General features: G+C 29.5%; 81 protein-coding genes, 1 tRNA gene and 2 riboswitches. Of the genes, 19 read left to right on the forward strand and 63 right to left on the reverse strand.

Translation table 11 applies throughout. The features are described 5' to 3' along the window. Positions 1-79: 79 nt before the first annotated feature. From I4V16_RS13880 to I4V16_RS13900, 5 genes are all read right to left on the reverse strand, one after another. Positions 80-2,233, reverse strand: a complete 2,154-nt coding sequence (locus I4V16_RS13880; RefSeq protein ID WP_049179444.1) for a sensor histidine kinase — start codon at positions 2,231-2,233, stop codon at positions 80-82. After that, on the reverse strand, positions 2,208-2,912 hold the full coding sequence (locus I4V16_RS13885) for a response regulator transcription factor (protein ID WP_049179445.1): 705 nt from the start codon (positions 2,910-2,912) through the stop codon (positions 2,208-2,210). The genes I4V16_RS13880 and I4V16_RS13885 overlap by 26 nt, the downstream gene beginning before the upstream one ends. 112 nt (positions 2,913-3,024) lie before the next feature. Beyond that, complete coding sequence (locus I4V16_RS13890) at positions 3,025-3,639, reverse strand: hypothetical protein (protein ID WP_049179446.1); 615 nt, start codon at positions 3,637-3,639, stop codon at positions 3,025-3,027. Beyond that, a complete protein-coding gene (locus tag I4V16_RS13895) occupies positions 3,620-4,846 on the reverse strand; it encodes a glycosyltransferase (protein WP_099329494.1) in 1,227 nt (408 codons plus the stop codon). The genes I4V16_RS13890 and I4V16_RS13895 overlap by 20 nt, the downstream gene beginning before the upstream one ends. 12 nt (positions 4,847-4,858) lie before the next feature. Then, positions 4,859-5,374 (reverse strand): DedA family protein, encoded by a 516-nt coding sequence (locus tag I4V16_RS13900; RefSeq protein WP_049179447.1) that lies wholly within the window; start codon positions 5,372-5,374, stop codon positions 4,859-4,861. Positions 5,375-5,569: 195 nt separating this feature from the next. Here I4V16_RS13900 and I4V16_RS13905 point away from each other — a divergent pair, with 195 nt between their 5' ends. Both I4V16_RS13905 and I4V16_RS13910 read left to right on the forward strand, forming a co-directional pair. Next, positions 5,570-5,755 (forward strand): hypothetical protein, encoded by a 186-nt coding sequence (locus I4V16_RS13905; protein ID WP_049179448.1) that lies wholly within the window; start codon positions 5,570-5,572, stop codon positions 5,753-5,755. A gap of 12 nt (positions 5,756-5,767) precedes the next feature. After that, the gene (locus I4V16_RS13910) at positions 5,768-6,016 is read left to right on the forward strand and encodes a spore coat protein (protein WP_049179449.1); all 249 of its coding nucleotides are present in this window, start codon (positions 5,768-5,770) and stop codon (positions 6,014-6,016) included. A gap of 93 nt (positions 6,017-6,109) precedes the next feature. Here the strand turns inward: I4V16_RS13910 and I4V16_RS13915 are convergent, their stop codons facing one another. The 9 genes from I4V16_RS13915 to I4V16_RS13955 form a co-directional block, all read right to left on the reverse strand. After that, a complete protein-coding gene (locus tag I4V16_RS13915; protein ID WP_049179450.1) occupies positions 6,110-6,967 on the reverse strand; it encodes an NAD(P)/FAD-dependent oxidoreductase in 858 nt (285 codons plus the stop codon). A gap of 14 nt (positions 6,968-6,981) precedes the next feature. After that, on the reverse strand, positions 6,982-7,296 hold the full coding sequence (gene trxA, locus I4V16_RS13920; protein WP_049179451.1) for a thioredoxin: 315 nt from the start codon (positions 7,294-7,296) through the stop codon (positions 6,982-6,984). Between the two features lie 93 nt (positions 7,297-7,389). Beyond that, the gene (locus I4V16_RS13925; protein ID WP_153246648.1) at positions 7,390-7,530 is read right to left on the reverse strand and encodes a hypothetical protein; all 141 of its coding nucleotides are present in this window, start codon (positions 7,528-7,530) and stop codon (positions 7,390-7,392) included. Positions 7,531-7,613: 83 nt separating this feature from the next. After that, positions 7,614-8,261, reverse strand: a complete 648-nt coding sequence (gene fsa, locus I4V16_RS13930) for a fructose-6-phosphate aldolase (RefSeq protein ID WP_049179452.1) — start codon at positions 8,259-8,261, stop codon at positions 7,614-7,616. Between the two features lie 14 nt (positions 8,262-8,275). After that, a complete protein-coding gene (locus I4V16_RS13935) occupies positions 8,276-8,701 on the reverse strand; it encodes a GNAT family N-acetyltransferase (protein WP_207738421.1) in 426 nt (141 codons plus the stop codon). Positions 8,702-8,753: 52 nt separating this feature from the next. Continuing rightward, positions 8,754-10,112 (reverse strand): C4-dicarboxylate transporter DcuC, encoded by a 1,359-nt coding sequence (dcuC, locus tag I4V16_RS13940; protein ID WP_195542335.1) that lies wholly within the window; start codon positions 10,110-10,112, stop codon positions 8,754-8,756. Between the two features lie 25 nt (positions 10,113-10,137). Then, a complete protein-coding gene (rihC, locus tag I4V16_RS13945; RefSeq protein ID WP_242959694.1) occupies positions 10,138-11,064 on the reverse strand; it encodes a ribonucleoside hydrolase RihC in 927 nt (308 codons plus the stop codon). 23 nt (positions 11,065-11,087) lie between these two features. After that, positions 11,088-11,996 carry a ribokinase gene (rbsK, locus tag I4V16_RS13950; protein ID WP_049179455.1) on the reverse strand — a complete coding sequence of 303 codons (909 nt, stop codon included), beginning with the start codon at positions 11,994-11,996 and terminating at the stop codon, positions 11,088-11,090. 218 nt (positions 11,997-12,214) lie between these two features. Then, complete coding sequence (locus tag I4V16_RS13955) at positions 12,215-13,207, reverse strand: LacI family DNA-binding transcriptional regulator (RefSeq protein ID WP_049179456.1); 993 nt, start codon at positions 13,205-13,207, stop codon at positions 12,215-12,217. 194 nt (positions 13,208-13,401) lie between these two features. Here I4V16_RS13955 and I4V16_RS13960 point away from each other — a divergent pair, with 194 nt between their 5' ends. Both I4V16_RS13960 and I4V16_RS13965 read left to right on the forward strand, forming a co-directional pair. Next, positions 13,402-14,220 carry a transketolase gene (locus I4V16_RS13960; RefSeq protein ID WP_049179457.1) on the forward strand — a complete coding sequence of 273 codons (819 nt, stop codon included), beginning with the start codon at positions 13,402-13,404 and terminating at the stop codon, positions 14,218-14,220. Beyond that, complete coding sequence (locus I4V16_RS13965) at positions 14,217-15,146, forward strand: transketolase family protein (RefSeq protein ID WP_099329496.1); 930 nt, start codon at positions 14,217-14,219, stop codon at positions 15,144-15,146. Before I4V16_RS13960 ends, I4V16_RS13965 begins: the two co-directional genes overlap by 4 nt. Here I4V16_RS13965 and I4V16_RS13970 read toward each other — a convergent pair. Then, positions 15,130-15,372: a hypothetical protein gene (locus I4V16_RS13970; RefSeq protein WP_099313865.1), complete on the reverse strand. Its 243-nt coding sequence runs from the start codon at positions 15,370-15,372 to the stop codon at positions 15,130-15,132. The two genes, I4V16_RS13965 and I4V16_RS13970, sit on opposite strands and share 17 nt — an antisense overlap. Before the next feature lie 1,150 nt (positions 15,373-16,522). Here I4V16_RS13970 and I4V16_RS13975 point away from each other — a divergent pair. From I4V16_RS13975 to I4V16_RS13985, 3 genes are all read left to right on the forward strand, one after another. After that, positions 16,523-17,542, forward strand: coding sequence for an ABC transporter substrate-binding protein (locus I4V16_RS13975; protein ID WP_195619082.1), 1,020 nt, complete (start codon positions 16,523-16,525; stop codon positions 17,540-17,542). 111 nt (positions 17,543-17,653) lie between these two features. Further along, positions 17,654-18,412 (forward strand): ABC transporter ATP-binding protein, encoded by a 759-nt coding sequence (locus tag I4V16_RS13980; RefSeq protein WP_049179256.1) that lies wholly within the window; start codon positions 17,654-17,656, stop codon positions 18,410-18,412. After that, positions 18,412-19,200, forward strand: coding sequence for an ABC transporter permease (locus I4V16_RS13985; protein WP_049179257.1), 789 nt, complete (start codon positions 18,412-18,414; stop codon positions 19,198-19,200). The genes I4V16_RS13980 and I4V16_RS13985 overlap by 1 nt, the downstream gene beginning before the upstream one ends. Positions 19,201-19,243: 43 nt before the next feature. On the opposite strand, the gene I4V16_RS13990 is transcribed toward I4V16_RS13985, so the two are convergent. Together I4V16_RS13990 and I4V16_RS13995 are read right to left on the reverse strand one after the other, a co-directional pair. Further along, positions 19,244-20,488: a cytochrome c biogenesis protein CcdA gene (locus I4V16_RS13990; protein WP_049179258.1), complete on the reverse strand. Its 1,245-nt coding sequence runs from the start codon at positions 20,486-20,488 to the stop codon at positions 19,244-19,246. Positions 20,489-20,500: 12 nt separating this feature from the next. Beyond that, complete coding sequence (locus tag I4V16_RS13995; RefSeq protein WP_099313880.1) at positions 20,501-20,821, reverse strand: helix-turn-helix domain-containing protein; 321 nt, start codon at positions 20,819-20,821, stop codon at positions 20,501-20,503. A 199-nt stretch (positions 20,822-21,020) separates the two neighbouring features. On the opposite strand from I4V16_RS13995, the gene I4V16_RS14000 reads away from it, so the two are divergent. Together I4V16_RS14000 and I4V16_RS14005 are read left to right on the forward strand one after the other, a co-directional pair. Next, positions 21,021-21,404: a CidA/LrgA family protein gene (locus I4V16_RS14000; protein WP_195966905.1), complete on the forward strand. Its 384-nt coding sequence runs from the start codon at positions 21,021-21,023 to the stop codon at positions 21,402-21,404. Next, positions 21,388-22,101 (forward strand): LrgB family protein, encoded by a 714-nt coding sequence (locus tag I4V16_RS14005; RefSeq protein WP_099313882.1) that lies wholly within the window; start codon positions 21,388-21,390, stop codon positions 22,099-22,101. The genes I4V16_RS14000 and I4V16_RS14005 overlap by 17 nt, the downstream gene beginning before the upstream one ends. Positions 22,102-22,153: 52 nt before the next feature. Here I4V16_RS14005 and tpx read toward each other — a convergent pair whose 3' ends face one another. From tpx to I4V16_RS14130, 25 genes are all read right to left on the reverse strand, one after another. Beyond that, the gene (gene tpx, locus I4V16_RS14010; RefSeq protein WP_099327926.1) at positions 22,154-22,651 is read right to left on the reverse strand and encodes a thiol peroxidase; all 498 of its coding nucleotides are present in this window, start codon (positions 22,649-22,651) and stop codon (positions 22,154-22,156) included. Positions 22,652-22,726: 75 nt separating this feature from the next. Next, on the reverse strand, positions 22,727-24,883 hold the full coding sequence (locus tag I4V16_RS14015) for a type IA DNA topoisomerase (RefSeq protein WP_099313884.1): 2,157 nt from the start codon (positions 24,881-24,883) through the stop codon (positions 22,727-22,729). Positions 24,884-24,967: 84 nt separating this feature from the next. After that, positions 24,968-25,822 carry a PRD domain-containing protein gene (locus tag I4V16_RS14020; RefSeq protein ID WP_099313885.1) on the reverse strand — a complete coding sequence of 285 codons (855 nt, stop codon included), beginning with the start codon at positions 25,820-25,822 and terminating at the stop codon, positions 24,968-24,970. Between the two features lie 257 nt (positions 25,823-26,079). Further along, positions 26,080-26,586, reverse strand: a complete 507-nt coding sequence (locus tag I4V16_RS14025) for a TspO/MBR family protein (RefSeq protein ID WP_049179260.1) — start codon at positions 26,584-26,586, stop codon at positions 26,080-26,082. A gap of 61 nt (positions 26,587-26,647) precedes the next feature. Beyond that, positions 26,648-28,669: a HAMP domain-containing sensor histidine kinase gene (locus I4V16_RS14030; protein ID WP_049179261.1), complete on the reverse strand. Its 2,022-nt coding sequence runs from the start codon at positions 28,667-28,669 to the stop codon at positions 26,648-26,650. 4 nt (positions 28,670-28,673) lie between these two features. Further along, positions 28,674-30,563: a HAMP domain-containing sensor histidine kinase gene (locus I4V16_RS14035; RefSeq protein WP_099313886.1), complete on the reverse strand. Its 1,890-nt coding sequence runs from the start codon at positions 30,561-30,563 to the stop codon at positions 28,674-28,676. A 211-nt stretch (positions 30,564-30,774) separates the two neighbouring features. Next, positions 30,775-31,695, reverse strand: a complete 921-nt coding sequence (locus I4V16_RS14040; RefSeq protein ID WP_049179263.1) for an alpha/beta hydrolase — start codon at positions 31,693-31,695, stop codon at positions 30,775-30,777. A gap of 61 nt (positions 31,696-31,756) precedes the next feature. Then, the gene (locus I4V16_RS14045) at positions 31,757-33,907 is read right to left on the reverse strand and encodes a YhgE/Pip domain-containing protein (protein WP_049179264.1); all 2,151 of its coding nucleotides are present in this window, start codon (positions 33,905-33,907) and stop codon (positions 31,757-31,759) included. A gap of 193 nt (positions 33,908-34,100) precedes the next feature. Continuing rightward, the gene (locus I4V16_RS14050) at positions 34,101-35,222 is read right to left on the reverse strand and encodes a glycosyl hydrolase family 8 (protein WP_099313887.1); all 1,122 of its coding nucleotides are present in this window, start codon (positions 35,220-35,222) and stop codon (positions 34,101-34,103) included. A gap of 17 nt (positions 35,223-35,239) precedes the next feature. Continuing rightward, a complete protein-coding gene (locus I4V16_RS14055) occupies positions 35,240-35,782 on the reverse strand; it encodes a lytic transglycosylase domain-containing protein (protein ID WP_049179266.1) in 543 nt (180 codons plus the stop codon). Positions 35,783-35,798: 16 nt separating this feature from the next. Next, on the reverse strand, positions 35,799-36,395 hold the full coding sequence (gene coaE, locus I4V16_RS14060) for a dephospho-CoA kinase (protein ID WP_027098247.1): 597 nt from the start codon (positions 36,393-36,395) through the stop codon (positions 35,799-35,801). A gap of 13 nt (positions 36,396-36,408) precedes the next feature. Then, a complete protein-coding gene (gene polA / locus I4V16_RS14065) occupies positions 36,409-39,015 on the reverse strand; it encodes a DNA polymerase I (protein ID WP_099313888.1) in 2,607 nt (868 codons plus the stop codon). A 141-nt stretch (positions 39,016-39,156) separates the two neighbouring features. Continuing rightward, the gene (gene glsA, locus I4V16_RS14070) at positions 39,157-40,074 is read right to left on the reverse strand and encodes a glutaminase A (protein WP_027098249.1); all 918 of its coding nucleotides are present in this window, start codon (positions 40,072-40,074) and stop codon (positions 39,157-39,159) included. A gap of 117 nt (positions 40,075-40,191) precedes the next feature. Then, the gene (locus tag I4V16_RS14075) at positions 40,192-40,896 is read right to left on the reverse strand and encodes a DUF3284 domain-containing protein (protein ID WP_099313889.1); all 705 of its coding nucleotides are present in this window, start codon (positions 40,894-40,896) and stop codon (positions 40,192-40,194) included. A gap of 109 nt (positions 40,897-41,005) precedes the next feature. After that, positions 41,006-42,361, reverse strand: a complete 1,356-nt coding sequence (locus I4V16_RS14080) for a PTS transporter subunit EIIC (protein WP_049179270.1) — start codon at positions 42,359-42,361, stop codon at positions 41,006-41,008. A gap of 199 nt (positions 42,362-42,560) precedes the next feature. Further along, entirely contained in the window at positions 42,561-42,869 is a 309-nt protein-coding gene (locus I4V16_RS14085) for a hypothetical protein (RefSeq protein ID WP_099313890.1), read from the reverse strand. A 24-nt stretch (positions 42,870-42,893) separates the two neighbouring features. Beyond that, entirely contained in the window at positions 42,894-43,205 is a 312-nt protein-coding gene (locus I4V16_RS14090; protein ID WP_027098253.1) for a hypothetical protein, read from the reverse strand. A 1,093-nt stretch (positions 43,206-44,298) separates the two neighbouring features. Further along, positions 44,299-45,495 carry an NADP-dependent isocitrate dehydrogenase gene (locus I4V16_RS14095; protein WP_195963262.1) on the reverse strand — a complete coding sequence of 399 codons (1,197 nt, stop codon included), beginning with the start codon at positions 45,493-45,495 and terminating at the stop codon, positions 44,299-44,301. Between the two features lie 179 nt (positions 45,496-45,674). Then, positions 45,675-46,649 (reverse strand): TDT family transporter, encoded by a 975-nt coding sequence (locus I4V16_RS14100; protein ID WP_195963261.1) that lies wholly within the window; start codon positions 46,647-46,649, stop codon positions 45,675-45,677. A 111-nt stretch (positions 46,650-46,760) separates the two neighbouring features. Continuing rightward, entirely contained in the window at positions 46,761-47,636 is an 876-nt protein-coding gene (locus I4V16_RS14105; protein ID WP_049178379.1) for a LysR family transcriptional regulator, read from the reverse strand. Between the two features lie 73 nt (positions 47,637-47,709). Beyond that, positions 47,710-47,982 (reverse strand): hypothetical protein, encoded by a 273-nt coding sequence (locus I4V16_RS14110; RefSeq protein WP_195966906.1) that lies wholly within the window; start codon positions 47,980-47,982, stop codon positions 47,710-47,712. 105 nt (positions 47,983-48,087) lie between these two features. After that, positions 48,088-49,515, reverse strand: coding sequence for an amino acid permease (locus I4V16_RS14115; protein ID WP_027098258.1), 1,428 nt, complete (start codon positions 49,513-49,515; stop codon positions 48,088-48,090). A gap of 238 nt (positions 49,516-49,753) precedes the next feature. Next, positions 49,754-51,076: an NCS2 family permease gene (locus I4V16_RS14120; RefSeq protein WP_099313893.1), complete on the reverse strand. Its 1,323-nt coding sequence runs from the start codon at positions 51,074-51,076 to the stop codon at positions 49,754-49,756. A 175-nt stretch (positions 51,077-51,251) separates the two neighbouring features. After that, positions 51,252-53,870: a magnesium-translocating P-type ATPase gene (gene mgtA / locus I4V16_RS14125; RefSeq protein WP_195966907.1), complete on the reverse strand. Its 2,619-nt coding sequence runs from the start codon at positions 53,868-53,870 to the stop codon at positions 51,252-51,254. Between the two features lie 333 nt (positions 53,871-54,203). Continuing rightward, positions 54,204-54,365: riboswitch (M-box (ykoK) riboswitch) on the reverse strand. Between the two features lie 60 nt (positions 54,366-54,425). Further along, positions 54,426-54,692: an ATP cone domain-containing protein gene (locus I4V16_RS14130; protein ID WP_049178384.1), complete on the reverse strand. Its 267-nt coding sequence runs from the start codon at positions 54,690-54,692 to the stop codon at positions 54,426-54,428. A gap of 107 nt (positions 54,693-54,799) precedes the next feature. Here I4V16_RS14130 and I4V16_RS14135 point away from each other — a divergent pair, with 107 nt between their 5' ends. Beyond that, positions 54,800-55,579 (forward strand): phosphotransferase, encoded by a 780-nt coding sequence (locus I4V16_RS14135; protein ID WP_195966908.1) that lies wholly within the window; start codon positions 54,800-54,802, stop codon positions 55,577-55,579. A 58-nt stretch (positions 55,580-55,637) separates the two neighbouring features. Here the strand turns inward: I4V16_RS14135 and I4V16_RS14140 are convergent, their stop codons facing one another. Both I4V16_RS14140 and I4V16_RS14145 read right to left on the reverse strand, forming a co-directional pair. Next, a complete protein-coding gene (locus I4V16_RS14140; RefSeq protein ID WP_027098263.1) occupies positions 55,638-56,639 on the reverse strand; it encodes a GGGtGRT protein in 1,002 nt (333 codons plus the stop codon). A gap of 23 nt (positions 56,640-56,662) precedes the next feature. Next, positions 56,663-57,355 carry an iron-sulfur cluster assembly scaffold protein gene (locus tag I4V16_RS14145; protein ID WP_027098264.1) on the reverse strand — a complete coding sequence of 231 codons (693 nt, stop codon included), beginning with the start codon at positions 57,353-57,355 and terminating at the stop codon, positions 56,663-56,665. Positions 57,356-57,579: 224 nt separating this feature from the next. Here I4V16_RS14145 and I4V16_RS14150 point away from each other — a divergent pair. The 4 genes from I4V16_RS14150 (at position 57,580) to I4V16_RS14165 (ending at position 60,605) form a co-directional block, all read left to right on the forward strand. Next, positions 57,580-57,662 (forward strand) — tRNA-Leu (locus tag I4V16_RS14150). A gap of 242 nt (positions 57,663-57,904) precedes the next feature. After that, on the forward strand, positions 57,905-58,318 hold the full coding sequence (locus I4V16_RS14155) for a hypothetical protein (protein WP_049178386.1): 414 nt from the start codon (positions 57,905-57,907) through the stop codon (positions 58,316-58,318). A gap of 82 nt (positions 58,319-58,400) precedes the next feature. Then, positions 58,401-58,913 carry an FUSC family protein gene (locus I4V16_RS14160; protein ID WP_049178387.1) on the forward strand — a complete coding sequence of 171 codons (513 nt, stop codon included), beginning with the start codon at positions 58,401-58,403 and terminating at the stop codon, positions 58,911-58,913. 408 nt (positions 58,914-59,321) lie between these two features. Continuing rightward, a complete protein-coding gene (locus I4V16_RS14165) occupies positions 59,322-60,605 on the forward strand; it encodes a helix-turn-helix transcriptional regulator (protein ID WP_195966909.1) in 1,284 nt (427 codons plus the stop codon). A gap of 36 nt (positions 60,606-60,641) precedes the next feature. Here I4V16_RS14165 and I4V16_RS14170 read toward each other — a convergent pair whose 3' ends face one another. The 12 genes from I4V16_RS14170 to I4V16_RS14225 form a co-directional block, all read right to left on the reverse strand. After that, a complete protein-coding gene (locus tag I4V16_RS14170) occupies positions 60,642-61,706 on the reverse strand; it encodes a metallopeptidase TldD-related protein (protein ID WP_049178389.1) in 1,065 nt (354 codons plus the stop codon). Between the two features lie 556 nt (positions 61,707-62,262). After that, positions 62,263-62,643 carry a RidA family protein gene (locus tag I4V16_RS14175; RefSeq protein ID WP_049178390.1) on the reverse strand — a complete coding sequence of 127 codons (381 nt, stop codon included), beginning with the start codon at positions 62,641-62,643 and terminating at the stop codon, positions 62,263-62,265. A gap of 12 nt (positions 62,644-62,655) precedes the next feature. Further along, positions 62,656-63,921, reverse strand: coding sequence for an L-serine ammonia-lyase, iron-sulfur-dependent, subunit alpha (locus I4V16_RS14180; RefSeq protein WP_049178391.1), 1,266 nt, complete (start codon positions 63,919-63,921; stop codon positions 62,656-62,658). A 16-nt stretch (positions 63,922-63,937) separates the two neighbouring features. Next, on the reverse strand, positions 63,938-65,245 hold the full coding sequence (locus I4V16_RS14185; protein ID WP_195966910.1) for a M20 family metallopeptidase: 1,308 nt from the start codon (positions 65,243-65,245) through the stop codon (positions 63,938-63,940). 64 nt (positions 65,246-65,309) lie between these two features. Next, a complete protein-coding gene (locus I4V16_RS14190) occupies positions 65,310-65,789 on the reverse strand; it encodes an L-2-amino-thiazoline-4-carboxylic acid hydrolase (protein WP_027096691.1) in 480 nt (159 codons plus the stop codon). 46 nt (positions 65,790-65,835) lie between these two features. Further along, entirely contained in the window at positions 65,836-66,699 is an 864-nt protein-coding gene (locus I4V16_RS14195) for a PTS system mannose/fructose/sorbose family transporter subunit IID (protein WP_027096692.1), read from the reverse strand. After that, complete coding sequence (locus I4V16_RS14200; RefSeq protein ID WP_027096693.1) at positions 66,699-67,454, reverse strand: PTS sugar transporter subunit IIC; 756 nt, start codon at positions 67,452-67,454, stop codon at positions 66,699-66,701. Before I4V16_RS14200 ends, I4V16_RS14195 begins: the two co-directional genes overlap by 1 nt. Before the next feature lie 26 nt (positions 67,455-67,480). Then, positions 67,481-67,969: a PTS sugar transporter subunit IIB gene (locus tag I4V16_RS14205; RefSeq protein ID WP_027096694.1), complete on the reverse strand. Its 489-nt coding sequence runs from the start codon at positions 67,967-67,969 to the stop codon at positions 67,481-67,483. A 17-nt stretch (positions 67,970-67,986) separates the two neighbouring features. Next, the gene (locus I4V16_RS14210) at positions 67,987-68,388 is read right to left on the reverse strand and encodes a PTS mannose transporter subunit IIC (protein WP_195966911.1); all 402 of its coding nucleotides are present in this window, start codon (positions 68,386-68,388) and stop codon (positions 67,987-67,989) included. 2 nt (positions 68,389-68,390) lie between these two features. Continuing rightward, the gene (locus tag I4V16_RS14215; protein ID WP_195966912.1) at positions 68,391-68,888 is read right to left on the reverse strand and encodes a PTS sugar transporter subunit IIB; all 498 of its coding nucleotides are present in this window, start codon (positions 68,886-68,888) and stop codon (positions 68,391-68,393) included. Between the two features lie 23 nt (positions 68,889-68,911). Further along, positions 68,912-69,316, reverse strand: coding sequence for a PTS sugar transporter subunit IIA (locus I4V16_RS14220; RefSeq protein ID WP_049178397.1), 405 nt, complete (start codon positions 69,314-69,316; stop codon positions 68,912-68,914). 229 nt (positions 69,317-69,545) lie between these two features. Then, positions 69,546-72,113, reverse strand: coding sequence for a sigma 54-interacting transcriptional regulator (locus tag I4V16_RS14225; RefSeq protein ID WP_099329670.1), 2,568 nt, complete (start codon positions 72,111-72,113; stop codon positions 69,546-69,548). 161 nt (positions 72,114-72,274) lie between these two features. On the opposite strand from I4V16_RS14225, the gene I4V16_RS14230 reads away from it, so the two are divergent. Both I4V16_RS14230 and I4V16_RS14235 read left to right on the forward strand, forming a co-directional pair. Further along, a complete protein-coding gene (locus I4V16_RS14230) occupies positions 72,275-73,018 on the forward strand; it encodes a phosphatase (protein ID WP_049178399.1) in 744 nt (247 codons plus the stop codon). A 75-nt stretch (positions 73,019-73,093) separates the two neighbouring features. Beyond that, a complete protein-coding gene (locus tag I4V16_RS14235) occupies positions 73,094-73,711 on the forward strand; it encodes a uridine kinase (RefSeq protein WP_195966913.1) in 618 nt (205 codons plus the stop codon). A gap of 95 nt (positions 73,712-73,806) precedes the next feature. On the opposite strand, the gene I4V16_RS14240 is transcribed toward I4V16_RS14235, so the two are convergent. From I4V16_RS14240 to I4V16_RS14260, 5 genes are all read right to left on the reverse strand, one after another. Continuing rightward, positions 73,807-74,883, reverse strand: coding sequence for a helix-turn-helix transcriptional regulator (locus I4V16_RS14240; protein WP_099329671.1), 1,077 nt, complete (start codon positions 74,881-74,883; stop codon positions 73,807-73,809). A gap of 116 nt (positions 74,884-74,999) precedes the next feature. After that, a complete protein-coding gene (locus I4V16_RS14245; protein ID WP_049178402.1) occupies positions 75,000-75,800 on the reverse strand; it encodes an ABC transporter permease subunit in 801 nt (266 codons plus the stop codon). Then, the gene (locus tag I4V16_RS14250; RefSeq protein ID WP_049178403.1) at positions 75,790-76,680 is read right to left on the reverse strand and encodes an ABC transporter ATP-binding protein; all 891 of its coding nucleotides are present in this window, start codon (positions 76,678-76,680) and stop codon (positions 75,790-75,792) included. The genes I4V16_RS14245 and I4V16_RS14250 overlap by 11 nt, the downstream gene beginning before the upstream one ends. After that, positions 76,667-77,299 (reverse strand): TetR/AcrR family transcriptional regulator, encoded by a 633-nt coding sequence (locus I4V16_RS14255; RefSeq protein WP_099329672.1) that lies wholly within the window; start codon positions 77,297-77,299, stop codon positions 76,667-76,669. The genes I4V16_RS14250 and I4V16_RS14255 overlap by 14 nt, the downstream gene beginning before the upstream one ends. Before the next feature lie 118 nt (positions 77,300-77,417). Beyond that, positions 77,418-79,913, reverse strand: a complete 2,496-nt coding sequence (locus tag I4V16_RS14260; RefSeq protein ID WP_195966914.1) for a cation-translocating P-type ATPase — start codon at positions 79,911-79,913, stop codon at positions 77,418-77,420. A gap of 124 nt (positions 79,914-80,037) precedes the next feature. Further along, positions 80,038-80,128, reverse strand: a riboswitch (NiCo riboswitch). 228 nt (positions 80,129-80,356) lie between these two features. On the opposite strand from I4V16_RS14260, the gene I4V16_RS14265 reads away from it, so the two are divergent. The 3 genes from I4V16_RS14265 to I4V16_RS14275 all read left to right on the forward strand — a co-directional run bounded on the left by I4V16_RS14265 (position 80,357) and on the right by I4V16_RS14275 (position 84,517). Continuing rightward, complete coding sequence (locus tag I4V16_RS14265) at positions 80,357-81,745, forward strand: MATE family efflux transporter (RefSeq protein WP_049178256.1); 1,389 nt, start codon at positions 80,357-80,359, stop codon at positions 81,743-81,745. A gap of 204 nt (positions 81,746-81,949) precedes the next feature. After that, the gene (locus I4V16_RS14270; protein ID WP_161954492.1) at positions 81,950-83,158 is read left to right on the forward strand and encodes a helix-turn-helix domain-containing protein; all 1,209 of its coding nucleotides are present in this window, start codon (positions 81,950-81,952) and stop codon (positions 83,156-83,158) included. A 126-nt stretch (positions 83,159-83,284) separates the two neighbouring features. Further along, positions 83,285-84,517, forward strand: coding sequence for an MFS transporter (locus I4V16_RS14275; RefSeq protein WP_099313904.1), 1,233 nt, complete (start codon positions 83,285-83,287; stop codon positions 84,515-84,517). A gap of 47 nt (positions 84,518-84,564) precedes the next feature. On the opposite strand, the gene I4V16_RS14280 is transcribed toward I4V16_RS14275, so the two are convergent. Together I4V16_RS14280 and I4V16_RS14285 are read right to left on the reverse strand one after the other, a co-directional pair. After that, a complete protein-coding gene (locus I4V16_RS14280) occupies positions 84,565-85,002 on the reverse strand; it encodes a GNAT family N-acetyltransferase (protein ID WP_049178260.1) in 438 nt (145 codons plus the stop codon). A 34-nt stretch (positions 85,003-85,036) separates the two neighbouring features. Continuing rightward, on the reverse strand, positions 85,037-85,564 hold the full coding sequence (locus I4V16_RS14285) for a DUF1836 domain-containing protein (protein ID WP_049178261.1): 528 nt from the start codon (positions 85,562-85,564) through the stop codon (positions 85,037-85,039). Positions 85,565-85,664: the final 100 nt, after the last annotated feature.

The raw sequence follows: 85,664 nt of genomic DNA on the forward strand, positions 1-85,664 counted from the left end.
AAGAGAATTCAAATTCATGAATTCTCTTCTTTCTTTTTATCCGATTGTATCAAATTTATTTTGATACAGCCCCTTTTTACTATTTACTAAAATCAATTTTAACTTTAAATAAATCTCCATCTATTTCAATTTTAAAGCTTCCACCTTGTAGTTCAACAAAGCTCTTTGATATTGCAAGTCCAAGACCTGACCCTTCAGTATTCCTAGATCTATCCCCTCTTGCAAATCTTTCAACTATCTCTTCTGCTGTAAAATCCATCTCATTAGCAGACATATTCTTTAATACAATAGATACCTTATCCTCTTCATTTATAATATCAATAAATACTCTAGAATTTGGCATTGCATATTTAACTATATTCATCAATAGATTTTCAAACACTCTAAATGTCTTTTGACTATCCAATTTTATAATTACCTTTTCATTAGGTAAGTTCCATTTGAATTTTAATGAAGATTCTTCAATTTTATCACTTAATTCAAATTGCGTTTGCTTCATTAACTCTACTATATCCACCTCTACTATATTAAGCTGAATATTTTTACTAGTAGCTTTGCTCATCTCAAATAGGTCTTCAATTAAGTTCTTAAGTCTTTCAGACTTTCTCTCTATTGTTTCTATATATGATTTTCTCTCTTCCTCTGTAATATTTTCATTCTTTAATAAATCAACATAAGTTATTATTGAAGTTAGTGGTGTTTTTAAATCATGAGAAACATTTGATATAAGTTCAGTTTTTAATCTTTGACTTTTCACTTCTTCCTCTACAGCCTTTTTAAATCCTGATTGAATCTTTTCTAGTTCTCCTTTTAGTGGATTAAATAAACCTAAATCTTCCTTTATTTCTACATCCAGATTCCCTTCAGCAATCTTATTTGTTGCTTTAAGTAAAATACTATACTTTTGTTTTACTTCATCAAAATACTTCTTTAACACAAAGAATAACACTATTGTATAAGCTATTGATATTCCTATACCAAAGAACCAAATACTGCACATTATACTTAATACAATAAAATTTACACCTAATATTTTTATAAGAGTCTTATTTGATTTATCGTTTAAATCTATTTCTATAAGTCTGTTATAACCTTCTTTAATCCAGCCTTTGGATTTTAATAATAACATTCCTATTAATGATTTAGTTTTAAAATACTCTTTAACTCCAACATAAAAGATATTTTTTACAACTATTATAGCTAAGTAAATTCCATATAAAACAATTGATAAACCTAGTATATTTCCCAACATAAATATTACTTCTGAAGGTCTTTGGGATACCCCTATACTATTCATCATTTCTATGAAGTTTCCAATATTATTGCCATATTCATATACTAACATTGGTAATAAAGCTATTAGTGAAATCATACAAGTTAATAAAACAACTAAAATTTCAAATGGTATTCTTAATATATTTTTAATGCCAATACATCTGCTCCATATTTTTGAAGGAGTAAATAATGCTAAAATAATTATTATTACAGCTAATGCTCCCCCATATAATAAAGAAATATCACCATATGCAATTCTGTCACTATTTTCTATACGATAACTAATAGGATCATCATATTCTAAGATCTTAGGTATTCCATAAGCGATAGTAACATCCTTAGGCCCACTTACGGTCACAGTTCCATTATTACTATACCTGTTCCATTCTAAACCATAAAATAAATTTGTAATAACATCCTTCTCTGCGCCCTTAATATCTGCTATCTTATAATTACCATCTTCATCATATTTAACTACTATATAATATCCATAATAATCATCTTCACTTATTAATTCACCTTTTACTATCTTTTTAATGTTATCTTCACCTTTAGAAATTTCAAAACCACTTTTATTATTTATAATTATATAATCAAGATTTTTAATTCCTTTTTTAAGTAAATCTTCTGCATTATATACTTTTCGATCTATATTTTCTTTATAATCATTTCTATCATAGTTTTCATTTTCTCTATCTTTAATGAAAATATCAGAAGGTACTATATTTTTATCATATTCTTTTTCAAGTAAATTTTTATATAGAACCATACTACTATCGTACATATATTTTTGAATAGAATAATCTATATATGGATTTACAGATAAAGATTTCTCCTTAGCCACCCTAACCATTTTAGGATAAAAACTTACCATACCTATTGATACTGCTAAAATAATAATTCCTACTATTACACTTAATAATAAACTTTTCTTATTGTTTTTCAATTTTGTATCCAACTCCCCACACCACCTTTAAATACTTTGGATTTTTAGGATTAATTTCTATCTTCTCTCGTATGTTTCTTATATGAACCATTATGGTATCAGTATTTATTGCTTGTTCATTCCACACCCTCTCATATATCTCTTCTGATGAAAACACTCTTCCTGCATTTTTCATAAGTAGATGCAATATCTTAAATTCTATAGGAGTCATTTTCACTTGATTTCCATCTACAGTAACTTCTACTCTATCAACACTAAGTTCAAGACCTCCTATTGAAAACACATTTTCCTCAATTTCTTTATTTCCAACCAACTTCAAATATTTAGAATATCTTCTAAGCTGAGAATTAACCCTTGCAAGTAACTCTAATGGCGTAAATGGCTTTGTCACGTAATCATCTGCACCAATATTAAGACCTGTTATTTTATCAAAATCCTCAGATTTAGCTGATAACATAATTACAGGAAAATCATGATTTTCTCTAAGCTTCATTGTCATTTGGATTCCATCCATCTTAGGCATCATTATATCTACGATAGCTAAATGTATCTCTTCTCTATCTATTATCTCTAAACCTTCTATTCCATTTGATCCTTTAAACACTCTATATCCTTGATTTTTTAGATATATCTCTATTGCATCTGCAATTTCCTTTTCATCCTCTACAACTAAAACATTATATGTATTCATAGCAATACCTCTTTTCTTATTAAATACATAGATAAAGATATCATTTATCACCTATTAATTAAAGTGTAAGTGATATTACTAAAGATAATATCTAGACAAATCTAAAGAATTTCTAAAGAAACTTCTTTAACTCTTTAGAATATTCTCTATACCCTCTTAAATCATCCTTTGTTACCACTCCAAAGTTTACAGTATTTATTCTTATCCTTGTAAATGGTAGTGGTATTGAATATTTATCCCATCTTTTATTTAAGGATATCTTATTAGAATAATCTATTTTAAATCCTATTAATTCTTTACCAGATTCATTTGATAACAAAGGTGCTATTTTCTTTGGTTCATGGAAGGGTCCTAATGGTCCATCAAGAGCAATGGCTAAAGTTCCATTTTTCTTCTTACTTTCTGTCTTAAGTTCTTTTAAAAACCCCTTCATCTTTATACCATCTGGCATTCTTAGTGCTTTCCCTCCATAATAATTCAGGATATTTTCAATATAATCTCCTCTTTTATCAGCAGTAACCACAACCTTTAAATCTATATCCTTTGATATTAATTTATTAATTGCTAAATTCATAACATAACTGTCACCATGCCAAAATCCAATTATACTGTTTGTAAAATCTTTTATCTCTCCTTCATATTCAATATCACTTGTTTTCCATATTAATCTTAAATAGCTTATATAAACATTACTAAGTAACCTATCCCTATCCAATTTTAAGTGCATACTCTTGTCCCCTTCTATAACATTCTAATATTACCTCTTCGTAATAATGTAGGGCCAATTTAGCAATTTTAGAGTCAGAGTATTCTTTTGATGTTCTAAAAGCTCCATCTTTAAATTTCAACCTTAGATTATTGTTCATTATAATATCCCATATCCTATTAGCCCAATCCTCTTCGTTCCCAGTTGTCATATATCCATTAACACCATTCTCCACTACATCCATTACACCTGAAGCTTTAACAGCTACTACAGGGAGCTTTGATGCCATAGCTTCAAGAAGAACTATTCCCTGAGTTTCTGACTTTGACGAAAAAAGAAACAAATCACATGCACCGTAATACTCTTTTATCTTTTTATTATCAACTTTTCCTATAAAGGTAACATTATTATGAAGACCTAATCTCTGAACTCTTTCTTCTAGCTCTTTCTTTAATGGACCATCACCAATAACCACAGTATTAAAGCAATCACCTATTTTATTTTTTAGTTCTAGTAATCCATCTATAAAAAAGTGTAAGTTTTTCTCTTTACTAAGCCTTGAAACAGTACAAAACAAATACTTATTATCTCTAATATACTTATTTCTTACTTCCCTGCTTCCCTTTTTATTTTCATTAAAGTATTCATCTTCTAGTCCAGTTGGTAATATTTCCACCTTACTTTCCGCACCGCTTCGTAACAAATATTCCTTCATTGTTTCAGTAGGTGCAAAGACCAAGTCACACCTATTAACAAAGTTTCTTATTCTATTAGGTACAAATTTTTCTTTACTATAATTTAAAATTTTATCCCCTATTTTATCTCCTCTACTTTCTAATAATTCGAAAGGTTTTAAGAAATGTAGATATTCTTCATACCTTGTATGATAAGTATATACAACTGGAATATTATATTTTTTTCCTAAATACTGAGCTATATTGCCTAATAACATTGGATGATGCACATGTATAATATCAAATTTTAAAGCTTTAAACTTTTTCTCTATTTCCATATCAAATATATTTGGAAGTACAACTCCTCCTGATATTTTTCCTTTTAAGGATTTATATCTTATTACAAATTCCTCATCACACTGATTGTCATAAGTTGGAGCAAATATATAAACTTCATGCCCAAGACTTCTTAAAGACTTAGACAATCTTTCTATTGATATTGGAACTCCTCCAACAAAAGGTTTATAGTTATTTGTTAACATTGCAATTCTCATTTTATCTCCTCCCTATAAAAAAGTTAGTTTTTGAAATACAGCTTCACCAAATATATATCCCGAACCTATAAATATTGAATTCCACACAAATATTCCTAAACTAGCACTCCAAAAATACTTCATAAAATCAATTTTTAGTACTCCAGCTGGAATCTCTATTAATGTCCTTGCCATAGGTATTAGCTTACTTATAAAAACTCCTATGCTTCCCTTTTGTCTTAAATAGTCTAGTTTGCTATTTATCATCTTTTCTTGATTAGGAAACTTCTGTATTAACTTCTTTAAAAATATTTCTCCCCCTATTCTTCCTATGAAATAGAGAACTAAACTGCCCAAAAGTCCAGCTATTACTGATATGAAAATAGCTGTAAAAAAGCTTACTCCTTCATTAGCTGCCCATACACCTGCTAAAGGCATTACTATACCAGCTGCTAAGCCTGGTACATTTAGATATTCAAGAAAAATTATTATAAAGAAAACTATTAATCCATATTGTGAAAAATAATTTGTTAACATTTCAATATTCATAGCTCTTATCTCCTTTTCTTTTGTTATGTCTTTATTGTAAAATTCATTTCTTATATATATCTTGTGAAAATAATAAAGAAAAACTTAAGAGATATTAAAAAAAGTTTAAGGATAATGCTCCAAGTTTTTTTAGGTATAAATGAATAGCAACTTGTAAAAGTTAATATTGAAGTTTTTTTGAAAGGAGATACGAAGATGGCTAATTTAAATCAATTAGAACTACAAAACTTACGTCACTTAATTGGGGCTCATTGTACTATTGAAAAGAAGTTAAACTTCTATGCACAACAATGTACTGACCCTCAACTAAAACAAATGCTTACAAAGGACGCACAAGACGCAAAAACAAATAAAGATAAGTTAATGACTTTCTTAGAATAGGAGGAATAAGAAATGCAAGAAAAAGAAATGATAAGCGATTACCTTGCCGGATTAAATGCTAGTCTAGCAGGATATGGTGGAATAATTGCTCAAACTGAGAACGAACAACTTCGTCAACAAATAATAACTATGAGAAATGCAGACGAAACTCGTCAATACAGCTTATTTAAAATAGCAAAAGAAAAAGGATATTATATTCCTGCACAACCTGCTACACCTGAAGAAATTGCAACTGTTAAACAACAAATGTCTCAAGGTTAATATAAAAGGACTAAATTAAAATAATAAATACTTTAATTTAGTCCATGATATATATATAAATTTTTTTATAACTTTTTTACTTTTCTCAAATTATTATCTACCATCTAAATAGGCAACTGCCGATAGTGATGCTATATTTCCTTCACCCGCAGCTTTAATATATTGATATGGTTTTCCAACACAATCTCCTGCTGCAAAGCATCCTTTTAAATTTGTTCTCATATGATTATCAACCATTATATGTCCATCTATTTCTAGAAGTCCAGGCACAAGTTGAGATGGAGAAATTGCATCCTTCAAAAAAAATACTCCATCGGTATCTATTTTATTACTTTTTAATAATATTTTTTTAACCTTATCATCACCTATAATTTCCATAGGTTTATCTTTTACCACTTCTATATTATTATTAATTCTATATTCTCCATTGTATAATGGAACATAATATACTCTTTTAGCTAATTCAGATACATAATTTGCATCTCTTTCTCCTTCTTCGTTAGATGATACTATTACTACATCCTTTCCACTATAAAGAGGAGCATCACAAGTTGCACAGTATCCTACACCTCTACCTAAAAACTCTAACTCTCCTTTTATAGGCTTGGAAAATTCCACCCCTGTGGCAAGTATTATGGCTCTTGCTTCATACATCTTATCATTTACCATTAGTGCAAAATAATCGCCCATTGAATAAATATTATTTATTCTTTCTTCTGTAATCTCTATTCCCATTGATTTTATATGCTCTCTAAAGGCCATTCCCATTTCTTTACCGCTCATATTAGGAAACCCTAAAAAGTTATTTATCTTAGGTGCTTTCGCTATTTTAGAACTTAAATTATTACTTCCAAATAGTATAAATGATTTATTTCTTATTTTAGCATTTAATGCAGCTGATAATCCTGCAGGGCCTGTCCCAATTATAGCTATATCATAACGTTCCTGCAATTTTTACACTTCCTCTACATAATCATTTGAATAATATTTTCTAATGTTTCTTTAGGTTGAAATCCTACCCTTGTAGCTACTTCTCTTCCATCTTTGAATATCTTTATTGTAGGAACACTTTGAATACCATAATTCATAGCTAATCTCCTACTTTCATCTATATCTACTTTAACTACTTTTATATTTCCCATTTCATTATCTATACTTTCAAGTACTGGTGCAAGCATCTTGCAAGGACCACACCAAGTTGCATAAAAATCAACAATTACCACTCCACTTTGGTTTAAAACTTCCGAATTAAATTCTCTTGTATTTATATTTCTCATTATTTTATATCCTCCTAATTAATATACTTCTATAAACTCTCTTATTAATATTTATATGAAATAAATGTTAATTAGGCACCTATAAAAAATATATATTTATAACTTATATTCCATAACTTTATTTCTTTCAACCATTCCTATGCTTTCATAAAAATTTATTGCTTCTTTATTAAAGGACCATACCATAAGCTCTAAACTTACAACTCCCTTTTCTCTTAACCTAAAGTTAAAATTCACAAAAAAACCAATTGGCTAAAAGCCAATTGGTTCTCTTTACTTATTAACAACATATAAGAATTAAATTTTGAATAATATTTTAACTACTTCTTATTTGCTTCATTCCAATCTTTAATAAATCTTTCAATTCCACTATCAGTTAATGGATGTTTAATTAAATTATCAATAACCGTTGGTGGTACTGTAGCTATATCTGCTCCAGCTTTTGCTGCTTCAATAATATGAATTGGATGTCTAACAGATGCAGCTATTATTTCAGTATTAATTGAGTGAATATTAAAAATATCACTGATATCATTAATTAAAATCATTCCATTAGATCCTATATCATCTAATCTTCCAAGGAAAGGTGACACATAGGTTGCACCTGCTCTTGCTGCTAATAGTGCTTGAGTAGCTGAAAATATTAAGGTTACATTAGTTTTTATATTTTTTTTTGAAAGATATGAAACAGCCTTTAACCCATCCTTTGTCATTGGAATTTTCACTACAATGTTTTTATGAATTTTTGCTAATTCTTCTCCTTCCTTAATCATGTTTTCATAATCTAAACTTATTACTTCTGCACTTATAGGACCATCAACAATATTTACAATTTCAGAAATAACCTCATGTATATCTCTTTTTTCTTTCGCAATTAAAGATGGATTAGTAGTAACTCCTGCGATAATCCCTAATTCATTAACTTCTTTTATATCTTCAACATTTGCAGTATCTAAAAAAAACTTCATATATATCCTCCTACTTACCATTCAAACAAGTTATATCCTAAGCTCCTATTAACATACTTTAATCCCTGTCTCTCATAATACCTAAATAGATAATTATTATTTTCGACTGCATTTAATCTTAAAATTTTATTATGAGCCTTTGATATTTCTTTTGCATAATTTACTAATTTTTCACCATAACCTTTGCCCCAGTTATTATCACTAATAACTAGTCTATGTATAAAATAAGCCCCACTACAATCTGTCCACAATTTATAGTCAATGTCTTCCTCCTTACCGAAGGACATTGAACCAACTATATTATTAAAATCATCCACTAACACATATAGCTTTTTTCTTTTGAAATCTTCTTCACAAATACTTATATTATAAATATTTAAAAATCTTTCCCACTGTGCTATTCCTCTAGACTGTAAAAGCTTTGCAGCCTTAAAAATCATACTTTCTACTTGGATAATTTCTTCTTTTTTAGCTAGCCTTATTTCCATTTTTCTATAATAATATTACTGATAATATAAGTGTTGCTGCAACTCCAACTAAAACCGGAACCGAAGTACGTTTTACAATTTGCATTGGGTTTGTACCTGTTATTGAACAAACTACTATTATACATGCTGCTACTGGAGAAATTGATCTAACTAGGTTTGCTACCATTTGCATTGGTAAAGCTATCATAGGTCCAGAAACTCCAACTGCTGCTGCAAGTTCAGGAATCATTTCTACTGAAGCATAGAACACTGATAACCCTCCACCACTGATTAATCCAATTAAGAATGTAACTCCACTAAATGCAAGCATTAATATTGTTCCTGCACCATGAAGATTTTGTACTGAATTTGTAATCATATCTACAACACCTAAAGCCTTTAATCCATCAACAAGAAGTGATGCTGCAACAAGTAATGATACAACCATAGCAAGGCCACTACCCATACCTTTAAAGAACTCATTTATATCATTAGAAACCTTGACAAAATCTTTCTTTCTAATAAGCTCTAGAATTACTGCAACTATTAATGATATAAATGCGATACTTACTAGCCCAATTTGTACTTCCTTCATAAAGATATTAAAGAATAATACTAAAATTAGTGGTAAGATTGGTAAAATTGCATAATACTTTGGTGGTAAATTATCATTTAACTTAGCTAATTTACTTTCATCAATCTTTACCTCATTAGATAAGGATTGCTTTTTATCTAAATGTTTTTGCCAGAAGTAATGCGCAACTGCCATAATTATTAAAGAAGGTATAGAAACCTTTGCATGAGCTATAACATAATCCATAATATTCATTCCAAAAGTTTCAGCTGCAAGTACATTATCAGCTCCTAATGGAGTTGGCATTATTGTAGCTGTGGTTGCAATAACTGCACCAGCAGTTAAAGGTGTAACACCTACCTTTGTTAATACAGGATATAGCGTAGCCATAAGTAATACCGCTAAACTCGAAGCACTTGGTACTACTAGAGATAATAAATTACCTAATAAAAATATTACTGGAACAATAACATATTTTGATTTAATCTTTCCTAATGGTTTTGTCATAATATCAACTGTAACTTCATTTGCACCTATTAAGTTCATATAACTAGAAAAACCAAATAATGTCATAATAGTTAAACCTATGTTACCTAAATTTTTCAGAAATGATATTTCTATTTTTTTAAAAGGGTCTAACCATACAATTCCTGTAGTTTCTTCAGGCGATAAAATTGGATGACCTAAAATAACTGCTGCAAAAAGTAATATAATTCCTCCAACTGCTAAAGCAATTGTTGCATTATACTTCTTGTAAATTAAATAACCTACACCTAAAACAACTAATAAAGCGATAATAATCTCTAACATTTACAATTCCTCCTATGTAAAAAATTTATATATTAATATTTTTGAAAATATTTAACATCCATTCTCTAAATTCTTCTACATTAATTTCAGTACAGAATGTAGCATTATTGGGCTTATTATAAGTTCCTTTAAAATCAACAACCATAAATCCTGATGTATATTCTCCAGCAGTTTCTACATCGACAAAAGTCTCAACTTTTTCAAATAACTCTGGCTTGTCTAAGTATGCTATAGTTGTTAAATCATGCATCTTTAAACCGCCCTTAGATACACTTCCTCCTCTATAGTGATTAAACATTGAGTAGAACATATCTCCTACTTTGTTCATTACTTTTAGTTTATTTATTGTTTCTAAATCTAAAGTAGCTACTGATGTAACATCTAATGAACAAACTACTATTTTAACTTTAGATCCAAATACAATCTTTGCAGCTTCTGGGTCTACATATATATTAAACTCAGCAGCTGGAGTATGGTTTCCTCTTCCAGATGATCCTCCCATTAAAACTATTTCTTCAATATTTTCTTTAACTTCTGGATAAGTAGTTAATAATAATGCAATATTAGTTAAAGGTCCAATAGGCACTAATGTAACTTTTTCTTTGGAATTTAAAATTACATCCCTCATTGCATCTACTGAATTCTTTTCAATTATTGTTCTTGTTGGTTCTGGGAAATCATACCCTGCCATTCCTGTTTCACCATGAATATTACTGCAATGCTCAACTTCCCTGGTTAAAGGTTTACACGAACCTTGTGCAACTGGTATATCTTTTCCAAAAAACTCTACTAATTTTAAGGCATTGTTAGTAGTATAATCAATAGAAACGTTTCCAGCAACAGTAGAAATTAATTTCACATCAACAGAGTTACTAAATACTGCAGCTGCTATGGCAACCGCATCATCAATTCCTGGGTCTGTATCAATAATTATTGGTCTTTTGTTAATCATAATCGTCATCCTCTTTCCCTTATTTATTTAAAATATTCATTTACTTCTTTTAGTGTAGGCATTCCTGATTGAGCACCTAATTTTCTTACTGATAAAGAAGCTGCTATTCCTGCAAATCTTACTGCTTCTTCAATCCTAAAGTCATTTGCTACACAACGAGCAAGAGCTCCATTAAAAGTATCACCTGCTCCAGTAGTATCTACTACATTAACCTCTATTGCATCTATAGTAATAACTTCTCCATCCTTCACATAGGAAGATCCTTGCTTACCACGTGTTACTATTAAATTGCAACTATTATCTTCTTGCCATTTTACCATGCTTTCCTCTAGTTCTTTACCATTCTTAAAAGTTTGTCCACAGATTATCTCAAATTCAGTTTCATTAGGTGTAATAAAATCTACATTATCAATTATTTCTTTAGATAATGTTTTTACAGGTGCTGGATTTAGTATGGTTTTAACACCATGCTTCTTTGCTATTTTAAGAGTATACTCAACAGTTTCCATAGGAATTTCTAACTGCGTTATTACAACATCTGCATCCTTTATTACCTCTTCATAGTTTTTAATTAATTCTATATCACAAAAATCATTTGCTCCAGGTATCACCACTATAGAATTGTCTTCAGGTGTCTTAAATATTGTAGCTAGTCCAGTAAATGCACAATTATCTTCCCTAACACTCTCTACGTTAACACCGTCTTCCTTTAAATGCTTTAAAATTTTTTCACCAAATGTATCTTTACCAACACATCCTATGATTTTCACATTATCTTCTAGCCTTGAAGCCGCTACTGCTTGATTAGAACCTTTCCCACCAATAAAGTAACTCATCTTATTACCCTTTATAGTTTCTCCAACTTTTGGCATTCTTTCAACTTCCATCACCAGGTCCATATTAAGGCTTCCTACTACTACTACCTTCTTCATTTCTACCTCCAAATAGTAAACCGTTTAAATATTAGCGTTTTATTTTTACAAACATAGTAACTTCAATACCTAACAAACTTTTAACTCAAACAAATAACTCCAATGTGTAACCGGTTATATACATATATTATCATGGTGTTTTTTTCTTGTCAACCTGTTATGTAAACAAATACATACTTTTTTTGCATAAAAAAAAGACAGCGTAAACCACTGCCCATCTATCCTATAGTAGATACTCTTTTTATTAACTTAGCATTTAGTTTTATTTTTTCTTTTGATATATCCTCGTTTCCCTCTATCTTTTTTAACAACAATTCTACACCCTTTTGTCCGTATTCATACATTGGCTGAGCTATAGATGAAATTTCTAAGTAATTTATATTAGACTCTAACCCATCATAACCTATTAATTTAATATCTTTTCCAAGCTCATACCCCATCTCTCTTAATGCTTTATAAGATCCTATTGCTAAAATATCATTTCCAGCAAATATACCATCAATGTTATTTTCCTCTTGAAGAAGTTCCTTAGTAGCGCTATATCCTCCCTTTAAAGAAAACTCATCAACTTTAACAAAATCTGATCTAAATAGGTTCTCTTCTTTTAGTACTTCTTTAAAACCATTAAATCTTTCTTCTAAAGCTTCAATATACATAGGCCCTGTTATATGTGCAATATTTTTGCATCCACACTCTATAAGGTGCATTGCTGCATTTCTTCCACCATCTTTATTATCTCCTGTTATAGAAGGTATTTCATAATTAGTGAATTCTTTATCTAATACAACTAAAGGCATACCCCTATCTATTAAAGCTAATAATTCTTCAGGTGTGGCGGTATAAGAACAAATCATAATTCCATCTACTTGTTTGTTAAACAACATCTCATAATATTGTCTTTCTTTTTCCCTACTATTGTCAGTATTACAAAGAATTAAATTATATCCTAATTTATTTGCAGTGTCCTCTGCTGCTCTTGCCACCTCTGGAAAGAATGGATTTAATATATTAGGAATAATTAGTCCTATTGTTTTTGATTTTTTTCCTGCTAATCTTCTAGCAACATCATTTGGTGTATAATTTAACATTTTCATTGCATTTAAAATAGCTTCTTCAGTTTCTTTACTTACATAACCCTTTTTATTTATAACTCTAGATACTGTAGCTACCGATACTCCTGCCAATTTCCCCACATCTCTTATTGTAGCCATTTCACTCACCCTCTTTCCTAAAAATTCTATATTAATAAAGAGTTACTTGTCAATAATTTTAACTTTTTACTTGACAGAAACATTTTTTTCTTTTAAATTATGTTTATCAATACAAACAACAAACTTTTCTAACTTAAGCAAATTACTTACAAACTAAAAAGGTAGGTGAATTGCTTAATCTTAAGCATATATTTATGAAAAATCAAAATTTAAATACTATCTGCAAAACAATTCGTACAGATATTATAAAATCTATCGCAAGCGCTTCATCTGGACATCCAGGTGGTTCTCTTTCAGCAGTAGAAATCCTAACAACTCTATATTTTGAAGAAATGAATATAGTCCCTTATAATCCTAACAAACAAGATAGAGATAGATTTGTTCTTTCAAAAGGACACGCTGCTCCTGTTTTGTATGCAACCTTAAGTAATAGAGGATTCTTTTCAAGAGAAGAACTAATCAATTTACGTTCATTAGGTTCAAAACTACAAGGACATCCAAATATGAATTATGTTCCTGGAGTAGATATGTCTACAGGTTCCCTTGGACAAGGTATATCAACAGCTGTAGGTATGGCTTTAGGAAACAAAATAGATAACTCATCCAATAGAGTATATTGCCTTTTAGGTGATGGAGAACTAGAAGAAGGACAAGTTTGGGAAGCAGCTATGTGTGCAAGCCACTATAAATTAGACAATTTATTAGCAATTGTTGACTTTAATGGTCTTCAAATTGATGGAAACATTACAGATGTAATGAATCCTACCCCAATAGATGAAAAATTTAAAGCTTTTGGGTGGAATGTACTTACTGTTGACGGTCATGATATAGATGCTCTTTTAAATTGTTATGAAGAGGCAAAAAACTTTAAAGGAGCGCCTACTGTAATTATTGCAAGAACTATAAAAGGAAAAGGGGTTTCATTTATGGAAAACCAAGCTGGATGGCATGGTGCTGCCCCTAATAAGGAGCAGGTTGAACTTGCATTAAAAGAAATAGAGGAGGCTTTATAATGTCTAAAATTGCAACAAGAGAAGCTTATGGTAAAGCTTTATCTCAACTTACTAAAGAAAATAAAAATATAATTGTATTAGATGCTGATCTATCTAAATCTACAAAAACATGTGATGTAAAAGCTTCTTCACCAGAGTCTTTCTACAATATGGGTATTGCTGAAGCAAATATGGTTGGCGTGGCAGCAGGATTAGCCTCTACAGGTAAAATAGTTTTTGCAAGTAGTTTTGCTATGTTCTTAGCCGGACGTGCTTTTGAACAAATAAGAAACTCAGTAGCTTATACTAACTTAAATGTAAAGCTTTGTGCTACTCATTCTGGAATTTCTGTTGGAGAAGATGGTGCATCACATCAAGCTATTGAAGACCTTGCTTTGATGCGTTCTATTCCTAATATGAAAGTTTTCTCACCTTGCGATGAAAAGGAAACTGAAGAAATTATAAAGTATGTAGCAAACTGTGATGGCCCATGCTATGTACGTTTAGGTCGTTTAGCAGTAGATAGCGTAAATTCATCTAACTATAAATTTGAGTTTGGTAAGGGTGTAACTTTAAGAGAAGGTAATGATTGTACTATAATTACTACAGGTTCAATGGTACAAGTATCTTTAGAAGCACAACAAAAATTAAAAGCTGAAGGTATCAATGTAAGAGTAATTAATCTTCATACCATAAAACCAATTGATACTGAAATCATTCTTAAAGCGGCAAAAGAAACTGGAAAAATTGTAACAGTAGAAGAACATAATGTTGTTGGAGGACTTGGTTCTGCTGTTTCAGAAGTTATATGCGAAAACCACCCTTCATTAGTAAAAAAAATTGGAATAAATGATATTTTTGGACAAAGCGGAAAACCTGAAGAATTATTCAAGGAATACGGCTTAACATCGGATAAAATTGTTAAAACAATTAAATCAATAATATAGTTTTTTCCACCTCACACATATTAAATAACCACAAATTTAAAGGGACAGTATCAAAATAAATTTGATGCTGTCCCTCTATTCTATCGCCTAACATTTTAATAATATTCTTATTTAGTAGTGAACAATCCATATCATCATCCAATGTTGAATTTCTTATAGCCAAAGCTATCTCCTTTTTATCGTAGCGATCAAACTCTTCAGCTCTCAATTTAATTTTATCTTCCATGATAAATCCCTCCAAAATTTATTTTCAAATAAAATATATGCATTTTTAGAATTTATCTCATAAAAACCCCTTCAAACCCGCATTTTTACTATAACTTCTTAAGTTCTTAAAAACTTAAGAACTTAACAACTTATCTTTTTGCATATAGAATTTATAGAAAAAAACAATTTGGAGGCTTGAAATGCCAAGAAGAAAAAATAAGAGACTCCACCTATAGATGGAGAATTTTTTGAGGTCCGTAGATCTTATTCCTTCAGAAAATCTACGCTAATAAAGCTTAATCAGATTAAAGGTACAAGCCCTAACTACAATATCTATATGAACACTATTATTGATAGTGCTATCTGCTTTTATTATGATCATGTAATGAAAAAAAGTTGAGAATAGACTCTCAACTTTTTTCTATTAAGTAACTTTTTAGTGTACAATTTCTTAGAATTGCGCACTAAAAAATACCGCATATCCATTTTGAATAATACGGTACTGTTATTAATTAAATATTTAATTTTATCTTCGTAATACTTTAAAACAAAGCCTTAAATTAATACAGATTAAAATGATTTAATAGAAGTCGCAATACATTTGAACATACATAAATCATCGCAAATATTTTTGCCTTTGCATAGTTTTTACTTTTTAAACCAATCAAAAAATAGACAATCATTGCAATAAATGCAACGAGGATAACAATAGCAAGTGAGTATCTAAATAGCTCTTGAATACTAACAGTCATTTTATTATATCCCCCCTATTCAATTATACATAAATAATACACTTACGAGTTGATTATAACATATTTTGTAAATACCGTGCTGTTCAATTTTTAAAGATTACTTAGTTCTCACTTTCTACATATTATCTACAAATATAAAAAAGGTGGAGTGGACATTTATTTTGCTTGTTCTATCGCTACGCTCCAAGTCACATCAAAACAAATATCACCCCACTAATACTACAGGTATTGTAGGAACACTTTGAATACCATAATTCATAATCAAGAATTACCACTCCACTTTGGTTCTTGACTTATCTATTCTAAATCATCTATTACTATTTTTATTTTCCATCTTTCTTTAACACTCTGACATTATCCGTCATAATATACATCATAAAGCATCTTTAGTAATCATTAAGGAGAGGACATACGAACATGAGAAAAAAGTCAAAACTAGCAATTTTCTTGGCACTTGTTTTTACCATTAGTTGTTCTTTTATTGGTTGTGGCAAGAAAGAAGAAAAATCAGAGCTACAAAAAGTTCGTCTTAACGAAGTAGTTCGTTCTGTATTCTACGCTCCAATGTATGTTGCTATAAGCGAAGGCTTCTTTGAAGAGGAAGGACTAGAAATAGATCTTTCAACTGGACAAGGAGCGGACAAAGTTATGCAAAATGTGCTTAGCAACAACGCCGACATTGGTTTCTGTGGACCTGAACAAGTAATTTACATCTATAATCAAGGAAGAGAAGATTACCCAGTACTATTTGCACAACTTACTCAAAAAGATGGTTCCTTCCTAGTTGGAAGAAATGGTGAAGAAAACTTCACTTGGGAACAACTAAAGGGTAAGAAGTTAATAGGCGGTAGACCTGGTGGCGTTCCTGAAATGGCACTTGAATATGTTATGAGGAACCATGGTATTATCCCTGGAAAAGATGTAGAAATGGTAACTAATATTGATTTCACTGCTACTGCTGGTGCATTTAAAGCTGGAAGTGGGGAATATGTAGCTCTATTCGAACCTACAGCTTCAATGCTAGAAAAAGAAGGTAGTGGAAAGATTGTTGCTTCAATAGGTAACGACTCTGGGAAACTTGCTTATACTTGTTTCTTCTCAACAAAATCCTATATGGATAAAAATCCAGAAACAATAGAAAAATTCACTAGAGCTATCTATAAAGGACAACAATGGTTCCAAAGCCATTCAACTGAAGAAGTAGCTGATTCAATTATATCTTTCTTCCCTGGAACTGATAGAGACATTATGATTAAGGTTATCGATAACTACAAAGAAATCGATGCTCTTGCTTCAGATCCAACATTAAACGAAGAAGATTTAACTAAATTAATGGATGTTATTCAATCCTATGACGCATCACTTATACCTTCTAGACCTGAATATAAAACAATAGTAAATAACTCTTTTGCTGAAAAAATAGTAAATGAAAAATAGTAGAAATACAGGACGAACAAGTGTGGATGATGGAAGCCTTAATTTTAAGGCTTCCCACATCACATACAGGATAATCCACCTATATACATAAAATAAAAAGGTGGTGATTAGATGTCTTTGCTTGAAATTCAAGATATATCTATGAATTATCATTCCTTAAAAGGAGAGACAAAAGCATTAACTAATATAAATTTTGATGTAAGTAATGAAGATTTTATTTGTATACTCGGACCTTCTGGTTGTGGAAAATCCACTCTTTTAAATATACTATCTGGAATATTAGAACCTTCTAGTGGAATAGTACTTTATAACGGTGAGGATATTCATAAAAACTTAAATAAAATTGGGTACATGTTTCAAAAGGATCATTTATTTGAATGGGAAACCGTTTGGACAAATGTAACTTTAGGATTAAAAATAAAGAAACTTATGACCCCAGAAAATATAGAAAGGGTTGAACAACTATTAAAAGATTATGACCTTCTAAAGTTTAAAAAACATTATCCTAGAGAACTTTCAGGTGGTATGAGACAAAGAGTTGCTTTAATTAGAACCCTTGCTTTAAATCCTGATGTATTATTTTTGGATGAACCGTTTTCTGCTTTAGATTACCAAACACGATTAAAAGTTTGTGATGATGTAAGCTCTATAATAAAAAAAGAGAAGAAAACAGCAATTATGGTTACTCATGATATAAGTGAAGCAATTTCTTTAGCAAATAGAGTTTTAGTTTTAGCCAAAAGACCTTCTACTATAAAAATTGATGTTCCTATGGAATTTGCAAATAAAGATGCCACCCCTTTCCAAAGAAGAAAAGAGCCTGAATTTAAAGGCTATTTCAATTCATTATGGAAGGAGTTGGATGGATAATGAGTAAGGAACATGAAATATACGTTAAGAAGGTTAAACGTGATAAATTAAAAGTTACTCTTTTTAGAATACTAATTCTTCTTGGTTTTATAGTACTATGGGAATTAGCAGCAGATATGAAGTGGATTGACCCATTTTTAACTTCAAGTCCTAGTAGGATGTTTAAATCATTCCTATCTTTCTATGAAGATGGAACTATACTAAGACACATTTGGGTTACATGTTATGAGACTATATTAGGATTTTCACTGGGCACTATTTTAGGCACTATAATTGCTATAGTTCTTTGGTGGTTCCCATTCACAGCTAAGGTATTAGATCCTTATCTAGTTGTATTAAATGCTCTACCAAAGGTTGCTTTAGCACCTATTATAATATTCTGGGTCGGTAATGGTACTAGCGCTATAATTGTAATAGCACTTTTAATATCTATTGTAACCACTATAATAAGTGTATTCACAGGATTCCAAGAAGTAGATAGAGAGAAAATTCTATTAATGAAAACATTCCAAGCTAATAAAATACAAATTTTAAGATATTTAATTATACCTTATACTATTCCTGTGTTAATATCAGCTTTAAAGATTAATGTAGGCCTATCTTGGGTTGGTGTAATTATGGGTGAATTCCTAGTTGCAAGAGAAGGACTTGGCTTCCTAATTGTTTATGGTGGTCAAATCTCCCAATTAGATATGGTAATGATGAGTATAGTACTACTTTCAATAATTGCATTCTTAATGTATAAATTGGTTGCTATTATAGAAAAAAAATATATTAAAGAATCTTAATTCTTTAAAGTAATAGGCTATGAGAACTTCTCATAGCCTATTACTATTTCTTTTCAATTGTTTGATTTATAATACTTTTCATTTGATCCTTTGATAAAGCTCCACTTACATAGCCATATACTTTTCCATCTTTATCAATCATAAAAGTAGTTGGAAGTGATCTTATATAATACTTTCCAAATACATCCCCACTTTCATCAAAAACTGTAGGAAAAGTATACCCATTACTATTTATAAATTCCTTTATACCAGAAATACTTTTTTCTTGCCCTCCAGGCTGAGCTACCCCTAATATCACAACATCACCTTTATTATAATTGTATTCCTTATAAAGCTCTTCTATATTAGGCATTTCCATTTTACAAGGAGGACACCAAGTTGCCCAGAAATTAAGAAATACTACCTTTCCTTTATAATCTGATAACTTATGAGTATTTCCATACTGGTCAACTAGTTCAAAGTCAATTGCATCTGGTGCTTCTTTCTCATCTTCTTCACTATCACTTTCTTTTTCTTCATCTTTAGACTGCTCCTGTTTAGCGCTCTGATTATTTCCAGTTGAACTTAAATATCCTGTTATGTTATTTACCCATCCAGTGAAGGTCATCACACCCATTATAATCATAATTACACCACCAGCTTTTATTGTGTACTTCATTATCTTCTTATTCTTCTTAATAAAGTTTAAGGCTTGTGTAGTGAATATACCTAATAATAAAAATGGTATTGTAAATCCTACTGTATACAATAATACCAATAAATTTCCTAAAGCAGCATTTTTAGCACTAGAAGCTAAAATTAATACTGATGATAGCGCTGGTCCCACGCAAGGTGTCCATGCAAAACTAAATGTAAATCCCATTATATATGCCATTAAAGGATTTATCTTCTTACCTCTTAAATTAAGATTTATCTTTCTCTCTCTTTGAAGGAACTTAAAATCAAATATTCCAATTTGGTATAGTCCTAAAACTATAATTATAATTCCTGAAATTTTACTAAATAAGGCTTTATTTGTATTAAAGAACTTTCCTAAAGAAGTGAATGATATACCTAACACAAAAAAGGCTGTTGAAATTCCTAATATAAAGAATATTGTGTGAAACAACACCTTTTTTCTTACATATGTTATACTTCCATCTTCATTTTCTTTCTTTGCATTACCTGCTAAATAACTAATATAAATAGGTATTAAAGGTAAAACACAAGGTGATAGAAATGATAATCCCCCTTCTAAAAATACTAGTAAAAAACTTATATTCTCTATCGATGATAATCCGTCAAACATTTTAATACTCCTTTATTTGCATTTTAAATTTGCTTCTCCCCATACTATCATTCTTTCTATTATATCAAGTAGCTCTAATCCATTATTACTTAGGTAATAATAAGACTCCACATTATTATTTATTTCCTGCTTTTCATTAACAAGTATATTATTATCTATAAGTAAATCTAGTTGTTGAGATAGTACTTTTCTACTACATCCTTCTAAATACTTTTGAATCTCACTAAATCTTTTTTTATCTTCTCTTAGAAACCATATTATATTAAATACCCACTTTTTCCCTAATATATTTGATAAAGCTTCAATAGGACACTTAAATTTATTATTATCCATACTTTGTTCATCTCCTATCTTATATATAGCTTGTTTTTAAGTATAACAATAATTATTTATACTATCAATTAGTAACTTTTAAGTAACTAAAACCTACGACTATATATAGACCTAATTAACTGTTTTCTGCGTTTTTTCGCAGTTTACATTTATTTTCATAAATGATAAATTAAAAGAGATATAAAATAGGAGGCGAATTATGAAACTATTTAGAGAAGCAATTGTAATATTCGGAATTTATCTAATGGGTGAACTAATATCTGGACTTTTAAACCTCCCTATACCTGGAAATATTCTAGGGATGCTAATTTTATTATTACTTTTATGCACAAAAGTAATAAAACTAGAACAGATTGAAACTGTATCAACATTTCTTTTAGATCATCTAGCATTTTTCTTTATCCCTGCTGGCGTAGGCCTTATGACATCTGTTGGAGTTATAAAAGATACTTGGCTAAAACTAATAATAGTATGTATATTAACCACTTCAATAGTAATAGCTAGTACAGGATTAATAGTTAAATTTGTATCTAGAAAAGTTAGTAATAATAAAGGATGTGAAGTAGATGAGCATAATAACTAATAATATTTTATTTGGTATAGTACTTTCACTGGTTGCCTTTGAAATAGGGTTATACATATATAGAAAGACAAACATTCCACTATTTAACCCATTACTTATTGCAATAGGAATTGTAGTAGCATTCTTACTTGCTTTTAATATTGACTTTGACACATATAATCAAGGTGGAAAATTTATAAATATGTTCCTTGGACCATCAACCGTAATACTTGCAGTGCCCCTATATAAACAATTAGATTTATTAAAGAAACATTCTTTATCAATCTTTCTTGGAGTACTTCTTGGATCTATTATAGGAATATTTGCAGTAATAGGACTTTCTTATTTCTTAGGATTAGATGCTTCAATAATAAAGTCACTATTACCTAAGTCAGTTACAACTCCAATAGGAATTGAACTTTCTAATCAATTAGGAGGTATTTCTTCAGTAACTGTTCTTGCAATAATTCTCTCTGGAATAATTGGAGCAGTTATGGGCCCTACAATTTGTAAAATATTTAAAATAAAAGACAGTGTGGCAGTTGGAATTTCCCTAGGAACAGCTGCTCATGCAGTGGGTACTACTAAAGCTTTAGAAATAGGTGAAACAGAAGGTGCTATGAGTGGTCTTTCAATTGGAGTTGCTGGAATAATGACAGTATTTATTGCTCCATTAGCCTACAATATATCTTTATATATTCATAGCTTAATAAAATAAGAGGAGAGCTTTGCCTTTGCAAAGCTCTCCCCTTTTATTTATAAATACATTATTAAATAGCATTTTTTACAACACTAATTATCTTATCATAACTTGGTTCGTTAGCTACTTCATCCAAATATTCTACAAATATAACTTTATTATTTTCATCTACTACAAAGGAAGCTCTTGTTAATAATCCTAGCTCTTTTATATAAGTTCCTGTTGTATCTCCAAAACTTCTATACTTATAATCAGATAAAGTTGTTACTCTATTAATTCCAGCTGCTCCACACCATCTTGCCTGAGCAAATGGTAAATCCATTGAAACAGTGTAACAATGTGCATTTGGCAGGCTTTCAATTTCTTTATTAAACCTTCTAACTTCAGTATCACAAACAGGAGTATCAATTGATGGCACAGATAATATTACTCTAATACCATTTGTCTTTGTTAATTCAACTTCATTCAAATCATTTCCAACGAGAATACAGCTCTTTAATGTATCTCCAACTGATAACTGATTACATTCAAGAGTTATATCAGTTCCTTTAAAAGTTATTTTTTTCATTTATCTCACCTCATAAATAAATTTCCCTATCGAAAAAACATTATTCAAAAAAGAGAAATTGCAAAACAATTTCTCTTAAATAAATTCTATCTCCCAATTATATCTTCCAGTTTCTTCATTCTTAATATATTTAAAATAAGCTGAGAAAGTATTTCCCTTTTTACTCTTCAAATTCCTAAATCCAACCTTACCATTTTGAAGAAGAAGCTTCACCATCTCTTTAGTAACTTGTTTTCCAAAGGAAGCAATATACTTATCATCTTTCCAGATAGTAAACTTACATCCATTTTTCCAGTTAGTACATCCAAATCCCTTTTCTCCTTCTATAACTGGATTTCCACAAGTCGGACATCTTCCTACAACTTCTTTTCCTTCTGGCGCTTCAACCTTAAACTTTGATAATGCTCCCGTATCATTCTTTATCTTATCAACAGCAGTTTCAGTGAAATTACAAATTAAATTCATAAAATCAGATTTTTCAAATCTTCCTTTTTCTATATCTGATAATGTCTTTTCAAGTCTTCCTGTATACTCAAGGTCAAGAAGCTCCTTAACAGGAAATATTTCAACCATTGTCCTTCCAAGTTCTGTGCAAGTAAGACTTTTTCCTTTAGTTTTTATATATCCTATATCCTTAAGCTTTTTAATGGTTTCTGCTCTAGTAGCTGGAGTACCTATACTAAAACCACTTAAGATAGAAGCCATCATTTCCTCTGAATCTTCTTTGTCCTCCACACCTTTACCACAGGTTTCCATGACTCTTAACAGGGTTTTTTCTGTATGATATTTAGGCGGCTTTTTAGTAACTTTACCTATTTTATTAGCTACAAAATGGACATTTTCATCCTTATTTACCATTGGAAGAATTGTATCCTTTGTATCTATCTTCTCTACCTTTCTCCAACCTTCTACTAGTTGAACCTTACCCTTAGCTATAAATTCGCCCTTTACCTCTGGGTTTTCAGCCTTTAATGTAATCTTAGTTTCTTCAAATTCTGCTATTGGCATAAATTGCATTATAAATCTATTTTTAATTGCATTATATACAATCTCTTCATCCTTACTAAGTCCATTAGGCTTTATATAAGTTGGAGTTATAGCACTATGGCTTTCTACTTTAGAATTATCAAATACCCTTTTTGATTTTACAAACTTAATTTCATTTTCATAAGGTAAACCAGCCTTTAATGTATTTAATACCTTTCTAGCTCTATCCTCTAAACTTTCTTCAAGAACAACTGAGGCTGTTCTTGGATAAGTTGTAAACTTCTTTTCATAAAGGCTTTGAGCCACCTTTAAAACCTTATCTGATGTCCAACCCTTATATTTGCTTGTTATATAACCTTGAAGATTTGAAAGATTAAATAAGTAGGGAGGATATTCCCTCTTCTTCTCTGTTTGTTTATCAATAACCTTAGCATCTGTCCCATCTAATAATGGTACAATATTATCTAGTGCCTTCTTATCTTCAAATTTTTCAGATTCCTTTTCATAATATAAAGCATCAAATTCTTCATTTCTTGAAGTTTTAAATGTTGAAGTTAATTTATAATAGCTTGTTGCCTTAAAGTTTTCTATTTCAAGGTCCCTATCATAAATTATTTTTAATGTTGGAAGTAAAACTCTTCCTATATTTAAAGTTTTATTTTTCTCAAAATTGTATTTCAAAGTAGTTACTGAAGTAAGATTTATACCTATAATCCAGTCTGTCCATTGCCTACCTATCCCTGCATCTTGAAGTGACTTCATTTCAATATTATCTTTAAGTGCAGCCATGCCCTTCTTAACTTCATCTGGAGTCCATTCGTTAAGTAATAATCTATAAATTGGTTTCTGAACATTTAAATATCCAAAGAGTTCATCTGCTATTACTTGACCTTCTCTATCAAAATCCGTTGCAGAAACCACACCATCAACATCACTTCTATTAATAAGGGAGCTTATTATATTAATTTGTTTTGCAGCCCCTTTATCTTCGGCGCTTCTATTTACATTGTCACACTTTACCTTATACTTAAACTCTTCAGGAATAAAAGGGAATTTCTCCATTCGCCACCCCTTCATATTCTCATCATAATCTTTGGCATCATAAAGTTGAAGCAAATGACCAAAAGCCCATGTTATATAAAATCCTTCACCCTCGAAATATCCATCTTTTCTCTTTTTTATATTAAGGGCATCTGCTATATTTTTAGCTACAGATGGTTTTTCTGCAATAATTACCTTACTCATATAACAATCCTTTCTAAATCAAAAAAATAGGCAACTTAACTTATGTAAGTTAATATGCCTATTCTTATTATACTATAATTTATCTTAATCTGACAAACTCACTCTAAATCTTTCAATATGAAGAGCTAAATATGCAATTTCCTCTTCACTTACCTTTACAGCTAAATAGTCTTGAATTATAAGTGCAACTTCTTTTGCTACCTTATATGATTCTTTATATCTAATTTTTATAACGTCTGATAAATCATTATGAATCTTTGCTTTATTCATAATTCTTTCTATTGCAAATCTAATATGAGTAATAAATCTTGTATAATCAAGAGATTTTCTATCTATAGTTAAATTTAACCTTTCTTCTATATGCTTTATAATATTTCCACTTAAATAACTATACTTTACAGTATTTGATAGTTTTCCATTGTTTAATGCTGAGTGTATATGTAGTGCAATAAATCCAACCTCTCCTTCTGGAATTGCTATATTCATTGCCTTCCCAACTCTATCGGCTACTATTTTAGCTAATTCATACTCCTTTGGATAAAAACTTTCTATCTCTGCTAAGAATGGATTTACTATCTCTTCTTTATTTTTAAGTCTTTTCACTGCAAAATGAAGGTGATCTATTAGACTTACGTGAATCTTTTCATTTAATTCACCTTCCACCTTTTTTGAAATCTCTACAATAGCTTCTTCACAAACTGCAAAAAACTCATTATCAACCTTCTCTACTATCCTTTTTAAATTCTTAGCATTACCTTCATCTTCAATAGAGAATATCTTTTCTACAAAAGTATCCTTACTTATAATTTCTCCAAACTTTTTACCAAAACCTATTCCCTTAGCAAAGATTATTTTCTCTTTACCATCCACTTTTACCAAGGCAAGGTTATTATTAAAAGCTCTAGTTATGACTGCATCTTTAGCTAATACCCTACTCATATTATCCTCTCTTTCTAAAAATAACTTTAATGAAAATACATTTTTAGACTTTATATCATCGTATATAATATCATTTTCACATTATCATGTAAACATTCAATGCTTATATATTATTATACTAAAATTTCATCAAAACAAAAAAAGCGCCAACTACCCCTAATTGATAGCTGATGCCTTTTTGTAACACGCCATTATAAACTAACCATATTAAACTATATTTAATATTATCACATTCATACACTTGAATCAATAATCACCTATATATACATTTCATTTTTCCACCAAACAAAATAATTTAATACACCTGCAAATATTAACCAAGCCATATAAGGTATAAATAAAAATCCTGCTATCTTATCTAGTTTGATAAATTTAACAAATGTAATCCCAACAAATATGAACAGAACTATCAGCTCTATAAAAGCCATTCCATATAATCTAAATGAAAAGAATATAACTGGCCACAAATAATTTAACAATAGCTGTATGATATAAAAGAACAAAGATGTTCCAATATCTTTACCACTATCTCTAATCATATATATCCTATATGACGCAAAACCCATAAGTAAATACAATATAGTCCACACAATTATAAAAACAAAACTAGGTGGTGAAAATATAGGTTTATCTAATTTCCCATATATATTTATAGAATTTCTAATAAGATATCCTATCCCCCCTCCACCTATAAGTGGTAATATTGTTAGTCCAATGAAAGGCAATATCTTAAACTTACCATTTACCTTAAATATTTTTCCCATCTAATACACCCCAAAACTCCTATATTCTATATATTATTATGTTTATATAGAAAAAATATGCTTAAAGGTATATATCTGAAAATTCCATATCTACTTTTTCTTTTATTGCAACCATCTCGTATTTATATTCTACATTTTCTTCTTCATAGGATTTAGGTAATTTAATTATAAACTCACTACCTACCTTACAGTTAGATTTAAGTTCAATCACTCCACCCTGCAATTCTAAAAGGGCTTTAACTAAGAATAAACCTAATCCACTTCCTTCTCTTTCTCTATTTAATGATTTATTAATTTTAGTAAATTTATCATATATATAAGGTTGCATGTTCTTATCTATAACATATCCATTATTACTAACATGAATTAATACTATATCGTTCTCTTCTTCAATATATATATATACTTTGCCCCCCCTTTTACCATACTTTACACTATTTGATAAAAGATTTAGCATTATCCTTTCCATCATATCCTTATCACATTCAACACAGATCTCTTCTTCAATAGAATCAAAAGTAATAGTTCCATCTATTTTTTCAAAATAGCTTGTACACTCCATAGAAATATTTTCTATAACAGACACTATATTGCAAACCTTCATATTAGGCTTTAAAAAGCCTTCAGATATCCTATTAGTATCAATAAAATTGTTAATTGTTCTTATAAGTCTTAAACAATTTTGCCTAATTATCTTATTTCTTGCCATTAGTGGTTCTATAGATTCTTCCTCTAAATTAATTTCATTTAATTGAAGTGCTGAATAAATAAGATTTATTGGAGTTCTTAACTCGTGGGATATATTAGAATAGAATTCATTTTTTAGCGCCTCTTCCTTTAGATACTCTTCATATTCTTTTCTAATCTTTCTATTGCTATTTATTTCAGTATTATCTTTTACATATAATAATCTATTATACTTATCCATTTTTAATAAATAAATTTCATACTCTTTATCATTTTTTATTATATTTTCTATTTTAATATAATCATCCAAAAGCACATTCCCATTATTATCAAAACGAAATCTTCTTCCTGGGATTAAATCTTTAAGTACATACTCTATTCTTCTTCCAGTAACATATGCATCTTCATTATACTCTAATATTTCTATCGCCCCTTTATTTATATAAGAAAGCCTATTAAAATAAAAAATTATTATTCCATCTTTTATAGTATTAATTAGTTTACCATATTTCTTTTCACTTTTTTCTATTTGTGATTTACACTCAGTAAGTAGTTTATTTCTTTCACTCAATCTTCTATTTAAATCCACTTGCTTTTTTTGTGCTTTTTCTAAATCCACCTTTATATCGTGATAAGATTTATACAATACAAACCTAGTTATAGCTGCAAACATAATACAATAAGATGAATACTTAAATATTCCAACCTCAAACCCTAAAGTAAATCTATAAAACTCATTAAAAAAACCAATTACTTGGCTTAATATTAATAATGTTAAATAAGCATAAAGATAATTCCTTTCATTAGCATTCAATCTATCTTTATTTTTATTAATAGAAATCAAGGTCATAATTGCTAATATTATTAAAATTACTATCTTCTCAAATTCTACATCACCTTCCAAATAATGTCCTTTTGTAACAAAATACATATTTAATAATAGTATTGATATACTTACTAATATATATGCTCTTACTGAATCTCTTAGATTACTTCTCTTTTTATCAAGCTCAAATGATAATATAATTAAAATATAAGATAAGCAGTATGGTGAAAATACAAAAATATCATTTATTCTTTCATTCACGCTGGCTACATCTGAATTTAATAATACAGCGTGTATAAATGAGAATATACTTAAAAAGAAGAATCCTATTCCAACGTAAAAATAATAATTAACTTTTTTATCCTTTCTTATAATGCATACTAGAAATAAAGCAGCCCCCATAGATGAGCAAAATGTTTCTATAAGGACAAGATATAGGTTATAATCACCTTTAACAAAGCAATTTAACAGTATTGAAATTAATATTGGAATAGTAACAAATAAAGATTTTTTATATTTGTTATCATTATTATTCCCTTGGTATTCTATAGCTTTAATTCTATCAAACATACTTCTAACACCTTTCTGAAACTCTATTAAATACTAAGTCAAATCTTGTTCCTTCTCCTATTTTACTATTCACAAATACATTTCCATTTTGTATTTCCATCAATCTTTTTACAACAAACATCCCAATACCTGTTCCTTTATTGGACTTTGCTTCATTATTTTTCCCCATAGAATATCTGTTGAATATATCTTTTATAAACTCTTCTTCCATTCCTATTCCATTATCTTGCACGGAAACCAATACTTTTTTATAATAGGCCCGGACATTTATTTTTATCATTCCATTATAATTACAAAACTTTATAGAATTTGAAATTAAATTCACAATTATTCTCTGCATAAAGTCTTCATCTAACTCTACATATACTTCTTCTTCATTAGTATCAAAAATCAAATCCACATTATTATTGTGAGCATAATCTACTAATGTTGCTATTATGTTCTCTATTATTTCTACTATATTTTTAACTTTTAGGTTAGCAGAAATATAGTCAGACTCTATCCTACTAGTATCTATAAGATTATTAGCTAATCTTATTAATGAAATACAGTTTTGTTTAGAAATAGTATTATATTTCTTCAATCCATCAATATTATTATTTTTTAGCAAACATTCTTCTAGCTGAGTTGCTGAGTAAATTACGTTAATAGGTGTTTTTAGATCATGGGATATATTAGATAGAAAGTCTCTTTTCAAGTTCTCTTCTAACATTTTATTTTGAATAGCTTCTTTCATTGAATCCACTTTAACTTTTGATGTAACATCATTTAATATTAATATTATTTCATCACTACTTGTACTACTATCAATTAATTCTATGTCAAAATATTTTAAATCTCCCTCATTAGATATAGACCCCCTAAGTATTCTCTTTCCTTCGCTATAATTTAAATTATTGAATTTACCTTCATCTATATTTATTACGGATGTAATTTTCTTATTTATAATACTTTTTAAAGACTTATTTTCAACATTAATAAAACTAGAATTTGCAAAAGCAATCCTTAGAGTTTCTTTATTCAAAATTATTAATGGTATAGGAACATTCTGAAAAAAGCTCTTAAAAATCTTTTCCTTTTTCATAACAATATTTTGAGAAAACTCTAATTCCTTATTCTTCTCAACTATTTTTGTATTTAAATTTCCCATCTCTGTTCCTTTTTCAAAAAGGTCTTTAAATAATATATTATAAGGAATATTAACTATATTATTCATAAGAACTAACGTATACATAACCATAATAATTACGAAAATTTCATAAACATAGATATATGTAGATTTAAAACTGCTTATAGTTATTAAAAGGAAACTTATATTTCCTGATTTTGCAATATTTAATTTGCAATTATCGATGAACTTAAAATCAGCTAAGATGAAATATGATATTATGAACAGTATTACTGCAAGAAATTTCATAATTATAAAGCTTCTTACTGTAAGTTGATTACATATAAATATGGCTATTATGAAATAGGATAACATTGTTATTTTCCTATTTTCTCTTTTACCGATATTTGTATAAACAAGTATCAATGCAAAGAAAAAACACATATACATAAATCTCTCAAAGCCTGTTTGTCCAAAAGGAATTCCCCGAAGGTATACCCTATTTTGGGGTAACAATTCTAGTAAAGCAAAAACAACTATTACTACATACAACAAACTAATTAATCTTACTATCTTTTCAGGCAATAACATTGTTGTATTTATAATTATAATTGCAGAAACTCCAGTAATTATTAGAAGTATACTATTAATCATATCCAATATATCTTTGTAATCTATAAATACAATATAAAAAAAACTATATATAAAAATCATTATTAGTAAATAACTTACAACGTTTTTTATTGGCCAATAAATAATGTCTTTCCACTTTTCATTTTCTAACAAATCATCATCCCCTTATACCCTATTTTACATTATTTTCTAAAATATGTGAAGATTTGAACTTCTTTTATTGTATATAAATTCTCCAAATGTCTAAAAATAGAAATTTCATACTTTTATAAAAGAATGTTATCAAAATACTAGTAACATATATTTTTTGACATCAAAAAAGAGATTCTTGAACTAGAATCTCTTCTTTAAAGTTTTTATTCATCTAAACAACCCTACTTGTCCACTTTAAAATATCATTTATTACATCATCTTTGTTCCATTCATTTAGCATTTCATGTCTTCCATTTCTATATAATTTATAAGAAACATCCTTTAATTTAATATCCTTATATAAATTAAATAAATTTTCTATTCCTTTCCCCCCATATCCTACCGGATCTTTATCCCCTGCAAATATATATACTGGTAAATCTCTTGGTATATTATTTAATGCTTCTTTTTCATGTATCTTCCATAATCCATTAATTAAATCATAGTAGAAGGATGAAGAACAAATAAAGCCACACTTTTCATCTGCAATATATTTATCAACTTCTTCATCAACTGAACATAACCAATCATATTGTGTCCTATTAGGTTTAAAATTGCTATTGAAATCACCAAAAGAAAGCTTATCCATAACTTTACTTATATGTTTTCTTCCATATAGTTTTATCTCACAGCCAGCAATGAACCTTCCTATTTTAGTTATCTTTTTAGGTATTCCATTTGTTCCTGAAAGTATTAATCCATCAATTTTATCGCCATAAAGTTGTATATATCTTTGACTTAAAAATGATCCCATACTATGTCCAAATAATATTAATGGTACATTAGGATATTGCATCTTTATTATATCTGTAAGCTCCTTCAAATCCTCTACCATCCAATGAAATCCATCTTCATCTGCAATATATCCTAATTCTTCTTTTGTGCATGCAGTATTTCCATGCCCTCTATGATCATTAGCATATACCACAAAACCTGCATCATTTAACTTTTCTGCAAAATAGCTATATCTTAAAGCTGTTTCTGTCATGCCATGAGCTATCTGAATAACTCCTTTTATATCTTCCTCTTTAGGTGCCCACTTATAAACATAAATATTTTTACCCTCTGAATCCATAAATCTAAACTTTTCCATAGTTATCTCTCCTAAATTGATTTATAAAAATTAAGATGAAGAAACTCTTCATCTTAATTGTTTAGTGACCTACAATTTCACTTTCTTCTAATTTTCGTGAAAACTTATCTAAAGCTTTATTTAAATATTTCTTTCCTAATACTCCAATTATTAAAAATGCTAAGAAAAATCCAGCTAAAACTATTGTATCTCTAGATAATAATTCTGGTACAACTCCTCCTACAGCTTCCCTTAAACCACCAATAGCATACTTAAATGGAAGTAATGGATGTATACTTTGGAAAAATTCTGGCATAACTTCTATTGGATATGTTCCACCAGAAGCAGCTATCTGTAATACAAGTAAAATTACAGCTAAAGCTTTACCTACATTTCTAAATAGAGAAACTAAAGTATAAACTATGGTAACAAATACAACACTTATAAAAGCTCCATATGCAACAAATAGAATTGGATGTACAACATATGCTTTTAATATAAAGATATCTCCTAAAGTTATAACCACAGATTGAAGTACTCCCATAGTTAAGAAGAATAAATATTTGCCTAAGTATTCTTCATAAGGTTTTAATTGTGTTCCATCCTCAAAATCTTTAGCATGTGTAGTAAACAATGACAATAATAGCACTGCTCCTATCCACATAGAAAGAGCTGAGAAAAATGGTGACATTCCTGACCCATAGTTTGGTATTGGGAATACCTTAGTTTCATTTACTTGTATAGGACTTGATAAGAACTTACTTTGAGCATTTGCATCTCCTGTAATTAAGTCTAATATCTTATCTATCTTCTCTTCATCATCAAGTCCTTTTATCTTTTCTACATAACCATGAAGTTTTTCTTTATAGGTAGGCATCTTCTCTTTTAAAACACCTAGCTTCTCATTACCAAGTTTAGAGCCTTCACCTATTAATGCTAAAATATCTTTTAAATCGGGTATGCTCTTTTCTGCTTCATCCATTAGCATTGAAGTATTATCTGCTATTTTAGTTAACTGAGCTATACCTGTATTTAATGCTGGCACTATTTTACCATCATAATTATCCAATATGCTTGTTAATACTGAATCTATTCTTGATACTCTTTCTTGAATATCTTTAAGTTTATCTTTAAAGGATTCATTATTACCTCCCTCAATTCCTGCATTTATTAAACCTAATACCTTATCTACCTCATCATTTATTTTTGTTAAATTTCCTATAGCGTTATCTAAGTCTTTATTATGAATTAAATTATTTATAGACTTTAATAGCTTAATTAGTGACTCTATAGAATTGTCTAGCCCTTCAATCTTACCCTTTACTGCTGTAAGGACTTCCTTTACTTTCTCAGGTGATGTATTTTCATCAATAGATTGTAATAAGCTATTTATCCCTCCTACTACATTTTCAGCAACTACTAAATCTTGCTTAATAACTGGTGATAACTGTGTTAGTGATGTTTTTGCTTTATCTAAATACTCTTTGCTTGTTCCTAATACATCTTGACTTGTATTTATAGTATCTTCGATTGTTGGCATTAATTTATTTATCTTATCTACCATTTCATCTATTGTTATAGTTCCATCATATGCCTTATTAACTAATTCTTCAATTTGTGGCATTTCCTCATCTAATTTATAAATTACATCAATTAATTTTCTTATTTCTGGCTTTGAGTTTGTTACTTCAACACCAATTTTGTTTAATACACTAAAAATAATTCCATCAACTGTCTGTACAACCTGCTCACTTACTTGGTCCTTAACAGTACCTACACCTTTATCTGTTATCTTAGGTGCTACAGAATTACTTTTTTCATTAACTGTATATTCTAATGTTGGTTCTATTATTGTATTTTCTGTTATAGATAAAAGTTTGTTTGAAAAATCCTCTGGCACTATCATACTAGCATAGTATTTTCCTGTCCTAACACCTTCTTGCGCATCTTCTCTATCTACGAACTGCCAACCTATATTTTCATTTTCTTCGAGTTTCTTAATAATCTCTTCTCCTACATTAATTTCTTTACCATCTAATGCTGCACCTATATCCTCATTAACTACAGCAATTTTTATCCCTCTTGTATTTCCATAGGGATCCCACATGGCCTTTACATTAAACCAGGCATATAGCGCTGGTAATATTATTAGTGCAATAACTACTACAAGTGCAACCCAATTTGTTGATATCTTCTTTAGATCACGTTTAAAAATCCTTAATGCATTTTTCATACTATTACCTCATCCTTTAGTTAAATTGATGAAATTATTATAACACATTTTTATGACTATTGGTCATTAATTTTAAAATGTTACAATTTCCTAACAATTTTATTCTTCTCAAATCCATAACAAAAATTCATATTCATACTTAACTTTTGGACAAAAAAGAGAAATTGCTTTGCAATTCCTCTTAATATAATATTTAATTAATAGTTCTTCTCATAGCTATTAATGCATTCAAATTATCAAATGAATATACCTGTAAAGTATTTTCATCCCCAAAAGATCCATAAATATCACTTCTAGGATTTATTACTTGAAATTCCTGAAGTCTTGATAAACAACTATTATAAAGTTCTTTATCTCCAACTTCAGCTGCTATTTGAATTACATTAGAATATATAGATGTAGATTCTATATTACTTAACGCTCTTCCATTACTTACACTATAGGTAGAATATAGCTTTTTATCATTAAGCATTCTCTCTTTTATCCAAGATACACTCTTAGATACATCTTCACCAGCATCAAGTTTATTTAATATTACTATTGTAGATAAAAGCATATCTATATCACCTTCATCATAACTACAATCTTCCCAAGTATACTCTTTTTTATATAAAGGTACACTATCACTAATATATCCACCCTCAAGTATATCTAATGATTTTTTATATACATCTTTATAATCACTATCTAGATTAGATAAAAGCTTTATAGTCTGAAGATCTAAATAACACAAAGTCGTTTTTTTACTTTTGTTATATCCATCATTAAAGTCTGATAGCAAGTCATTTTCTAATAGATCTTTTTTTATTCCCTGGGAAATATTTAAAGCCATTCTTCTATAACTCTGATCCTTCCACTTTTCTGTAGCTAATAATAAAGCTTTAATTATTCTTAGGTCATCAATAGTAGCTGATGTCAACGAAGGCTTATTCCCTTCAACTCTCCAGCTTATAACTCCACTTTCAAGAATCATGTTTTCTTTTATATATTGAAGAGTTCTATTAAAATCTTCTTTACTTCCTCTATGTAAATAGTATATAAGCATTAGCCCCTCTGATTCTGATAAGACAGAGCTTCCTTTTGTAATATCTCCATCTGAATTCTCTTCTGTATAGTTTGTTTTTATTCCACCTTTTTCATCAGTTAATTTATCATTAACAAAATCTAATAATATTTGCTCTCGCTCAGACACCACATTTTCTGACCATACAACCCCACTATTTATTGGTAATAAATACGGCTTAAAATAATACATTCCAAATCCAACTAAAACAACCAATGCTATTAAAACTACTACTGTATTCTTTTTCCTCATATTGCCCCCTATATAATCTATTCATATATTGCCTTATATATTTTGTAATATGAATTTACCCTATCCACATACTTTTTTGTTTCTTTAAACGGTATATAATCTAAGGTCTTACCATCTTTTGAATACTCCTCGTTATTTAACCACTTGTTTACATTTCCTCTCCCTGCATTATAAGCTGCAATATAATTATCTAGTACTCCAAACTCAGTTCTTAAATTATCTAAGTACCAACATCCCATCATTATACTATAATCTTCATCATACAACTTACTTCTATCATAATCCTCAAGTCCCATTTGTATTGCTATCCAATCTGCTGTATCTCCTGTAATTTGCATTAACCCAATAGCACCTTTATGTGATTCAGCATCAGCTTTAAATTTACTCTCTGCCTTAATTACTGCTAATACTAGATATGGATCCAAATTATATTCTTCTGAGTACTTAACAATTGCTTCTTTATGCTTAAAAGGAAATAAATATGTCTTCAATACGAATTCTCCACTAAAATAAACTGCTACTATTACCACTAATATTATAATTAATCTTTTAAGCTTCATTCTTACTCCCTCGATATTATATTATTTTTAAGAATTTAACTAGCTCATCTACCTGATTCTTAGTTTTTACTAACTCTCCATTATTATCAATAAGTATATTGGCATACTTTTTCTTTTCTTCTATTGGCATTTGAGCATTAATTCTACTTATGGCATCATTATTCGAAAGCTTATCTCTTGTTTTTACTCTTTGAACCTGAGTTGTATTATCTGCCCAAACTAAAATTACATAATCCATATCTTCATGAAGATTATTTTCAATTAAAGTTGGTGCATCCAGTATTACTAAACTAACACCATTTTGCTCGTATCTTTCAAAGGCCAAGTTAATTTCTTTCTTTATATATGGAATTATTATATTTTCATATTTAACTCTTAATTTAGGAAATCTAAAAATGTGGTTTCCAAACTCTTTTCTTCTAAATTCCCCTCTCCAATCGAAAAAACCTTCACCAAATTCTATTCTTACCTTATCTAATATTTCGGGATATTGTATTAGTACTTGCCTTGCTACTAAATCTGCATCTAGCACTTTAAAACCTGATGCTATAAGCATTCTAGACACAGTACTTTTTCCTGTACCTATCCCACCAGTAAGCCCTATCTTCAACATTTTCTATGCCCCCTTACTTAGCTTCATACCAAGTGTGACCTTCATTTACATCTACCTCCATAGGTACATGTAACTTAACTGCGTTCTCCATCTCATCTTTAACTAGTTTTCTTACTATTTCTTCTTCTTCTGGCTTTACATTAAGAATAAGTTCATCGTGAACCTGTAAAATCAGTTTACTCTTTAGTTTTTCCTCTCTCAGCCTATTATATACGTTAACCATAGCTATCTTTATAATATCTGCTGCACTTCCTTGAATTGGAGCATTCATAGCTAATCTTTCTCCAAGAGCTTTTACGATTTTATTAGAAGACTTTATTTCTGGTATGAATCTTCTTCTATTTAATATTGTTAAAACAAATCCCTCTTCTTTAGCTTTACTAACAATCTCTTCTAAATATGACTTAATCTTAGGATATCTTTCAAAATAAATATCCATATACTCTCCTGCCTCTTTCTTAGTTATCTTTAAATCTTGTGCAAGAGAAAAATCACTAATTCCATAAACAATACCAAAGTTAACTGCTTTTGCTCTACTTCTCATAAGTGATGTAACTTCTTCAACTGGTACATTAAATACCTCAGAAGCAGTCTTTCTATGAATATCACTATGATGCTTAAATGCATCAATCATATTTTCATCATTAGACATATGAGCTAAAACTCTTAATTCAATTTGAGAATAATCGCATGAAAGTAGGGTATCATTACTTCCTTCTGGAATAAAGACTTTTCTTATCTCTCTTCCCATTTCATATTTAATAGGAATATTTTGAAGATTAGGTTCTGTACTTGATAATCTTCCTGTTGTCGTTACTAATTGATTAAAACTTGAATGTATTTTACCATCTTCATCTATTACATTTTGAAGCCCTTCTACATAGGTAGAATTCAACTTTGTTATTTGTCTGTAATAAATAATTTTTGGTATTATTTCATGTTTATCTGATAATTTTTCTAATACCTCTGCATTAGTTGAATATCCTGTCTTAGTTTTCTTAATAACAGGTAAATCCATCTTTTCAAATAGTATTTTTCCTAATTGCTTAGGAGAATTTATATTAAATTCCTCTTCTGCAAGTTCATAAATTTCTTTTTGAGTTCTATCTATTTCTTCTCTAAACTTTATTTGAAGATCCTTAAGCATATTATGGTCTATATTAAAGCCTTCCTTTTCCATAGCTGACAAAACATATACAAGTGGAAGTTCCACTTTATAATAAAGCTCTTCCATCTTATCATCTTCTATCCTACCCTTAAGTTCAGTATATAACTCATCTAGATATGACGCCAATTTTGCTTCAATCTCTTCAGCTGTTCCCTTTGGATCTTCTCCTAAATACTCATTAACTAATGTATTTAAATTATATTCACCTTTAGATGAATCTATTATATAAGCGGCTATAGCAGTGTCGAACTCTAATCCCTTAAGCTCTATATTGTGCTTGCTTAAAATTGTAATTAAGTTCTTACAGTTATGGATAACCTTCTTTACCTTATCATTTTCCATAAAAGCCTTAATTATATTTAATGCCTCTTCTTTATTCTCTAAATAAATATCATTAAGTAAAATTTCACTTACACTACCTTTAACACCAATAAACATCTTATTTACTTCTATCTTTGAGTATAAAGATGAATCAAATGTATTATAAGATATATATACCTTCTCATTGCATGAAGCTAATAATTTCTTTAATTCTTCTATAGTAGCTACTTTGCTTATTAGTGTACTATCTTCCTTTTCTTCATCAGAATCTATTCCAAGTTTTGAAACTAATGATTTCATCTGTAACTTAAATAGATACTTCTTAAGCTTCTCCCTATCATAACCATCTTTGTTTTTTATATCTTTAAGACTTATATCTATAGGAACCTCTGTCATTATAGTAGCTAGCTTTTTTGAAAATATTGCTTGCTCACTATATGTAGTTAAGTTTTCCTTTAATTTTTTACCACTAATTTCATCAATATTACTTAATACACCTTCAACTGATCCATATGTCTGAATAAGTTTAAATGCAGTTTTCTCTCCAACACCTGGAACTCCTGGTATATTATCAGACTTATCTCCCATAAGCCCTTTTACATCTATAAATTGAGTTGGAGTCACTCCAAATTCATCTATAAATGCCTTTTCATTATATACAGCAGTTTCACTAACACCCTTTTTAGTTATTACTACATTTGTGTGTTCTGATGCTAATTGAAGAGCATCCTTATCTCCAGTAACTATAAAGCTTTCAATATTATTTTTCTCTGATAGTCTTGAAACTGTACCTATGATATCATCTGCTTCAAACCCATCAATCTCATATATATTAATTCCCATAAGAGTTAATAACTCTTTTATTATAGGAAACTGCTCTGCAAGTTCAGGCGGCATTTTTTTTCTACCAGATTTATAATCTTCATACTCTTTATGTCTAAATGTAGGTGCTTTCTTATCAAAAGCAGCAACTATATAGTCTGGTTTAATCTCCTCTTGCATCTTAAATAACATATTTGTAAACCCATATATTGCATTTGTATGAACACCCTCACTATTCGTTAAAGGAGGTAGTGCATAAAAGGCCCTATTCATAAGGGAGTTAGAATCTAAAATTAATATCTTTTCCATATTTTCCTCCAATTCAATAATAGCCTGCTATCTATAGCAGGCTACTATATTTATCCATAGAATAATTATACTATTATTCTAATTTAAAATCATTATACATTTATAAAACTCCCCAAAAAACTCTAGATTAATTCAATACAACTAAAAGATACTTAAATCTAGTTCTTCCGACAAATCTTTTAATACATGTATACCAGCTAAACTATTCCCTTTCTTATCTAAAGCAGGGCCGTACACTCCAATACCCATTCTTCTAGGAACAGTAGCTAATATACCTCCCCCTACTCCACTTTTTGCAGGTATACCAATATGAACTGCAAATTCTCCTGATGCATCATACATTCCACAAGTAACCATTATAGTCTTAACTATTCTACAAGTTTCTCTAGACATCAATCTTTCACCATTCCATGGTGTTACACCATCATTTGCTAGAACTGATCCAAACATAGCTAAATCAATTGCATTTGCTTCTATTGAACATTGTCTAAAATATAATTCTAAAATTTCTTCTACATCACCTTGAAGCATTCCATTGCTTTTCATAAAATATGCTAAAGCCCTATTTCTATCACCAGTTCTTCTTTCAGAAACATAAACTTCTTCATTAATTGAAATATTCGGATTATTTGTTGCTTTTCTCATAAACTTAATTATTCTTTCAAGCTTATCCTCCCCATCTTCTCCATAAATTAATGAGGTTGTAGCTATAGCACCTGCATTAATCATGGGATTGTATGGTCTTTTTTTATCCTTTGTTTCTAAATTCACTATACTATTAAAACCATCGCCAGTAGGCTCCACATCTACTCTCTTAAATACATTTGTTCTTCCATTATCTCCAAGGGCTAAAATCAAACTTACCACTTTAGAAATACTCTGTATTGTAAAGTTCTTTTCACACTGTCCTGCATAATACTTTCTTCCTTCTACATCTACTATAGCAACCCCTAAATCATTAGGATTAGCTTCAAGCAATGCTGGTATATAAGACGCTAACTGTCCATCATTTCCATATTTTTTGTTTTTTTCTACTAGTGTTTCAAGTAACTTAAACACATAAACACCCCATTTTCTTTTGTTCTATGATTTTTAATTATATTACTTTACTTTTCTTCATACAAGAAAAAAACTCGCAAAAGCGAGTTTTTTTATAAATCATCATTATATTTAAATTTAATTATTTTCACCTTCATTTGTAGCTGTTTCATCAACTACAACTTCTTCATTTACATACTCTATATTTTGAAATTTTGCTTCTGCTTCCTTAGCAGCTTTCTCTGCTTGTTCTGCTGCTACTTTAGCTTCAGCAATTGCCTTTGCAGCTGCCATTTTAGCTGCTTGTGCTTCTTCCTTAGCTTTTTTAGCCGCTTCTTTAGCTTTCTTAGCTTCAGCTTTTGCCTTTATTTTCGCTTCTTCATCTGCTCTAGATTTAGAGTTCTTCTCGATATTGCTCCTGTACCTTTCCAACTCTTCTTCTAATCTTTCTACAAAATATATAAATCTTTTTCTTACTCTTCCTTTAAACAAAACTGATTGAACTAATGTATTAAACCAAGGGAAAATACCTGGTTTCTCATCTTCTTCTATTAATGTAAGTCGTGTAGTATTTTCATCTATCACTTCAAACTCATATGTAGATGTATATTTAACACTTCCATTAGTGCTTACAATTTGATATAACTCATTTTTTACAAATCCAGTTATCTCAACTTCCATAGTTGTAGCCCCTGCAGAGTATGCCCCTACCTTTTTATTTACCTTACATCCAACTGGATTCTCTTCATTAAATCTTGGGAAGTCTCTTTTTGCTGTTCTTATAAATAACTTGAATACTTCTTCTACTGGATAACTTAATTCCACTGAATTTGAAAAGGCCATATAATTCCCATCCTTTCATAAATACAATATGCATTTATTATAACTTATAAAGAATGCATAAGCCAAGGGCTTATGCATTCAAATTTAAATATTTACTTAAAACTCATTCTTAAGCTTGTTCAGAATCTCCCATTCTGTTTGCAGCTATAACGAATGGTGTCCAAATTACAACTGAAAGTACTAATAATGCTGCTGCAAGGATTGCTGCCTTAAAATCACCAGCAGTTCCGAAGAATGCAGAGATTATTGGTGGAGTTGTCCATGGTAACTCAACACATAAGTAGTTAGCAAACTTAATCTTTTCTGTAAATACCCAAGCTATTGCTAAACATATTGGTGGAGTTATGATAAATGGAACAAAATAAGTAGCATTTAATACGATTGGTAAACCAAAGATAACTGGTTCGTTAATTTGGAATATACCAGGTGCAATTGCTATTTTAGCTAATTCTTTAGCTTCTTGTCTCTTAGAGAATATGAATATAGCAATTATTAAAGCTAACGTACACCCTGACCCACCTGGTTGAGCGTAAACGTCAACGAAGTTTCTAGTTAATGCATATATAGGTTCTTTACCTTGAGCAACTGCATTTACGTTGTCAAGTAAAGCTGTCTTATACATAGTATTTAATGCAGGATCTACCATGTTTGAACCGTGTAAACCACAGAACCATAGTAATTGAGCAATAAATATTAAGAAGATATAAGTGAATGGAGATTGTCCAAGTGCCATCATTGGCTTTTGAACTACTTCTAACATCCAATCAACAAATGGTGTCTTAACAGCTTGTGCGAATATTTCAGCTATAATACCGAAAATAACTAATGTTAATCCTCCTGGAACTACAGCAGCGAATGCTTTTGATACTGCTGGTGGCACTTGTTCTGGCATCTTAATAACCCATCCCTTCTTAGTGAAGGTAACGAATAATTGAGCTGCTACTAAACCAACTAACATTGCTGAGAACATAGCATTTGATCCTAATTGACCAACTGGCATTAATCCCCATGCACCTTCTGTAAAAGTACCATCTTCTGCTTTTGAAAATACACCCATAGCTGTTTGTGGGAATATTGTGAACCAAGATGCTAAAGCTATTAAAGCTGCACCTATTCCATCCATTTCATTTGACTTAGCTAATGAATAAGCTACACCTAATAATATAAATATTGATAAAATTGCTGAAGTACCAAACCAAATATCCCCCATCACTGGAATTGCATATTTTTGTAGAATTGGTTGTACTGATTCATGATATGCGTCAATCTTGTTTAAGTATTGACCTACAAATGAAGTTTCATTAAAGAAAACGTTATTCATCATTGATGCTAATGCACCTGTCATTGATACTGTAAGAGAAGTAATGAAACCATCCCTAATAGCAATCAAGTGTTTTTGTCCACCGATGAATGACGCTACTGGCATTAGATATTTTTCTAATGCTGCTGAAATTTTGTCCATCATTTTTTTGTTCCCCCCTAATAATAATTTAATTTTAATAAATTTATATGAATGTTTCTATACTTTAAAAAACCTTGTGCCTCAGATTTTTTAATATATACAAACATACAAAGCTAAATTATGCTTGTCCATTGTAAACCTTATCTTAAAAGAAATCATATTTTTATAATATATTTATTAACTTTACATCTAAAATAGAACTCTAAACCGTTTCTTCTAAATATATATTATTTTTACTAAAAGCAAATAACCAATGAAATATATATTTAAATCCCTTTAAGTTACTCCCACAACTTAATCTTAATGTTTTCTTAGGCTCTATATTAACTATTTTGGTTGGACTCTTTGTCCCCATTACTTGAATATACATTTCATGTTGTCCAACTGGCAAAGAAATAACTTTTCTTTTATTGTTTTTTATGTTATTTACCTCTTTGCCATCTATAATAATCTTGAACTCTTGAGAACTGTATAACTCATGGTAATCTCTAGTTATCAAGATTTCTCCCATATTCTCACCTTTTTCTTAAATATATTAAACTATATATTTTTCAACATCAGGCATAAACTTTTCTACTCTCTTTAAACCAAAATCTGCAGGTTTAATAACTATATATGGAGTATTTTTAGATTCTAAAGTTGATTTTATTTGAGCTTCTACCAAAACTACTTCTGGAGAAATAATTGCCACTTTAACATCTCCACCTTCTATAACATCTAAATACTCTTTATCATTTGCATAAATCCATTCTATAGGAAGATTATTTTTCTTTGTATAATCATCCATAAACCTTTCAAAGGATTTTGATTGTCCTGTTCCCTTACAAATTACTAAAACCTTATTCATTCCCTTTAGTTCCCCCTGTTACCTTTAAACTAAATCTCTTAATAATATATTTTATTAAATAAAATAACAAAGTATTCAACCACGTATGTAAGTTTATTGTATACAAAACAAATATTAAGTTTTGTTATCATTTACATAGTAACACAATTTTCCTCATTTGTATATACCTTTAAGTTTTTTATTTGTAATATCTTTCTATATATATATACATTTATCCAAATATATATTACCAAATAAATATCACAATCATATTTTATACGATTTTTCTCTAAATGTAAACATTTTTATTATATAATTTGTAAGTTTTTTGTATATTGTATTTTTTATATAGAAATTCTACTTACATTCATTTATTCTATTATTTAGAAACTGTAAGTGTTTTAGTATTTACGAAAGAGAGGTGTTTTATGAATATACCTAACTTCAAATAAAATAACAGAGTATAATGTAAAAATACTTCAGATATCTAATCTACACTGTAAGTCTTTCGGAAAAATCAGCACACCCTACTAGACAAAACAGAAAATAAGATGGACGAACTAATAAAAAAAACTACAACAACTCTTGCATGCTAGTAAATGAATTGACTGATAAATCTCCTACCTATTATCTAACTAAAAATCATGAATGTTATGGTAACTATGCTAAATAAATAAAAGAAGAGCTTTCATCTTTAGACTTAATATTCTTATACAATTAAAGTTCTCATACAAATATAAAAAATATATCCATTAGTATTTGCAGAATTGATGATAATTACTCTTATAATTCTAAAAGCATACTTAAATTTTTAACCTTCAATATAAAAGATTCCCACATTAACATTCTAGTTCAGAGACCTGAATACTTTAACCAACACTCAAATTATAATGCATTTTCAATTTAGGCTATTTAATAATCATGAGTTAGTAGTTCTAGAAATCTCAAGCAAATTAAAATTTTATAATTTCCTTATATAGTAAAAAACATCAAGTTATATTTATATATTGTTATATTCTTAAGTTCTTATATTTATATATTAGTTTGCTAATGACTTTATTTGAATATATTAAAAACATAAAAACGAAACTACCGAGGTAGTTTCGTTTTTATATTATAATCTTTCTCTTATAGATTTAATAAACTCTTCACTATTAACAGCCTTAACATTTTCCATTGAGGCTAGTGAAGCTAAATCTTTTGTCATTATACCTTCTTCTATTGTTTGTATAGATGCTTTTTCTAACTTATCAGCAAAATCCATAAGTTCTTTATTCCCATCAAGCTCTCCACGCTTTCTTAAAGCGCCAGACCAAGCAAATATAGTTGCCATTGAATTTGTTGAAGTTTCTTCACCTTTTAAATGTTTATAATAATGCCTTTGAACAGTTCCATGAGCTGCTTCATACTCATAATTTCCTTCTGGAGAAACTAATACTGAAGTCATCATAGCTAATGATCCAAAAGCAGTAGCAACCATATCACTCATTACATCTCCATCATAATTCTTACAAGCCCATATCATCCCGCCTTCCGACTTAACTACTCTTGCAACAGCATCATCTATTAATGTATAGAAATATTCTATACCAACTTCATAAAACTTATTTTTGTATTCCTTATCAAATATTTCTTGGAATATATCCTTAAATGTGTGATCATATTTTTTTGAAATAGTATCTTTAGTGGCAAACCATAAATCTTGCTTTGTATCTAATGCAAAATTAAAACAACTTCTTGCAAAACTTTCAATAGATTTGTCTAAGTTGTGCATTCCTAAAACCACACCTGCTCCATCAAAGTTATGAATTAATTCTCTTTTTTCTTTCCCATCTTCAGATGTAAAAACAAGCTCACACTTTCCTTTTCCTTCTATCTTCATTTCAACATCCCTATATATATCACCATAAGCATGTCTTGCAATTGTAATTGGCTTCTTCCAATTTCTAACGTATGGCTTAATAGGATCTACTATTATTGGAGCCCTAAATACTGTACCGTCCAATATTGCCCTAATTGTACCATTTGGGCTCTTCCACATTTCTTTTAAATCATATTCCTTCATTCTTGCAGCATTAGGTGTTATTGTTGCACACTTAACACCAACCCCATATTTTTTAATAGCATTAGCTGCATCAATTGTAACTTGATCATTAGTGGCATTTCTATATTCAAGCCCTAAATCATAATACTCTGTCTTTAAATCAACAAAAGGAATTATTAATTCATCCTTTATCATGCCCCAAAGGATTCTAGTCATTTCATCTCCATCCATTTCAACCAATGGAGTTGTCATTTTTACTTTCGCCATCATTTTGCCCCCTTTTAAATTAAAACTTTCATTTTATAGCAATATTATACATTACATACACTTTAATAGCAATTAAAATGAAATTATGATTTCTTGAAACTTCATTTTATTAAATCCGAAAATTAATTTAGAATAATCAAAAAGAGAAATCACATAATAATTTCTCTTCTTACTTTTAACTATTCTATTGCATCTTGCATGGTTAATTTTTGGAACAGTAGATTAAACAAATTGTAAAGGACAAACCCAATCACTGAGGTAGCAATAAATAATTCTACAACTCCAATTCCTTCAAACAAATGCGCTAAAGTTGCATTTACAGTCAAGAAATACATACTAATTTTAAAAGTTGCAAGTGTTGTTGCTGCTAACGGAAAGGTTAAACTTGCAAAACCTGCATTAAACTTCTCTTTTAAGCATTTAGGAATTTGAACATAAGAATATAAGGTTATAGAGAATACTATCACTGCCATTAACCCTACAAAATTTCTATTGTAATTTGTAAACACTGTTAAATAACTTATTATTACCAAACTAGGTGGTGCTGCCATAATAACTACTGTAGGATATATTTGCTTTTCGATATCCCCCTTATACAATCTGTATATCATAAAAGGTAATATAAAAAAATATGTTGTTGTACCCCAATAGAAAATAACTTTAGTTAATATAGGTGCATTCATTCCTGTACTACTTACACAAGCTACAAGACTTCCTACAAAAGGAATAAAAAAACTAGGCACAAAAGTATTAAAATTAAAATTCTTTATCAAGTGTTTATAAATAGCTATAATTGAAATCACACTATAAATTACAATACCAAAAAGCCACATTGTCTTACCTAATATATAACTAAACTTTAAATAGTAGTTACCTAAAATCATAATTAACATACCAAATGTAGGAAAGACACTTGCCAGTACTGGCAAATCTAATTCTTTCTTTACTGTTTTAGGATAAAAAAACAATTTAAGTAATGCAAACAAAGCCACTATTGCTGCCATGTTCATAAATATATCCTTTAAAAAAGTTAACTCTCTTAAAGCAAATATATTAGATAGTGTTGTTGCTCCAACTGATGTTGCAACTGCTCCTATTGGCAGATTATCATGAACACTTTTAAAATTTTTAATAAATGTATTCTTATCTATCATAGTATTCCTCCTGATGATTAATAACTTTCTGTAGTCTCTTTCGTTGCCTTTAGTATACTACCGAAACATTCAAAAGGTAAAATACTTAAATTTGATATATTTCATAGGTTTTTACTTATTAATAAATTTTATAAACTCTTTCATATTGTTGTTCATAAACTTATCCTTATGTATTATAAGCATAAGTTCTCTGTTTATATTTCCACAATCCATTCTTAAAGTCTTTAGTTCACCTTTTTCAACTTTATCTTCTAAACATCTTTTAGAAATACAACCTACTCCTAAATTAGCTTCTACGCTTTTCTTTATAGCCTCTGTATTTCCAAGTTCCATAAAGATTCTATAATCTATATTCTTTTCTAAAAAGAAACTTTCAACAATTTCTCTAGTACCGCTACCAAACTCTCTCATTATTAACTTTTCTTTTTTAAGTTCTTTAGGAGTTATAATTCCCTTATCTCCTAGAGGATGTTTGGCACTAGTTATAAATACAATTTCATCCTTCCATACTGGAACCTTATTTATTTCTTCAGATATTATCCTACCTTCTACAAAAGCAAAATCCACTTTATTCTCTAGAATTAGCTTTTCTATATTTGTAGTATTTTCTATTATTAAAGAAATTTCAATTCCTTTATGCTCCTCAACAAACTCCTTTAATATATCAGGAAGAATATATGTACCTATTGTTGTACTAGCTCCTATTTTTATTTTTCCCTTTTCTTGATTAGTTATCTCATTAACTTTTTCAGTTGCCTCCTCATATAAATTAAGAATTCTTCTCACATAATTAAGACAAACTTCTCCTTCATTTGTTAAATAAATTCTTTTACCTATTCTATCAAATAATCTTGCACCTATCTCCTCCTCAAACTCATGAATTGCTTGACTTACAGATGGTTGACTTATGTATAGTTCCTTTGCTACCTTGGTCATATTTAAACTAGTTGCTGTTGCATAAAAAATTTTTAATTTTCTTATATTCATATGAATTTCCCCTTTTAATACTAATGAAACTCAAAAAAGGATGGCTATTTAAACCATCCCTATGTTCATCTATTTATTTATCTACATCTTCAAAATCTACATCTATAGCATTACTTGTATCTACAGAATCATCAACATATACTTCATAATTATTATTTGTTGATTCATTGCTACTATTCTTACTCTTTTTAGAATTAAAATATCCTACAACCTTAGTAACTACATAAATTACCGCTCCACCTACTAAAAGATATGGAAGGATTGAAAAGAATAAATTAATAACAACTGAAAATATTAAAACACCCAATGCTATATACATTATTGTTCTCAATGTACCTTTGTTCATAATTTTACCTCATAATAATTATTATTTTCTTTTGCTAATCCTATTATACAATTAACTCTTAGATGAATAAAGACTCAAAGCCTTATTTTAAGATTTTATTAAAAATTATGTATTCTTTTTCCTTTTAGCTATTAAAGGTAGTATTAATCCTAATCCTATTAATACAAATGGTGTCACTACATTTAATATAACTTGGAACCACCATTCACCTGAATAAGCTTGAATTCCTGAAGGGAACATTCCCATGATACAAGCAAAGGCTGTAAATATAAAGCACCATACCCCAAATCCTAGGGCTACCTTATCATTCTTAACAAACTTATATTCTGAATTATATCTATCTGAAGCCTTCTTAAGTGCTATAAATGCTAAGAATACCCATAGATATCTCATTGGCATAACTACAGAATTTAACTTTAATAACCAGTTATATAACTCACTCATATCACCAATTCCTAATGCTGGTACAACTATAAGTATTCCAACTAAGATAGCAGTCATTAAGTATCCATTAATAGGTGCTCCATACTTATTTGTCTTAGTTAAAGTTCTTGGTACAAAATTATCATCAGTATCTGCTAAAAGTACTTTTAATGGTGCATCTATAGAGAATACTAAAGCAGAAATTTGTGCTGTCATATTAGCAAGCGCATATATAATTAATAATATATTACCCACTCCATAATACTCACCTAGCATCTTAAATGCATAATATTGACCGTTCATCATTAAGTCCTTAGGAATATTATTTGCATCAAACATAATTCCCATAGCTACTGATCCTAAAATAGCTGATATTGCTACCATGATAGCTAGAGTTAACATTCCTTTAGGAAATTCCTTTGATGGATTTTTTGTATTATTTACATATGGAGATATTTTTTCTGCTCCTCCAACCGCAAACACTAACATTGATAACGTTGTAAAGTAAGTAAAATCAAATCTAGGTATTATAGTTTCAACTGTAATGTTAGCTGTTGCAATATCAGTTCCTCTTATAAATGGTGCTGCAATAACTAATAGTATATAAAGCATTGACATTATAAATATTGATGTTCCTGCTATATTACCTATAGTTTTAAGAGAAGTTATCCCTCTTGAAGCTACCCATAAGAATATTAAAAATATTACTAATGTAATTAATTGAGCTGTTAATGTAGGCATATCACTTACAAGAGTTCCATCACCTTTAACTGCCCATCCTAAGGCTATAAGTACTGCTTGAGGTTTTTGAGCCAAGTATGGAATATGTACAACCCAATAAGTCCATCCTGCAAAATAAGCAAGCTTTTTTCCCATTGTATTTCCTATCCAAGTACTAACTCCTGCTTTACCATCTTTAAAAACAGATCCTAATTCCCCTACCATTAATGCATAAGGTACAAAGTATAATCCTATAATTAGCACCCATGAAACTATAACTTTTAACCCTTGGTTTGCAAAGTTATTAACAACATTACCAAACCCCCATACAGATACAAAGGCCATAAGTGCAAGGTTATACCACCTTAATTTTTTTTCATCTTCTAACATGTTTTTACTCTCCTTATTATCTTTTGTACTTTATACTAATTAATTTAAATCCTTCATTAGTTTACCATCTTTAATCTATTTTTTCAAAGTAAACAAATTGTGAAATTCCTTATAACATAGTGTATGTAAGAGGAATATTTTCAAACTAGGATATTATCTTTTAAACTAGAAATTATTTCTTAAATATCTATATAAAAAGAGGTTTTGAAATCCAAAACCCCTTTTCCCTTACTTATATTTAAATTAAGAACTTAAGTAAAAATATCACACCAACTATAACTGTTGTTAAACTAATATCCTTAGCTTTTCCACCAAGTAATTTTAACACTATATAAGAGATAACTCCAAATACTATCCCATCTGAAATACTATATGCTAATGGCATCATTATTATTGTTAAAAACGCTGGTATAGCTTCTGTATAATCATTTAATTCTATCTCTTTAATAGGCTCTATCATAAATAAACCTACTAATACTAAAGCTGAACATGTTACAGCTGAAGTTATTGATGCAAATACTGGTGAGAAAAATAATGCTAAAGCAAACATTATACCTGTAGAAACTGCTGTAAGACCTGTTCTACCACCTTCTGCAACTCCCGATGCACTTTCAACAAATGTACTTACTGTACTAGTTCCTACGCAAGCTCCAAAAGTTGTACCTACTGCATCTGCAAATAAAGCCTTTTTAATATTAGGAACCTTTCCGTTTTCATCTAACATCTTAGCCTTCGTAGCAACTCCAACTAAAGTTCCTATAGTATCAAACATATCCATAAATAATAATGTAAATAGTACTATTAACATATCTATTGAAAAAATATTTGACCATTCAAATTGTAAGAACACTGAGCTTATTGATGGTGGCATACTAACTATATTTGTTGGCACTGGTGTAACACCCATTGGAATTCCAACTACAGCAGTAATTAACATTCCGATAAATAAAGCTCCTTTAACTTTTCTTACTAATAATATTCCAGTAATAAGAATACCTATTATTGCAAGTAAAGCTGTTCCACTAGTTATATCTCCAAGAGCAACTATTGTTCCACCATCTTGTGGATGAACTATAATTCCAGCTCCTTCAAGTCCAATTAAAGCAATAAACAACCCAATCCCAACTGATATTGCCTTCTTAATATTAGATGGTATAGAATCAACAATTGCTTCACGTACATTAAATAAAGTTAAAAGAATAAATATAATACCTTCTAGGAAAACTGCTGTTAATGCGAATTGATATGAATATCCCATCCCTAAAACTACTGTAAAAGCAAAAAAGGCATTAAGTCCCATTCCTGGTGCTTGAGCAAATGGTAATTTTGCATATAATCCCATAATTAATGTAGCAACTAAAGCTGATAAAGCTGTTGCTGTAAATACTGCTCCTTGATCCATTCCTGCTGCTGAAAGTATTGAAGGATTAACTATTAATATATACGCCATAGTCATAAACGTAGTAATACCTGCAACCATTTCAGTTCTAACACTTGTATTATTTTTTGATATTTCAAAGAAATTGTCTAAAAGACCATCCTTTTTAAATAAGTTTTTCATTTTACCACTCTTTCATACTTCTGAAATTTGCCCCCGATTTATAATAAGATAACTTTCGACATTTTTCAATAGCTTTTACGAATATTTTTTATAAAATTTAAATTTCATATCGATTTTATAAACAAAATCCGGATGTTACCCTTAATCAAAAGGAGATAACATTCGGATTTTTATTCTATAACCAGTTATTAAACTTCTTTATATAAATCTTTTTAACACTTTGCACCAAACCACAATATCCAACTAATATTAAAATAACCATTAAGAAATACACTTTTGGTAATGCAACAAAACCTAATCCTTCTCCAATAGCAGTAAAAGGAATCATAATCCCTATTAACATTATTGCTGTTGTTAATAATATAACTGGTATAGTTGGTCTACTTTGAATAAATGGAACCTTTTCTGTTCTAATCATATATACAATTAGTATTTGAGATAATAACCCCACTACAAACCAACCTGTTTGAAATAACCCTTGATTCTCAATTGTATTAGCTCCTAACACAAACCACATTACCAAAAAAGTTATAATATCAAACACTGAGCTTAAAGGTCCTATAAACATCATGAATCTTCCTATGTCCTTTGCATCCCACTTTTTTGGTCTTTCTATATACTCTTTATCCATTCTATCCCAAGGAATTGATAGTTGTGAGAAATCATATAATAAGTTTTGTACTAATAATTGAATAGATAGCATTGGCATGAAAGGTAAAAATGCACTAGCCACAAGTACAGAAAATACATTTCCAAAATTTGAACTTGCTGTCATCTTAATATATTTAATTATATTTCCAAAGACTCTTCTACCTTCTTTAACTCCATCAACCAAAACCATTAAACTCTTTTCAAGTAATATTATATCTGCAGATTCTTTAGCTATATCTACACCAGTGTCTACAGAAATACCTACGTCAGCTTCTTTAAGGGCAGCCGCATCATTTATTCCATCCCCCATAAAACCTACAACATGACCTTTTTCTTTTAATACCTTTATAATTCTTGACTTTTGTAATGGTGATAATTTCGCAAACACATTAGTTTCATCAACTGCTATTGACAATTCTTCATCACTCATAATATCCACATTATTTCCAAGAAGTATATAATTAACATCTAATCCGACTTCTTCACAAACCTTCTTTGTTACCGAATCATTATCTCCAGTTAATATTTTTACATCTACACCGTATTTAATTAATTCTCTAATAGCTTCAGCTGCAGATTCCTTTGGTGGATCTAGGAATGCTATATATCCAATTAAAACCATATCTTTCTCATCTTTAACACCAAATTCTATTATATCCTCAATATTATTTTTTTGAGCTACTCCAATTACTCTCATACCTTCCGCATTTAAATCATTAACTGTATTTAATACTTTTTCCTTTAATTCATCAGTTAATTTAACAACTTTATTATTCATTTCTACATATGATGATATATTTAACATCTCTTCAATTGCGCCTTTAGTTACAAGCTGTTTCTTTCCAACCTTATTTTCTAAAACAACAGACATTCTTCTTCTAGTAAAATCAAATGGTATCTCATCTACTTTTATAAATCTCTCTTCTTCTTTATCACATCCTGCTTCTCTTCCATGCTCTAATATTGCAACATCCATCAAATTCTTTAAACCTGTTTGGAAATAGCTATTTAAATATGCATGTCTCAACACTCTTAAATCTTCTTCTCCATTTATATTTAAGTGCTTTTCCACAACTATTCTATCTAGTGTTAGTGTTCCAGTTTTATCTGTACACAAAATATCCATAGCACCAAAATTTTGAATTGCATCTATCTTTTTAATTACAGTCTTCTTTTTTGCCATAGACATAGCACCCTTAGCAAGATTTGTAGTCACAATCATAGGAAGCATTTCTGGAGTTAACCCTACAGCAATTGATATTGCAAATAAAAACGCTTGTAGCCAATCCCCCTTAGTAATTCCATTAATCACAAACACTATAGGAACCATAATCATCATAAATTTAATTAATAATAAACTTACTTTTGAAACACCTTTTTGGAAACTTGTTTCTTCTTCCTTATTAGAAATTTCAACTGCTATACTACCAAGATAGGTATCATTTCCTGTTGATACTACAACACCAATAGCACTTCCACTTATTATGCTAGTTCCAAGTAGAAGGATATTATCTAAATCACATATTGCTATCCCCCTATCTCTTTCCTTTAAATACTCCAATTTTTCTACAGGTTCAGACTCACCAGTTAATGAAGATTGCCCAACAAATAAGTCTTTACATGAGATAACCCTAACATCTGCCGGTATCATATCTCCTGCTGATAAATATAGGATATCTCCAGGAACTACTTCAGCCATATCAATCTCTTTTGCTTCTTCACCATCTCTTTTTACTAAAGTTGTTGTCTTAACCATGGCTTTAAGCTTATTTGTAGCATCCTTTGATTTTTTCTCTTGGAAAAATTGTAACAAAGCACTTACTGTTACCATTGTCAAAATAACTATTACTGCAGTAAAACTTCTATTCTCAGCCTTGGGAATAATTACATCTGTAAAAGTTGATACAATTGCTAATATAATTAAAACTATATTAAAGGGATTTATAAATGATTTTAATAAGTCTATAATCCATAATGTTTCCTTTTCATGTGTTACTTCATTCTTACCAAACTTATCTCTTCTTGCTTCTACCATATTATTTGATAATCCATTTATATTGGTATTTAATTCATTAAATAATTCAGACTTAGACATTCTGCCTAATGTAATTAGTCTATCTGTTAATACTCTTTCCTTTAACATTTTTCTTTCCTCCTTACTAAATCCATCTACTTATCACCTAAAAAAGGCAACAAGAAACTAAGGGTTAAAAACTCTATTTTTTTAACCACAGACTTTGTTTTTTGAATTTGAAAATTTAGTAACTTGGATAATGTTAGTTTTAGAATTGAAAACAGAAAGGTGTTAAAAGGGTAAAAAAGAAAGGATCTTCCTCCAGATACACATCACTATCTTCAATTTTAATACTTCCATTTTCCGTACTGCCATTTCCAGATTCCATTCTTTTTCACCTCCTGATTTTTTAAATAATAAAAGCCTCCGTCAACTCAAACTGACGAAGGCATAATTAACTATAATAACACTTTCTCGTTTGAGTTTTGGCTCTGCAAGGCAATGAAATCGCATTAAGTTAAACCTTCTTTGTTCGGCAAAACCTGCTAACCAGTTAAAAATGTTTCCATTCTTTTACGGCAGCGACCCGTATCCTTGTAGTAACCTCACCTACCGAGGCCTATTAACTTTTATACTATCATACTATGCTGTATCCAATAATTTGTCAACACAATTTGCAAAATATTAATATTCAACAAAAGATTTAGCAATTGGTGCAAAGCCATCTTTTTTTAATACATCAATAATCACACCTATAATTTCATAGCTAGAGCTTGGATTATCATTTTTTCTAATACTTTCTAACTTCTTGCAGATATCTTCAACTAGTATTTTAATATCCGACTCATTTAACGCAATCCCTTCCACATCTTTAGATGCATTATCTAAACTAATAAAAATCTTTTTCTTATCAAACTCTTGCAACCTACCATCTTTTTTTATAATCTTCATAAATTCACACATCCTTTTTATTTTATTATACTTTAATTTATAATATATACAACTTTGCTATTTTAATCTTTTTGATATAATAAATTAATATTGAAAGGAAGACTAAAATGAAAAATATATTAAAAATAACTCCAATAAATAGCCTAAATAACTCTACATATAATATAACCATTTTCCATAAAAAATACTTTTTAAAAGTTACAAAAAGGAATAATACGAAGCTTATTAAACTATTAGAGGATAAAGACATTACACCCAAAGGAATTTTCACTTCAAAGAGAATCTTATTTACCAAATATATATCCAATGCAAATTTAGATGAAAAACTGCAAAATACAGAAGTTTTTTTAAAAGCTATATCATCAGAATTAAGAAAGTTACACTCTATTTCTAGCAATACTTATAATAATCCTTTTGAAAAAATCAAAAACAATTTCTCTAATTTAGAAAAAATAAATTTTTCCCTTCCTCCATACACGAAAGCTATAATTCATAAATTAAACCTCTTAGAAGAAGAGCTTTCTAAAGATATAAACTTAGGATTATGCCATAACGACTTAAATCCTTCTAACATCTTATATAAAAATAACAAAGTCTACTTAGTTGATTTTGATTTTATAGGAATGAATGATATTTACTATGACCTAGCTACACTATCATGGTTTTTATCCAAGGACATAAGAAAGAAACTATTATTCTTTTACTTTGGAGATTGTACTTCTTACCATGTAGATAAATTAAATAAGTATATTTTTATAGCTAAGTTATGGAATGCCACCTGGAGCTATAATAAATCTATAGTTTCAAATTCTGATTATAACTATAGGCTTGGTGGAGATTTGATAATGGAAGACTTATATAATTACATTTCTAAAAATACTTATTAAAAAGCACACTATTATCTTATTCTAATAGTGTGCTTTATATATTCCAACTAAGTAAAGACTACTTGTTCATTCCTTCTTCAACAGCAACAGCAACTGCAACAGTCATACCAACCATTGGGTTGTTACCAGCACCGATTAATCCCATCATTTCAACGTGAGCAGGAACTGAAGATGATCCAGCGAATTGTGCATCTGAGTGCATTCTTCCCATAGTATCAGTCATACCATAAGAAGCTGGACCTGCTGCCATGTTATCTGGGTGAAGAGTTCTTCCAGTACCACCACCTGATGCAACTGAGAAGTATTTCTTACCTTGTGCTATACATTCTTTCTTGTATGTTCCAGCAACTGGGTGTTGGAATCTTGTTGGGTTAGTTGAGTTACCAGTTATTGATACGTCAACACCTTCCATGTGCATTATAGCAACACCTTCTCTAACGTCGTTAGCACCGTAGCATCTAACCTTAGCTCTTGGTCCGTTAGAGTATGCTTTTTCTCTTACTACCTTAACTTCTCCAGTGTAGAAGTCAAATGAAGTTTCAACATATGTGAAACCATTAATTCTTGATATTATCATAGCAGCATCTTTTCCAAGACCGTTTAAGATAACTCTTAATGGTTGCTTTCTTACTTTGTTAGCTTTTTCAGCTATTTTAATAGCACCTTCAGCTGCAGCGAATGATTCGTGACCAGCTAAGAATGCGAAACATTCAGTTTCATCTCTTAAAAGCATAGCTCCTAAGTTACCGTGTCCTAATCCAACCTTTCTGTCATCTGCAACAGATCCTGGTATACAGAAAGCTTGTAATCCTTCTCCGATTGCTTCAGCAGCATCAGCAGCTTTCTTGCAACCTTTCTTTATAGCTATAGCAGCACCTAAAACGTAAGCCCATCCAGCATTTTCGAATGCGATTGGTTGAGTTTCTTTTACTATTGCATATGGATCAACACCGATTGATTCACATACTGCTTTAGCATCTTCTAATGTTTTCATACCGTACTTTTCTAGTACAGGTGTTATTTGTCCTATTCTTCTTTCATAACTTTCAAATAATGGCATGATTATTCCTCCCTATCAATTAATTATTCGTGTCTTGGATCTATTAATCTAGCAGCGTCGTCTACTCTTCCGTATTGACCAGATGCCTTAGTTAAAGCTTCGTTTGCATCCATACCTTTTCCGATCATTTCCATCATCTTTCCAAGGTGAACAAACTTGTATCCAGTAATTTCGTTATCTTCATCAACAGCAACCTTAGTTACATATCCTTCTGCCATTTCTAGGTATCTAGGTCCCTTAGCTAAAGTTCCGTACATAGTACCAACTTGTGATCTTAGACCCTTTCCTAAATCTTCAAGACCTGCTCCGATAGGTAGTCCACCTTCTGAGAAAGCAGTTTGAGTTCTTCCATAAACTATTTGTAAGAATAATTCTCTCATAGCTGTGTTAATAGCATCACAAACTAAGTCTGTGTTTAAAGCTTCTAATATAGTCTTACCTGGTAAGATTTCTGAAGCCATTGCAGCTGAGTGAGTCATTCCTGAACATCCTATTGTTTCAACTAATGCTTCTTCAATAATTCCATCTTTAACATTAAGAGTTAATTTACATGCTCCTTGTTGAGGTGCACACCAACCAATTCCGTGAGTTAAACCTGAAATATCCTTTACTTCTTTAGCTTGTACCCATTTACCTTCTTCAGGTATTGGAGCTGCTCCATGATTTGGGCCTTTAGCAATTACACACATTTCTTCAACTTCTCTTGAATACATCATATTGTTTTCTCCTCCCTAATTATTATAACTATAAAATAAAGTTATATTATATACTAGGTCAAAAATCGTCCCGCTAGGGTTAATTTTATCCTAGTTATATTCTAGCAAATGTCCACCATTACCACAACATAAAAATATAAAAATTTTGCCTATAAAGGTTGAATTTTTTATCTATTGAATTATTCTTCTACTTATGGTAATATAATTACGTTCTCAAAAAACATGCCACCATGGCGGAACTGGCAGACGCACACGACTCAAAATCGTGCGGGAAACCATGTGGGTTCGATTCCCACTGGTGGCACCAAAAAGACCTTATCCAAACGGATAAGGTCTTTTTTATATATATTTAAAATAAATTTTCCCAAAAAAACATCTATAAGATAATAATTATCTCTTCAAAATATACTCTTATTCCCCTCCCCCTTATGAATAAAGACAAATTATATTTTTCCATCTATAATTTCTCTTTATTGATTAATAATTAATGATATAATATTCTAGTTATCTTTATGATAAATAAACTAAGTTAGTAAAGTGAGATAAAACATGAGAAATTTAAAACTTGAAAAATCAATAAAAAAATTAGATAAAGAAATGGAGGCTCTTAGAATCTCAGCAAAATATTTATCTAATAAAAATGAAATAGCAGAAATTAGAGAATACTTAAATAGTGAAAGACAAGTCTTAGCAAACGAATTATATGCTCAAGACGCAATATATTACGATGAATGTCGTGAGTATATTTCTAATTTAATTGGAACAAAACTAGATAAAAACGATCAAAAGAATCTACTTGCTGAAATTAAAAACATTTATGGAAGAAACCTTCCTAACGTTTCTAAGGAAAGTAGTGGCCTTAATGCGTGGCTTAAGGAGTTAGATATAGAATGTGAATGGATAGAAAACCCTGAAACAGACTGGTCTATTTTATCAATACTAGCACTTGGATTACATAGATAAACTAAAAAGCTACATTAAGTTTGCTTGATATAGCTTGCTTAGCTAAATAATAAAAATTTTATAATTTAAAGGTGATTAACAAATGAAGAATTTAGAAGTACCAAAGATAGGTTTAAGAACAATAAAAACATCTCTATCAGTATTTTTATGTTTAGTTTTATTACCTAACGAACCTTTCTTTGCATGTTTAACTTGTCTTTTCTGTATTCAAGATACTTTAGAAAATTCTTATAACATGGCAAAAAACAGGTGTATAGGTACTATCTATGGTGCAATAATTGGGCTTATTATAATGACTATATTCAAGTGGATGACAATAAATGTAGACAGTATATTTTTAAGAAAACTAATTATTTATGCCTCTATTGCAATAGGTATAATAATTGTAATTCATTCAAATATTGCTTTCTTAAAAATGCCTGGAGCTATTAATGTATCCTGCATTGCCTTTTTAGCAATAACTACAACTCATGCATTTGGAACCCCATATTATTACGCTTTTAATAGGATTTTTGAAACATTATGTGGAATAATAATCAGTTTAATAATAAATAAAACTATAAAACCACCAAAATCGAAACAAATTCCCAGATAAAAAGAGCTACTAATAAAAGTAGCTCTTTTTATCTGGGAATCTTCTATTTTTACTTCTAATAATATTTTATATAGCTTATATTATACTTACGTAAACATAATAGGCTTTGTTTCGTTACATGGTGCTATACCTGCATTGAATCCTAGCACTCCACCTAAGCAAAGAACTGTTAAAGCAACAGCAGTTAATCTCTTCATTTTTTTCATCTCAATACACCTCCAAATAAATCTATAATTACATAATATATTGAGTGTCCAATAATGTAAATTATTGCTATATGGTGTATAATAAACATATTATAGACCACTTTATATTATTTGTCTTTTTTTATGTATATCTTAAAAATTCTCATATTTCTATTTTATTCCTATATATTGTGAACATCTTTCACAAAAAGGAGGTTTTTTTGTGTATTCATTAGGAAAAAAGGTAAAATTGCTAAGAAAAGAAATAGGTTTAAAACAAGAAGAGCTTACCTGTAATATTTTAAGTAGAACTATGTTGAGTAAAATTGAAAATGATAAGGTTACTCCTTCTATATATCAACTAGATCATATTGCTAAAAAGTTAGGAGTTTCTATTGAATTTTTTCTTCAAACCTATTCCTTACCTTATGATAATAACGAGAAATTTAAAGATTCCTTATATAAATTATTTGAAAACGAAAATTACTTGGCTATAATTTTAAAATACGAAAAGAATATTATAGATATAAATACAAATATTAATTATTCATATTATGTAGGATATTCATATTATAAAATGCACTTTTATAACCATAGTATTAAGTTATTAAACAGTTATATTAAAACTGTTTTTTCCCTTAAAGAGGATGATACTAATCAATATATTGAAAATGTATCAAACGCATTTAATGTTATCTCTGTTATATATTTTGAATTAGAGGATTATTCAAAAGCTATACAATACTCTTTAAAGGCTAAGGATATTCTTCAAAAAAATAATATACTTAAAACACGTCAATACTTTATGATTATAAATAATTTAGGATATATGTATAACACTATAAGCGATTATAAACAATGTATTAATCTATTAGAAGAGTTCCTATCCTATAATAAAGAATTAATATACTTACAAATTTTCGCATCAATACATATTTCATTAAGTTCTGCCTATTATAATATTGGAGATTATGAACATTCGATAGAACATATTCAAAAAGCAATCTTCTTTTTTATCTATATTAAGGATGAACAAAAAGCGATTGAATGTTACTTAAATTATATTAATGCTTTAAGGTATTCAAAAAAATATGATGAAGCTATAAAACTCTTAGATAAAATTGTTCTTAAATATGAGGATAACTTTGATTCCAGCTTAAGAATTTCTTTTATTATGCAAAAAGCTATATTAGAATTTAATATAAGAAATTTTGATGCCTCACTTGAAGAGCTTACTAAATTAAATATAAAAAACTTGGATTCATCCAATAGAAACTGCTATTATTTTATGAAAGGTCATATTGCTTTTATTAATAATGAATTAGAATTATCAAAAACCTACTTTAAAAATTGTGAAAAGTTTTTTATAAATTCTAATTATGTATATGATTTAGATCTATTATATAATGATTTATACGCAATAACCTCTGACTCAAAATATAGTAATTTACAACATAAGTTAATAGATAGCTGTGACAATCCTAGAAAAAATATAGTCATTCCATAAAAATAAGGGCTATTACCAATATGTATAGCCCTTATTTTATATAAGAATATCTAATTTACATAATACTGATGGTGATTCATAATTAACTTTAACTATTTTTTTATTCTCTATTTTACACACATCTTTATATGACTTAAACTCTGTTCCAACCTGAGATATTGATGATAAAAACTTATATTTGTACCCTAAAAATTCTACATTCTCAACTATACCTATAACTGCCTTATTCTTTATTACCAATACGTCTTTTGCCTTTATATAAAAGCTGCCATCTTTATCTATATTTATAAAATCCCAATCATCTATATACAATCCATCCGTTATAGAATCATTAATATCTTTATTTCTCTCTTTTTGATTTAATATATCCTTTATATAATTGCTACTCTCTAAAAAACTATTTTTAGAACAATAGTCAGTAGATTCATGAATTAATTTTCCAGCAAAGAAAGGGGACAAAAGACACTCAACCTCGCTTCCAAAATTACCATATATCTTATTAAGATTTAATCTTGGCAACTTCATTTTGTATACAAACTCACTTAACGCTATTCCTATTTCTTCTTCTAACTGTTTTTCCTCCATATCATCTGTAATACTTATATTAATTACTTTTTTATAGTTATGTATTCTACTCACTATATTGAAAGTACATGAAAGGTAGCGATTTAACTTATATTCCAAATCACCACTTCCACTAATTATAGCCTCTTCAAAACATTGATATTCCCCTTTAGAATCTTTTATTTTTAATCCTTCATAATCTTTCAATATACTTCTAAACTTTTTACAAACATAATCATACATTTCATCATACATAATTTCATCCTGAGAAAAATCTGATATAGATCTATTTCTTATTTTATTTTTATTATTATATTTACAACCAAGCTCCATTAACCATTTCTCTATTCCCATTGCTGATGTATCCTTTTGGGTTATTTCTATCCATTTATTATTTAGGCTTCTCCTTAATATGGATCCACTATCTACAGTAATATCATTTGTAGCTATATCTATTATAGAGTTTTGGTATACCTTAAGAACAGAATTAGCGTTAAGATAACTTACAAAATTTTCATAATATATGTATTCTAACATTCCTTTTCCCCTCCATAAAATATACAAATTATACGTTCATCTCTATTCTTCTTTATTTTACATTTTACTCACTATTATAGAAAGCATATCAAGTAATGGAATATTGTAATTTCCCCAGAAGAAAATATTTGTATCCCTTTTTCAAGTCTATCTCTTAATATCTCTTGATTTTGCTTTTTTATCTTTATAAATGTGAATATAACGCACATTTTAATAATATTATTCACTCCATTAATCTAATTAAATAATAATATTAAATTTCGACACCATTTTTATTTAATATGAACCCTATCCTTTTAAATCCATATATTTTATAATAATATTGTGCCAAATTAAATATATGTACTACTCAAGTACAAGATCCATCACAGACAGGTTCCCCTAAATAACTTGTCTGTTTTTATTTATAAAAAAGGTACTATACTATCAACGTTCTAGTACAGTACCTTAGGGAGTATATGGGGTAAATTAAAATTGCGGAAACTTTATTTACTCGGTTATTTATATTATAAGTAATTACTTACCATAACAAATCAATTGTATAGACAACTTTTTATTATATCTGATTAAAAGAAATCGCTTCGATTTCTATAACAGCATCCATAGGAAGTCTTGCAACTTGAAAGCAACTTCTAGCTGGTAAATTCTCATTAAAATATTCACTATATACTTCATTAACTATTGAAAAGTCACCTAAATCTTTTAAGTAAATAACTACTTTTACAACATTATCTAACGAACTACCACCTTCTTCCAATATTGCTTTAATGTTTTCAATAGATTGTCTTGTAGCTTCTTTTACATCAGTTTTTAGCTCTCCACTTTTAGGATCTATAGGTAATTGTCCTGATGTAAAAATTAAATTCCCACACTTAATACCTTGGGAGTATGGTCCTATTGCTTTTGGTGCATTTTCTGTATTTATTTTTATATTCATATTTACTTCCTCCTATTTTGCTAACATGATACTTAATATTGTATTATCAGTATTTGCAAGCCCTTCTTTTACTAACTTTGCTATATTCTTTATTGTCTCTTCAACATCATCAAATACTATTCCGTCTTTAGATGATGGAGATATATTATTCATTGCTAATGTTGAACATTGTATAGCTGCATTGGTTGCAGTAGCTATCTTTAATGCACAAGTTGTTTTTGCTCCATCACAAATTAATCCTGATAAATCAGCTAACATATTATTAATTGCTCTCTTTATATTTTCTAAAGAGCCTCCTTGTAGATATGTCATTCCACAACAAGCTCCTGTAGCCCCTGCAATACCTGCTCCACAAAGTGGTGATAATCTTCCCATATATTCTTTTAAATGTATAGTTATTAAATTACTTATTATCAATGCTCTAGCTAAATCTTCATCACTCTTCTTTAATATACTTCCAAGTTCTATAACTGGCATCGTACATGCTATACCTTGATTTCCACTGCCTCCTGTTGTCATTATTGGCATTGTGCACCCATCCATTCTTGCATCAGAAGCCGCTGCCGTTGCTGCTATAATTTGATTTGCAGCATTACTTGTTAATAAATTAAACTTTGAAGTTGAGCTTATCTTATTTCCTACTTGTAACCCGTACCCTCCCTTAAGTCCTTCATTAGATACTTTTTTATTCATAGGAACAGCATTAAGTATAAATTTTATTTCATTAAAATCAGCTGTAGTTGCAAACTTATATATTTTTTCAACACTTAGTTCATCTGAATCCTCTATAATATTTTCTTCTGTTTCTACTTTTGACTTATATAATACATTATCATTTTTTTCAATTAGTATTATATTAGTATGCTCTCTAGAAATAACTACTTTTGCATACCCATTGTCACTTCTCACGATTGCTTCTATATATAACTTTTCCTCTGTATGTTTTTGACTAATTTTAATAATTTTATTATTAACAATTTCGTTAGCTTTTTCTAATTCATCCTTAGTAAAATTAGATAATATCTCTAACTTTTTTTCTGATTTTTTAATAATTCCACCAAGTGCAGCTGCTATTTCTATTCCTATTTTCCCAGTTCCAGGTATACCTACCCCTAATGCATTCTTAATTATGTTTGCACTTAAATATAGTTGAATTTGTTTTATCTCTCCCTTTATCTGTTCTGAAGCAAGAGAAACTGCATAAGCTACAGCAATTGGCTCAGTGCACCCTTCTGCTGGAACAACCTCTCTTTTTAATATATCTATATATTTGCACATAAGATTTCTTCTCCTTCTACAATTCTAATAGTTTTATTAAAGCTAAGGTATATATCTCCATATTCTTTCGTATATGCTCTATTGGGACTCTTTCATCTGCTCCATGCCCACCAGTTTTATACGTTAAGAATTTGGGACCAAATGCCACCATATCTTTAAACCAACTTGCATATGTGCCACCACCCATAGCAATTGTATATCCCTTTTCATCTGTTACTTCTTCATAGGCTTCTAATAACTTTTTAAGTACTAAATTACTCTCATCAACATAATGTAAGTCTTTATGAGAAATAATTTTTATATTCCAATCATTACAAAAAACCTTCTTAAACCTATCCAATATATTGTTTAAATCAATATTTTTACCATACCTTATATCTAACTCACATATAATCTTTTCTTCATTCACTTCTAGTATTCCTAAATTTAAAGTAGTGTTTTTGAATACATCATCATATTGATTAATTCCCAACGCATCTCCATAATAGTCACTACAAAGATATTTTAAAAGTAATTCTATATCTTCTCTATATTGAAAATCTATATTATCTTCAACTATTTTTATTAGCATTTTAGATATAGCATTTTCTCCCTTTTCTGGATTACTTGCATGAGAAGCTACTCCTTTAGTAGTAAACTCTGAAATAATTCCATTAATAATTTTTGCAGTGCAATTAGATGGAACAACATTTTCTTTAGTTCCTCCCCTTGCTATTATGTAAGGTTTACTTTTATCAATTTTAATGTCTTTTTCTATCTTTATATGAACCCTTCCTTTTTCTCCATTAACCACTGGATAAATAGCATCTGGAGTAAAGCCCATACTTGGAATTTCTTCACCTTTATCTAAATAATATTTGATACACTCCATACCTGTTTCCTCATTTGTACCAAATATTAATCTTATTCTTTTATTAATTATAGGGTAAGTATCCTCTATGTTTTTCAATACATGTATGAGCATGGACACAGCCCCCTTATTATCTATGGCGCCTCTTCCATAAATAATATTGTCAATTACTATTCCCGAAAATGGCTCTACACTCCACCCATCTCCTGGTGGAACTATATCTAAATGCATTGGAATTCCTATTAGTTTTTCTCCTTCTCCAATTTCTGCATATCCAATATAATTATCAATATTTTTAACGTTAAATCCTAAACTAGCACAGTAGTCTAAAGTTTTCTCCAAAGCTTTTTTAGGTCCTACACCAAAAGGACATTGTGAAATAGGTTTACCTTGTTGTGTATCAATTTTTATTAACTCTTTTAGAAATTCTACTGTTGTATCTAAACTATTATCTACACTTCTACTTATATCCATAAATCAACCTACTTTCTGTTTTTTTAAAGCCTGTCCTTAAAGAACAGGCTTTTAATATAAAAAACTATTTTCTTGTGAATACTAATTCGCAAACTTCATCATCATGAGCACATTTTTGAGCAAACTCTAATTTTACACCTTGTGCACAATCAACTCTTCCATAATCACCATAGCAAGCTAATCTACAGATTTCTTTTCTTTCTTCCTTAGTTAATCCATATTCTTTCCAAGCAGCATCTAATGGACAGTGGTGGAATTTTAAAACTCCATTTTCATCTGTATTTTCTACTAATTCCATTTCAAATACTTTTTGTCCCTTACTGTTATATAACATTTCTGCCATTTTTCCTGGAGTATCTGCTACACTATATTTTTGACCTCTCATTTTACCAAATCCATATATTGCTTCTTTACATATATCATCTGGATTAACTCCTAATTTTTCAGCTTCTTTCATAAGAAGATAAAACCATACTGCTCTTTCTCCTGTTGCTCCTCTAATTCCTTCTAAATATTCCTTTTCTGTATACATCTTTTCTGACATTTCTTTCTCCTCCTAAAATTAAATTCTATATTTTAATCATTGTAAATTAGAATATTCCAATGAATGATCCTACTAATGCTGCTACAACTAAAATTACTAATAACTTAGTTATTGTCCACTTCTTATATTTCATTCCCCAATATACGAAGAATACAACACCAAGTGGTAATAAACCTGGAGCAATCATGTTTAATGTATCTTGAACAACAATTGCTTTACCACCAATATCAAATGATAATGGAGTTGAAAGCTTAACTGTAGTTGCAGATAATGCTCCCATCATAAACATCCCTAGAATTGAAGCACCATCAATTATCTTATTGACAATACCACCTGATAGAATTTTCTTAATTGAATCTCTCCCCAAAGAGTATCCTAAATGGAATAAGTAATAACCTTCGCAAAATAGTAATATACTAAACATTATTGGGAAAAATGCACCTATAACGCTTCCTTCTGCTCCAAATGAAGCACCTAAAGCTAAGAATATTGTTTGGAATGTACCAAAATCTAAAGTATCTCCAATTCCAGCCAAAGGTCCCATAAGCCCATTCTTAACACCCGAAATAACTTCTCCTGGGATTTTTCCTTCAGTAGCTTTCTCTTCTTCCATAGCTAAAACTGTACCGTGGATTAACCCTCCCCATATAGCTTGAGTATTAAAAAATTGTAAGTGTCTCTTTAACGCATCTACTAAATCTTCTTTTTTCTTATATAACTTTTCTAAAGCTGGAGTAAAACTTGCACAAACTGCTAATGCTTGCATTCTTTCAAAAGAGTTAGATAATTCTGCTGTCCACCACCATCTTAGATATGTTTTTGTTACATCCTTCTTCGTAAGTACTCTTGTCTTATTAACTTCAGTTGTACCTTGTTCATTTTTAACTTCTTTATTTTTTATTTCTTGCATTATACTTCACCTACCCTTTTATCTTCTTTCATAAATGTAACTAAAAGAGCTATACAAACACCAAATATTGCAGCTGCAGTAATTGATATTTCAAAATATTGAACCATAAAAAATCCTATAATAAACATTGGTAAGAATTTATTTTTACCTATAGTAAATATTGTTGTTGCAAAACCTAATGCAGGTAATATACCACCCATTACTGTTAATCCATTCATCAACCATTGTGGTATAACATCTAATAATGATTGAACTAAATCTGCTCCAAAAAGGTTACATACAAAAACTATTGGAAATCTTAAAACAAACCCAAATATTAAAGAGTAAAGTGTTGCACATCTCCAGATACCTTTTGTATTACCTTCTTCGGCATACTTATCTGCCTTATGAACTAATACAGCATTACCAGTTCTTCTTAAGTTATTAACTAATACTCCTATTACACCTAAAGGCACCGCAATAGATACTGCAACTTCTGCATTAACACCAGTTTGAAGCGCTACTGGTATTGCAATAAGAGCAGCTAAACATTTATCTGATGGAATATTTCCTCCTGCTGCTACCATTCCTAGATAAACCATTTCTATACTTGCACCAACAATCATACCAGTTGTTACATCACCCCAAAGTAATCCAAGGCCAAAACCTATAAATAAAGGGGACTTTAGTGTTGAGAAAAGGGTATACCCAGCAAGACCTGCTGCAAACCAATACCATAATCCTGTTACAATTGCCAACATTAAAACAGATTCCATTTATAATTCCTCCTAATTTATAATTTTTATTTAAACTTTTTTAACGCATTTTCATATGTCATAGATGATTCCTCTGGTATAACTTGTAGAACTATTTCAACACCATCTTTATTAAGTTCATTTAGTTGTTCTACATCTTGGTTTCCTAATGAAACAGCTGTAAATACCATCTTCTTTCCTGCTTCATTTGGAATACCTCCTAATTGAATCTTTTCATACTTAAGTCCAGCCTTATATGCCTTATTTGCCATATCCACATTCTTAAATAGAATAAATATGTTTTTATCTCCTAAAGTATTATTTTGGAATGCTTGTCCTGCATCTTCTGCTGTTAAAATAGCTACTTCTACTCCTGATGGCGCTGCCATTCTGTATATGTCAGCCATAAATTCATCTTGACCTAAGAAGTCATCAACTATTATTATTTTTTGAGCTTGAGCTATTTTCACCCATTTTGTTATAACTTGTCCATGAATTAATCTGTGATCTACTCTTACTAATGTTATTTTTGCCATTATATCCACCTCATAACTTATACTTTTTTAAATTCTTTAATTAAATCCACACAAAGGTTGTTATTATTTTTCACGATTCTTTCTGATAATGTATGTACTTTATCTTCTTTGCTTAATTCTTCATCTACGATTAAAATTGTCTGTAAGCTAAGCCCATTTATTACATCTATACCTCTTCTTATAGCAACAGTTATTGCAACACTGGATGTAGATCCACCATACAAATCTGATATTATAATTTTCACATCTTCTTTATCTACTACTTCTTCAACCTCTTTCATGAATACAGAAATATCTTGTTCAGGGCTTAGTGAGAAAACTTCGTATTGATTTACCAACCCAAAATTTTTATTTGCTTCTTCTACTAATACCTTTCCCCAAGTTCCATGGCAGAGTATGATTGCTTTATATTTATTCATTACTAAACAAAATCTCCTTTATAGCGATTAATACTGTGATTTAATTCTATTTCTTCTTCATCAGGTACCATTTGGATTGATACATTAATATTCTTTTTAATAAATTCATCTATTAAAAGAAACTCTTTTTTATTAATGTATACATTTTTAGATATTTTCTTTTTTCCTATCCCTGTAGGTATTCTTCCAATAATAAGTTGTTTAATATCAATTCCTTCTTCTCTCATTCTATTTGCAGTATCTAAATTTTTAATTAATACAAAAACATTATCATCAGCGGGGTTATTATAAAAACACCTCCTTGCTTCACTTACAGTTAATATTGATAAATCAATATTCTTTGGTGCTGCCATTTTTATCAAACCTTTAGCAATAACATCATTGGTTGTTTCATCATCTACTACCACTATTTTTTTAACATCTAGATACTTAACCCATTTATATATCACTTGACCATGTATTAATCTATCATCACATCTGCAATACTTTACTAAAGACATTTTTAATCGAACTCCTTTTTCTATTACATTGAGCTAAGAACTTTATTAATATGGTTTATACCAGTTTTCCCCGCTTCAATACATGCCTCTACTAGCTCTTCTAAACTTTTTCCCTCTCTATTAATTAAAGCTTCAAGTAGCATTGGAAGATTTACTCCAGTAAGTGCATGAAACTTTCTACCTTTTTTAAGGTTTAAACTTGCAACATTACTTGGTGAACCTCCTAATAGGTCAGCTAATACTAAAACTCCGTCACCTTCATCTAATTCATTTAACTTTTCTACAAATTTTTTATTTAAGTCTTCAATATTATCATTCCTATTTAGTTTAAGTGCTGCTGTTCTTTCTGCTGGTCCTGCAATAAGTTCACAGCTTTTTATAATTTCTTCACTAAAACTCCCATGAGTCATAACTATTATCCCTATCACCAATCTCACCTCACTTTTCTTGTCACTTTTTATATAAGCAATTGCCGTGCCAACTTATGTGTATCAATAACAAATGGCTATTCTACAGGATTTAAACAAACCTTTTTATTTAATTTATAAAAAAACTTACTCTTTCAATATGTATCAAATTCTTTTTCAAACCTGTATCAAATCTGTATCAAAAAGAAGTAAAAAAAAGATAGCCTTCTGGCTATCTTTAAATTTTGTATCAACTTTTGAATTTATCTGTATCATACTGTGATTCAAATATATCTAATATATTTGCATATTCCATATCTGAAATAATTATATCGAATGTCTCTTCTACAAGCTTAAAGCTTTCTTTTATAACTAAATATAATTCTTTACTTCTAACAATTCTTTCTTCATATGATTTATAAACTAAAGACTCTTTTATTATTACTCTTTCAATCATACATGAACAATGAAATATAAACTTTACTAAAAGCTCATCTTGAATTACTAAAGAATAATGTTCGCTAATCTTATTAATTACTTCTTTTAATATAAAATAAGCCTTTTCCCCATTTAAAAAAGTCAAAGTTTTACTAATATTATCAATTAGTAATCTATCAAAATATCTGCCACCATTATCTTTTTCAACATATGTAATTTCCATATCTCCATAATGTTTCTTTATAGATTCTATAATATTAAAATATAATTTCTCTAACGTCATTTCCGGAGTTAGGGCCTTTCTAGTTGCTTCTATTACAATAGGTGTACTTACCATATCTATTGCTTTTACTTCTTTCCCAGTAGCATCATGAATCACTTTAGCAAAGGTTAAAATAGATCCCATGTCAGTTAGAATTAAAATTCCCTTTCCCTTATCAATTTCATTCGCTATTTCTATAGCTTGGACCAAAATATCCTGAACTCTATCTTCTAATCCCATATTGATTGCCACTGCATGGTTACAATCAAGTAAAGTATTAGCTACATTTACCATACTAGATGCCGTAGATTCACCATGCATTATAACTAATATTGCTATGCTCTCTTCATTTAATCCTGCATAAGATAAATAAAGGAACGTTGCTAAAAAAATCACTTCATCCTCTGGAAACTCAACTCCATACATTAACGATACATTAGATAATATTTCTTTTGCTATATTATACTCATAAGCTCTTTCCTTCATAATTTCATCTATATTAGGATGCTTTACTATGTTCCCAACCTTTATTCTTTCAATTAAATTTTGAATATGTAAGGCTATAGCTTTTATTAATTTATCTAATCCTTCTCTTCCGCTCCATTTATCATGCTTTTGTAAAATATATTTCACAGTAGTTGCAATTGAATCATTAACAATATTGTTATAAGCTGTTTGATTACTACTATTATATATAAAAGTATTCATTAAATTATAGGAATACTTCTGTATATCTTCATCTATAACACTTCTAATTTGTGACTCTTTAATACCTTCTTGTTGAAGTTTGTTCCAGGTTTCTTTTATCATTCCATAGAAATCTAGATCATATTTTTTATTTTCTATTAATAAATTTTCACTTTCAAAATTCTTTTCTTCTGGTAAAAAAGTAATATCATCTTTCCCAATAAAGCTGAAATTTTGTACAAACTCCTCTTTTCTATTATTTCCATATAATGCTTCTCTAATATTATTTGATAGAAGAGAGAGTCTTACATATACACATTCCCTTTTATAGGTCATATAATCTAAAAAAGCTCTTGCACAAATTAATTGTATATCACTTTTTAACTGTCCTATATTCCCCTTACACTTATATAAAATAAATGCTTTAATAACTTCTTTCGAAACCTTTAACTTAACACCGATCCTAATACTCTCTTCTTTAAAGAAATAACATATAAGCTTCATTCTCTCTTGAAATCCTCTTTCCTCTAAAGACGGAATCTTTATAGTTACAGGTATTCTCCTCAAAAACGTTTCCAACATTGCTGTCTCTGGATCTTCTGTAGTGGCTGCAATTATCATAACCCTACATTCATGTACCTTATTAGCCTCTCCTAGCCTTCTATATATCCCTTTATCCATAAGCAAAAATAGCATTTCTTGTCCCTCTGCAGATAACCTATGAACTTCATCCAAGAATAATATTCCATTATTAGCTTCGTGTACAAGACCATACTTATCTTTATCAGCTCCAGTAAATGCTCCTTTTACATATCCAAAAAGCTGTGCTAATAATAATTGCTGATTATCAGAATAATCAGCACAATTAAATATGATAAATGGCGCATTATCACTATCTTCTTTTATAGTTAAACTATACTTGTACATATATTCTGCAAATATAGATTTACCAACCCCTGTAGGTCCTATTATTAATGTACTTAACCCCTTAGGTGGATATATTACTGCTGCTTTAGCTTGTTCTATCTGTGACTTTAAACTTCCGTCACATCCTATTAAATTAAAAATATTATTCTCTTTTTTTATATCCTCTACAATATACTCATCTTTTATAGAATCATTTTCACTATATTCGTTTATAGAGTTAATATTATCAAATATCCCTTTATTTAGTTTCTTTCCTAAAATACTCTCAACACTTTCTTTATCTAAGTACTGAACAGGTTTTCCCTTTATCTTTATAATAATACTTTCTTTTATTAATTGATTTAACTCCTTACTAGCATTACTTCTATTTATACCTACTTCAGTAGCAATATATTCTGCATCAAATCCAAATCTAATGCCATTATTAAGGTTCAAGTGTTCTTGTGTTAACCTTTTCAAGCAAATTAAAACTTTTTCTTTCCTTGATAGCTTCTTTTGTATCATAGTTAACCTCCCCTACAAGTAGTAATACTGTTAAATATTATTAAACTTAATTCTACAATATTTTAATATTTTTGTCTAATTGTGTAACTATTGATTTTATATCTTGTTCGTCTTATAATATAAATTACGTCACCCTCATCTTTTATAGAGGAGGAATTTATATGAATTATTTATCAGATTTACACACCCACTCTATAGTCAGTGGTCATGGCTATAGCACTTTGTTAGAAAATATTAATTATTGTAAAGAAAATGGAATTAAGATACTAGGTACAGCTGAACATGGTCCTAAGATGCCTGGTTCACCCCATGAATGGTACTTTCACAACATTCAAAATATCCCAAGAATCATAAATAACATTCTAATCTTAAGAGGATGTGAAGCAAATATACTAGACACTGAAGGAAACATAGATCTAGAACCCTTTGTCATTCCTCGATTAGATTATCTTATCTTGTCATTTCACGAAGCCGTTTTTTCACCAAATACATTAGAGAATAATACTAAAGCCTTAATAAATGCGATAAATAAGCATGATAATATTGAAATATTAGGCCACCTTGGAAATCCACACTATCCAATTGACTATGAATTAATCATTAAATTAGCTATGGAAAAAAATATCTTAATAGAAATAAATAATTGTTCTATCAAAGGCGTGTCAAGAAAGGGTAGCGCGGATAATTGTAAGTATATTGCTAAACTTTGCAAAAAATATGGTGCTAAAATCATACTAACTTCAGATGCTCACATTTGTTTTGATATAGGTAACTATGAGTATTCTGAGGATATATTAAAAGAAATTAATTTTCCAGATGAATTAATAATGAATTATCCTAAAAAACTTATTAATCATTTTCATCAAAAAGGTAAATTACTAGATGTTGATTATACAAATATTTGAGTAATACTGCATGCTTGCTTTAACTCTTATAAAAATCTTAATACTATTTATATGATATGAAATGAGGAAATTCCAATGAAGAGTCTATTTAATAAACTAATAAATTATGATATTTCTAATAAAATATATATTATTGGTATTGACGGTTTAGGCGGTTCAGGTAAAAGTACACTTGCTAATTCACTAAAATTACAATTGCAAAATTTGAATTATCCTTCTTACATCTTACACATTGATGATTTTATACATCCTAAATGTATTAGGTATGATAATTCTAAAGAAGAGTGGGATTGTTATTACAATATCCAATGGAGATATGACTATTTACTGAATGAAATTTTAGTTCCTATAAAAAATGGAGATAAAATAGATAAGCTAATTGAATTATATGATAAAGAAAATGATAGATATATGTTACAAAGAATATGTATTCCTTATGGCTCTATTTTAATACTAGAAGGGGTATTTCTACAAAGAAAGGAACTGAAAAACTATTTTGATTTCACAATTTATCTTGATGTTTCCAAAGAAATTAGATTAAGCAGAGTTTTAGTAAGAGATGAATATATAGGTAATATAGAAGATATACAATGTAAATATGAAAATAGATACTTCCCAGCTGAAGAAAAATATATCTTGGAATATTCCCCTATTGAAAATGCTGATCTCATATTAACTACAAATAGAGCATAATTTACGTACTTGTCTACTTTTTATATATTTATGAAAAAGGTACTATACTATCATTGTTCTAGTATAGTACCTTAAAGGAATATTTATTAGGTAAATTAATTTAATTCTTTTATTCTCTTTATAAGTTCTTTAAATCTTATATTATCTTTTATAGCATCAAATGATTCATTTGTCTCAAATAAAAGATTAATACTATCCTTCATATGCTCATTTGCTACTAACTTCTTTTCTACTTTAATTGTATCAAAATAAATAGTATCTGATAGATTCTCCTTATTTTCACCTAAACTATTTATTACAAAAAGCTCATATTTCTCTAACGCATCAATAGCTTTTTCTTCCATTCCATTTCTAGAATACATTTCAGCTATTTCCATATAAGTTCCTGCACCATTATTAGAAACATTAAAAAGCTTTGAAATATTCATATTAGTTTCTAATATCTCGATTCCCTTATCAAGTTTTCCTTCCTTCTCTGCTATTCTTGCTAAAGACACTAAATTTATACCACAATCTTGTATGCTTTCTAGTAAAAGCTGTTGATATATACATTTAGCCTCACCTATATCTCCCTTGCGATAATATATAGTGGCAGTAAATACCTTTCTATCCTTTGATGATTCTGGTAGTTTATTTACAACATCTAAAGCTTCATCATATTTCTCTAACATGATATAATAACTTGATAAAGATATTAATGCATTATCTTTTAGTACATTATCTTCACTCTTGGAAACTTCTTTTAGCATTTCTATAATTCTATCCATAAACCTATTCACATCACATTCTGAAGTTAGGGATGATATATAAATAAAATACAAGCCTGTCATCTGTAACTTTAATTCCAAAGAATTAGGATATTTCTTTAGATACTTTTCGCTATATTCATATGCATGAAAATAATCTGAAGTAGTAAACTTATTTGAACATTTCATTAATATTTCATCTATTTCATTTTTAGTTAGGTTTTCTTCAAATTCTAATAATCCATCTACTGTAGTACCTAATAATCTTGCAATAGGAGATAACAAAGTAATATCAGGATAAGTACTTCCACTTTCCCACTTTGATACAGCTGCCTTTGAAACTCCAATACTCTCTGCTAATTGCTCCTGTGTTAGTCCCTTTATTTTTCTTAACTTCTGTATAACACTACCTATTCGTAGATTCATAACTATCACTCCTAATACTTTACATTGGAAAGCTTTCTAAATATAAGTATATTAAAGCCTTCCAACTTAAGCAATGGAGTAAAAATCAACTTATATTACAAAAAAGTTAACCTATATTAAACTGGGAAATCCTTTTTCATAAATATTCTAATACCAACTAAATACATTATTAGTCCAATTATATATAAAACTGCAAAACATACAATTGCACTTGAATCCCCTGCAATAATCTTATCTGGTTGAAATAAGGTTAACGGAGTTAAGTACTTTAACTTTTCAAGTTTATCTCCAACCTGTGAAAGCATTTGAATAAGTATAAAAACTACTGCTAGTCCTCCACCTACCCCATAGGAATATCTACTGTCATTAAATGTACAAGATGATAGGAAACACATTCCTCCAATAAAGAATAATAGTCCATATAAACCAACATTAAGCAATAAGAACTTCTTTATATCCAAATCTCCTGGGAATGCAATTTGTCCTACTCCTATACCAATTAATACAGCAATACCAACTAAAACTAGAATAGCAGATGCCATAAATACAGCTTGTGTAGTAACTATATTCTTACGTTTATTAGGAGTTGCAAGAAGATACGCCATAGAACCTTTATCAACATATCTTGCAATTAGCTTATTACCAAGTATAATAATACATATTGTAGGTATTATTATAAGTATAAATCCATATAAATAGTTTGCAACAAACTCAATTAATGTTGCTCCCGCATTCATCATACCAAAAGCTGCAAATACCTCTGGCATACTTTCTGCCATAACACTTAGACTTTCACCTAACTTTGGATCAAACATTAGTACAACTACAGATGAATACATAGAAATTAATGCTATAAAAATAAGCATTGTTTTGTAATTTGATTTAAGCTCTCTCTTAAATAAAGTATTATTTATCATTCTTTTCACCTCCATAATAGTGTAAGAATAACTCTTCTAAAGTTTGAGTCCTAATATTAATATCTTTTATTACATATTTACTTAAAGTTTTAATAAATTCATCTACATTTTTAGAAACCTTTATATCAACAATATTTCCATCTCTTGAACTTTTCTTTGTAGCTTCAGCAAATTTAATTGCTTCATTTTCATCATTAAATGTTACTTGGAATATCTTACGCTTATTCTCTCTAAGCTTTTCCATATTCTCTATTGCAATAATATGACCTTCTTTAATAATTGCAACTCTATCACAAGTATTTTCTATCTCCTCAAAAATATGGGATGACATAAGTATTGTTTTTCCTTTATCTCTCTCTTTTAAGATAAGTTCCACAAACTTATTCTGCATTAAAGGATCCAATCCACTAGTAGGCTCGTCCAATATTAATATATCTGGATCTTGCATAAAAGCACATACTATACCTATCTTTTGTTTCATCCCTTTAGACATCTTTTTAATTTTTCCACTTGGATCTAATTCAAAGAATTTCATTAATTCCTCTGCAGAAGAAAAATCTTTCATTCCTTTCATATTTCCTATAAACTTTATGAATTCCATACCTGTCATATCATCCATAAATGCTATTTCTCCTGGTAAATATCCAAGAACCTTTTGTACTTCCTCTGCTTTATCAAAGCAATCTAAGCCATTAATTTTTACATTTCCCTTATCCGGCCTAATAAATCCCATAAGTTGACGTATTGTTGTTGTTTTACCTGCTCCATTAGGTCCTAAAAATCCTAATATTTCACCTTTGTTTACTGAGAAGGTTACATCAAATACCCCTTTATTATTGCCATAATCCTTTGTAATATTAGAAACTTCAATTATGCCCATTTAAATACCCCTCCTTATATGAGATTTTTTTAAGCATTTCAGTCCAACAATTAAACTCTTCTACAATTTTATTTATATCTATCTCTTTCCCTATCCTTCGCTTCTCATGCATATATCCATCCGTTAACCAAAATAACATTTGTAGTATCTTTTTTGGCTCAACCTCTTCTTTAAACTTTGAAAAATTGATATTACAAAAATAAATTTCTAGTAAATTACTTGTTTTCTCACCAAGATCATTTGACAGCTCTTTTGCCATTTCTTCTTTATCCAAATAAAAAGCTCTTACAGCGAAATCCATTATATAAGGATTTTTCCCTAGTATAGCTAGTTTCTTTTTAATAGCATATTCTATTAACTCAAAAAAATCTGTTATCTTTTCAACATTATTATCCATAACACTTTCAGCAACTGTATCAGAGAGATAATTATAAAGGTACATATATAGTGCTTTTTTATTTCCAAAGTAATAAAATAGCAATCCCTTTGATATTCCTGCCTTAGCAGCTATATCATCAGTTACTGCACGTTTATACTCATTCTTTCCAAATACCTCAAAGCCAGCATTTATAATTCTAAGTTGCTTTTCTTTTGGCAAATTAAAAAACTCTTCTCTCATTGTACCCCCTTAAACCTATTCGGTTAATTACATTATATTTGATTGACTACTTTTTACAACCCCATAACGAATTAAAAAAGGAGCTGTAGCATTAATTTTTCTACGGCTCCTTCATATTTTATTTCTTAAATAATTTTACAACTTCATACCATAGAATTGATACTAAAGAAATTCCACATACCTTTAATATTTCACTTGTTCCTAAATGTACTAGCCCTAAAAATCCTGATAATGGAGTATATAGTATTATAACTAATCCTACTATGGTACCTATTGCTACTGACCACATAACCTTATCTTTTCTAAGCTTAATTATAGACTTATAAGCTAATTCACTGTTTGAACTATTTACTTGGACAAGAAGCAAATTAGAAATCATTATTATAGCCAACCCCATAGATCGTGCAAGCTCTATACCTGACTCTAAATAATAGTAGTAAGTTCCAAAGGAAGCGGCAAATAAAACTAGACCTTGAATTATGCTTTTTACAAGGACTTTTGAAGTTAATATTCCTTCCCTAGGATCTCTTGGCTTACGATTCATTATATCACTTTCAGCAGGTTGCCTTTCTAAAACAATTGAGCAAGTTGGATCAATTAATAGTTCCAACAACACAACATGAACTGGTAATAACAATAAAGATGATGCACTTATTCCTAAAAGTGGTGCTAATAATGAAGCAAATGCAATTGGCATATGAATAACAAACACATATCCTATTGCCTTCCTTATATTATCATAGATTCTTCTACCATCCTTTACTGTATCTACAATAGTAGAAAAGTTATCATCCAAAAGAATTAAATCTGCTGCTTCTCTTGAAACCTCTGATCCTCTCTTACCCATTGCTATTCCAATATCAGCATACTTAAGGGCTGGAGCATCATTAACTCCATCGCCAGTCATAGCAACCACTTCACCAATTTCCTTAAATGCCTTTACTATTCTCATTTTATGCTCTGGTACAACTCTAGAGAATATACTAACATCTTTTATCCTTTTATTTAGTTCCTCATCATCCATTTTATTTAATTCTTCACCAGTAATTATTCCTTGACTATGTGGAATTCCTACCTCTTTAGCTATTGAACTTGCAGTAATTCCATTATCACCAGTTATCATAACCACCCTAATTCCAGCATCTAGACACATCTTTATATCATCTTTTATTCCTTCTCTAGGTGGATCTTGAAGGCCTATAAGTCCTAGAAATTCCAACTTACATTCCTCTAAACTCTTTGGAATATCACCATTATTTATAATCATCTTACCTACGCCTATAACTCTTAGCCCTTTTGATGACATTTCATACATTTTCTCTTCTACTTTTTTCTTTTCATCCCCTGATAATAAGCATATATCTAGAATCTTTTCTGGAGAACCCTTAGCACTAACACTTATTACTCCATCATTTTCCCATACGTGTCCCATCATCTTCTTTTCATTAGTAAAAGAGTATTCCGTAACTAATCTGCCTTTAAATAACTTCTCTTTTGATATTCCTTTATCTTCACAATACTTAAGCATAGCTTGTTCCATAGGGTCATAAGGATCTGTTTCACAAGCCATCCCCATTGTAACATCTAATTCATCTATATCCTTTAATGCCCAACTTTCTTTTAAAGCCATTTTATTCATTGTAATAGTTCCTGTCTTATCCACACATAAAACAGATATTACACCTAATGTTTCTACTGAAGGAAGCCTACGGACAAGAGAGTTTTTCTTTGCTAATCTCCAAGCTCCCATTGATAAAAATACTGTTAAAATGACAGGAAATTCTTCAGGAATCATAGCCATTGCAAGTGTTATTCCTGAAAGAATACTTTCAATTACTCTTTCCTTTAAGCTATGGTCTGGCAAATTAAAATAGGTTATTATACAAACCAACACAAACAGCACTGCTGCTATAGTTGCACATATCTTAACCAATTTACCTGTTTGCTTTTGAAGTGGAGTTGGAGTATCTGGTGCTTCTGAAATATTAATACCTATCTTTCCATACTCCGTATCTTTTCCTATTTTATCAACCCTGACTATCCCTCTCCCCTGAGTTACTAAAGTTCCTGCATAGCAATAGTCCCTTCTCCAATAATCATCACTATTATTATCATCAATGCACTTCCATACACCTTCTGCTTCTCCAGTTAATGATGATTCATCTACGCAGAGATCATTAGCTACCAACACATTACCATCAGCTGGTATTTTTACCCCCTCAGTAATAATCATTAAATCATTTGGTACTAGTTCCTCACTGTTAATACTCTTTTCAACACCATTTCTAATAACAGTTATATGTGGTGCTGAAAGATTTTTTAATGCACTTAGAGTTTTATCTGTCTTCCACTCTTGAATAATATCAATACTTATTATTCCTAATACAAATACAAGCATTACTACACCATCTTGAGGTTCTCCAAGTATGAAATATATAACAGCTGCAACTAATAGTAATAAAAACATTGGTTCCTTTAAAACCTCTAAAATTTTTAAGAATAGGCTTTCCTTTTTAGTTGGAATAAGTTCATTTTTACCATACTTATTCCGAGCCATTCTTACTTCTTCATCTGTTAAGCCTTTCATAGTTTGTACCTTTTTCTGTTCTGTCATAAAACTTACCTCCATTTTTCCTATTATTTAGGAATATTTTGTTTGATAGCTCTATGGCATTGCATTAAAGATTCTATCCAGTTGTTGCTCTAAAGGTAAATAAAAAAATACCTGTAGAACAATATACTGTCCCACAGGTATTTTAAAAATCCTGTTGCCCTAAGGCCCGGCTCCATAAACTAAATAAATTCATCGGCCTGATCAGTTTGTACTGTAGATTTATATGCAGTGCAAAGAGATTACTATATATTATATTAAAATTTTATATTTATGTATACTATTATTTTCATTTTTTACTTATTATTCTTAATAAGCCAATTTTGCGCCAAAGTTTATATAGCAATATTTTTACATTAGTGCTAATATATTTAAAGGAATGTTTTAGAATTTTTATGAATTATTCAAAAAATCTAAAGAAATATTGACACAATAGGAGTTATGTTATGAGAGAAAAAAAATTATCGAATGATGGTCTTATGACTGAAGGTTCAATTGGAAAACAACTTATAGGATTTGCCTTTCCTTTACTTCTAGGAAATCTATTTCAACAACTTTATAATACTGTAGATGCAGTTATTGTAGGTAAATTCGTTGGAAGCGAGGCATTAGCTGCAGTAAACTCCTCCACACCACTTGTTAATTTATTAGTTAGCTTTTTCATGGGAATTTCAGTAGGTGCTGGAGTTGTAATTTCTCAATACTATGGTGCAAAAAATGATAAAAAGTTGCATGATGCAGTACACACTACAGTAGCACTTGCACTTGCTTCTGGAATATTTATGACTTTTGTAGGTATTGTACTCTCTCCTATTATTTTAAGACTTATGGGAACACCAGAAGATGTTATGGGATTATCCACAATATATCTTCAAATTTATTTTGGTGGGATTCTTGGAATTGTTGTTTATAATATGTGTAGTGGTATTTTACGTGCTGTTGGCGATTCAAAAAGACCATTATATTTCTTAATGGTGTCTTCAGTAATAAATATTATTCTAGATTTATTATTTGTAGCTATATTTGATATGGGTGTTGCAGGGGTTGCATTTGCTACTCTAATAGCTCAATTTGTTAGCGCTGGTCTAACTTTATTTGTATTAGTAAGAACTTCTAATAGCTTTAAATTAATACTTAGAGATATAAGATTTCATAAGTTGCAAATTATTAAGATTGTTAGAATTGGACTACCTACAGGTATACAAAATACTATAGTTTCTCTTTCAAATGTTGTTGTACAAGGAAATATTAATAGCTTTGGAACATTAGCTATGGCTGGGTGTGGTTCATATGCCAAAATAGATGGTTTTGCAATTCTGCCTGTTATGAGCATTGCTATGGCTATAACAACATTTACTGGACAAAATATAGGAGCAAAAAAATACGATCGTGTTAAAGAAGGTACTAAAATTGGGACAATCTTTAGCTTAATTACTGTTGTTATCATTTCTGCTATTATAATGATATTTACTCCAAACATATTAAAGATTTTCACAAATGATAGTGATGTTATTTATTATGGTACATTAATGATGAAATGTTTAGCCCCTGGATATATATTCTTAGGACTTTCTCATCTATTCTCAGGTGTACTTAGGGGAGCAGGTAAAACTACTGTGCCTATGATAATAATGGTACTATGTTGGTGTTTCTTAAGAATGGCTTGGGTTTTAACATTCACACCAATTTTTAAAGATATAAAAATTGTTTTCTTTGGATATCCAATCACTTGGTTTGCAAGTGCTGCAATCTTGCTTATATATTATAAAAAGGCTAATTGGCTTCCTCATGAAGAAATAATAGAGGAAAAGACAACACTTGAAAAAAGCTGTTAATAATACAGTACGTATAAAACAGTTAAAGTTTAATAGGTTTATTATTTTTAGAGAAATCAATTATTGATTTCTCTTTTTATATTTTAATTTATAATAACTGGTACTAAAGAATATATACTCATTACCATATTACAATATTACAATATTAGAATATAGGAATATCTATGATAAAATTTACTTATGGAAGAGAAAGGAGAGTATACTATGAAAAATTATATTGGTTATTTAATTAAATATAATAGATTAAAAAGGAATTATTCCCAAGAAGGATTATGTAAAGGAATTTGTGCTGTATCATATTTAAGCAAAATAGAAAAAGGGGTTGCAGATCCAAGCCCTGAAATAATAGATCAACTATTTAAAGCATTAAATATAAATTATTTAAGAGACAAGATACTTCTCTCAAAATATAAATCTCTGCTTTTTAACTTCTTTGATAAAACATTTCATGATGAACCTACTACTGAAGAAGAAAAAGAATTATCTATAGCAGATGAACAGTTATTATACAGCGAATTAGGCCTAGAATATCAATTATTTCGGGTATATCAATTATATAATAAAAAAGATAGTACAAATGCTAAATCTCTTCTTAAATCTTTAGAACTATTTAAGGAGTATATGAATGAACCCACCCTATTTCTTTACGAATACATATATTCTTATCTAAAGGAAGACTTCAAGAAAAAATTTTATGCTTTACAAAAAGCTGATAATTTATTACCTAATAGCTTTGTTTCTTTATCTATGGCAGAATTAATGTTTTCAGAAGGAAAATACCAAGAAGCTTTAGCATATTGTGCTATAGGCTCTTCACGTGCTTCTGATGAAGGTAATTTCATGGTAATGAAAAAAATCACATTTATTGAAGGCTCTAGTTATGCCAATTTATTTAATCACACTCTTATGCTAAAGTCATACAAAAAGCTACTTGAATTATGCCGTAAAGATTATAAAATTCAAGCAGATGTAAATTACAATATTGGAGCTTCTTACATAGAAAAGCAAAAGTATGCTGAAGCTATTCCTCATTTATTATCTGCTTATTCTATATATAAAGATGATTTTAACATTTTTTTGGTCTGCCACAAACTCGCTATAGCTTATTGTGAGCTTAACAAAAAGGATGAGGGTTATAAATATCTAGAAGAAGCCAAAAAAATATATAATACAGATATGCCAAAATTATATTATAAGATGATACATTTAATCGAACTAAGGTATAAAGATAACTACCTAGACTCAGAAGAATACTTTACTTTATTAAAGGAAATATATAGTACCATTGAAAATGAGATACATTATGGATTTAAGCAATTCCACTCTATATTTATGATAGAATCATATATTCATAGAAGAAAATATAAAGAGGCTTTTACTATTTTAAAAGATATGAATCATTTATTTTCCTAAGGCATTCATTTTAATCAATCTAAACATGTATAATGGAGTATGATTTTCCCAAATATACTGAATTGTTTCTCATTAAGCTTAATCATATAATTGTGTTATCAGGAAAATATAGGGGGGAATAACACAATGAAAAACAAAGAAACTCTTTGGAGTAAAAACTTTACTATAATCACCATAGGAACTGTAATTAGTGCTATAGGTGGAGTAGCTATGAATGTTGCATTAAGTTTAGTTGTTTTTGATAATACATCATCAACTTGGATGACTGGCTTGTTTACAGCAAGCTCCATGTTACCAACAGTAATATTACCTATATTGTTAGGACCATATATAGATAGCCATAAGAGAAAAACTATAATTTTTTCACTAGATGGTATTATGGGAATAATTTATATTCTATTTGCTTCTTATGTAGTAGTTAAAGGTTTTGATTATATAACTTACATGATTTTTGGAATAATTACAGGCGCTATAGGTTCTATATATTCAACGGCTTATTCTGCATTATATCCAGAACTTATACCTAAGGGTTTTATGCAAAAAGGTTACTCTATATCTTCAATTATTTATCCAACAGTTACTGTATTCATATCTCCCATATCAGCAATACTATATCAAAATTACGGAATACACCTTCTTTTATTTGCAGAGGGAATCTTATTATTAATTACTTCTGGATTTGAAATGTTAATAAGTATTGATGAAACTAGCTTATTATTAAATAACTCCTTTAACTTGAAATCTTACTTTAGCCAAATATTTGAGGCTTTGAAATATTTAAAGGAGGAAAAGGGTGTACAAGGTCTATATGGTTATATGGCTATAACGAACGGAATGGGTAATGGGGTAAATCTTATGATAATGACTTATTTTCAAAGTTCATCTTTTCTAACCACTGCAATGTACTCCTTGTTAATAAGCGCTGAAACATTAGGACGTATGCTTGGCGGTATTATACACTATGCTATAAAAATACCTACAAACAAAAGATATAAAATAGCAGAACTCGTTTATAAAATTTACAATATCTTAGATGCTACACTTCTATTTCTCCCCTACATTGGAATGTTAATATCTAGATTTATTTGTGGTTTTCTTGGAGTTAATAGTGCTACCCTAAGAGAGGTTGCAGTACAAAGCTATATCCCTCCAAGTATGAGGGCTAGAATTAGTAGCTTGCTAACTGTTTCTATACAATTTGGTGTTATGGTTTCTCAACTATTAGCTGGAGCTCTAGGGGAAGTTTTATCCTACAGATTAGTTGCTGTAATATTTTCTTTAATAGGAATGCTTTGTGTTTATTTATTAATAGTACGTAATAAGAAATCTATCCAACCACTTTTTGAAGCTAACAACTAATATCTAAAGAAAGAAACCCTGTAATATTTTTACAGAGCTTCTTTCTTTTAAACTTTTTTATTCATAACAACTATACTATCTGATACTTCAAATCCTTGCTTTTCATAAAATCCTATAGTCTTATCACTTCTACATGTATTTAAGACTATTTCTTTTATTCCCATCTCTTTCAATCTATTCTCGAAAACATTATATACTTGTGTTCCAAGCCCCTTAATTCCTAAGGTTATATCAACACAAAATTCTTTTATTTCAAATATTACGCCATTATAATATTGTTCTTGTCGTCCAAAAATCATTCCAACTATTTGTGAGTCTTTTATTGCAACCATTCCATAAAATCCATCACAATTTATCATCTGTGCTAATCTCTTATAAGCAATTTCTTCTGTCCACTCTTCATTCCAAGGATAAGTGTTAAATGCTTTTACAAAAAGAGTAGCCATATCTTTCAAATGAGTTTCATTAAGTTCTCTATACTCCATTTATTCACCTACTGTTTTTTCATTAATATAATTACTATTTAAGATTTCTTTCTTTTAATTGATATTGAATATAAATTTTGTTAATAACAGATAGTACTGCAGACCTAACAAGTTCAGATTCTCTTGTAACTTTCTGAGCAGAACTTTGCTCTGAACCACCATTTGAAGCAAACACAAACTTAATAGTCTTCTCTAGTTCAATACAAAAATAATCATAAGCTTCTTCAACATCATAAGTTCCTATTTGAATTTTTATTAGTTCTGATATTTCAGAAATACTAAAAACCTGTTTAAATACACATAAAACAATTAAATACGATAAGTGATTTCTATCATATTTTTTATTAACTGGAGGCTGTAATAACTTATGTTTAACATAATTATTTAGCATAGTGGGCGTAAGTAACATTTCATCCTTATTAATATTTAAAGCAGATAATGCTTCCTCAATATATACAATTACTTGATCCTTATATAAAGGAATATTAGGTAATTCAGAATATCTTGGACAATGATAGTCTAAAAGTTCCTCCACAATCCCTTTTTTCTTATCACTTTTCATAAATCCACCCCTTCTCTATTTAAGTTAGTGTAAAGTTTTTTACACTACTTTTCTTTTTAAATCTTTATATATCAAGGTTTCGAAAGTTTTTTTGCATAAA

The sequence above is a fragment of the Clostridium sp. 1001283B150210_160208_E6 genome (genome assembly GCF_015669365.1).
GTDB classification, from domain to species: domain Bacteria; phylum Bacillota; class Clostridia; order Clostridiales; family Clostridiaceae; genus Clostridium; species Clostridium paraputrificum.

Coding starts and splice junctions, on each gene's coding strand:
- I4V16_RS13885 (WP_049179445.1), bottom strand. CDS start 2,912: ATGAATACATATAATGTTTTAGTTGTAGAGGATGAAAAGGAAATTGCA.
- I4V16_RS13890 (WP_049179446.1), bottom strand. CDS start 3,639: ATGCACTTAAAATTGGATAGGGATAGGTTACTTAGTAATGTTTATATA.
- I4V16_RS13895 (WP_099329494.1), bottom strand. CDS start 4,846: ATGAGAATTGCAATGTTAACAAATAACTATAAACCTTTTGTTGGAGGA.
- I4V16_RS13900 (WP_049179447.1), bottom strand. CDS start 5,374: ATGAATATTGAAATGTTAACAAATTATTTTTCACAATATGGATTAATA.
- I4V16_RS13905 (WP_049179448.1), top strand. CDS start 5,570: ATGGCTAATTTAAATCAATTAGAACTACAAAACTTACGTCACTTAATT.
- I4V16_RS13910 (WP_049179449.1), top strand. CDS start 5,768: ATGCAAGAAAAAGAAATGATAAGCGATTACCTTGCCGGATTAAATGCT.
- fsa (WP_049179452.1), bottom strand. CDS start 8,261: ATGAAGTTTTTTTTAGATACTGCAAATGTTGAAGATATAAAAGAAGTT.
- I4V16_RS13935 (WP_207738421.1), bottom strand. CDS start 8,701: ATGATTTTTAAGGCTGCAAAGCTTTTACAGTCTAGAGGAATAGCACAG.
- dcuC (WP_195542335.1), bottom strand. CDS start 10,112: ATGTTAGAGATTATTATCGCTTTATTAGTTGTTTTAGGTGTAGGTTAT.
- rihC (WP_242959694.1), bottom strand. CDS start 11,064: ATGATTAACAAAAGACCAATAATTATTGATACAGACCCAGGAATTGAT.
- rbsK (WP_049179455.1), bottom strand. CDS start 11,996: ATGAAGAAGGTAGTAGTAGTAGGAAGCCTTAATATGGACCTGGTGATG.
- I4V16_RS13955 (WP_049179456.1), bottom strand. CDS start 13,207: ATGGCTACAATAAGAGATGTGGGGAAATTGGCAGGAGTATCGGTAGCT.
- I4V16_RS13960 (WP_049179457.1), top strand. CDS start 13,402: ATGAAAAATCAAAATTTAAATACTATCTGCAAAACAATTCGTACAGAT.
- I4V16_RS13970 (WP_099313865.1), bottom strand. CDS start 15,372: ATGGAAGATAAAATTAAATTGAGAGCTGAAGAGTTTGATCGCTACGAT.
- I4V16_RS13975 (WP_195619082.1), top strand. CDS start 16,523: ATGAGAAAAAAGTCAAAACTAGCAATTTTCTTGGCACTTGTTTTTACC.
- I4V16_RS13980 (WP_049179256.1), top strand. CDS start 17,654: ATGTCTTTGCTTGAAATTCAAGATATATCTATGAATTATCATTCCTTA.
- I4V16_RS13985 (WP_049179257.1), top strand. CDS start 18,412: ATGAGTAAGGAACATGAAATATACGTTAAGAAGGTTAAACGTGATAAA.
- I4V16_RS13990 (WP_049179258.1), bottom strand. CDS start 20,488: ATGTTTGACGGATTATCATCGATAGAGAATATAAGTTTTTTACTAGTA.
- I4V16_RS13995 (WP_099313880.1), bottom strand. CDS start 20,821: ATGGATAATAATAAATTTAAGTGTCCTATTGAAGCTTTATCAAATATA.
- I4V16_RS14000 (WP_195966905.1), top strand. CDS start 21,021: ATGAAACTATTTAGAGAAGCAATTGTAATATTCGGAATTTATCTAATG.
- I4V16_RS14005 (WP_099313882.1), top strand. CDS start 21,388: ATGAGCATAATAACTAATAATATTTTATTTGGTATAGTACTTTCACTG.
- tpx (WP_099327926.1), bottom strand. CDS start 22,651: ATGAAAAAAATAACTTTTAAAGGAACTGATATAACTCTTGAATGTAAT.
- I4V16_RS14015 (WP_099313884.1), bottom strand. CDS start 24,883: ATGAGTAAGGTAATTATTGCAGAAAAACCATCTGTAGCTAAAAATATA.
- I4V16_RS14020 (WP_099313885.1), bottom strand. CDS start 25,822: ATGAGTAGGGTATTAGCTAAAGATGCAGTCATAACTAGAGCTTTTAAT.
- I4V16_RS14025 (WP_049179260.1), bottom strand. CDS start 26,586: ATGGGAAAAATATTTAAGGTAAATGGTAAGTTTAAGATATTGCCTTTC.
- I4V16_RS14030 (WP_049179261.1), bottom strand. CDS start 28,669: ATGTTTGATAGAATTAAAGCTATAGAATACCAAGGGAATAATAATGAT.
- I4V16_RS14040 (WP_049179263.1), bottom strand. CDS start 31,695: ATGGAAAAGTTTAGATTTATGGATTCAGAGGGTAAAAATATTTATGTT.
- I4V16_RS14045 (WP_049179264.1), bottom strand. CDS start 33,907: ATGAAAAATGCATTAAGGATTTTTAAACGTGATCTAAAGAAGATATCA.
- I4V16_RS14050 (WP_099313887.1), bottom strand. CDS start 35,222: ATGAGGAAAAAGAATACAGTAGTAGTTTTAATAGCATTGGTTGTTTTA.
- I4V16_RS14055 (WP_049179266.1), bottom strand. CDS start 35,782: ATGAAGCTTAAAAGATTAATTATAATATTAGTGGTAATAGTAGCAGTT.
- coaE (WP_027098247.1), bottom strand. CDS start 36,395: ATGTTGAAGATAGGGCTTACTGGTGGGATAGGTACAGGAAAAAGTACT.
- polA (WP_099313888.1), bottom strand. CDS start 39,015: ATGGAAAAGATATTAATTTTAGATTCTAACTCCCTTATGAATAGGGCC.
- I4V16_RS14075 (WP_099313889.1), bottom strand. CDS start 40,896: ATGGCCTTTTCAAATTCAGTGGAATTAAGTTATCCAGTAGAAGAAGTA.
- I4V16_RS14080 (WP_049179270.1), bottom strand. CDS start 42,361: ATGATGGACAAAATTTCAGCAGCATTAGAAAAATATCTAATGCCAGTA.
- I4V16_RS14085 (WP_099313890.1), bottom strand. CDS start 42,869: ATGGGAGAAATCTTGATAACTAGAGATTACCATGAGTTATACAGTTCT.
- I4V16_RS14090 (WP_027098253.1), bottom strand. CDS start 43,205: ATGAATAAGGTTTTAGTAATTTGTAAGGGAACAGGACAATCAAAATCC.
- I4V16_RS14095 (WP_195963262.1), bottom strand. CDS start 45,495: ATGGCGAAAGTAAAAATGACAACTCCATTGGTTGAAATGGATGGAGAT.
- I4V16_RS14100 (WP_195963261.1), bottom strand. CDS start 46,649: ATGATAGATAAGAATACATTTATTAAAAATTTTAAAAGTGTTCATGAT.
- I4V16_RS14105 (WP_049178379.1), bottom strand. CDS start 47,636: ATGAATATAAGAAAATTAAAAATTTTTTATGCAACAGCAACTAGTTTA.
- I4V16_RS14110 (WP_195966906.1), bottom strand. CDS start 47,982: ATGAACAAAGGTACATTGAGAACAATAATGTATATAGCATTGGGTGTT.
- I4V16_RS14115 (WP_027098258.1), bottom strand. CDS start 49,515: ATGTTAGAAGATGAAAAAAAATTAAGGTGGTATAACCTTGCACTTATG.
- I4V16_RS14120 (WP_099313893.1), bottom strand. CDS start 51,076: ATGAAAAACTTATTTAAAAAGGATGGTCTTTTAGACAATTTCTTTGAA.
- mgtA (WP_195966907.1), bottom strand. CDS start 53,870: ATGTTAAAGGAAAGAGTATTAACAGATAGACTAATTACATTAGGCAGA.
- I4V16_RS14130 (WP_049178384.1), bottom strand. CDS start 54,692: ATGAAGATTATAAAAAAAGATGGTAGGTTGCAAGAGTTTGATAAGAAA.
- I4V16_RS14135 (WP_195966908.1), top strand. CDS start 54,800: ATGAAAAATATATTAAAAATAACTCCAATAAATAGCCTAAATAACTCT.
- I4V16_RS14140 (WP_027098263.1), bottom strand. CDS start 56,639: ATGCCATTATTTGAAAGTTATGAAAGAAGAATAGGACAAATAACACCT.
- I4V16_RS14145 (WP_027098264.1), bottom strand. CDS start 57,355: ATGATGTATTCAAGAGAAGTTGAAGAAATGTGTGTAATTGCTAAAGGC.
- I4V16_RS14155 (WP_049178386.1), top strand. CDS start 57,905: ATGAGAAATTTAAAACTTGAAAAATCAATAAAAAAATTAGATAAAGAA.
- I4V16_RS14160 (WP_049178387.1), top strand. CDS start 58,401: ATGAAGAATTTAGAAGTACCAAAGATAGGTTTAAGAACAATAAAAACA.
- I4V16_RS14170 (WP_049178389.1), bottom strand. CDS start 61,706: ATGTTAGAATACATATATTATGAAAATTTTGTAAGTTATCTTAACGCT.
- I4V16_RS14175 (WP_049178390.1), bottom strand. CDS start 62,643: ATGAATATAAAAATAAATACAGAAAATGCACCAAAAGCAATAGGACCA.
- I4V16_RS14180 (WP_049178391.1), bottom strand. CDS start 63,921: ATGTGCAAATATATAGATATATTAAAAAGAGAGGTTGTTCCAGCAGAA.
- I4V16_RS14185 (WP_195966910.1), bottom strand. CDS start 65,245: ATGGATATAAGTAGAAGTGTAGATAATAGTTTAGATACAACAGTAGAA.
- I4V16_RS14190 (WP_027096691.1), bottom strand. CDS start 65,789: ATGTCAGAAAAGATGTATACAGAAAAGGAATATTTAGAAGGAATTAGA.
- I4V16_RS14195 (WP_027096692.1), bottom strand. CDS start 66,699: ATGCAAGAAATAAAAAATAAAGAAGTTAAAAATGAACAAGGTACAACT.
- I4V16_RS14200 (WP_027096693.1), bottom strand. CDS start 67,454: ATGGAATCTGTTTTAATGTTGGCAATTGTAACAGGATTATGGTATTGG.
- I4V16_RS14205 (WP_027096694.1), bottom strand. CDS start 67,969: ATGGCAAAAATAACATTAGTAAGAGTAGATCACAGATTAATTCATGGA.
- I4V16_RS14210 (WP_195966911.1), bottom strand. CDS start 68,388: ATGAATAAATATAAAGCAATCATACTCTGCCATGGAACTTGGGGAAAG.
- I4V16_RS14215 (WP_195966912.1), bottom strand. CDS start 68,888: ATGTCTTTAGTAAAGTATTGCAGATGTGATGATAGATTAATACATGGT.
- I4V16_RS14225 (WP_099329670.1), bottom strand. CDS start 72,113: ATGATACAAAAGAAGCTATCAAGGAAAGAAAAAGTTTTAATTTGCTTG.
- I4V16_RS14230 (WP_049178399.1), top strand. CDS start 72,275: ATGAATTATTTATCAGATTTACACACCCACTCTATAGTCAGTGGTCAT.
- I4V16_RS14235 (WP_195966913.1), top strand. CDS start 73,094: ATGAAGAGTCTATTTAATAAACTAATAAATTATGATATTTCTAATAAA.
- I4V16_RS14240 (WP_099329671.1), bottom strand. CDS start 74,883: ATGAATCTACGAATAGGTAGTGTTATACAGAAGTTAAGAAAAATAAAG.
- I4V16_RS14245 (WP_049178402.1), bottom strand. CDS start 75,800: ATGATAAATAATACTTTATTTAAGAGAGAGCTTAAATCAAATTACAAA.
- I4V16_RS14250 (WP_049178403.1), bottom strand. CDS start 76,680: ATGGGCATAATTGAAGTTTCTAATATTACAAAGGATTATGGCAATAAT.
- I4V16_RS14255 (WP_099329672.1), bottom strand. CDS start 77,299: ATGAGAGAAGAGTTTTTTAATTTGCCAAAAGAAAAGCAACTTAGAATT.
- I4V16_RS14260 (WP_195966914.1), bottom strand. CDS start 79,913: ATGACAGAACAGAAAAAGGTACAAACTATGAAAGGCTTAACAGATGAA.
- I4V16_RS14265 (WP_049178256.1), top strand. CDS start 80,357: ATGAGAGAAAAAAAATTATCGAATGATGGTCTTATGACTGAAGGTTCA.
- I4V16_RS14270 (WP_161954492.1), top strand. CDS start 81,950: ATGAAAAATTATATTGGTTATTTAATTAAATATAATAGATTAAAAAGG.
- I4V16_RS14275 (WP_099313904.1), top strand. CDS start 83,285: ATGAAAAACAAAGAAACTCTTTGGAGTAAAAACTTTACTATAATCACC.
- I4V16_RS14280 (WP_049178260.1), bottom strand. CDS start 85,002: ATGGAGTATAGAGAACTTAATGAAACTCATTTGAAAGATATGGCTACT.
- I4V16_RS14285 (WP_049178261.1), bottom strand. CDS start 85,564: ATGAAAAGTGATAAGAAAAAAGGGATTGTGGAGGAACTTTTAGACTAT.